The organism is Streptomyces sp. 8N114 (assembly GCF_052245835.1).
Classification (GTDB): Bacteria; Actinomycetota; Actinomycetes; order Streptomycetales; family Streptomycetaceae; genus Streptomyces.
This window is the reverse complement of the sequence record NZ_JBQQBT010000009.1, coordinates 226,998-309,174: the sequence shown is the minus strand read 5'-3', so window position 1 is coordinate 309,174 and position 82,177 is coordinate 226,998. Positions and strand designations below refer to the sequence as shown.

The window sequence follows — 82,177 nt, the reverse complement described above, 5'->3', positions numbered from 1 at the left end:
ACACACCCCCACCGCCCTCGCGATCTCCGCATTCGCGACGCCGTCCTCGAACAACTCGACCGCCCGAACACGACGCGCCTCCGCCAACTGAGGCCGCGACAAAGGAGGAAGGGAGGAGCCGGCAACCAAAGGGGAAGGTTGAAAAGCCACCCCGACAGCCTCCCACCCACACGGCCACCACATACACCGAACTTACGAAAAGATCAGTAGTTGGGCGGCGTGAAGCGGCCGTCGATCGCTGTCCAGCCTCCATCCACGAAAAGCTGGCTTCCCGTGACGAAGGATGACGCGTCCGATGCGAGGTAGACGACGGCGCCGGCCAGCTCGTCGGGCCGGGACCAGCGGCCCAGGGCGCTCTTGCTCGCATACGCCTCCGACCATTCCGGCACTGCCCGGATCTGCGCGGTCAGCGGTGTGTCCACGACGCCCGGTGCCACGGTGTTCACCCGCACCCCCGACGGGCCCAGTTCGGCCGCCGCGGTCCGCAGCAGCTGGACGAGCCCGGCCTTGGTGGCCGCGTACACCCCCTGCCCCGGCTCGACGGCCACCGCGCGAATGGAGCTGAAGCCGATGATGCTTCCCCTGCCGCGTTCGGCCATGCCGCGGCCGAACGCCCGTACCAGGTCGAAGGATGCGCGCAGGTTGAGCGCCACGACCCGCTCGAATTCCTCCGCCGTGTAGTCGAGCAGGTGCTTGCGCACGTTCGTCGCGGCGGTGAAGACGAGCACGTCGACGGGTGCGAGCTCCTCGGCGGCACGCGCGACGGCCTCGCCGTCAAGCACATCGAGGGCGTACGCCGAAAGGCCCGGCCCCATCGACGCCGACTCCGTGGCGGCCTTCAGATCATGGTCGGCGCACACCACCGTGGCGCCGTGCGCGGCGAGGGCCAGGGCGCTCTCGCGGCCGATTCCGCTGCCCGCACCCACCACGACAGCCTTGCGGCCGTCGAGCCTGAACAGGCGGGAGTACGTATCCACCGCATCGGTGCGGTCCTTTGCTTGCATGGTCCTCACGGCTTCGTTGTCGTCGGACGGATCACTGCCATACGGGTCACGGTGAGCTCTTCGATGGCGAACCTCGGGCCCTCTCTCCCGGCCCCGGAGTCCTTCACGCCGCCGTACGGCATGACGTCGGAACGGAAGCCGGGAACCTCATTGACGACCACCCCGCCCACCTCCAGACGGTCGAGAGCGGCGAACGCCGTGTCCAGGGCGCTCGTGTAGACGCTCGCGTGCAGTCCGTAGCGCGAGTCGTTGACCACGTCGAAGGCGGTCTCCAGATCGGGTACGGACCGTACCGCGACCACGGGGCCGAAGACTTCCTCGCCCCAGACGGCCAGGGCTGGGTCCACGTCGAGCAGCACGGCGGGCTCGATCACCCCGTCGGTGACCCTGCCTCCGGCCACCAGCGAAGCGCCCGCCTCCACCGCCTCGTCCAGCCACGCGCACACCCGCTTGGTCGACCGTTCGTCGATGAGCGCCGAGACTTTCGTGGCCGGATCGCGGGGATCGCCCACGACCACCTGGGCCACGCGCTCCGTCAAGCGGGCCACGAACTCCTCCCGTACGGCGTCGACGACGATGACCCGCTGCACGCTGATGCACGCCTGGCCGGACGCGTAGTACCCGCCGCGTACCGCCGCATCGGCGGCGGCGTCGAGGTCGGCGTCGGCGGCCACCACCAACGCGGCGTTGGAGCCGAGTTCGAGCAGCACCTTGGTGGGTGCCGCATCCCGGGCGATCTGGTGGCCCACGGCGGCGGAACCGGTGAAGGACACCGCGCCGATCCTGCGGTCGGTGGTCAGCGCGACGCCCACCTCGGGGCCCCCGGTCACCAGCTGCACCGCAGCTTGCGGCGCGCCGCCGGCGCGAAGGGCCTCGCGAAGGAGGTGCACCAGCCACAGGGTGGCCAGCGGCGTCTGCGGCGCCGGCTTGGCGATGACCGGGCAGCCGGCGGCCAGCGATGGCGCGATCTTGTGCGCGGCGAGCAGCAGCGGGTAGTTGAAGCCCGCGATCCCCACCACCACGCCGATAGGTTTGCGGGTCCAGAAGCCGAGCAGCCCCTCACCCGACGGCAGCAGGTCCAGCGGCACCGTCTCCCCGTGCAGCCGGGCCACTTCCTCGGCCGCCGTCAGCAGTGTCAGCAGGGTGCGGTCCACCTCGACACGGCAGTCGACCAGCGGCTTGCCGGTCTCCAGAACGAGGAGCCGCTCGAAGTCCGCGCGTCGGGAGGCGATCGCCTCGTGCGTCGCGAGCAGCGCCGCCCTGCGGGTGTGCGAGGGGAGCCGTCCGACCCGCCCGCGGACCGCGACGGCTGCGTCCACCGCCTGTCGTGCGAGGGCGGTGTCCCCGACCGGCGCCGGCGCGACGAGCGTCCCGTCGTAGGGAAAGCGGACATCCTCGGCGGCGGGTGCCGCCACCCAGTCGTCGCCGATGGGAAGACCCTCCGGAAACTCCCCCACCACGGGGCTGTCGCCGCCGGCGGGTTCGACGTGCGTAGTCACGGTCGGTACTCCCGGTTGAGGTCGGCCGCCGACACCCCGGACAATGCCTTGCCCAGAGTCGGAACGGCGGCGATGAGCCTGCGCGTGTAGGAATGTTGCGGTTCCTCGTACACCTGCTCCGTGGACCCGGTCTCCACGATCTGCCCGTCGTGCATGACCGCGACCCGGTCGCACACATGACGGACCACGGACAGGTCATGGGAGACGAAGACCAGCGTGAGGGACAGCTCGTCGACGAGGTCGGCGATGAGGTTGAGCACCTGGGCCCGTACGGACACGTCCAGGGCGCTCACCGGCTCGTCGGCCACGATGATCTTCGGACGGGGGGCGAGAGCACGCGCGATCGAGATGCGCTGCCGCTGGCCGCCGGAGAACTGGTGCGGATACCGGTCCGCCGCGTCGGCTCGCAGGCCGACGGCCTCGAGCAACTCGACCACCCGCTCCTTGCGGTTGCGGTGCCCCTGCGCGACGAGCGGCTCGGCCACGATGTCGCCGACGCGCATCCGCGGGTCCAGCGCGCTCATCGGGTCTTGGAACACGAGTTGGAGCCGCTCGCGGACGAACCGCAGCTGTCTCTCCCTCAGCCCGGTGATGTCCCGCCCGTCGATCGCCACGCTGCCGCTGGTGGGGCGGTCGAGCCCGGCCAGAATCCGCAGCAAGGTGGACTTACCGCACCCCGACTCGCCCACGATGCCGAACCGCTGCCCCTCGGGGACGGCGAAGCTGACGCCACGCAGGGCGTGCACCGGCGGGCTGGGGCGGCGCAGCGAGGTACGAGGCCGTCGGTAGTCGCGCGTGATGTCGCGGACGGTGATGGCGTCCACGGGTCCGGTCTGCGACCCGGGGGCGAGCGGGTCGCTGGTCGGCTGCTCAGCCACGGCCGGCCTCCTGATTCGTGGATATGCCGGTCCCGCGTGCACCGTTCTCGGGCACGGGGTGGAAGCAGGCGTAGCCGGAGTCCGGCCCGGTCGGGACCCATTCCGGCCTGGTGGCGCACACCTCGGTCGCCTCGGCGCACCTGTTTCTGAAGACGCATCCGGCGGGGAACCGGCCCGCCGCCGGAACAGAGCCGCCGATCGTGGCCAGCCGGCCGCGGTCGTCGACCACGGTCAGGTCCGACGCGCCGATCAGGCCCTGGGTGTAGCGGTGCCGGGGGCGGGTGAACACCTCACGGACCGGCCCTGACTCGACCAGCCGCCCGCCGTACATGACCATGACCCGCTCGCAGGCGGTGGCCACCACGGCCAGGTCGTGGGTGATGAAGAGCATGGCCGACCTGCGGTCCTGGACGCCCCGCACGATCAGGTCGAGCACCCGTGCCTGCACGGTGACATCGAGCGCGGTGGTGGGTTCGTCGCAGACCAGGAGCGCGGGATCGTTCGCCAGGGCGATGGCCAGCACCACCCGCTGCCGCTGGCCTCCGGAGAACTGGTGCGGGTACGCCTGCGCGGCGGCAGCGGGGTCGGGAAGCCCCACCTGGGCGAGCAGTTCCACGGCGGCGGCCCGGGCGGACGCGCGGTCCGGCCTGGTCCGGTGGACCAGCAGCACCTCGGCGATCTGCCGCCCGACCCTCATCGTGGGGTTCAGAGCGGTCATGGGCTCCTGGAAGACCATGGCGATCTCCTTGCCCCGCACCCGGGACATCCGCGCCTCGTCGGCGCCCACCAGGTCATGGTCGACTCCGGCGAGCCGCACCGAACCCGTGGCCCGGAGCCCCTCGGGGAGCAGGCCCATGACGCTCAGCGCGGTCAGCGACTTGCCCGACCCCGATTCACCGATCAGGCCGACCCGCTCGCCGGCCCGGATGGTGAAGTCGACATCTTCGACGAGCTTGTGGCCACCCACCGCGACATCGAGGTTCCGCACGGCCAGCACGTCATCGGGGGAGCCGGGAGAGCCCGGCCCGGAGGCCGGTGCCGTGTCGGATGCCGTGTCAGGTGCCGGGGTCATCGGCGGTCCTCCAGCTTGGGGTCGAAGCGGTCGCGCAGGCCGTCGCCGAGCAGGTTGAATCCGAGCACCGCCACCGCGATCGCGATGCCCGGAAACACGGCGAGCCGGGGTGCGGACGACAGCATCTCCTGGCTCTCCTGCAGCATCCGGCCCCAGGAGGGCGTAGGGGGCGGGGTTCCGAAGCCCAGGAAAGACAGCGCGGCTTCGGCAAGTACGGCAATGGCGAAACCGACCGACGCCTGCACGATGACGAGGCTGCTGACGTTGGGCAGGACATGCCGCAGGCCGATGGAGAACGGCCCGCGGCCCGCCGCGCGCGCTGCGATGACGTACTCGGTCCTCATGACCTGCAGCGTGCCGCTGCGGATCAGCCGGGCGAAATGGGGGATGGACGCGATGCCGATGGCGATCATCGCGACCAGCGTGCTGCCCCCGTACACGGCGGCGAACATGATGGTCAACAGGAGCGCCGGGAAGGCGAGAAGCAGATCGTTGCCGCGCATCAGCAGCTCGCCGAACCAGCGGGGCGCCATTCCGGCGACGATGCCGAGGGGCACTCCGACCACGGCAGCGACCCCCACCGCCACGAAGCCGACGAACAGCGTGGTGCGCGAGCCCATCAGGATCTGGCTGAACACGTCGCGGCCGAACTTGTCCGTGCCGAACCAGTACTCCAGCGACGGCTTCTGCAGCCGTACCGAGGAGTTCACCAGGGTCGGATCGTGCGGCGTCCACACGAAGGACAGCAGCGCCATGCCGAGCACGACCGTGACGATGAGACCGCCCACCAGGAGGCTGCCCGTCACCGGGCGGCGCCGCCTGCGGCCGTCGGGCACCCCGGACGCCACGGCGGGTTCCATGTCCAGAGCACTCATGACGCACCCGCCCTGAGCCGGGGATCGATCAGCAGGTAGACGAGGTCCACCAGGAAGTTCACGAACAGCACCGCCATTGCGATGATCATGACCACGTCCTGCACCATGAGGAGGTCCCGGTTGGAGACGCTGTCCAGCAGCAGGCTCCCGAGCCCGGGGATGACGAAGACCCGTTCGATGACGACGGCGCCCACCAGCAGCGTGGCGAGCTGCAACGCCAGGACGGTGACCACGGGCACTGCCGCGTTCCGCAGGCCGTGCCGCAGCAGCGCCTGCATCGGCCGGAGCCCTTTGGCGCGGGCGGTGCGCAGATAGTCCTCCCGGAGGACGTCGAGCACGGCGCTGCGGACATAGCGGGTGAGCACTGCTCCCTGCACCACGCCGAGGGACAGCGCGGGCAGCACCAGTTGCTTGAGGAACAGGACGGGATCCTGCGCCGGGGGTGTCCAGCCGTTGGCCGGCAGCCACCCGAGTCCCACCGCGAACACGGTGATCAGGAGGATGCCCGCGAGGAAAGCCGGGATGGCCACGCCGACTTGGGACAGCGCCGAGAGAATGAGCCCGGACGGCCTGCGGTGCCGCACAGCCATGAGCGTTCCCAGGGGGAGCGCCAGGATGCAGGCGATCAGCATCCCGGCGCCGACGAGCCACATGGTGACCTGGAGGCGGTCGGCGATCTGCGGGCCGATCGGCGTGTGGGAGATGTAGGAGTTCCCCGGGTCGAAGGTCAGCAGCCCGTGTACCCAGCTGAAGTACTGGGCCACGAGCGGCCGGTTGAGCCCGAACTCCTCGCGCAGTTGCGCCACAGCCGCGTCCGACGCGCTGGTGCCGAGGGCGACGCGGGCGGGATCCCCTGGCAGCACCGCCATGAACGCGAACACCAGCACGGAGCTCACGACGAGGCTGGCCAGGAGGACCCCGAGCCGCTGCACTAGACGGACGATCATCGGTTGAGGCCGCCTTTCACGACCGGCCGACGCCGGTGAGATCCAGCGACTCGGAGACGTAGTTGACGGGCAGGCCGGTGATGTCCTTCTCCGCCACCATCAGGTTCGGCAGCATGAACAGAAAGTCGGCCGCGGCGTCCTTGGACAGCAGCCGGGCAGCCGCCCGCATATTGGCAACCTGCTCCTGCTGGGTGCCCTCGTCCGCCTTCTTCAGCAACTTGCGGAATTCAGGGTTGTCGTAGCGGGTGTAGAAGGACTTGCTTCCGAACACCGTCCCCATATCGCGGGGTTCCACATGCGCGATGATGGACATGTCGTAGTCGGCGTTCTTGAACACGGTGGACAGCCAGGCGGCGGGGAACTCCAGCTGGTCGAGCTTGACCTTGAACCCGGCCTGTTCGAGCTGGCTCTTGACCACGGTGCCGCACGCGGTGGCGTAAGGCAGCGTCGGAATCCGCAGCCGCAGCGTACGGCCGGCCACGCCGGACTCCTTGAGGAGCTTCTTGGCCTTGCTGCGGTCGTACGGATACTGCTTGGTGAGATTCTGGTACCACGGGTCGGTCGGAGGCACCATGCTTCCGATGAGCTTGCCGCGGCCTGCCCAGCAGGTGTCCATCAGGGATTTGTGGTCGATGGCATAGCGCACTGCCTGGCGGGCCTTCAGGCTCCGCAGCGGGCCCGAGCCGTTGTTGAGGGCGAGGAGCACCTCGGAGTTGGTCGAGCCCTCGGTGACCTTGTACTTCGGGTTCTTCTCGAACCGGTCCAGAGCATCCGGGGGCTGCATCGTGCCGATCACGTTGAGGGTGCCCGTCAGCAGCGCGTTGTGCATGGCCGTCGGGTCCTTGAAGTACTTGAGGGTGACCGAAGCGAAGTTCGGTTTGCGTCCCCAGTAGTCCTCATTGCGGGCCAGCGTGATCGAGTCGCCGCGGTTCCACTTCTTCACCGTGTACGGGCCGGTGCCCACCGGCTTGGTGGCCAGCTTGCTCACGCCGGTCCGGCTGAACATCGCGCCGATGCGGGTGGTCATCCGGTACAGCCAGTCGTTGCTCGGTCTCTTCAGGGTGACCTTGAGCTCGGTGGGCGATACCGCCTGCGCCTTGTCCACGACATCCATCTGGGACTTCTGCACAATCGTCCAGTCGGACTTGACGCGTTCGATGGAGAACTTGGCGTCCTCGGCCGTGAACGGTTTGCCGTTGCTGAACTTGGCGTCCTTCACCAGCTGGAAGGTGTAGGTCTTGCGGTCCTTGGACAGGCTCCACGATTTGGCCAGACCGGGCTTGATCTTCCCGGACTGGTCCACCTTCACCAGGTTCTCGTAGACGTTGTAGAGCAGTGCCTGCGGAATGGCGGCGCCTTCGGTCTTGGTGAAGTCGAGGTTGGCCGGCTCGGCGATGAGGCCGACCTTCAGACTGCCGTTGGCTTTCCCGCTGCCGTTGCTGTTCCCGTCTGCCGTGGACCCGGCCGAGCAGGCTGCCAGCAGCAGGCAGGAGAGCGTGGCTGCGACCGTCCCGGTGTTCCGCGTCGGCTGCTTGTTTGGCCTCATATTCTATCCCTGGCTTTCCATGGTGTGCAGGACCGCGGATGTGACGTCCGCTGTGGTGGCGTTACCGCCGAGGTCGGCCGTGTGGTGCCTGGTATCTCGCAAGGTGCCCGCCACCGCGTCGCGGACGCGGCGAGCCGCGCCGGAGTGGCCGAGGTCGTCGAGCAGCAGTGCGCCGGAGAGCATGCATGCCACCGGGTTCGCCATGCCCTTCCCGGCGATGTCGGGCGCGGAGCCGTGGACGGGTTCGTAGATGCCCGGCACGTCCGAGCCCGGAAGAACGTTAGCGCTGGGTGCCATGCCCATACCGCCGGCGAGCACCGCGGCGAGGTCGGACAGGATGTCGCCGAACAGGTTGCTGGTGAGCAGGACGTCAAGGGATCGCGGAGCCTGGATCATGCGCGCTGCCATGGCGTCGACCAGCACGGTTTCCAGCCGGACCGCCGGGTAGTGTGCGCCGACCTCGCGCACCACCCGGTCCCACAGCGGATAGCCGTATCGCATTGCGTTGGACTTGGTCACCAGGCACAGACGCCCCGACCGCCGAGCGGCCAGGGCGAAGGCGTGGTGGGCAGCGCGCTCGATGACGCGGCGGGAGTGCACGGCGATCTCGATGCCGAGATCGTGTCCGCTGCCGGCGTGCGCGACGCCGCCGGCGCCGACGTACTCGCCCTCGGTGTTCTCGCGAACGATCACCAGGTCCACGCCCTCGGTGTCGCGCACTTTGGTGGGGACGCCGGGGAACGCGCGCACCGGGCGGAGGTTCACGGCGAGGTCGAGTTGCTGCCGCAGGCCGATGATCAGGCCCCAGATCAGTTCGTGCTCCGGCACATCGGGGCGTCCGACGGCGCCGAACAGCACGGCGTCCGCCTCTTTGACGAGCTCGGCCGCATCGTCCGGCATCGCCACGCCCTGCCGGAGGAACCGCTCGCCTCCCCAGTCGTACGAGGTCACGTCGAGCCGGTGGCCGTCGGCCTCCAGCGCGGTGCGGAGCACGGGCACGGTCGCCGCGACGACCTCAGGGCCGATTCCGTCGCCCGGTATGGCGGCGAGCCGCACGACTGTGGTCTCCCGCGTCATGGACGGCACCTTTCGCTATGACTGGCCTGACCAGTAAGCTCGCTTGCCAGGTACCGTGACGACTGGAGCTGTTCTTGTCAAGGGTTCGAATGCCCCAGGGGCCCGAGCCAGGTATCCGGGCAAACGAGCCCGGTATCCGAGCAAAGGAGAGTGCGGGTGCACACGGAACAGGACCTGGCCGCCATGCCGGCCGTCGAGATGGTGGCAGGATTCGCTGACCGCACGTTGTCGCCGGTCCAGGTCCACGACGCCGTCCAGTCGGTGATCGAGGCGCGCGAGAGTGTGCTCAACGCGTTCTGGGTGCGGGATCCGGAGGAGTCCCGTAAGGCAGCCGTGGCCAGCGAGGCCCGATGGGCGGCGGGGGAACCGCTCGGTCTCATCGACGGCGTGCCCGTGACTCTGAAGGAGAACGTCGCCCGCAAGGGCGTCCCCATGCCCTCGGGCAACGCGGGCTCCGAGCCGGTCGTCCCCGAGATGGATGCGCCCATCACCGCGCGGGTCGTCGAATCCGGTGGGGTGATACTCGGATCGACCGTGATGCCGGACTGGGGCATGCTCTCCTCGGGCGTCTCCAGCCGGCACGGCATCTCCCGCAGCCCCTGGAACCCTGCCTGGACCACGGGCGGTTCCAGCTCCGGTGCGGGGGCCGCGGCCGCCGGGGGGTACGGTCCGCTCCACGTCGGCACCGACATCGGGGGATCGATCCGACTGCCGGGCACCTGGCTGGGCCTCGCCACGCTCAAGCCCAGCTACGGGAGAATCCCGCTGGACACCCCGTACTTGGGGCGCAACGCCGGCCCCATGACGCGTACGGTTGCGGACGCGGCCCTGTTCATGCGTGTCCTGAGCCGACCGGATCCCCGGGACTGGTCGAGCCTGCCGCCGCAGGACATCGACTGGTCGGCGCTGGAGGGCGAGGTACGCGGACTGCGGGTGGGGGTGCACTTGGACGCCGGCTGTGGAGAGCCGTGCGACGCCGAGATCCTCGCCGCGGTGAACCGTGCCGCCGGGGTCTTCGAGACGGCGGGAGCCGTCGTCGAGCCGGTCGAGCCGTATCTGAGCCAGGATCTGCTGGACGACCTGGACCTGTTCTGGCGGGTGCGGTCCTGGAACGACTTCCGCGAACTGGCACCCGAGGCGGGGCTGCGCGTCCACCCCCACATCATCCAGTGGTGTCAGGGGGGCGCGGACGTGCCCGGCACGAAGGTGCTCCAGTGCTACCAGCAGATCATGCGCATCCAGGCACAGACCGTGGCGGCAACGCTCCCGTACGATCTGGTGCTCTCGCCGGTGGCTCCGGTGGCGGCGTTTCCCGCTGAGCAGCCGATGCCGTTCATGGGGGACGGGAAGAACATGTCCCACATCGGCTTCACCGCGCCGTACAACATGTCGGGGCAGCCTGCGGCGACCGTCAACTGCGGTTTCACGGCGGACGGTCGGCCCATCGGGGTGCAGATAGCGGGCCGCCGCTTCGACGACCTCGGCGTCCTGAGGGCAGCGGCGTGGTACGAACACAACCGGCCTGCCGACGCGGTCCCGCGCTGGCCGGACAGCGCCCTCGGCGCTGTCACGGGGGAGAACACGACACGGACCACGCTCGAAGGGGAGAAGCAGTGAGTGACGGGGCACAGTTCCGGCAGGTTGCGCCGGTACGGCTCTACCAGCGCATCGTCGAGCAGATCGAGCAGGCGATCGCGCAAGGTGACTTGAAGCCCGGTCAACGGCTGCCGAGCGAGCGAGAGCTGGTGACGCAGTTCGGGGCGAGCCGCCCCACAGTGCGGGAGGCATTGCGCGTGCTGGAGAGCAACGGCCTCGTCCGCTCGCGCCCGGGTGACCCGAACGGTCCGGAGATCCTGCCGTTCTCGTCGGCCGGTCTGACCAAGGAGATGACCCGGCTCGTCCAGTTCGACAACATGTCGATGGCCGAGTTGATCTCGTTCCGCATGATCCTCGACGGGTCGGCGAGCATGCTGGCGGCTCGGCTGCGGACCGAGGAGCAGCTGTCTGCCATGGAACGGACGCTTGCCGTCATGTCGGACGCGATCGAGACAGGGTACGAGGAGTTCAGCAAGGCGGACGTCGCATTCCATGAGGCGGTGGCCCTGGCCAGCCGCAACTCCCTCATCGAGGTCTGCAACCAGGTGGTCCGGGGCGCTGTCCTCTCGCTGATCTCGGACAAGGTCGCCCATGCGCTCAACAGCACGGCGCTCATGCGGGAGTCGCTCCACCACCACCAGGAGGTGCTCGAGGCGATCCGGGTACGGGACGGCCAGGCGGCAGCACGCATCTCGCGGCGCACACTCTTCGACTACTACGCCGGCTACGTCCCCGAGGACGAGCAGGGGCCGCTGCTCGCGCTCGTGGACGACGAAGAGACCTGAGCCCCACACCTGTACGCGCCGCCCCAGGGCTTGCCCGGCGGATCTTGTCCCGCTCCTCCGTTGTTCCGGTGAGGGGGTGCCCCTGCTCGACGCTTGCGGGATGCGGGTCGCTCCCCCAAGCTCTTCGAGCAGGGGGTACCCCCAGGGCGCAGGGTGGGCAAGCGCAGCCCCCATGCCGGGCAGGCAAGATCCGCGGGGTGTCAATGGTGGCGGGGTTTGCGGAACTCTTCGATCAGCACGGGATACTGCTCTCCGCCGTGTCCGGCGGCGATCGAGCGGTCGGCCATCGCCTTGATCAGTTTCGGCAGTTCGGCGTTGACACCCACCGCTTCGCTCTCCTCGATCAAGTGTGCCATCGCCCGCGCGTCGGTCTCCAGGGCCGACACCTCGGCCGGGAAGGAGCCGCTGTCGATCTGCTCGGCATATCCAGGCAGCCATTCGGCCACACCGGCAGCGATCTGCTGCGCGAACGGCGCATACGTTGCGGCGTCGACACCGGCCGTCCTGAGCATGGCAGTGCCCTGCAGCCAGGCGTTCAGGACGCTCCACATCATGGCCAGGCCGGCCACGTCGTACAGCGACGCCAGCCCATGGTCCGGGCCAAGGTAGGTGACGGTGCCGAGTGCGCCAAGCGTTGACTTGTGCGCCTCGAAGTCCGGCTGCGGCCCGCTCTGCAGAATCACCGCCTCGGCGGTCCCGATCGCCGGCGGGACGGCCATGATGGCGCCGTCCAGGTAACGGGCGCCTCGCTGCTCGGCCCATCGGGCGGCTTCCCGGGCCTGGGCCGAGTCGCCCGAGGTCAGGTTGACCAACATCGTGCCGTCCAGCTCGATATCGCTCGCGCCGAGCAGCTCGTGCATGGCCTGGTAGTCGGTGAGGCAGATGATCGTCAGGGACCCAGACTTGAGCGCGTCGCCAACGGTCGGCGCCAGCCGTGCCCCCTCGGCCACCAGCTGGTCCGCCTTGGAGGTCGTACGGTTCCACACTGTTGTGGGGTGCCCGGCTTTCAGGAAGGCGCCGGCGAGTGCCTGGCCCATCAGTCCGAGTCCGATGACTGATACGGGTGTTTCGGGTTTGTTGTTCATGGCAGCATCGTCAACGTTGATACCGGTGTGAAGGTCAAGTGGGGTTTCGATGCGGATCGGGGAACTGAGTCGTCGGACGGGCGTCAACGCCCATCAGTTGCGCTACTACGAGGCCCAGGGCCTGCTGGAGGCAGACCGCGGCGTCAATGGCTACCGCGAGTACGACGAGAACGCCGTGCTGCGGGTGAGGCAGATCCGGCACCTGCTCGGTGCCGGTTTGTCCTCCGAGGACATCGCCTACCTGCTGCCCTGTGCGGTCGGAGAGGCACCGAAACTGCCCGGGTGCCCCGAGTTGCTGGCCGCGCTGCGGTCACGGCTGCAGCGACTGGACGCTCAGATGGACAGGCTCGCTCAATCCCGCGACGCTCTTGCCGACTACATTGATGCGGCCGAGCGCACGGGCGCCGAGAGCTATCCGCCCTTCGACGACGCTGACCTGGAGCCCGTCCCCGTCTAGCCGTGTCCGGCGGTTCTTCCCCTGCCCGGCACCGTTGTTCCGGTGAGGGGGTGCCCCTGCTCGGCGCTTGCGGACTGGTCCGGCACCGCAGCGACCACACCGAGGGGCCGAGCAGCCCGCCGACACGGCTCCACAGGTCAGCCGCGATTCGGTCCACTGTCGCGCAAGTCGAGGACGGACAACTGAGGGGGGACTCGCGTGATCGATCTGCCGTTCAACCAGCCTGGTCGTTTCTGGAAGGGCAATCTGCACACTCACTCCGATCGATCCGACGGAGCGCTCTCCCCCGAGGAGACGGTGCGCCTCTATCGGGAGGCCGGATATGACTTCCTGGCCGTCACCGATCACTTTCGGGCCGAGTACGGCTTCCCCCTCACGGACACTCGGTCGTTGCGTACCCGCGGATTCACCACATTGCTGGGCGCCGAACTCCACGCCCCGCGCACCGAGGCCGGACCGAAGTGGCACATTGTCGCTGTAGGACTCCCCCTCGACTTCTCGCCGCCCGAGCCTGGCGAAAGCGGTCCGGATCTGGCGCGCCGGGCACGCACCGCGGGCGCGTTCATCGGCATGGCCCATCCGGCGGCTTCACTGCTCACCGCTGCTGATGCCGAAACCCTGGACGCGGCCCACGCGGTCGAGGTCTACAACGCGCTGTCGGCCCGCGAGGACCGGGGCGAGAGCTGGCACTTGACCGACGTCCTGCTCAACCGGGGACACCGCCTGCACGCCTACGCCGCCGACGATGCCCACTTCCAGCCCCAGGACCCGCCGGGGTGCGCGGCCTGGGTACAGGTCCGCGCCCAGTCCCTCGACCCGGCGGCGCTCCTCTACTCCCTCAAAGCCGGCCACTACTACTCCAGTACCGGCCCCGAGCTGCTCGACATTCGACTCGAAGAGGGCCTGATCAAAGTGCGCTGCTCGCCGGCGCGCAAGGTCTTCCTCAGCGGGGGCGCTCCAGGCGCTCAGGTGATCGAGGGCGAAGCGTTGACGGAGGCTTCCCTGCCTGTGGCGATGTTCGAACGTGGCTACTGCCGGGTGACCGTCGAGGATGCCGACGGAGGACGCGCCTGGAGCAACCCGATCCAGTTGGGAGCACGGTCCCACGCTTCCACTCAGGTCTAGAAGGCATCAGCCGGTCAGCCCCCGCGTTCTGGCGGCCTGTCCTTCATGTGCGCTCCGGCGGCGGGGCCGTCGTTGTCGACCGTGGGCGTCGGGCGGTCTGGTGCGAAGGAGAGGCGGTGGCGTTCCCAGGCGTAGGACGTATCCAGATACCAGATCACGTTCCGGCAGCCGGATTTCGAGGTCTCGTACGACAGTCGCGAATCGGCGCCGAGCGGCGTGTGGCACCGATGATGCGGCAGTTACTGCCTACCGGTCAGTCCCGGCCGAGGATGCGACGGGCGGCCTTGAGCTGGATGTCCTTGGTCGCCTTCAGCGCCCGGAACTCCTTTGTGTGACTGCGAATGGTGTCGTTCTGGATGCGCTTCTCCGCCGCCATCCAGATGGCCGCGAGGTCGGTTTTTTCCTTGCACCGCACATCCGCTTGGGCAGCGCGGATCTCCTTGCGGGAGGGCTTGTCCGATCCCCACCGTTTGTCGGTGACGGCCGCGAGCGGGTCCTGGTAGCGAAATCCGGCGTCCTTCATACAGGCGCTCCAGGAGCGGAAGCCGCGCTTGACCTTCTCATCACGCTGGGACGCGTCAAAGGTCTGCTTGATGTGTTCGTTGAAGAGGGAGATTTTGATCTCCGGCGCCCCCTTCATCATCCGCGTGCGGGCCTTCTTCAGACAACCACCGGGTCCGGGTTTGGACTTGTCCCCATACGCGGCCTGCTGTTCCTTGGACGAAAGCTGACCTTCCAGGTCGTCGAGTTTCGCATTGCGCCGGGCCACGGACGGCCTGTCCTGGGGATCGTGGTAACCGAAGACCCGGGCAGCGTCCGGCTCAACCACCCCATAGCGGCGGCGATTGGGCGGCGCGATATCGCGCTCGGCGGGACGCGGAACCACCGTCCATTTCATGCCCCGCTCACGCATGCACTCCCCGACCAGGGAATCCTCAGCCGTGTCGATCCGCATACCCTCGGCCGGGGAGATGTTGTACGCATCGAAGGGCACGGTGATTTCACGCGCCTGCTTCCCCGGCACCGGAACAGTCCCGGCCTTCCAGCCGCCGCCCGCCCGCTCCTCCCGCGGTCCGGACGACGAATCCGACCCCGACGCGGAACACCCCACTGCCGCGACGGCGAGCAGCAGGGCCGGGCCCCACAGCCGAACGGACACGCTGTACTCCTCGTACTCTTCTCACACCGTGCACGGCGTGTGGCGCCGGGTGGAGGCACCACACACCGCCTGACATCACTACGACTCGACGACTACTTCATGGAGCTCGTCTTGTTGTCCCACCCGTTGTTCGTGAAGTCCGCGTCCACGCTGTCGGGCTTCGCGCGGTAGCCATGCGAGCCGGCGCAGCCGGTCCTGTCGTAGAGGTACACGCTTCGGTTCGACCGGTTGATCATCGAGCTCGCCCAGTTGCCGTTGCCCGTGTTGCGGCAGCGGCCGTCCGGAGTGGTCGACCACTCGCGGACAGTGCCACCGGCACCCTCGTTGTAGTCATCGTGCTCATACAGGCAGAACTGGTTGCGGAGGGTGCAGTGCCAGGAAGAGTCCGCCTGTGCAGTTGCACTGAAGCCTATGACACCCGACGCCGCAAGCGTGAGTGTTCCGACGGCGGCAAGAATGCGCCTCATGGTCTGTCCTTTTCTTTTCTCATCGACACCTACGATTTGATGGAGCCAGTCTTTCTGCAACCGCACTAAAACCTCATGGACGTGGCCTTGTTGTCGAACCCGTTGCCGGTGAGGTCCTTGTCCTCGCTCTTGGGCTTGGCTGCGTACCCGGACGAGCCCGCGCAGTTGGCCTTGTCGTACAGCCGCACTCGATTTCTCGACTGGTTGATCATCGAGCTCCCCTTGTTGTTCATGAGGCTGCCGACGTTGTCGCAGCCTTCGTCCTGAGGAGTCGTCAAGTAGTCTCCGTCGAAGTCGTCATGCTCGTACAGGCAGAACTCCGTGCTGAACTTGCACTGCGGCACGTCGATCCGGGTGTCGGCCTGCGACGCCGGAGTGAAAGCCACAAGGCTCGCCACGCTCAGCGAAAGGGCACCAAGAGCGAGAGTGACCGTGCGCTTCATACAGAAACCCTTCTCCATGAGAGACATGCGGCGCTGGCAACACGTAAGCCGCAAGAGAATTGACGGCACGGCAAAGAGAGGGACCTCAACTGGCCGGGTCCAGGCCAATCACGTTCGATGCACTCAGCAACGGCGCGCTGACAGCGAGACAACCGCGCGCATCACGTAGTCCCCTCTCCTGCGCACCAGAAATCGCTCGAAGTATAACCCTGGAACCCCGCCAGTCCACCCCTTTCCTATTCTCAACCCACAAGCAGCGAGGGCCGGTTGAGCGTCAACGCCGGCATGTCCCGCAGGATGCCGCCGACGGGGTTGCCGGGGGACGAGGGAGTGGGCGAGGACGGGCCGGGCTGCTGCGGGTCATCCGATCTTCAGCGCTCCGGATTCGAGGTAGTTCTGAGGGCTTGGCAGCCGCGCGGTCCGGTCATGAGCGTTGCTGGATGGTCCCCTGGGTTACCAATCGGAGCCCAGCGAAAGCGCTGTCCAGCAAGCTGAGCGACGAACAATGTGGTGTGTGGAGAGTGACTGCGAGCGCAGGCGATCCGGGGAGCCTCGTACCTGCCGTAACGCGGGCGGTTTCGATCCTCGACACGCTCGCCGATGCGGAGGGCAAGCCGCTGTCGGTCAGCGAGATCGCCCGGACGCTGAGCCTGCCGAAGTCCTCGACAGGCAATCTGTGCGCCTCACCGCGAACATCGGCGACCGCTTCCCTGCCACCTGCACCGCCACCGGCAAGGCGATCCTGTCCATCATGGATCCCGCCGTAGTGGAGGACCGGCTGCGCGGACGCCCCCCTGCCCCAGCTCAGCGAGCGGTCCATCACCACGGTGCCGGCCCTGCTGGACGACCTGGCCGCCACCCGCGCCCGCGGTTACTCCATCGACGACGAGGAGACCACCACCGGCATCGTCTGCCTGGCCGTGCCCGTAAGCGGGCTGCGGACGGACTCCACGCCCTTCGCCGTCAGCGTCACCGTGCTCAAGGCCCGGCTCGACGATGCCTTCCGCAGCGCCTTGCCGACCGATCTGCAGACAATCACCCGAGGGCTGGGGAACCCCATGCTTCCCGTCACGACGGGACAAGGGACGACGACCGGCTGATCACCGGAGCCACTGGACTTCGGCTGTCGCCGAAGCATTCGGACATTAATGTCCCCGCCATGGACACCACATCACTCGGCACACCGTCCGCCGAAGAGCCTTACTCCCACATAGTCATCGAGCCCAGCATTCTGTACTTCGGCACTCCCGTCGTGCTTCTTTCGACGGAGAATCCGGACGGTTCCTTCAACGTGGCCCCGATGTCCTCCGCCTGGGCGCTCGGACAGACCATCGTGCTCGGGCTGGGAGCCGACGGGCAGACCGCACACAACCTCGGCGACCGGCCCGACCTGGTGGTGAATCTGCCCACCCCCGCGATGTGGGAAGCCGTGGAACGCTTGGCATCACTGACCGGCCGTCATCCGGTGCCGCCGACCAAGCCGAATGGCTGCCGATTCGAGCCGGACAAATTCACCGCGGCCGGCCTGCGGGCAGAACGCTCCCATAGCGTCAGGCCGCCTCGAATCACTGAATGCCCCCTCCAACTCGAGGCCGTCGCCCAACGCGTAGCGCCGGACGCCTCGAAAGACTTCGTCATCGTCGAGGCCGTCGTCAAAAGAGTGCACGCCGACCCGGGCATCGTCGTCCCCGGAACTCATCACATCGACCCCGCAACCTGGAGCCCACTCATTTACAACTTCCGCCACTACTTCGGACTCGGCGGGGAACTCGGCCACTCCTACCGCACCGAGACGCCCCACGAGTCGGCCCATGGTCGGGTGTCCGGAAAACGAGCGTGAGGCGGAGACGGCCCGCCGCCCTGGTGAGCCGCTCAGGCGCCGACGGCTTATCTGTGGTGGGCAGCTGCCGGTGTCAGGTGATGTGCCCGCGAATGATCCGGGACCCGGCTCGCCGTCGAAGATCCCAAGGGGGCAGAATCCCCCGTATGCCGATATCGAATGTTCCGGCAGCGGCGACGTTGGACGACGCGCCGCTGATCAGCCGCCTCCTCGCCCGCGCATTCGGCGACGACCCGATGATGCGGCTGTTCTTCCCCGACGACGGCACACGCGAGAAGGGGATGGACCGATACTTCGCCACGATCTTCACCCGGCAGTACGGCCTGCACGGCGTGTGTGAGCGCACCGACGCGGCGGCTGCCTTCTGGGTCCCCGCTGAGGCCCAGGACAAGGCGGTTCCCGATGCGGGGACGATCCAGCAACTCGTGGACATCCTCGGCGAACAGGCCACGCTGTTCCGGGACACCGTGGAACAGGCCGCGAAGCACGCGCCGCAGGAGCCGCACTGGTCCCTGGCCGTGATAGGGGCCGACCCCGCCGCCCGTGGCCAGGGCCATGGGGCCGCCCTGCTGCGCTCGGGCCTGGCCAAGGCGGACGCTGCGGGTCTGCCGACCTATCTGGAGTCCTCGAAGCCGTCCAACATCCCGTTCTACGCACGCTTCGGCTTCACCGTGCGCGAAGAACTGCGGCTGGCGGAGAACGGCCCGGTGCTGTGGACGATGCTGCGCGAGCCGCGCCGCTCGACGGAAGCCTGACGCGTCCTGCCCGGCCGTCAGTCGTCGAAGTGTGTCTTGGAACCGGCCGTGAAGGGGCGGTGGACGGCGGTGACCCCTGGCCTCACACGGTGCGCGCCACCGCCCCGTATACCGCGTACTGACCGGTCACAGAGCGCAGCCAGGCGATCGCCATATCGCGAATCATCCCTGCCCACCCGCGTTTGTTCCGGCTCTTGTCGATCAGGCCGGTCTCCGGCGTCGGTGACGGGTCATGCTCTCCATCACGTACTCGAATGGCACATATCGGTTGTACCGGGGACGATGGTGAAGGGGGTGGGAGCGATTACGTCGACAGTCGACAGGAGGAGCCCCATGGCCACCGCAGCCGACATCATGAACCGTGGCGCCAATTGGGTGCCCGCCACCGAAACCCTCGACCGGGCCGCACAGCTCATGCGCGAACTGGATGTGGGCGCCCTGCCCGTCAGCGACCCCACGGACCCCAATGAACGCATGGTCGGAATCCTCACCGACCGTGACATCGTGGTCGGGTGCGTCGCTGCTGGGCACGACGCCTCGCGCGTCACGGCTGGAGACCTGTGCCGGGGCACACCGCGCTGGATCAGCGCGGATGCAGACGTGAACGAGGTCCTTCGGGAAATGGAGACCAATCAGATTCGGCGTCTGCCGGTCATCGATGAGAACAAGCGCCTGATCGGCATGATCAGCGAGTCCGACCTGGCCCGGCACCTGAGCGATCGCCAGCTCGCGGAGTTTGTTGAACGCGTGTACGCCTGACACCTGACGACCGGGGACAGGGTCGCGGGCTTGGCCGGGCCGACCGGCGGTCCGCGGGCGGTGTGGGTCAACTGCCGGGCGCCGTCGTCCCCGGCACGGTCTGCTCGGCCCAGATGACTTTGCCGTCCTTGGTGTAGCGGGTGCCCCAGCGTGCGGTGAGCTGGGCGACGAGGAAGAGTCCCCGCCCGCCCTCGTCCATGGTGGCTGCGTAGCGCAGGTGCGGCGAGGTGAGGCTGTGGTCGTAGACCTCGCAGGTGAGCGTACGGTCGCGCAGTAGCCGCACCTTGATCGGCCCGACGCCGTAGCGCATGGCGTTGGTGATCAACTCGCTGAGGATCAGTTCCGTGGTGTCCGCGAGGCTCTCCAGTTCCCACTCCGTCAGCCGCGCGGAGACGGCGGCGCGTACTCGGGGAACGGCCGCGGGGTCCTGCTCCACGTCCCACTGTGCGACCTGTCCGGCTCCCAGCACTCGCGTACGGGCGACGAGCAGCGCGATGTCGTCGCTCTGGACGTCCGGGAGGAGGGCGTCCAGCACGGCGTCGCAGGTCTGCTCGGGGGAACGGTCCGCGCGCGCCAGGGTCTCGCCGAGCAGCCGGAGCCCGGTGTCGATGTCCTGGTCGCGGCGTTCGACGAGGCCATCGGTGAACAGGACGAGTCTGCTGCCCTCGGGCAGGCGCAACTCGGTGGATTCGAAGGGCAGTCCGCCGATGCCGAGGGGAAGGCCAGAAGGTACGTCCAGGAACTCCACCGTGCCGTCGGGGTGCGCGAGGGCGGGCATCGGGTGGCCGGCCCTGGCCATGGCACAGCTACGGGACACGGCGTCGTAGACGGCGTACAGGCAGGTGGCGCCGGTCATCGTGGTCTCGTCGCCGGCCGCGACGGCGTCCTGCTCAGTGAGGGTGACCAACTCGTCGAGGTGGCCGAGGAGTTCGTCGGGCGGCGGGTCGAGGGAGGAGAAGTTGTGCACGGCGGTGCGCAGCCGCCCCATGGTGGCAGCAGACTGCAGCCCGTGCCCGACGACGTCGCCGATCACCAGGGCGACGCGGGCGCCTGACAAGGGGATGACATCGAACCAGTCGCCGCCGGCTCCCTCCTGCGCGGGAAGGTAGCGGTAGGCGACCTCGACGGCGTTCTGCTCAGGCAGGGTGCGGGGGAGCAGGCTCCGCTGAAGCGCCACGGCCATGCCGTGCTCGCGGGTGTAGCGGCGTGCGTTGTCGAGGGACACGGCGGCGTGGGCGGCCAGTTCGACCGCGAGGGAGAGATCGTCCTGCTCGAAGGGCTCGGGCTTCTCCGAGCGCCAGAAGTTGACAACGCCCAGCAGCGCGCCACGGGCGGACAGCGGTGCCGTGATGAGCGAGTGGACTCCGTAGTCGAGGATGCGGGAGGCCCGCCTCTGATCCACCGTCTGCCACCCCAGGGAGTCACGCAGCCGAGGCACCAGGAGCGCCCGCCCTGTCTCGATGCAACGGGCGGGCGGCGAGGACGGCGTGAAAGTGACCTGGTCGCCGACGGGGAAGAAGGGAGTGTCCTCGCGGATACCGCTGACGGCCGTGCGCCGCATCCGCGTGCTGCTGTCACTGGTGCCGCTGCCGTACACCCCCGGTTCGTCACCGCGCAGCACGGGCTCGGCCAGGTCGACGGTGACGTAGTCGGCGAAGCGCGGGACCGCGACCTGAGCCAGCTCCTCGGCCGTATGAGTCACATCGAGGGTGGTGCCCATACCGCTGGTCGCGTCGTAGAGGAACTCCAGCCGCCCTCGGACCAGCTCGACCCTCTGCGACGCCTCGCCGATCATCTCCATCACCTCATCGGTGCGGACCGGTTCCTCGCCGACCACCGCGTCGACCGCGAGCCGCGCGGATGCCGCGCCAATGGGGCCGGAGAGCTGGGCCTCCGCGTGATGGATCAGATCCGGGGTCGCTGCGGCTTCGGGGGATTCGGGTCTCGTTCCGGGGTACGAGCGCATCGCCCGCTCGGCGCCCTCCCGCCCGAGGAAGCGCTCCAGCATTGTCTGCAATGTGCCGACCGTGGCGCGGGCTTGCCAGCGCCGCTCTCTGGCAGGCTCCGCGAAGATGTCGACGAACTGCACCGCCTGCGCCCGCTCGGCGGCGTTCGGCCGTCCGGCGAGTGAGACAGCGACGTACCCACCGATGTTCACCAGTGCGCTCCAGAACATCGCATGGCTGATCGGGTCCATTCCTGCCAGGCCGAACAGCTGCTGCGGCCGGAGCAGCTCAATGCCGAACGGGCCCTCCCGCAGGAACGAGGCAGGCAGCAGCCCGGACTCGGCGAAGCTCGGCAGCAGCAGGGTGTACCCCCACATGACGAAGCCCGCCACAAGTCCGACCAGCACGCCCCAGTGGGTACCGTTCTTCCAGAACAGGCCGCCGAGGATGGCGGGCGCGAACTGTGCCACAGCAGCGAACGACACCAGGCCGAACGACGTCAACGCCCGCCCCTCGCCCGCGAGTCGAAAGTACGCGTAACCGAGCAGCAGGACCAGCACGATGGTCGCCCGGCGGATGCCCAGTACCAGTCCGGTGACGTCGTCCCGCTGCGCCAGCCGGAACTTGCCGCGCAGCAGCAGCGGCATCACCAGTGAGTTCGACACCATCGTGCTGAGCGCGATGGTCTCGACGGTGATCATGGCGGTGCCCGCGCTGAGGCCGCCGATGAAGACGAACAGCGCGAGTGCCTGCTGGCCTTCGGCCATCGGCAGGGTCAGCATGTAGGAGTCGGCGTCGGCGCCCTTCCCGAGCACCAGAAGCCCACCGGCTGCGATCGGAAGTACGAAGAAGGTGTTCGCGAGCAAGTACAGCGGGAACAGCCACATCGCCCGTTTGAGGTGCCGCTCGTCGACGTTTTCGACAACGGTGACCTGCCACTGCCGAGGCAGCAGCATGATCGACAGCATGGACAGCACCGTGAGCCAGACCCACGTGCCGTAGCCGGTGTGCCCTCGCAGCGTGAACAGTTGGGTGAGGTCGGCGTGCGCTGCCTGGGAGAACAGGTCATCGAACCCCCGGAACATCCAGAAGGTCACAAAGACCCCGACCGCGAGAAGCGCCCCGAGCTTGACCACGGACTCGAACGCGACCGCAGCAACCATGCCCTCGTGGCGTTCAGCGGTGTCCAGGTGGCGGGTGCCGAAGAGGATGGTGAACACAGCGAGCAGCAGTGCTGCGTACAGGCCGGTGTCCTGAAGCAGCGGAACATGGCCCAGATCCGACGGGGAGGTGATCTCGGGATACCGCCGGATGATCTCGAAGGTGTTGGAGACCGCTTTGAGCTGCAGCGAGATGTAGGGAACAACCCCGACCACAGCGATGATCGTGACCAGACCACCCAGCACCGCGCTCTTGCCGTAGCGGGCGGAGACGAAGTCGGCCAGCGAAGTGACGCGGTGCCGACGACTGATCCGGATGATTCTGCGCAGCACCAGCCAGCCGAGCGCGAGCATGATCACCGGCCCCAGGTAGAACCCCAGGAAGCCGATACCAGTCGTGGCGGCCGAGCCCACGTTGCCGTAGAGCGCCCACGCGGTTTCGAACACCGCAAGGGACAGGGCGTAGACCGTGCCGCTGTTGATCAGGCTCCGGCCGGCGTCTGCCCGCCGATCGGCATAGAAGGCCACAGCGAAGAGCACACCGAGGTACGCCACCGAAACAGCGACGATGACTCCGGTCCGGAGCACAGCACTACCGCGATCTGGCGACGATGACGGCGACCAGGCCGATCACGATCGCCCATACGAGATAGAGGTACGCCCAGAGAACCGGGACGCCGAAGAACCGGTCCGTTTGGTCGAACTGCGCCAACAACGGCGGGATGACCAGCACGAACCCCAACGCAGCTACGGCCGCCAGGCGCCCGGCCAGCCGGCCGTTGTCTCGTGACTCCGCCACGGCTGCCTCCACAACCCCAATGTCACGCCTCGCCACGCGCCCAGGACTGGTAGTGCCGTATCACGGCCGCCGGACAAGCCATGACCAGCACAATCGCCACCTCAGTACGGTATCGGGACCCCCCTGCATCGTCGAAGACCAACATGCCCATCACCTGAGGGACAGCGCCCGGGCCGGGGCAGTGGACCCGCGCCCTCGTGTCCGGGCCGTCAGGTCTGTCCAGCAGGTACCCAGCGGGGGCGGGTCGCGCGAAATCTGACAGCTCTCCCCCCTTGACACCGCTCCCTCGTGCCACCGAGGATCCTGCCTCGTGAACCTGTCAGACAGCCAGACACCACCAGGCATACCCCGGCGCATCAGCGCGATGGAAGCCGTGCTGACGCATCTGCGCGGTGCCATCGAGCGCGGCGAGTACGCGGTGGGCGACAAGCTGCCCTCGGAGGCGGAGCTCTGCCGTCGCCTGGAGGTGAGCAGGCCCGTCCTGCGGGAGGCCCTGCGCGCCCTGGCGACGATGGGGCTCACGGTCTCCCGCACCGGCAAAGGCACCTTCGTCATCTCCAATGGCGCGGTCGAGGACCCGACCTTCGGCGACTACACGGCCAGCCACCTCCTCGAGGTGCGCCACCACGTGGAGATCCCGGTGGCCGGATACGCGGCCCTGCGCCGTACTCCCGAAGACCTCGACCGGCTCTCCCACCTGCTGGAGCGGATGGAACAGGAAACCGACACCACCGCGTGGGTGGCGATGGACTCCCTCTTCCACCTCGCGGTCGCCCAGGCGTCTCAGAACCCGGTCTTCCGCAGGTTCGTCGAGGAGATCCGCGACGCGCTGGCCCAGCAGTCGGCGTTCCTCAACGACGTCGGCGGACGGCGCGAGCAGTCCAATCGCGAGCACCGGGCGATCGTGGAGGCGCTCGTGGACGGCTCCGAGCGGGACGCCGTGGACGCCATGAGGCACCACCTCGAACGGGTCGAGACGACCCTCGTATCCATCGTGCGCCCCCAGCGCACCGCCCCCACCGGCCCCCTCACGGAAGAAGGCGGAGAACAGGCGTGACCGAAAGAACCCTGCAGCAAACGGAACGGCAGCACACCGCCGCCGGGTCCCTCGATGCCATCGACGCCGGCGATGTCGGATACAGCAAGTCCCTGAAGTCCCGGCACGTCAACATGATCGCCATCGGTGGCGCCATCGGCACCGGGCTGTTCCTCGGCGCGGGCGGCCGGCTCGCGGGCGCCGGGCCCTCTCTCGCGCTGGCCTACGCGGTCTGCGGGGTCTTCGCCTTCCTCGTCGTACGGGCGCTGGGCGAACTCGTCCTGCACCGCCCGTCCTCCGGTGCGTTCGTCTCCTACGCCCGCGAGTTCCTGGGCGAGAAGGGGGCCTTCGTCGCGGGCTGGATGTACTTCCTGAACTGGGCCACCACCGGGATCGCCGACATCACGGCGGTGGCGACGTACACGCACTACTGGGGGATGTTCAGCGATGTCCCACAGTGGGTGATCGCCCTGATCGCGCTCGCAGTCGTACTGGCCGTGAACCTGATATCCGTGAAGATCTTCGGGGAAATGGAGTTCTGGTTCGCGATCATCAAGGTCGGCGCGCTGGTCTGTTTCATGGTGATCGGCATCTTCCTCCTGGTCACCCAGCAGCCGGTGGACGGCCACTCCCCCGGTCCTTCGCTGATCACCGACAACGGCGGTGTCTTCCCGCACGGCATGCTGCCGATGCTGCTGGTCATCCAGGGCGTCGTCTTCGCCTACGCCTCGGTCGAGCTGGTCGGCGTCACGGCAGGCGAGACTCGTGAGCCGGAGAAGATCATGCCCAAGGCGATCAACTCCATCATGTGGCGGGTGGCCCTGTTCTACGTCGGCTCGGTGGTGCTGCTGACGATGCTGCTGCCCTGGGACGCGTACTCGGCCGACGAGAGCCCCTTCGTGACCGTGCTCTCCAACATCGGCGTGCCCGCGGCGGGCGGCGTGATGAACCTCGTCGTCCTCACCGCCGCGATGTCCAGCCTCAACTCCGGGCTCTACTCGACCGGGCGCATCCTGCGGTCGATGGCGCTGTCGGGCTCGGCGCCCGGGTTCACCGGTGTGATGAGCCGCAGCCACGTTCCGTACGGCGGCATCCTGCTCACCTCGTCCGTCTGCGTCCTGGGCGTGGGGCTCAACTACGTGGTGCCGAGCGACGCGTTCGAGATCGTGCTGAACTTCGCAGCGATCGGCATCCTGGCCACTTGGGCGCTGATCATGATCAGTCATCTGCTCTTCTGGCGGAAGGCCAAGGCCGGAGAGGTCGTCCGGCCCGGCTACCGGCTGCCGGGCTCACCCTGGACCGAGCTCGTCACGCTCGCGTTCCTCGTCTCCGTCCTGGGCCTGATGTGGGCCGACGGCGGCGCAGGGCGGATCACCGTCATGTCCCTGCCCGGGATCGCGGTGGCGCTGGTGGGCGGCTGGTTCCTCGTACGCGGCCGGGTCGGATCCATCCGGGCCGCGGCTCAGGCCCGGCGGGCGGAGGCCGAACGGACCGAGGGCGAGGCATGAGCGTGATCCGTACCGCGGACGGGAGCACGGCCGCGGTGGCGGCGCCTCCGGCCGGGCAACTTGCCGGGCAACTCGCGACGGAACAGCTGTTGGCGGAGCCGCCCGTCCGCCGTACACCCGCCCATGTCCCGCTCGCCCACGTGGTGCGCGGGGGGATCGTCGAAGGCGTCCACCACGGCTCGGTCGTGGTGCTGGCCGCGGATGGCAGCGTGGAGTTCCGGGCCGGCGATATCGAGGCCGCCTTCTACCCGCGCTCGGCTCTCAAGCCCCTCCAGGCGGTCGCCCTGCGGCGCGCCGGGCTGGAGCTGGACGGCGAGCTGCTGGCCCTCACCGCGGCCAGCCACTCGGGCGAGGCCCGGCATCTGTCCGGCGCCCGGCACATCCTGCGCCTCGCCGGGCTGACCGAGGACGACCTGCACAACACCCCCGACCTGCCTTACAGCGCCGAACAGCGCGAGGAGTGGCTGCGCCGCGGGCTCGGCCCGACCCGGCTCGCCCAGAACTGCTCGGGCAAGCACGCCGCGATGGTGATGACGGCCAGGCTGCGGGACTGGCCACTGCCGGACTACCTCGACCCCGGACACCCGCTGCAACAGACCGTCGCCGAGTCGGTGGCGGATCTCACCGGACAGGAACTCGCCGGGGTGAGCGTCGACGGCTGTGGAGCACCGCTGTTCGCGGTGTCCCTGCACGGGCTCACCCGGGCCGTCGCACGGCTGGCGGCGGCCGCGCCGGACACCCATGAGGGGCGGGTTGCGCAGGCCATGCGGGAGCACCCGGAGATGGCCTCGGGCACCGGGCGGGACGTCGCCCGGCTGATGCGCGCGGTACCGGGCCTGCTCGCGAAGGACGGTTTCGAGGGCGTGCAGGTCGCGGCGCTGCCGGACGGACGGGCCGTCGGCGTGAAGATCGCCGACGGCTCCGACCGCGCCCGGATGCCGGTGGCCGCGGCGGCGCTCGCCCGATGCGGGGTCGACCCCGCAGTCCTGGCCGGATTCGCCGCCACGCCCGTCATCGGCGGCGGCGCGGCCGTCGGCAGCCTGCGGGCCGCGGGGGCACTCACCGCCTCATGAGCGGGCCTGCCTCCTGTCCCCCAGGCCGACCCCACATTCCCTGCAACACCCTCGCCCGCACCATCTGAGCCCAAGGAAATATCTGCGCCATGACTGCCGACCACCGTCGCGAGCACGACCTGCTCGGTGACCGAGACGTACCCGCCGCCGCGTACTGGGGCATCCACACGCTCCGCGCCACCGAGAACTTCCCGATCACCGGCACAGCGATATCCGCGTACCCCCATCTGATCAACGCCCTCGCGGCGGTCAAGGAAGCCGCAGCACGCGCAAACCAGGACCTCGGGCTGCTCCCCGCGGACCAGGCGGACGCCATCGCGGCCGCCTGCCAGGAGATCAGGGGCGGCCGGCTGCACGACCAGTTCGTCGTCGACGTCATCCAGGGCGGGGCGGGCACCTCGACGAACATGAACGCCAACGAGGTGATCGCCAACCGGGCCCTGGAGATCCTGGGGCACGCCAAGGGCGACTACGCACACCTCCACCCCAATGAGCACGTCAACCTCAGCCAGTCCACCAACGACGCCTACCCGACGGCTCTCAAGGTCGCCACGATCACCGCCGTGCACGAACTGCGCGACGCGATGACCGTGCTGTGCAAGGCGTTCGCCGCCAAGGCGGAGGAGTTCAGCGGCGTCCTGAAGATGGGCCGGACCCAGCTCCAGGACGCCGTACCCATGACGCTTGGACAGGAGTTCTCCACCTACGCGGTGATGCTGGAGGAGGACCGCAGCCGGCTCGCCGAGGCCACCCTGCTCGTGCACGAGATCAACCTCGGTGCCACCGCGATCGGCACCGGCCTCAACGCCCCCGCGTGCTACGCCGAGGCCGCCCGCCGCCACCTCGCCGCCATCACCGGTCTGCCGCTGGTGACCGCCGCCAACCTCGTCGAGGCCACCCAGGACTGCGGTGCGTTCGTCCACCTCTCGGGCGTCCTCAAGCGCATCGCCGTCAAGCTCTCCAAGAGCTGCAACGACCTGCGGCTGCTCTCCTCCGGCCCGCGCGCCGGGCTCGCGGAGATCAACCTGCCGCCGGTCCAGGCGGGTTCCAGCATCATGCCCGGCAAGGTCAATCCGGTGATCCCCGAGGTCGTCAACCAGGTCGCCTTCGAGGTCATCGGCAACGACGTCGCCATCACCATGGCCGCCGAGGCGGGCCAGCTCCAGCTCAACGCCTTCGAACCGGTCATCCTGCATTCCCTCTCGGAGAGCATCACCCACCTGGGCGCCGCCTGCCGCACCCTGGCCGAGCGCTGCGTGTCCGGCATCACCGCCAACACCGAGACACTGCGCGCCAGCGTGGAGAACTCCATCGGCCTGGTCACCGCGCTCAACCCGCACATCGGCTACACGGCCGCCACCGACATCGCCAAGGAAGCGCTCGCCACCGGCCGCGGGGTCGCCGAACTCGTCCTGGAGAAGGGGCTGCTCGAGGCCGACCGGCTCACCGCCCTGCTCCGCCCGGCCGAGGTCGCCAGGACCACTGCCTGATACCGGTGACGGGCCGCGGCTCCGCGCGGCGGACGTTCCAATGGACATCTCCTGGGTCCCGTTCTTGATCCCTGACGCCCTCGTGTCTCTCCGATCACGAGCCGGAGAGACAGAACCCAGGCGGCGAGCTGGTCACTTGCCGTACCGGAAACTCGTCTCTTTCCGTACTGGAAACCAGCCGCTACTCTTTCCATCATGGAAACCAACGGGGTACAGCTGACGCCGGAGCAGGCTCGTTCCGCCCTGGCCGACACCGAGCACATCCGGGCCTCCGCCACAGCGCTCTCGGCGACACCGTGGCCGAACTGGTTCTTCATCACGCTGACGCTCTACGTTGCCGCGCTCCCGATCATCTACGGAGGCGTCATGGCCGACTCGGGCTGGCTGCTGCCGCAACCGGCCTGGATGGGCATCATGCTGGCGATCACCGCGGTGTATCTGGTGCTCTTCGTCGTCGCGGCCAAGGCGTGGCGTCACAAGACCGGGGTGGCGCTGCGGTTGGACGTGCTGCCGAAGCGGGCGACTGTGCCGCTCATGGTCGGCCTGCCCGTGCTGCTGGTGGGTGCAGCCGTCGCGTTCCGCATCACGGGATGGCCGGGGTGGCTGATCGCGGCCTCGCTGATCGGTGCCGCCGTGTCCGTCGGCTTCCATCTTGCCTTCGTACGCCTGCACCGGAAGACCCCGTGAGCGCCGAAACCCACGACCTGCTGGAGGGTTTCGATGCCACCATCCACGCCCCGAACCGGCTGCGCGTCTGCGCCCTGCTGGACACCGCGGGCGAGGCGGAGTTCGGCCTGGTCCAAAAGCAACTCGACCTCTCCGCCTCCGTGCTGAGCAAGCACGTCACCGTGCTGATGGGCGCGGGATACGTCGAGCAGCGCAAGGCCGTCCGTGACACCCGGCAGCGCGTATGGCTCCGCCTGACCCGGCGAGGCCGGGATGCCTACCAGGGGCATCTTGCGGCGCTGCGGGCGATAGTGGGGCCCTCGGATCCGGCTCTCTGAGCACGATCGGAGCCGTCCGAAGAGCCCCCGGTGGTGGCACGGGTGCGGATTCCGCCCACACGACCGATGAGTTCCGCCTATCCGCGCCGTCTGCATGTTGGGAACGTCCCCCTTCCGCGCCTGCGCCTGCGCCTGCGGGAGGCCCGAGATGAGATGACAAGGAGCGTGCACACCGTGGACCAGGAGAACGTGACCGCCACCCTGACTGTCCCCGCGCCCGCCGCGAAGGTGTTCGCGGTGCTGGCGGACCCGACGACCCATTCCGCGATCGATGGCACCGGCTGGGTTCAGCAAGCTGTCGAGCGGGCGCCGCTGACCGAGGTGGGGCAGATTTTCCGGATGGACATGTATCACCCCAACCATCCGAACGGTGACTACCAAGTTGCCAACAAGGTCCAGGTGCTCGACCCGCCGCGCGCCATCGGCTGGCTGACGGGACAGGAGAAGGACGACGGTCACCTGGAGTTCGGCGGCTGGAGCTGGCGTTACGACCTCGCGCCGCTCGGTCCCTCCGAGACTGAGGTCACGCTCACCTACGACTGGTCGGCGGTGCCGCAGTTCATCCGGGAGTACATCGAGTTCCCGCCGTTCGGCCCTGAGCATCTCAGCAACTCGCTGCACCACCTGGCCGAAATTGTCTCGGGTGGTTGATGCCGCTGCAGGCACCAGGATTCGTGCTATTGCCCTATCCCGCACTGAATTGAGAGGTGGCGGAGGGGTGTGTGATCACGGCCGGCGGTTCCGGGCGTTCGTCCCAGCGCTGAGTGACCCATGCCCGCCGGACGGCCCCACCGGCGCCCCCTAACGCGCCTTCGCCGACCGGGGCTGCTACGACGACGACAAGTAACGCCGCAACGTAGCTCTCTCCGTGAAGCCTGGCGCGATGCCGCGTGCCCAGGCTGATTGTCACGCGCCGAGGATGGTTGTCACAGGGGGCTGACACGATGCGAGGTATGTCAACTCCACTTGTGTGGGTTCCCGCCACCCATGGCCACGAACTGGCTCTGGACGGAACCACTCTGAGATGCCGTAAGCCCGACGGTCGCATGCTGCAGTCAGTCCCCAGAGCTGTGCGCAGCAGCTCGATGGGCGAGAAGCTGTCCGAGTTGCGCGAGCGGTTGGTGCGGCACGAGGAGGAATGCCGGTCCACCGTCGAGTCCTGGCTGCTGGCCGGCATTCCGGTGCCCGCCGCCCTGTTGGCCCGCGTGTGGCCCGACCCGAGCTGGCGGTCCGTCCTGGAGCACCTCGTGGTGGTCGTCGACGGGCGGACGGGCTTGCTGACGGAGGTGACAGAGGAGGGTCGTACTGGCTTGGTGGACCAGGACGGTACTCCGCACACTCCACCGGTGGGCCCTGTGTCCCTGCCGCATCCGATCCTGCTGTCCGACGTGGGAAAGTGGCGGGAACTGCTCGACAACCATGGCGCCGCGCAGGGTATTCCGCAGCTCGCCCGCGAGATCCACCACCGGCCGGACGATGTCGACCCCGGAGCCACCAGCCTCGACGACTACGCCGGGGGCGAGTTCGAGGAGCTGCGGCACGCCACCGCCCGCGCCGCCCGGTACGGCTTCGTCATGCGCGGCGGTTTCGCGATGCTGCGGATCGTCGACGGTGACGTCGGTTTGCAGGCCCGCTACTGGCTGGGGGCCGACGATCCGGGCCTGCCCATCGAGACCGGACGGCTGTTGTGGGTGGACGCATCCGAACGGCCCGTCGCGCTGGGCGAGGTCGGTCCGGTGGCATGGTCCGAAGGCGTGCGTATGGCAGAACTGATCCATGCAGGAAGGGCGACCGATGACCAGTGACCGGATCGCGCTGGACACGGGCCTGGCGCCCGCCGGTACCTCGGGCGGCGAGCCGGTCACCGCCCGCCGCTACACCCACCCACTGCTCGGCACCCGCCCCATGGTCCGGCTGAGCGGACAGGCCGCCGCCCCTGGCGAGGACCAGGTGCTGGCCGACGCCGGGTTCTCCGCACCCGATGCCGGCCCACCGGTGTCGGCCGGGTACCGCCAGGAGCCCGGCTACCCGGCGTGGGCCGTGCTCCACGACCCCGCCCACGCCGACGCGGCCCTCGCGGCAGCGCCCGAGATGGCGCGCGCCGAGCGGCTGGCCAGGCCCAAGCCGGGACCCGCGCTCGACCTGTACGGACAGATCGCCGCGACGCTTCCGGACTCCCACCTTCCGGCCTACTGGGAACAGGTCGGCCGGGCGTTCATCGCCGCCGGCCGCCACCGGCAAGCTGCGATGATGTTCGGCCGGGCACGCCAGGCGGATCAGTACCTGCCGTCCGTCGATCCGGCCAGGCAGCGCGCGGTGTTCCTGGAGTTCGCCCTCGCCGGGGCACTGTCGGTCAAGGACATCAAGACCTACGTCGCGGACCTCGGCAAGCGCCGGGGCGACCCCTTCGAGGCCTACCAGGAGCTGCGGGAGCTGGCCGTCCGCCGTACGATCGGCGGCCTGCCGCCCTGGCCCGAGATGCTCAAGCAGCTCACCAAACTGGCCAAGGCCGCCGACCTCAACGTGGCGGCCGAACACGGGTCCGTGCTGGAAGCCCTCGTGGAAGCGCCCGCGCTCTGGCGGGCCCCGGACGGCTTCTGGACCTCACAGCGCAAGGGCTGGCTGGCCGCTGTCGCCACTTCGGACGCGGTGAAGCAGCGGCTGGTGTGGCAACTGGTCGATCTCCCGTATTCGGACATGGACGCCTGGTGGGTCGCCTTCCTCGACGAGGCGGGCGCCTTCGACCTGCTCGGCGAGGACACCGGCCGGTGGCTGACCGCGATGCTCCGCCGCTACCGCGGACCCGACGAACGTCCCCGTCCCCCCAAGGCCCCCAAGGAGCTGCTGGACCTGCTGCCGCGCCTGGCCGGACGGATCGGCCCGGAAGAGGGCCCGCTGCGACTCTGCAACGGCACCGCGAAGGAATACCGCATCGACGCGGCGGTCATCGGCGGCTGCCTGGCAGCGGGCATCCCGGTGCCGGACCCGGATCCGAAGCTGCTGCTGGGGCACTGGTGGGAGCACGACCGCGTCGATCTGGAAGCGCTGACCGCCGACGACCGGTTCGCGGACCCGCTGGTCCATTCCATTCTCGAGGACAAGTGGTCCGACGACCGGTGGAAGAGGGAGTGGACGATCGAGCCGCTTCGGCCCTTCCTGCGCAGGATCATCGACAACCGGTTGAACTGCGCCACTTCCGGCACCCTGCAAAGCGCCCTCGACGCGTTCGACTGGCTCTACGCGACGCTGTCCCGGCAGACAGCGGCGGAAGTGCCGCACCTGCTCGACCGGCTCGCCGGCATCGACCTGGTGGCCCCGCTGACCAAGACACTCCGCGCGGGCATCCTCGACGAACTGGGCTGGGACGCCCTGGACAAGGCCGCCAGTGAGCTGAAGGGCGAGGACAACTGGTGCCGGGCCAGCTGGCCCATCCTGACCGTGCACGACCGCCGCAAGGTTATCGCGATCGGCCCCGGCGGCCGGATCATGGAGCACCGGCTGGTGGTGCCGAAGGGCGCCAGCCAATTCCACTACGACGTCCGGGCGTTCTTCTCCGAAGGGGAGTTCCAGGTCTTCCACGCCGTCAACCAGGACCAGAGCGTGTACTGGTCCGGCGCGCCGGGCGAGATCCATACGGAGCACGAAACCTCGTGGAAGTGGCGGTACGGCGAGAAGACCCGCTCCGGCTATACCTTCCTGGGGCCCCGCGCCCGGCGGTTCATGGGCCACCGGCTCCTGACCGTGGGCGATCGCCGAGTGGGCCCCGAGGGCCACATGTTCCACGACGGCCGGACGTACTGGTGGTACACCGGCGTGGACAAGGAATCCCGGGTGGTGCGCCCCATCGACCTGGCCGCCGAGGAACTCGGCGAGCCCGGCCTGCCCGCGTTCCTCGATCCGTCGCTGCTGGGTGAGGACGAGGGCTGGCTGATCGAGCATTCGTCGCTGGCCCCTGTCACCGCCGGCACCGCCACCTCGCCCCTGGGCACCGACGGCACCCACCTGGGCTTCAGGGTCGCCTACGACCGCGTGACGGGACAGATCCGCTACCACCGCATCGACGGCGTCCACGGCACCGCTCTCCCGTCGACCGGTTCCCTGCCGCATGGTCGCTGGTCTTCCAAGCCGCCCTTCCCCTGGGGGCTCCTCGACGTTCCCGGCTCGGACCGACGGCTGCTGCTGGACGGCGGCTACGACGTCACCGCGCGCGATCCGGAAACCGGTGCGGCACACTGGCGGGTCTACATGATGGACCAGGACTGGATCGTCAACCAGCCGTCCCCGATGGCCGCGGGCACGCGGCGCATGCCGCCGAAGGCGTTCTGGCACTTCCTGACGCCCCGTGACCTTCCGGGCTCGCGGGCGCTGCGGGAGATCTCCGAGGACACCGTGCGGGCACTGCTGGCGGCGACGGCCACCTCTACGTCGGCGCTGCGGAAAGCCCTCGGTTCCCTGCTGCCCGAGGTCAGCCACCAGCTGCTCCTGGACGGCCTCATGGGGTTCTTCCAGGAGACCAACCGCCGGATACAGCACCGGGACCGGCTCCTGAAAGTCCTCGACCAGCAGACACCCCGGCTGCTGGAGATTCCGGAACCGGACCTGGACGGTGCACTGGACGGATTGGTCAGCTTCTACCCCGAGGGAACTGGCGGGACGGTACGGCAGATCGAGCTGGCCTCGGCGTTCTTCACCGGCTCGATCGACGGCGAGACGGCCATGGCCCATTGGGCGGTCCACGGGAGTCATTACGACTGGACGGAGCTCGCCGGCCGCATCGGCGGCCTCGGCATCCGTGCGGCCAGCGCCCTCACCCCTGCCGAGCACCGCGCGGCGGTGATCGGGCTGCTGCGGTTCTGGGCCTCCTCACCCCTGACCGATCCGGCGCTGCACCGCGGCCTGTTGGACCCGGGAGAGGACGGGGACGAGCAACCCCCGGTGGCCCAGTCCACCGCGGAGGGCAGGCTGCTGCCGCTGGACATCGCCATGCACTTCGGCGACTGGGCCCGCTCGCAAGCAGGCAGGAACTACCGAATCAAGGCGTTCCTGCAACGGGGCGACATGCCCCGGCCGGAGGGCTTCGTCGACATCCGGCCGGTGGCCCGAGGCTGGGCCACCGTCAAGCGGCTGCGCTTGCTGGCCGACGAGTTGGAGCGACGCGGACCGGTGCCGTTCGACCCCGACGCGGCAGCCCACCTCGCCAAGGCCGCCGACATCGACCACGCGGAGGCGGCCTTGTGGCTGACCGGCCTGCCCGGAGTCGACGCCAGCGGTGTCCGCACCGACAAGTGTCTGTCGCCCGAAACCCGCGCCGCCTTGGGGTTGAAGGTGACTGAGGCGGCCGACGCGTGCGAAAGGCTGCGGCGGGTGCCCACCGAAGCCCGCCTGGAGCTGTACGACGCGGCGATGCCCAACGACCCGGGACAGCTGTGGAACCAGCACATGATGGCCGAGCGGCTGGCAGAGGCACGCCGACGGCGACCGTCCGGATGACCGTTCCGGTGTTATCAGGGGCCGGAGGCGATCAGGGGCAGCACGACCGGCGGCGGAGCCGGCCTTCCCAATGTCGCCTCTCTCACGTCAGGATCACGCCGTGATGACGCTTGGTCTCCGCCCGGAATGCAGCGGGCCCGCTCCTCGGCGGGCCCGCTGCGCCTTCTCTGGCCGGCCATGCTGTTGTTCACCTTCGTGTTCTCGCATGGTCTGAGCGCCGAGCCAGGACCGAGGGCTTCCGGGCTGTGGCGACCCGGTACGACAAGAGAGCGTTCGTCTTTCACGGCTCAGTCACCGTCGCCGCGATCCGGCTGTGGATCCGTCAGTGACCAGCCGGACAACCCTTGATGACGCTGGCCGTACTCTGACATCTGACATTCCACAGAGTGGACGGAGGTAGGTGTGCAGCGCGGAGAGCTGATCGCGGGCCGTTACGAACTGCTCAATCGGCTGGGCCGGGGCGGTATGGGCGAAGTCTGGGCCGCACGGGACCGCACTCTCCACCGTGATGTCGCGCTCAAGCTGCTTGACCTCGGCGGATCAGGCCACCCGGAACTTCCTCAATGGTTCGAGCGCGAGGCGGTTGCTGCCGCTCAGATCAACCACCCGAACGTAGTTGGCCTGTATGACCGGGGGGTCCATGAGGACATGCTGTTCCTGGTCATGGAAAAGGTCGAGGGCACGACGCTTACCGAGCACATCCGTTCCGAGAGTCCCATGCTCCTGGCGCGAGCCCTGGAGATCGCCGGCGGGATCTGCACGGCGCTGATCGCCGCACACCGGGCCCACGTCATCCACTACGACATCAAGCCCCACAACGTGATGATCAGCGAAGACGGGCAGGTCAAGGTATTCGACTTCGGGATCGCGGGGTTCATCCAGACCACGTTCTCGGTGGCTCACTCCTCTCAACTGACTCCGGCCGGTACCCCGGAGTACGGTGCCCCGGAACAGTTCCTCACAGAGCGTGGTGACGAACGCTCCGATCTGTATGCCCTCGGCGGGGTGTTGTTTGCCTTGCTCACTCGTCAAGCACCCTTCACCGGTCACAACGGCTTCGCGGTCATGCGGCGCAAACTCGACGAAGAGGCACCACATCTTGATTCTCTCCGCCCTGGCCTGCCGCCTGGGGTAACTGGCTTGGTTGCTGAGCTTCTGCAACGCGATCCCGACCGGCGCCCCCAGTCGGCGCAGCTGGTCCTTGAACGTCTTCAGCGGCTTCAGGCGGCTCCTTTTCCGGCGAATGACGGCATGCCGGAGGCGCGTACCACGGAGGTGCGGCAGCCGCGCACGCGTCTCATGGACGGCACACAGCAACCGCCGGGACCGGCCGATCCGTTCACCGAGCTCGGCCCGCAGGCGTGGGACAGCAGCAGTACCGACGAGACTCCGTTCACCGAAGACGCGTTACTGCCTCAGAGGTTCACCAACGATTTTGGCATCGACTTCGCCCGGGTGGCCGGGGGAGCCCGCCCCTGTGACCAGGCAGCTTCCAGCGACGACATGGTCGCGGAGCTCGCTGCCCGTGGCTGCACACAGGTGATGACCGGGGTTTATCTGGAGCAACCCGGCCCCCACGCCAGCCCTGAGAATCCCGTCGTGGTCTCGATCCAGGTCTTTCCGTTCCCCGACGCCTCCGCGGCCAACGGCATGTTCAACTACTTGTGGGGCAACGAAGCGACATGGCGCCAAACCTTCTGGTGCCCTCGGACCGGGGGCGGCAACAGCCCCTGCCGTGGTGGTGACGAGTGGCACCAGGGCCATCGCTACCAGTACAACAACGTGTTCCACCGCTACCTGATCGCGGCGCTGTCCACCCGCGCCGACCACACCACTGACGGGACCATCGAGCCCTGGCTTGCCGCGGCCGTCATCCGGGCCGTGACCTCCAGCGGACCGCAAAACTACCGCACCAGCTGATCCTCACAGCTCGCCTTCAATGGCGAGGTGTGCCGCCGGACCCACAGTCTCTCCGATGGATCTTAGGCTGCACAGTGCTTCCCGGCTCTCGCTGCTTCCTCGGCCTGGACGACGACGCGGACGCCCCCCGGTGGTCGTCACCGGTTTCAACTCCACCCGCGCCCGCAAGCGCACCGCCGGCCGGAAGGGCGCCAACCGGGTACTGGCCGCCCGACGCGCCCCCGCCGAACACGGCTTCGCCCACCTGAAGGACTCGGCCCGCGGCCAGGTGATGTGGATGGTGTCGGTCGAGGCGCTGGTGACGGCGCTGATCGGGATCGTGCTCGGTACCGGGGTCGCCGCCGGGTCACTGGTCCCGTTCGGGCCGGCCCTGGACGGGTCGGTGCTGCCCAGCGGGCCTGGGTGGATCTACCCGACGATCGTCGGGACCGCGGTGGCGCTGACGTTCGCCACGATCCTGTTCCCGGCGTCGGTCGCGCTGCGGGCGAGACCTGTGGAGGCCGCCGTCGCTCCATGACCACGGCCGGCCGGGCTCCTCTCGCCCCGGCCGGACCCTACCCGTGCGGCAGACCGCGGGCGTTGGCGGAGTCTGCGGCACTGCACCGCTGCGGTCGCTCATCCCTGCCAGATCCGTTCGGCGACGGCGAGTTCGTCACGTTCGCCCCGCGCCTCCGCCAGCTGCTCGACCGGCCCTTCTTCCAGCTCATCCGGCTCATCCAACTCATCCGGCTCGCTGAGCCGTCTTGTCCGGGTCGGACTCCCGGTGGTGACAGCGCAGTTCCGTCACCGCTTCCGCCGCCTCCCTGCGCACCTCGGAGTGGGGGTGGTGGAGGAGCTGCTCGACGATCGGCAGCGCCGCCTGGTCGTGGGTGCAGCCGAGGATGGCCAGGACGTAGGCGAGGAGCAAGGGGTCGAAGCCATCCACCCCGGAAGCGAGCGGCTCCACCACTCGGTAGGGAAGTTCGTAGTGTGTGGAGGCCGTGCAGACTGCGTGCAGCGCGGACTCCCGCACTGGGTGGCCCTCGTCGGAGAGCGCAACGGTGACGAGACGCTCGACGGCCCGCTCGGTGTCGTCCTGCGTCAGGCGGCCCGTCTCCAGGACGTCGCTGACGGCATCGAGGCAGAGGTCCCTGCGGCCCGCATCGGAGCTGTTCAGCTCCTCCCAGGCCGATTCGATCAATGCGGTCAGGCCCTGATATCCGTCCACGGCCGGAGCATAGGAGACGGTCGCCGCCGCAGAGCCGGTCCTGTGACGCGAGCGGCCCGCCGTTCCGGGGGCGATGCCCCCGGAACGGGCCGACGATCGCGCACGGTGACCCAGTACGCCGAAGACCGGACCGGGTGCTCAGCGCAGCGGGTCGAAGTGGCGTATGAGCGGTGGCACTTCGCCGTTGCCCATCATGGCGTCGGCGAGGAGCCTGCCGGTGAGCGGCCCGAGTACCATGCCCCACATCCCGTGTCCTCCGGCGATCTGCACACGGGGCGAGCGGCTGGGACCGATCAGCGGCAGCCCGTCCGGGGTGCAGGGGCGCGATCCCACCCACTCCTCGTGACGGTCGTTCCAATCGATACCGGAGAACATCGGCCGTGCGGATTCGATGATGGTGCGAATACGCCGTAGATCCAACGGCGCGTCCGGCGAGCGGAACTCCATGCTGCCGGTGACCCGGAAGCGGTCGCCCAGCGGATTGCAGGCGATGCGCTGGCCCGACAGGTAGATCGGGTGCGTGGGCATCACCCGCGGTCGCACCGTGAAGCTGTATCCACGTCCCGCCTGCACCCGCATCTTTACGCCGAAAGGCTGTGCCAGGTCATTCAGCCAGGCGCCGCCGGCGAGTACGACGGCGTCAGCACGCACCGTGTCAGGATTCAGCGAGGTGGAGGAGGGGACCAGCTCGACGCCGGTTTCACCCAGATCGTGGACGCCGGTCACGGAGTAATTCTCGACGATTTCACCGCCCCGGTTGCGCACGTCTTCCGCGAGAGTGCGCATGAATTCGGGCGGGTTGATGAAGCGTTGCCCGTACACCCGCAGTCCGGTGCGGACTTCAGCGCTGAGTACGGGCTCGAGTTCCCGCAGGTCCCCACCGGTAACGGTCTCGAATCGGGCTTCGTCGCCGCCGGTCGCGCTGATGTGTGCGAATTCCTTCAGTACGTGCTCCCGGTCCTGACGGTTCCGGCAGGCGATGAGGAGCGGGTCGGCGCTCTTCACGGGAGCGCTCACGCCGCCCTCGGCGAGCTGCTCGTATGCCGCGAGACAGCCGCGGTTGAGTTCGTTGAACACCGCCATCGCGCGCTGCCACTGCCGTGCCGTGCAGTTGCGCGCGAACGACAGGAGAAACGACCAGAGTTGCCGGTCGACCGTCGGCGGAATGGACACCGGCGAGGAGCGGTCGAGAAACGACTTGAAGCCGTAACGCAACACGGAAGGCTCCGGAAGCGGCACGGTGAACGCGGGATTCAGCATGCCCGCGTTCCCCCAGGAACAACCCGCGGCAACTCCCGTACGGTCCAGAACGGTCACGCGCACCCCGCGTTCCTGGAGAAACCACGCGGTGGAAAGTCCGGCCATACCGGCGCCGACGACGGCAACATGCTCGGGGGCGGTACGGGCTGTGTTCACGATCACCTCGGAATGCTCGGGAGAGTGAATGCGGTTTGCGGGTCTGTCAGTCGAGAGGTTCTCCGTCGGTCTCCGACGTGAACGCCACAGGAACCAAACGCCACCAGCACCAGATAGAACGCGGAATTCACACTTCGATGATGTCCGCCGGGCCGTGGGTGAGCACTCGGGTGCCTCCCTCCTCCACTACGAAGGTCTGGCTCAGTCCGACCCCCGACGTGCCGAAGGAACGGAACGAGCCGGGAATGTGGAACACCATGCCGCTCACCAAAGGTTCGTGATTGTCGGGAGTGAGATAGAACGGGGCGCCGTCCATCCAGTGCGGTTTGTGGGCCAGGCCGACGGGATACCCGAAGAGTTGGTGAAACATGACGTCGTCCGGAAGCGGGCCGAGTGCCTTCCCCGCCTGGACGGCGACCTGCGAGGCGGTGACGCCGTCTGCGGCGGTCTCCAGCACGGCGGCGACGGCGGTACGCGCGAGCTCGGCCAGCCGCTGGTCCGCGGCGCTCAGCGCTCCGTCCCGCACCACGGTGCGCATCACCGGCGCGTGGTAGCGCGCCCGGGTGCCGGCGAACTCGATGAAGGTGGGCCCGCTGCCCAACTCCCTTCCCACCCAGCTGGAGTGCGGGATGCCGCCGCGCTGCCCGGTGGCGACGACCGGCCCCCAGGCGGAGGGTGAGTCGGCCTCGCCGTACAGTGCCGCGGCGATCGCGGCGGCTACGGAAGAGTCGGTGGCGCCCGGGGCGCGGCTGGCGGCCACTCCCGCTTCCACCCCCTGCTGCGTCACTGCGGCTGCCTCCTCCATCCGGCGCAGCTCGGCGGGTGAGAGCACCAGACGGGCCCGCTCGACGAGGTAGTCGGGGTGCACGACCGCCAGGCCCTGATCGCGCAGGATGTCCAGCGCGCGCGGGGGCGTGGAGGCATGCCCGATCTCGACGCCGACCCGAGCGCCCTTGGGGAGCACCGAAGCCGCGTGCTGAAGGAAGAGTTCGAGTCCGCGCAGCGCGTCCGCGTAACCGCAATAGTGGAGATTCCCGGCCACCGAGCTGGCCAGTGCCCTTCCGACTTCCAGGTCGGGAAGGTAGAGATGAGTGTCGGAGGCGGTGACCAGCAGCGGCTGGGGAGCCGTCTCGGCTGTGTGATAGCCGCACAGGTACTCCACGCTGGAGGGGCGGAAGACCAGCATCGCGTCCAGAGGCAGCCGGTCCATGCGACCGCGCAGCTCGCTCAGCCGCGCTCCGTACTCGGCCTCGTCGAAAGCGGGGCCCTCGGCGGCCCGTATCGACGCCGCGGTCTCCTCGGTGAGCCAGCCCGGCGACGGAGCGCTGCCGAGCCGGGTGATGTCGGGGCCGTGTCCGCCGTGCTCTGTGGTGCCCATGTGACCCTCTTCCTGATGAAGGATTTCCCGTGGATCGTTCGGTGGCCACTCGCCCTGTGCCCTCTGTGTTGACGAATGCGAGGGACCGGCGTGATCGCTGAGACAGGTGGATGACTGAGGTAGGGCTGCGGAGCGAGGTCTGGCCGACCTCCGCTTGTCGCTGCGCACGCAGTCTCGTTCACCGAATTCGTTCACGTCTATTGGGAAATCCTTCAGCGAATGCTTAAGGTTCGGTTAATGGAGCTCTCGCTGAATCGCCTGCGGATGCTCCGGGAGCTGTCCCGGTGCGGCAGCATCACCGCAGCGGCAGCGGCGCTCCACTACACGCCCTCCGCCGTCTCCCAGCAGTTGGGGGCGCTGGAGCGTGAGGTGTGCGTGCCGCTGCTGGAGCAGGTCGGGCGCCGCGTGCGACTGACGGAGACCGGGCGTGTGCTCGCGCAGCACGCCGAGGGGATCCTGGCCGCCGAGGAGCGCGCCCGGATAGCGCTCGAGCAGGCACGGGAAACCCTCACCGCCGACCTCACCGTGGGCGTACTGGCGACCCTCGCGGGCACCCTCGTGCCACCCACTCTGGCGACCCTCGCCGAACGGCACCCCGGCGTACGGGTCAAGACCAGGGAGGTCGTACCGGAGGAGACGCAGTCGGCCGTACGGGACGGCGACCTCGACCTGGCGTTCGTGCTGGACTATCCAGCCGCACCCGGCTCCGGTACCCGGGACAGCGCCCTGGAGTGCACGCTCATCGGTGTGGAACAGCTCCACCTCGTCGCCCCGCACGGGAGCTTGAACCCACCGGCGGATCCCGGAGGGTTCGCTGAGCGGCCTCTCCCGACTACCGCTCTGCCGCGGCGTACCGACGAGGACCGTACGGTTCTGGGCGCCCCCGTGGAGCTCGCGGACCTGGCCGAGTGCGCCTGGGTCGCGTCCGGGACCGACACCGAGTTCGGCCGCGCCCTGTGGTCGGTGTGCCGGGCGGCCGGCTTCACACCACACATCGCGCATCAGATCGACGAGCAGGCAACAGCGATGGCGATGGTGGCGGCCGGTCTCGGCGTCACTCTTGTCGCCGAACTCGCATTGCCGCTGCGGCCCGCGGGCGTCGACGTCTTCCCTTTCCGTGACCCGATCAAGCGCCGGATCACCGTCATCCGACGGACGTCGACCAGGGACCGCCCGTCGGAGCGGGCCTTCATCCGTGCCGCGCTGGACACGGCCACCTCGCTCCAACTGCTCGAGGCACCGCCCGACGAAGGCTGACCCCGGCGCCGCGTCGCACTACCGCGCGGAACGCACCGCCGCCGCGTAGTCGGACAGTGTCCGGGTCGCCGCCCAGCCCTGTTTGCGGGCCTTGGTGACGTCGAGCATGACGCTGTGGGCGAGCTGGTCGACGGCGTAGTGGGTGAGCGGGGGGTCGGCGTGCGCGCGCAGGCGGTACAGCTTCTCCACGGCGGTGGCCGCCGCACGGGCGAGCGGCAGGGGCAGATGGCCGACGCACGCGTGCACGCCGTGCGCGTCGAGGACCGTACGGACGGCGTCGTCGCGGCGGTACGGGGCCGGGTCGGCGATGTTGTACGCCCCGGGCGGCCAGTCGCCGCAGGCGGCGGCCAGGCAGGCGTCGGTCAGATTCTCCACGGCGGTCAGGCTCAGCTCGACGTCGCGGCCCGGCAGCAGGAGCAGGCCGCGCCGCACGCGCGCCAGCAGCCGGGGTACCAGGTGCGGGTCCCCGGCGCCGTACACGGCGCGGGGCCGCAGCACCACGGCGCCCGCCGCCAGGGCCAGTGCCTCTCCGGCGGCCTTGGTGCGGCCGTACTCGTTCAACTGGCCGCCGATCGGGTCCTCTTCACGGAGGTGGGCGCGGGCGGGGCCGGGCGCGTACACGCTGGCGCTGCTCACAAAGACGAGCGGGCGGCCTGCGGCGGCGTCGAGCAGTTGGGCCGTCCCATCGACGTTCACCGCGCGCATCGCGGCTTCGGCGGCCGTGCCCGGCGCCGGGTCGCCGACAGCGGCGGCGCAGTGGATCACCAGCTCGGCGCCACCGAGGTCGGGCGGCGTGCCGGTCGCCGCGTCCCAGTAGAGGTGCCGGCCGACGGGCCCGGGACGGCGGCCCACACACAGCACCTCAGCGCCCCGGTCCGCCGCCGCGGCGGCAATGTGACCGCCGCAGAAGCCGCTCGCTCCGGTGACGGCGATGGTGGTCATCGTTCCTCCCCGAGGGCCGGCGGGGTACGGCGGGGGCGGACGACGAGCGAGCGCCACCCGGGCAGCGCCGCCCGCCGATCGGCTCGGGCGCGAGCGACCGCGGGGCGGTAGGGGGCGAGAGCGGCGAGGACGTCGGCGAGCTGGGCGCGGGCGAGCCGGGCGCCGGGGCATGCGTGCGGCCCCGCCCCGAACACGAGTTGGGAGACGGCGGCCGGTGCCGGAGCCGTGACGCAGGGCGCGGCACGGTGCGCGCGGGCGGCGTGCCGGGCGACGAGCACCAGCCGGTCCCCGCCCCGCACGAGGCACCCCGCGACGGCACCGTCGGCGGCGGCCACCCGGGGCAGCACGGGCGAGGCCGCGGTCACCCGCAGCAGCTCGGCGACGAGTACGTCGCGCTCACCCTCGTCCGCGGCCTGCTCCCACAGCCCTGCGTCCGCACACCAGGCGACGGCGCGCGGCAGGGCCGCCACGATCGTGTTGACAGCGGCAACGGCGACCATGGCCTGCAGACCTGGCCCCCAAGGGCGCCCCTCGGCCGTATGCCGGGGACAGGAGCGACCCCGGCCCGCACCGTGACCGCCGGCCCGCTCGGGAACGTCACGCCCGGTTTCGCCGAGCAGCGCCTCCAACCGTGCGGTGGCGCGCGTGGCTGCGCGCGCCGCCCCGTGGCGCGGCAGGCCCGGTAGGTGGTTGCGTACGGCGGCTGCCGCAGCGTCCGCCGCGGCTTTCGCGAGCGTCTCCCCACTGGTCGGCACTTCCAGGAGCGCGCCGGTGGTGGCCCCCGCCAGTTCCCGGGCGAGGGAGACCATGTCCACCTCCCGGCCGGCCCTCAGCGGGGCGAGGCGGCGGCCGAGAACCTCCTGCCAGTGGGGGCGCAGCCGCTCGATGCCGGCCGTGCCGAGATCGTCGGCGAGCAGCCGCCGGGCGCCCCGGTGCCCGGCGCCCTCCTGGTCGAACAGCGCGCCTCCGTCCGCCAGTTCGCGGATCGCGCCACCGGTCGTCCCCTCCGCCGTACGGTCCAGCTGCAGGCGGGTGAGGGCCTGCCGGTAGGCGTCCGTGCCGTGGACCAGCACCGTGCGGCCCAACCGGAGCACGGGACGGCGTCGGGTGGCAGCCAGCAGGGCGAAGAGGACCGGGTGCGAGCGGGTGTAGACGCGGCGGTCGCGGCGGCGGGCGGCCCGAACTCCGGGTGGGTCGGCGCTCATCACTCCCCCGTCCCTCCCGACGTGCCCGACCACGAGCGGGGCGACTGTCCGGGCGCCCAACAGTCGTCGGCCGAGCGCCCTGCCGTACGGCGACCGTGCGCCGACGGTGCCGGCCGTGTCATCCGCACCGCCTCTCGCCAGCGCCCGGCCGCGAGCAGTGCCGTCGCCGCGCGGTCGGGCTTGCGCGAGCGGCCGGACAGTGGGATCTCGGCCAGCAGGACCGCATCCGGGCGTGCCGTGCCCATCCGCCGCAGCGGCCCGGCCAGCGCGGTGTGCAGCCGGCGGCGGTCGGTCCCGGGGGCGGGCTGGACGACGGCGACGAGGCGTTCGTCGCCATCCTGGGCCGGTACCCCCACCAGCAGGGCGAGTTCGACACCCGGCACGTGCAGCGCGGGCTCGTACAGGCCCGGGTAGATGTTCTCCGCGTGCCGCAGCACCATGTCCTTGACCCGTCCCTCCAGCACGATGCGGCCGGTGTCGTCCAGGTGGGCGCGGTCGCCGGTGGCCACCCACGGGTCGGGCTGTTCGCCCAGGTAACGATGGCGGGCGCCGGGTCCGGACAGGTACAGCTCGCCGTCCGGGCCCGGTTTCGCCACCACGCCCGGCAGCGGCGCCCCCACGAGGTCGCCGGCTCCTGCGTCCGCCTCGTACGCCGCCTTGTCCGACTGTTCGACGGCCGCCGCCGGGAAGAGCTCGGTGAGGGCGTACACACCCCACGCCTCCTCGGCCCCGGCCTGTTTCACCCGGCTCAGCAGCCCGGCACCGGCGGGCGCCGAGCCGGTCCACACCCGTCCGGTGAAGGGGGCGCCCACCGCGAGGGCTGCCCGCAGCTGGGGCGGCGTCAGATAGGTGGCCTGCGGGTGCAGGCGCCGCAGCTGCCGGGCCAGGACGCGCGGCGAGCGGGCCGGGAGGGCGACGGGCGCACCGCCGGCCAGGGACGGTACAAGCACGAAGAACGTCCCGCCCAGCACGGGCCGTCCCGCCGCCGGCCGTACGAGGTCGGTCACGGTGGCCATTCCGGCGGCGAGCGAGGAGCGGGAGTGGACGACACCTCGGGGGCGGGAGGTGGTCCCGGAGGTGAAGACGATGACGGCGTCCCCGTCCCCCTCCCCCGCCCGGGGTGGGCGTGCGCTCACATCCGTCTCCAGCGCGGGCGCACACCCCGGCAGCCGGGGGCCGAGCGTCACGACCGGGCCGCCCAGCCGTGTCAGGTCCGGGAGGGCCAGCCGGGCGCGGCGGGCCAGCGGCCGGGCCCACCCGGCAACGGCCTGTGCGGCGGCGTCGGCGAGCACCAGGTCGGGGCAGGCGAGGGCGAGCCGGGAGCGCAGCACATCGGGGCCGGCACCCGGGTCGAGGACCGCCACCCGCACCCCCAGCCGCCAGGCGGCCAGCATGACGGCGAGGGCGCGGGGGCCGGGCCGTACGGCGACGCCGAGGGTGGCGCCGGGCGTCAGACCCCGCGCGTGGAGGGCGGCGGCGTAGCGGTCGGCCAGGTCGGCCAGATCGCCACGGGTGGCCCTGACGCGGGGAGCACCGGTGCGGGTGGTGCCCAGTACGGCGGGCCGGTGCGGCTCGCGGCGCAGGGCGCGGTCGAGGGTGTCCAGCATCAGCGCGGGTCCTCCCCCCGTGAGCCCGGGCCCTTGTCGAGGTACCAGCGGGCGGTTCCGACGATGCCGTAGGCACGCAGCCGCCGGGTGGAGTTGCCCACGACCATGGTGCGCTCGTGGACGATTGCGGCGGTGCGGCCGCGCACGCGGTTGAGGAAGAGCCGGTCGGTGGGTGAGGGTCGGCGCGGCATGCCGCCGACGTCCGCGTACAGCCGGGCGGTGATCGCCATGTTGTTGCCCGCGTGCATCCGGTAGGGGGCGAGGTACCCATGGCGGCGCCGGTGTGCGGGCCGTACGCGCCCGAAGAACGCGGCGAGGACAACCATCGCCCGGAACGCCGCACGCCCGCCCGGCCCGTGCTCGTCCCGGCGTGCCACGATCCGGCCGCACACCATTCCGGCACCACCTCCCAGCGCGGCCCGCGCGGCGGCCGTCCAGCCGGGGTGCGGCAGGCAGTCGGCGTCGGTGCGGGCCAGCAGCGTGGCGCCGCGCGCGATGGCGTAACGGAACCCGGTGTCGACGGCGCACCCGACGCCCTTCTCGCTCTCGGCCACCACGTGCACGGGAAACGGAGCCCGGCGCGCGAACTCCCGGGCGACGGAGGCGGTCTGGTCGGTGGAGGCGTTGTCGACGACGAGGAGGGTGAAGTCCCGGTCGGTCTGCGCCGCGAGCGCGTCGAGCGTGTCGCGGATTCGCGCGGCCTCCTGGTGGGCGGGCACCACCACCCACAGCTGTTCGGCCAGCGTCGGGCGCGGTTCGACCTGCCTGGTCCGCTGTTCGACGAATGTCATGCCTTCTCCCAGACCATCGTCATGATGCTGACGCCGCCGCCGAGGCCGACCAGCAGGACGCGGTCACCGGGGCACATCTGGTCGTACACGCGGTCGAGCTGGATGCCGAGTGTGGCGCTGGCGACGTTCCCGAGCTCCGGCACGGTGACGACGAGCCGGTCCCTGGGCACGCCCGTCATCTCGACGAACCGCTCCAGGTAAGGCACCGTCACCTGGTGGACGAGGATGTGCCGGAAGTCCTCCCATTCCAGCCTCATCCGGTGCCGCACCCGGTCCAGCACGGACGTGCCGACCTTCTCGAACACGTCCCGCAGCTCGGCGCCGTCCCCGCGGAAATAGGTGTGCTCGTCACCGCGCGGATGCCGTGACCCGCCCCCGAAGATGCCGGCGACCGCCCAGTGTTCGGAGCGCGTCTCGGTGTCGACGTCGAGAATGCCGCCACGCGCGACCGGCTCCAGTACGACTGCCGCGCCCGCGTCGCCGAACGTGTACCCGGCGAACGCGTCGCGGAACTGCGCCAGGTCGGCCGGGGCACGCCGTACGGCGCGGCTCGGCGTCTCCCCGGTGACGACCAGCGCACGGCGGACCCGGCCCGCCAGCAGCATCGAGCGGGCCAGGTCGACGCCGCCGATGAAGCTGTTGCAGGCGTTGGTCACATCCAGCGCGTGTGCGCGCGAGCCGAGTGCCGCCTGCACGATGTGCGCGGTGGCGGGTTCAACCACGTCGCGGGTGGCGGAGGCGAAGAGGAGAAGGTCGACATCGACCGGGTCCAGCCCTGCGCTGTCGAGCGCGGCGCGGGCGGCGCGGATGGCGAGAGTGGAGGCGTACTCGGTGTCGGCGGCCAAACGGCGGGTCGCGATACCGGTGGCCCGCTCGAACATCCGGTCAGGCAGCGGTAGTCCGCCGGCCGCGGCAGCCTGCTCCTGCAGCCGCCCGGAATCCACGATCTGCTCGGGGAGGGCAGACCCGACCCCGGTGATGCCGACGGTGCTGTGAGTCCACATGCCACGAAGGCTATGGAGCACTCCGAGGATCGGTCATGAGTGCGGATACTCAAACGCGAGGCCGTAGCGCAACGGGTCGAGCGGGGCCTTGCCACGGGTCGCCCTCGTCCGAGTAGCGGGCGAGGACTCCGACCGGGCCCAAGCACTCCTCGAGCAGTGTCTCCCGGTGGGCCGCCAGGTCGACCGTGCTGACCTCGATCAGGGCGGCCCCCGCGGCGAAGCCTTCCGTACCCGGGGCTTCACCGGTCGCGTGGGCGACGGCACCGGGGACTCGGGCGAGCCGTGCCACCCCGCCCTGGTAGGCGTCGTGGAGGCTCTGGTTGAGCATCCAGGCCGGGGCGATGGAGCGGGCCTTCTTGACGGCCTCGTCCCGCAGGACGTCGCCGTCGGCTCCCATCGGGACGAGGGCCAGACCGGGCTTGGTACAGAACTGACCGACGCCGAGCGCGAAGGAATCCACCCATCCCTCACCGATCTGTGCGGCCGGCCCTGCCGCTGCCGCGGGTGTGACCGCCCTGATCGACGCGGGCGCACACCCTGGCGGACAGTACTGGCGCCACCGCGACGACGATGACGGCGCCCTCCGCTCCGCGCTCCGGTCGTCCCAGAAGAAGCCGGTGGGATTCCCGGCCGGGAACGGCATGCACGGCGAGACCTCGCTTGCGGAAGCGCATTGGGGATTATCATTTTCACGCCTTTTGCGCGGGACCTGCTTCCTCGCGCTCCCGGGCATGTCAGGTTCAGTACGGAAAGCGCCGGGAATCACATTCAAGCCGACATTAACCGACCCGCGAGGTCGCCGTAGTCACGGCATTCCCGCTGGAGTCCACCGGGCGCCGATGGAGGGCCCGGGCAACGGCAGGCCGCGTTTTTCCGGCACTTCCGCCCCAGCTTCTGACCGGCTTTCTCCAGGGTCCCCCGAAAAAGGGAGAATCAGTGTACGCGAATGCTCTCGACACCTTCGTCAGGTCCGTGCAGCACGGCAAGGAAATCATGATCATCCATCGGGTCACCGGAGGCTATCTGACCCAGGGCGGTGACCTGCAGATCGCCACGGATCCGGTCGACCAGATCAAGGACAACAAGCATCTGTGGGTCATCCGCCTGGAGGGCTACATCAAGAACAACACCGTCTTCAGCCTGGAGAACAAGAGCTCCGGAGACCGGCTGACGGTCAACGACACAAACCCGCGCGAGGGGATGACGTTCACCAAGGCACAGGAACCGGGCGCCACGGGCAAGGCTGCCGACGCGCAACGGTTCTTCGTGCTGCCGTTGTGCTGCGGCGGCTACTCGCTGGTCCCTGTGCTGTGGCCGGAGTACTGCCTCGGACCCAAGGACAACCACCCCCAGCCCGGCTGCGACCGGCCGATCCTCCACTTCGGCAACGACTCCTCGCTCAACTGCTCCCACGACTTCGTGCTTCCGCCCACAGGGCCGCCCCGCCGCGACCCAACGGACACCAACCTCGATGCAGCCGGCGGTGGTTCCGGGAAGCAGTCAGGCGACTCGGACGCAGGCGCCGTCCCCTCGACACGCCGCGCCTCCGACCGGGCGTGGAAGACCGCCGTCACCCCGGTGGTCTGGAACCGGTGACCGGGTGGTTCCTGCGCGGCATGCTGGCCAGGGTGCGCACCCCGGCGACGGTCAGGGAATGCCGCCAGAAGGGCTCTTCGCCCGCTGGGCCGGCTTCCGGCGCCACGGGCGAAGCAGTCCGTGCGAGCGCGCCTGTCAACGGCCACCACGTGCTGGAGCAGGTGGTACGCCTGCCGGTGAGCACATGGCGCTATCACTGGGATCCACCGCACGTACGACACCTCGGCCCCATGGCGCAGGACTGGTGGGCGGCCTTCGAAGTCGGTGAGGACGACCGGACCATCTGCTGCACCGACGCCAATGGTGTGGCCATGGTCGCCATCCAGGCTCTGCACCGGCAGCTGGAGGACCTGAGGAGCGAAGTCGCCGCTCTCCGCGAGCAGGTTGCCCAGCAGCACGTACGAGAGTCCCGGCACTCCGGGCCGCAGAGCCGTTGACCCCCTCGAGCGGGGCTGCGGAACTGGCACCACGACCGGTGGCCCGGCGGCCTCGCACCTGTCGCGCAGTACGGGATATGTCTTCGTCATCGCCGCGAAATAGTGCCGCAGCCACGCGGCCATGACGTCCGGACCGATGTGAGAGAGCGGAATGAACGGCTCCAGCGCGGGCAGTTCCAGCCGGCGGCGCTGTGCGCTGTGACCGAGACCGCGTGCTCAGCACCGGTCGCGTACTCGACCCGGTGCCCGCGCCGCACCGGCTCCTCCACCCCACCTCCGTCGGTGGCTCCGCAAGCGCGGCATCCGCCATCGCATTGCCCGCAAGGGCGTCAAGTCTTCTCAGCGGCTCGGTCGCCACCGTTGGGTGGTCGAGAGGACGGTGTCCTGGCCGACCGGCTGCCGGCGCCTGCACCGCCGCTACGAGCGCAGGGCCGAGTACTTCCTCGCCTTCGTGGGCATGGCGGCGGTGCTCATCTGCTTCCGTTGCCTGATTACCTGAGGAATCGTGGGTGGGCGGTGATCCGGCCTGGTCAGAGACCCGATGGATGGCTGGAAAGCCAGTCGGCGTGCCGATCGCGCATCCGGTCCCGTTCCTCGGACGTGGCCAGGAAGACGTCGGCGCCACCGTCGTAGGGGTGGTGGATGCGCTGCATCCAGATATCGGCAATGAGAACTCCCGCCACTGTGTCGTCGGCGATGTCTCGGAGCAACTCGTCGATGCAGCCACGCCGCCAGGGCCGGCGGGCGGCGAAGAGGTGGCAGTACGTGCGGAACTCAGGGTCAGGATCGTCCTCCACCAGCAGACTCTGCCAATACCCCGCGTCGGGTTGGAATGACGGAACCTCGGCCTCGGTCGCCCAGACGGGAGTGATCACGTACACGTCCGCACCAGCGAACAACTCATCGAGGATGGTGTTGTAACGCTCCAGGACAACGGCGTACTCGCCCTCGTCCTCCGCGTACCGCTTCGACTCCGGCAGGCTGTGAAAGCGCACCCAGACATCCCGATAGGGGTCCCGGAGCTTGTACCCAACCGGAGGGCAACTGGGCCAACGCCGCTGCCATAGTTCCGTCAAAGCCGCCTGTCCGCCTCCAGACACCCGCCGCACCCATCCCTCCCGCGCATGGACCTACCACGACCATGATGTCGGGCGCCCACCGACTCTGAGGGCTGAGCGGCGGCCTCGGAGGCCATTCCGACGGCCAGATCGCGCTCGGGCGCGTCGTTCGTCACGACCGGTGACCGTAGCGACTGCGGACACCGTCTTCCCTCTGAACTGGGGTATTCCCAGGGTTGGTTCAGTCAACGGGGCGTGCTCGCGCGCACAGTCGGTTCCGTAAGCGCGGCCCCGCCCGGCTGCGATCGGTCGCCGGCGGGCTGTGGTGCAGGGTGCTCGGTGAGGCCGATGCGGCGGTGGAGTCGGCGCAGGGGGGCCGGAGCCCACCAGTTGGCGTGGCCGGCAAGGCGCATGAGGGCCGGGACGAGTACACCGCGGATGAGGGTGGCGTCCACGATCACCGCGAGTGCCATGCCGATGCCCAGTTGCTTGAGGAAGACCACGTCGCCGGTGGCGTAGGCGGCGAAGGACACGGCCAGGATGGCGGCGGCGGCCGTGACCAGGGGGGCGCTGCGGGCGATGCCGCGCGGGACGGAGCCGATGGGGTCGCCGGTGCGGTCGTACTCCTCCTTGATCCGGGAGAGCAGGAAGACCTCGTAGTCCATGGACAGCCCATAGGCGATGCAGAACATCAGGATCGGAATGCTCGGTTCTATGACGCCGGTGGGGGTGAAGCCGAGGAGGCCGGAGAGGTGGCCGTCCTGGAAGATGAAGACGAGCGCGCCGAACATCACGGACAGGCTGAGCACGTTGAGCGCGGTCGCCTTGAGCGGCGCTATGAGGCTGCCGGTCATCACGAACAGCACGGCGAAGGTCACGATCACGATCAGCCCGGCGACGAGTGGCAGCCGGTCCGTCACCCTGTCGCGGTAGTCGGTGAGTTCGGCCGCGTAGCCGCCGACCTCCACCGCGAAGGGAGCGGGGACCGCGCGGATGTCGTGCACCAGTCCGGTGGCGTCGGCCTCCAGCCGGGCGGAGGAGGGGACGACGGCCAGCCGGGTGCCGGTGGCGTCCGCGGCGTGGAAGGAGATCCCGGACGGGGCCGGGACGCGGTGCCCGTCATGGTAGGAGCCCGCGGCCGAGTCGACGCGTACGACACCTTCGAGACGGGAGAGTTCGGCGGCGTAGGCGCCGGCCGTATCGCCGTTGCCGGATCGGGAGACGACGTGGACGGCGTCGGCCTCCTCCACCGTGAAACCGGCCCGGATCTTGTCGTACATCTGGCGCGCCGGAGCCGAGTCGGGCAGCACCCGGTCGTCGGGCAGTCCGAACCGGGCTCCGAGGAAGGGCGAGCCGAGCAGTACGAGCACGGCGAGCGCGGCTCCGCCGAGCAGCAGGGGGCGGCGCATCACGCGGGTTGCGGTGCGGAACCAGAAGCCCGCCGTCTCGGGCTTGCTGCCGGGTCGGCGCCGCTCGATGCGGCGGCCCAGCAGCGCCAGTGCCGCCGGCAGCAGGACGGTTGCGCCGGACACGGCCGCCAGGACGACGGCGACCCCCGCGTACGCGAAGGAGCTGAGGAACGGAAAGGGGAACGCGAGCAGTACGGACAGCGAGGCCGCGACGGTGACGCCGCTGAAGACCACGGTGCGGCCCGCGCCCCGCACGGTCCGGGCGACGGCCTCTCGCACCTCGGCTCCGCCCCGCAGCTCCTCGCGGAACCGGAAGATGACGAAGAGTCCGTAGTCGACGCCGAGCCCGATACCCATGACCAGCGCGATGTTGGAGGCGAAGGTGGAGATCTCGGTGAACGCGACGACTGCGCGCAGCAGCGCCAGCGAGCCGAGCACCGCGAAGAGCCCGATGCCGACGGTGACCAGCGCTGCGGACAGCCGCCGGTAGACCCACCACAGCAGCAGAAGCACCAAGGGGAGGATCACCAGCTCGGCGCGGACGAAGTCCTGCCGGGCCTGCTCCATGGTCTGCCGGAACACCTCGTCGCCGCCGCCGACCTGGACGCGGATCGCCTCGTCGGTGCGGGTGAATTCCTCGACCAGTCCCGGCAGCAGGTCCCGCCGCACGGTGTCGGCGTCGCCCGGTGCGTGGGCCAGGACAACGGCTTGGCGGCTGTCGGTGCTGCGCAGGGTGGCGGGGGTGCCGCGGGTCCAGTAGGACCAGGCGTCCCCCACACCGGGGCTTTCAGCCAGCTTCCGGGTGAGTCGGGTGCCGGCTGCCGCGACTTGGGCGCCGTCGACGGTGCCGTGCCGGGCGGTGACCAGCAGGGCCAGCTTGGCGCTGCCGGTGTCGTACTCCTCGGCGAGGATGTCGCGCGCCCGCATCGACTCCGAACCCGGCGCCTCGAAACGGTTCAGGGACAGCGCGTTGAGGGTGCCCGCGCCCACCAGGGCGGCGAGCAGGGTCACGGCGATGCCGATCAACACGATCCAGCGTGCTCGCCGCGCGATGAAGGTGCCCAGCATGAAGCCCCCACGGTAGTATTCGCGAATAATCATTCGCGTTTGGCGTGTGCGACGGAGAATACGAATGATTATTCGCGTTTTCAAGCTGAGTCTGAACTGCGCGCCGCTGGAAGCAGCCGGCGGGCCCGGAGACCCAGCGCAACGGAAGACCCGGCGCACCGAAGATTTCGGAGCAGGAGGAGCAGGACATGGCCGATGAGGCACGGCCGCGGCGGCGGCAGGCGCGGGGCGAGCGGCGGATGGCGCAGATCCTCGACGCCTCGGCGGCGGTCTTCGCGCGGGTCGGCTACGAGAAGGCCACCACCATCGCGATCGCCGCCGAGGCGGGCATCTCGCCCGGCTCGCTCTACCAGTTCTTCGCCAACAAACACGCCGTGGCACAGGCGTTGGCCGACCGCTTCGTCACGCAGCTGCGCGACGCGCACCGGGAGGCGTTCGACGCGATCGACTTCGCTGCCCTGGACGTCGACGAGCTGCTGGACCGGGTCGTCGACCCCATCGTGGGCTTCAACATCGCCAATCCGGGCTTCAAGGCGCTGTTCGCCCGTCCCGACATGCCCGAGGGGCTGACCGATGCGGCCCAGCCCATCCAGGAGGCGCTGCTCGGCCGGATCGAGGCGATGATCGGCGCCCGCGCTCCCGGGCTACCGGAGGGCGAGCGGCAGCGCACGGCCCGCGTCGGCGTACAGATCTTCCAGGCGATGGTCCCGCTGGTGGTCGCGGCGGAAGGGGACGAACGGGCTGCAATGACGGTCGAGTTGAAGAAGGCGCTGCGCGGCTATCTCGCCCCGGTCATCGGCGAGTTCCCCACCACGGGCACTCCATGAGGCACACACGGTCCGTGCAGTTGGTCATGGCTCAGCCGAGCGCCGGTCCTCGGGTCGAGAAGGGGCCTTACGGGAGGGCGGGGCGGCCGTTCTCGAAGACCGCATCGGCAGCATGCGCGACTGGACGGTGAGTTGGGCTCTTGGACCAGGGGGGCACCACTCCGCACGTCGCGGCGGTCTTCCCGGGCCGATGTGGCCGCGACCGCACTGACGCCTGCCACACACGGCCCCCGCCGGTCCGCCGCGTCGTGACCGCCCGACCGCCCGACCGTCACAGAGGCAGCAGCCGCGTTGCGAGCTCGCGTAGAGGGCCCGGCATCGAGGGCGAAGGTGGTCCTGCTCGGGAAGCTGGTCAGCGGGTGGGATCACCTGGAAGACGGCCGGTCCTTGCCGAGCGAGGGTGTCTCGCTCAGGAACCTGGCGCGGGCATGGGAGCGATCCGGGTGTTGGTGATGTGCTCGAAGACGATCGAGGTGCGCACGTCCGCGACCTCGGGGCGCTGGGTGAGTTTGTCGATCACGACCGCGTACAGCGCGTTGTTGTCGGGGACGGCGACATGGATGACGAAATCCTCGGACCCGGTCGTCACGTATACGCCCAGCGTGTCGGGCAGGGCGCTGACCCAAGCGCGGAAGCTTTCGATGACGGGGCGCGACGGGGGCTGGACCCGGACGGCGATCATGGCCTGCACCGGGCGGCCGATCGCGGCGAGGTCCACATCGAGGATCGCTCCTCGGATAACGCCACGCCGACGCAGAGCCCGAGTGCGATCCAGCGCCGTTGTGGGCGATACGCCGACCGCCGCAGCCACCTCCCGGTTGGTCTTCCGTGCATCTGACTGCAGTTCCCGCAAGATCGCCGTATCAAGTTCGTCCAGGGCCACCAAAACCCACCTCATTCCGTGAGATATACGAGTTCATTGCGTTGGCATCGTACAGATGCCTAGCCTCTCTGCATGTCTCCGAACTTTACAAACGAGGAGCAATCGATGCTCAAGGCGAACGAGACCGGTGCAACCGTCGGCTTCCAACCGGATGAGGTGAACCTGAGCCTCTCGGCCCGCGAGGCGGGGCTGAAGTGGGTGGTGGTCGTCGACGAGGCACTTCCGCCGGGTCGGGCCACCAACGCTGCAATCTGTGCGGCCGCCCCCACGGCTGTCCAGGTGCCCGGACTGCTCGGCGTCGACGTCACCGACGCCGAGGGAAACATCCATCCTGCCCTGCCCTGGGTGGGCTGTACTGTGCTCGCCGCTGACGCCGCCACTCTGCGTACGATCCGGGCCAAGGCGGCCGCCGCACCCGACACCTACATCGCCGACATGCCCACCATCGCCCAGCGCACGCTGGTCTTCACCGACTACCAGACAGCCATGGGCAAGACGCCGGCCGAGGACATGGACTACTGCGCGGTCAGCATCGTCGGCCCCCGCAACCGCGTCAGCCGGCTGGTCGGCAAACTCCCCCTGATGCCCTGAGTCGTCAACATCGCGCCCCGCGCGCTCAGGAGCCCAGGGCGCTGAGGACGTTGTTCTCCGCCGTGAGGGCAGTAGTCGGTCGCCGCGCGTACGAAAGCAGCCGTTGCCGGTGAGCGGGCCGACTCGGGCCAGGCCACCACGACAGTGCTGCCGCTAAGACCCGTGTTCAGGGCTGCTCCGCGCGGGAGGCGAAGCGTACGAGCAGCGCATAGACCGGCAACCCGAGCGCGAGCCCCGCCCCCGCCCCGAACATCGCCGTGGGAACGAAGTGGAGCAGTGAGGCGCCCTCGGCTCCGCTGGTGATCTCCCCGTACGAACGCAGGCAGCGATGTGCCACGCCGGCCAGGACGACCAGCGTCAGCAGCCCACCTGCCAGCGCCCTCTCCCGCACCGTCAGGCGCGGCAGGTCGGCTGCCGGCGGGGTGTCCCGTGGCAGACGGCGCACCGCCGAGACGACGAATGCACCGAGCAGCAGCAGGCCGAGCAACGAAGTGCCGTACTGCACATAGGAGTAGAGGGGAAGACCGGCCACCACCTCACCGAGGGCGGGGACATGCCGCACTCCCCAGCGGCCCGGGTGCGTGAAAGCGTCCCAGGCGACATGCGTCCCCGCGCCGAGGACGGCCGACACCCAGAACCAGAACACGAGCGGCACGACAGCCCGCCCCCGCCAGGAGCGACCGCGTACCAGTGCGTACACCGGGCCCTGCCACGCCCGGGGCAACAGTGCCACCAGCGGTTCGCGGACCAGTAGCCAGCCGCCCACCAGCACCGCCGAGACGAGCGCATCCACGGTCAGCACACCGACGGGCGAGTGGGCGACATCCCCGTAGGCCATGGCCCCTGGCAGCAGGGAATCGGCGAAGTAGGTCATGTCGGGCGAGAACGAACCAGCGACGAGCGCCGCGGCCATAAGCGGCCCCCGCGCCCTGCCGTCCCGGTGCAACCCCGGAAGCACCGCGGCCGCATGACTGAGCGTGTACGGCATTGTTCAGTCCATCTCTGTCAGATTCCGTCCGGGGGACCGCTGGTGCGTGAATCCGCGCCCAGTGCTGTAGGACGTGATGTGGCAGGCTCCCGTTGCCCGTATGCAGGATCGGATCCCGAACTGCCGGTGCGCGTGGCGTGACGGGCGTCCTGGTGGGACGTAGGTCTCCGTATCCGTCGGAGTTCAGGAACGATGCGGTGGCGTTGTACGCGGCGGGCGGGAAGCGCACGTATGCCGCGGTCCCCGGCCGCGCACACTGCTGACGGAGTCCCGTAGCCGATTTTCTGTTATGGCGGCCCCCGGCCCGAGGTCTCCCCCTGTGTCGGGCAGAGAATGTCGGGACTCGGAAGGGATGTGGACGGACGTGGCAGCGACAGGGGAAGCCGACCGTGCGGTGGTCGAGGCGGCACAGCGCGGTGCGCTGTGGGCACAGGATGAGCTGGTCAGCTCGTATCTGCCCCTGGTGTACAACATCGTCGGCCGCGCGCTGAACGGGCATGCCGACGTCGATGACGTCGTCCAGGAAACGATGCTCCGTGCGCTGCGCGGTCTCGGCTCGCTGAACGATCCTCTCGGCTTCCGGCCCTGGCTGGTGGCCATCGCGATGAACCAGGTCCGTACCTATTGGTCCAAGCGCCAGGCCGCACCCGCCGATCTGGGTCTGCAGGATGCTTACGAGGTGGCCGACCCTGGGGCGGACTTCGTGGACCTGACGATTGTCCGTCTCGGGCTCGAGGGCCAGCGGCGAGAAGTGGCGCAGGCCACCCGCTGGCTGGACACCGACGACCGCGCGCTCCTTTCGCTGTGGTGGCTGGAGGCCGCGGGCGAGCTGAGCCGGACCGAGGTGGCCGCCGCTATGGAGATGTCGCCGCAGCACACGGGGGTGCGCGTGCAGCGGATGAAGGCGCAGCTGGAGACCGCCCGCCTGGTGGTGCGCGCGCTGTCCGCCACGCCGTTGTGTGCTCGCCTCGACCAAGTGACGGACAACTGGGACCGGCGCCCCTCGGCGCTGTGGCGCAAGCGCATCGCACGGCACGCGCGGGAGTGTGGCATGTGCTCGGGGCACCAGGCCGGACTCGTACCCGCCGAGGGGCTGCTGGTGGGCCTGGGCCTGGTGCCCGTGGCCGCCGCGCTGACCGGTACCGGGGCGTTGGCTGCCCTCTACGACGCCACGGATCCCATCGAGCCGACGGCGTTCAGCACACACGGTGACATGACGACGACATCCACGAGCGGCGATGACACGGCCATGCTGCGAGCGGTGAGCGACGCTGACTCGCACGGCCGCCGCCGCGGACAACAGGGAAGCCGGCACAGCCGCCGCGTACAAGAGCGAATACGCAGGCGGCGGACCACCGGCCTGGCCGCCGCGATCGCCACGCTGCTCGCGGGAGGATCGATCGCGGCCATGAACGGGCTACCGACAGACGAGGACGGGCACAAGGACACGGTGGCGCAGTCCGCGGCCGACTCCGAATCCACGCCGCCCCCTTCACCCACGGCCTCCGCCTCGCCTTCACACAGCAAGTCGCACTCGCCCAAGCCGCGCGCGACTCACAAGAAACCGAAGCCCAAGTCGGCACCGTCGAAGACGAAGACTGCGCCGCCGCCCCGCACCAGGCCGACCCCCACTCCCACCACCGCCGACCCGGCGGACACCCCGGCCGAGCAGGTCCTGGCACTCGTCAACACGGAGCGGACCAAGGCCGGATGCCGCCCCTTGAAGCTCGACGACCGTCTCACCCGCGCCGCGCAACTGCACAGCGAAGACATGTCGGCGAACCATTACTTCAACCACACGAGCCAGGACGGCCGCAGCTTCAGCGACCGAGCCAAGGCTCAGGGCTACCAGTCGCCCGGGGGTGAGAACATCGCCCGGGGCCAGAGCTCACCCAAGGACGTGATGTCGGCGTGGATGAATTCAGAAGGCCATCGCGCGAACATCCTCAACTGCAACCTGACCACCATGGGCCTCGGCCTGGTCGAAGACGACCGGACCTGGACGCAGCTGTTCGGCTCGTGAGCCTGGCGCGCGGCCAAGCGGGCGGACCCCACATGTCACGCACCTGGAGAAGTCGGCTGCGCATCGCTCTGGCGTGGTCGCTGTCGCGGCCGTGCGCACGCCAGCTGCTGTCGGGATCCGGCCGGCCTTCTTCAGGTCAACGTGCATCGAGCCGAAAAACTTCGCTGGCCTGCCAGTGGACGCGGATGAGATCGATCCGCCAGCACTCGCTCGCAAACGCCGACGTCTCGTTGATCCGCAGGCCAGCCCTCCCCCGACTGCAAGTGGATCGTCAGCCGGTACTGAGTCGAGAGGTGCTTCGCCAACCGCTGGAGGACCTCTTCGGGGCCCTCGCGCTTACGGCGCAGGTGACTACGAACCGCTCGAAGTCAGCCTTCGCGAGCCCGGCCAGAGTCTTTGGCGATGGGCCGCACCGTTGCGGCCACGGCGTAGGCCCTCGGCATGCGGCTCCCCGTCCACGAGCGGGCGAGTGCGGCCGCCCTCATACAGGACTGCTGGGTTCGCAAGAGGTGGTGTGGCACGGCAAGAGCCGTGCCACACCGACGTCTACCCGGCACTTGGCGGTGCCGCGTGGCGGTTTTCGCCCTCAGACGGGCTCGCCCGTGGTCTTCGCTTGGGGCGCGTTCGCGATCCGGGCGTTCCGTCGGCCGTAGATGAGGTACACGGCCAGACCGATGACCAGCCAGATACCGAAGCGCAGCCAGGTCATAACGTTGAGGTTCATCATCAGGTAAAGGCATCCCACCGCGGTGAGGATGGGTAGCCACGGCGACAGCGGCACCTGGAACGACCGGGAGAGCTGCGGTTTGCGGTGCCGTAGCACCGGTACGGCAAGCGCGACGATGACGAATCCGGACAGGGCTCCGATGCTGACCATGTCGGCGAGTGCGGACAGGGGCATGAACCCGGCGAACAGCATGATGATCACGGCGCCCGCGATCGTCATGCGGTGTGGGGTACCCCACCGGGGATGTACCTTCGACAGAGGTGCCGGCAGCAACCCATCGCGGCTCATGGCGAAGCCGATGCGGCCGATGGTGACCAACTCGACCATCATCACCGACGTGAGCCCCGTGACCGCGCCCAGCGAGATGAGCGCGGCGATCCAGGGCTCGCCCACCGACTTGAAGGCGGCGGCAAGCGGAGCTCCCTCGTCGATGTGCCGGTAGTCGACCATCCCGCTCAAGACCAAGGCGACGGCTATGTAGAGCACCGTGCAGAGGGCGAGGCTGCCGAGCAGACCGACCGGTAGGTCGCGCCTGGGCCGTTTGGTTTCCTCGCCGAGGTTGGCCAGGGCCTCGAACCCGGTGTAGGCGAAGAACACGACCGCAGCAGCGGTAAGTATCCCGCCGACGCCGTACACCGACTGCCCCATGCCCAGCAGTGCCTGCACCAGGGGTTGCTCTGTGACGCTCGCGCTGTCCTCGGAGGGCTGCGCGGGCGGTACGAAGGGGTGGAGGTTGGCTTTCTTGAAGAAGAACAGACCAGCCACGATGACCAGCATGCACACCGCGACTTTCACCACGACCAGGGCGTTCGTCACGCGGGCCGATTCGCGGATTCCGGCCACGGCGACGACGGTGAGTACCGCGATGATGAGGATGGCGCCGATGTTGATGGTGGAGGTCTCTCCGAACCACTCGCCGGGAAGTCCGAGCAGATTCGCGACGTAACCCGACCAACCGCGGGCGACCACAGCCGCGCCAAGTACGAACTCCAACAGCAGATCCCAGCCGATCATCCAGGCGAAGACTTCGCCGAGGGTGGCGTAGGCGTAGGTGTAGGCGCTGCCCGCCGTGGGCACCGCCGAGGCGAGCTCGGCATAGCACATCGCGGCCAGGGTCGCGACGATGCCACCGATGACGAAGGAGACAACGACGGCCGGCCCGGCGTGATTCTTGGCCTCGATACCGGTCAACGTGAATACGCCGGTGCCGATGATGATGCCGATACCGAACCCGATCAGGTCCACACCCGACAGCCTCCGGTTGAGCACACCACGTTCGCCCCGGGCAAGCACCTCCTCCACCGGCATCGTTCGGAACAGGTTCTTCATTGATACTCCTCTGGCACAGGCCCGGGGGGAGCGGGCCGTAGGTGGGGAAATGGCTCTGAATTCGGCCTTGGGTGATACGCGTGGGCCAGCCTTGGTGATACGCGTGCCGGTGAGGTGTGGCCGCGCTGTGTGAATCGGAATCGAGACCGTCGAAGCCGCGGGGACTCAGTTGCGCCGGAAACCGGCCGGACGTCCTGCCGTTGTGATGAGGGGCTCTCGGATCAACCGGTCGATCAGTCCGGCCAGCAGGGCCGCGCGGCGGGGCGCCTCGGCGATCACGACGTACTCCCCCTCGGCGTGTGCGTGCGCGCCCACCGCACCCAGCCCGTCGAGGGTCGGCACGCCGATGCTCGCGGTGAAGTTGCCGTCCGATCCGCCGCCGACGGACACCCCGCGCAGCTCACCGAGTCCGAGACCGGCGGCGACTTCCCGGGCCACCGCGAATACCGGTTGTGCCTGGGCCGCCTCCATGGGGGGTGAGGTGGGCCCGCCGTTGACATCCACCCGCGCACCGGGCAGCACCGGGTTCAGGCCGGTGATTCGGGCATGCAGGTCGTCCTGCTGAATGCGGGTCGCGGCGCGGACGTCGACAACGAATGACGCGTCGGCGGGCACGGTGTTGCCGGTGGTGCCGGCGGCGGCGACGGTGGGCGTGACGGTCAGCTCACCGGTGCCGAACGAGGCGACGACGCGCACCTGCTCGGCCAGTTCGCGCAGCGCGTTCACGCCGTGTTCCGGTTCCAACCCGGCGTGCGCGGCCTTGCCGTGGATGCGCACGGTGTAGCGGCCGGCGCCTTTCCGGCCGGTCTTCAGCGCACCGTCCGCACTGGCCTCCAGCACCAGCACCGTGCCGGCGTCGGCGGCGACTCGTTCGACAACCGGCCGGAACACCGGTGAACCGAGTTCCTCATCGGTGGTCAGCAGCATCCCGCACGCTGCCGGGGAACCGATCGCCGCCATGGCGTGGAACCCTTGCACCACGCCGGCTTTCATGTCGAACACGCCCGGAGCGCTGATCACCTCGTCGGTACGCTGCGGATACGCCCAGCCGGCGAGCGTGCCCAGCGGCCACACCGTGTCCAGGTGGCCGAGCAGCAGCACACCATCAGGCGCAGGCTCCCACAGCAGCGCCGGTCGGCCCTGCTCGGCGATCCGGACCGGCGCCCGCCCGGTGAGTCGCTCGCCGAGTTCGGCCGCTGCGTCAGTGACAGCGGCCAGCGATGGCAAGTCGTCCGACGGCGACTCGATCCGACACAGCGCCAGCGTCTGTTCGACGATCTCATCGGTCCGCCCGACGAGGGTGTCCAGCGGCATCATGGCCTCACCACCTCGCGTCGCACCGCGAGTTCAGCCAGCACGTCCGGGATCGGGGTAACGCCGATGCCGGGTCCGGTGGGCACCGGTATCAGCCCGTCCACGACCGTGAACGGCTCGGTGAGATCCTGCTGGTAGTAACGGTCGGAGCCGGAGATGTCCGAGGGCAGGGTGAAGTTGGGCAACCCGGCCAGGGCCAGGTTCGCCGCCCGGCCGATCCCGGTCTCCAGCATCCCGCCCGCCCAAACCGGCACCCCGGCCGCCTGACACACGTCGTGCACCCGGCGGGCCTCCAGGTAGCCGCCGACCCGGCCGGGCTTGATGTTCACGATCGAGCAGGCTCCGAGCCGGATCGCCTCGGCCGCGGCCTGCGCGGAGACCACCGACTCGTCCAGACAGATCGGGGTGTCGAAGGCGGCCGCCCACTGCGCGTGCCCGGCAACATCCTCCTCCGGCAGCGGCTGCTCGATCAGCAGCAGCCCGAACTCGTCCAGCGCCCGCAGCCGACGGATATCCGAGCGCGCGTACGCGCAATTGGCGTCCACCTGGAGCGCGACGTTGTCACCGAACCGCTCCCGCACCGCGGCGACCGGCGCGACGTCCCAACCGGGTTCGATCTTCAGCTTGATCCGGGCATATCCGGCGTCCAGGTAGCCGCCGACGGTGTCGAGCAGTCCCGGGATGCTGTCATGGATGCCTACCGACACCCCGGACACGATCTCGCTCTGGGTGGCGCCCAGGTAGTGGGCCAGCGACATGCCGGCCGCCCGAAGTTGTGCGTCCAGCACAGCGGTCTCCACCGTCGCCTTCGCCATCCGGTGGCCCTGCACCCCGGACAGCGCCGGCATCACCGACGCGGCGGTGACGTCGCCGGGAAGTCGGGGCAGCAGTTCGTCCGCGATAACCCGGTGCGCGCCCTCGGTGTACTCGCTGGAGTACACCGGGTGTTTGCCTGCCACGCACTCCGCCCAGCCCTCCGCCTCAGGGGTCAGCACCCGGATCAGCAGCACGTCCCGGCGGGTTTGGGTGCCGAACGAGGTGCGGAACGGTGTCACCAGCGGCAGTTCCACCCGCACCAGTTCGACGGACTCGATCTTCATCGGCTCTCCTCCATAGGGTGTTCCAGCAGCTCCTGCGACTGCCCTTGCGCTACGGGAAGCGGCTCAGCGTTCGGCCGTGTCAGCACACACCAGCCGCCCTCGGACACGCCGGTCCAGCGATGTCCGGCGTCCAGCAGCGGGGCCAGTACCGCGCGCAACGCGTGCCGCCAGGGCACCGCCTGGGCCGGGGTCACCCGTTCGGGCAACTGCAGCCACACCGGGCCCCCGTCGTCCGGGTCGACGCCGCACCGGGGCTCGCCATCCGGGCCGACGTCGAGCACCGCGGCTCTGCGCGGTCCGGGCGCCTCCGGACGGCGGTCGATGATGAGGTCCCAGCGCAGCAGCACCCGGTCAGTCGGCGGTTCGGCGTCGGAGCCGTGGATCATCGGTCCATAGAAGTCCGGCAGGTACCGCACACCGATCGCGCCGATCCGGTCGATGTTGAACACCGCGTTGCGCCACGCCAGCGGGTCGAAGGTCCAGGTGATCTCGGTGATGCCGCGCCGCAGACACCAGTCCCGCTGGTGCAGCTTCACCGTCCGGCCGATCCCGTTGCCTTGGTGGTCCGGGTCGACCCCGACGATGTGCGAGTGCAGGGACGGCGCGTTCGGGTTGCGGAAGCCGACCGCGCCGCCGACCATCCAGTCGCCGGCGTACGCCCCGAGCACCATGCCTCCGGCGTGGGACAGCGCGCGCAGCACCGGGAAGGAGACCAGCGGCTCCGGCGAGTTCCAGGTTCTGGCCAACAGAGCGCCGAGTTCCTCCAGCTCGTCCCGCTGGTCGAGATCGCGCATCGTTACTGTTTTGTCCATGAGCGGCAGCGTGCCGGAGCCGATCAGCGGCCGCGTCGTCGCAAACGTCAAGAACGACATCCGCGGATTGTCGCTACCGACAACCCGATTCGCTTAGCATGCCGAAATGAACCGTGAGCTCACCGCCCGCACGCTGGTGGAGGACCTGGGCAGCACCGTGCTGCGGCTGGCGATCGAGCGCGGCGACCCGGACCGGCCGCTGACCGGGGTGGCCATCCACGACGGCGCGACCGCCGACCAGCTCGAACCGGGCAGCGTGGTGCTCGGGGTCGGCGTGCACGGGGATGCCGCGCTGCGCGAGTTCGCTGCCGCTATGGCTGCCGAAGGGGCGCGCGCGGTCGTGGTCAAGGGTCCGCTGCCGGCCGCCTTCGACGACTGCCCGCTGCCGGTGATCGAGGTCAATCCCGGCGCGTCCTGGCTGCACATCGCGGCCACCGTCCGAGAACGGCTGCTGGACCGGGCCCGCGGGCAACTGCGCCCGGACGACACGGGCGACCTGTTCAGCGTGGCCAACACGATCAGCGCCCTGCTCGACGCCCCGGTCACCATCGAGGACCGCTCCTCGGCGGTGCTGGCCTGGTCGGCCGGTCAGGACCAGACCGACGAGGGAAGGGTGGAAACCATCCTCGGCCGAGCGGTACAGCCCCGCGGGCTCGCCGTGCTGGAGGCCCGCGGGGTGTTCGCCAGGCTGCACGCCGACCCGGACCCGGTGTACGTCGAACCCACCGGCCCCGGGATGCTGCCACGCGTGGCCATCGCGGTCCGCGCCGGGTCGGACGTCCTCGGCTACGTGTGGGCTGTGGTCACAGGACCGCTGTCTGCCGAGCGCTCCCGGGAGCTGCGCGGGCTGATGCCGCTGGTGGCGTTGCACCTGGTCAACGCGCGGATCGACGACACCCGGGCGCGCCAACACCGCCGAGGGCTGGCGACCGCGGTGCTCGGCGGCGGACCGGCGGGGCTGGACGCGGCCGGCCAACTGCCGCTCGGTGACGGGCCGTTGTGCGTACTGGCCGCCGGCCGCCGCGGGGTTTCTCCGTCGGCTGAGGACGCCGACATGGCGATAGAGCTGCGCCGTTTCGAGGACGCGCTGGAGCGCTACCTGGCTGCGGTGCACCCGACCGCGGTGGCGGTGGCGGGCGACTGCGTCGTCTACGGCGTACTGAGCTGGCCGCGCCGCACCCCGAAGGAGGCGGTGGAGGCGTCCCGCGCGCTGGCCCGGGACTTCCTCGGCCGGTCAGCGATGGGACGGGACTACGTGATCGCGGTCGGCGGGCCGGGGCGGTCGCTGGCGCAGGTGCCGACGATCCGCAAGCAGGCCGACGCCACGGTGCGCGCGTTGCGGCTGACCAGCGACGGCGAACCAACGGTGGGCACTCTGGAGGACGCCGCGCTGCCGGTGCTGCTGCTCGGCCTCGCCGACATCGCCGACAACCTGGGCCTGCCGGCCACCACCGGCGCCTTGCGCCGGCTGGACGAGAAGGACGGGCTTCAGGGACTGCTGCCTACCAGTCTGGCCGCCTACCTCGAGGCCGGCAGGAGCACCGAGACCGCAGCGGCGAAACTGCAGATCCACGTGAACACCATGCGCTACCGCTTGCGGCGGATCAGGGACGTCTCCGGGTTGGACTTCGCCAACGCCGATGCCATGCTGCTCGCCCACCTCCAGCTGCGGCTGGCCGCATTGCGGGGCGCCGTCGTTGACGCGGACGACACAGCGAACCCCGCGTCGTGATCCCACACCGCAAGACTCCGGGTTGGTGTGCACCCACACGTCTCGACCTCGCAGTTCCGGCGCATCCGGAGGGTGCACATGACCGGTTGGCTCGTCCACCCGTGCGTCAGGGCCGTGTGCCCTGCCACTCCAGGGCGATGATCACGGCAGCCGCGTCGTAGGGCCGTTGTATGTCGAGGCCGGTGTACTTCTCGAACGCGTTCAGCCGGTTCAGCACGGTGTTGCGGTGACACTTCAGTACGCGGCCCGTGTCGCCCAGGCTTCCCGTCTCCAGATAGGTGCTGACGGTTTCCAGGATCTTCCTGCGCTCCAGGTCCGTGCACCTCTCAAGGTACGGGAAGACGATCTGGCCCAGGTCGCATCCCACCCCGGCGAGAAGATGCCGGGTCACCGACCGCCAGCGGTCCGACAAGGTGGCCACGTCCGAACTGTCCATCGGCAGATCGATCATGATCTCCCTGGCGGCCGCCGCGGACTCCCGGACTCGGGCCAGCCCTCTGGCCACCGGTGCGACCGCGACCGCCACGTCGGCGAAGAGGTCCTTCGCGGGAGGCGAGAGCCGTCCCAGGGCCACCTCGTCCGTCGGCCAGATGAACAGAGTGTGGTGGCCCATGTCGTAGGCGAAGAAGGCGTGGGCGCACCGCGCGGCACCACGGATCCGCCGGCGCACCACGACTCCGTCGTCCCGGGAGACCGCGGCCACGCAGAAATTGCCGGACAGGGAGACGCGCAGCGCGCCGGCTATCCGTTCCAGGGCGGCTTCGGTCGGCCTCGCCGACGCGAACAGCTGGGACAGATACTGTCGTTGGAGATCGGCGTTGGCCTGCTCGATGGCAAGTTGTTCCGCGAGATAGTGCTCCTGCACATGCGCCGCGAACTCGTCCACCGTGCTCCACACGCGCCCGGCGTTGCGCACCAGCAGGACCGGGTCCGCACCGCAGGACGGTTCCGCCATGTGCTCCCACAGCACCGTGAAGTCGTGGCGGACGGCGCGCAGCAGACTTTCCAGCGGAACGGCCTGCCGGGCGCGCCGGGTGCCCACCGACTCGGCGATGGAGGTCAGTCTGCCCGTGGTCCCGTCCGAGCGCAGACTGTCCAGTAGGGCCGTGAACGACTCTGCACTCGCCCGCCGCAAATCTTCCGCCGTCAGGTCGGAATCGGCGTAAAAAGGGTCCGCCATCGTGCAGGCGAGGAATTGTTCCACCATCGCACCCAAACGACCGCGCGTCCGCTCAATGAGGTCGTCCCATCGCCGTTCCTGCTCATCGGACACGCGTGCCTCCTTCCTTCCAGCGCATGCCCCGGAATTCTACGTCGTCCAGTGGGCACCGGGCATCGCTCTCTCTTCCCCATCTCGCCGCCACGGCGTTGTGCAGACGCCAAATTTTTGACTCCGTGCGCAGTGCAACTTTTCATTGTCCGTTCACCTGGCCGCTGCCAGCCTTCCGGTTGCGCACCCTTCGGCGCCTGTAAAGGGAGGAACTCGTGGCTGTGGAAGCGGGCACAGAGACAACGCACCAGGATAGTCCCGACGTGGAGGATCCCGGATACCGGAAGGCGCTTTCCCATCGCCAGATACAGATGATCGGTATCGGCGGCGCCATTGGTACCGGTCTCCTTCTCGGTGCGGGTGGCCGACTTGCCTCGGCGGGCCCGTCCCTGGCGGTCGTCTATGCTTTCTGCGGCATCTTCGCCTTCTTCATTCTCCGGGCGCTCGGCGAACTCGTTCTACACCGGCCAGATTCCGGTTCCTTCGTCTCCTACGCGCGTGAATTCTTCGGCGAGAAGGCCGCCTTCGTGGCCGGCTGGGTGTACTCGGTCTCTTGGGCGCTCACCGCCATCGTCGATATCACCGCGGTCGCCACGTACTTCCACTACTGGCCGGCGCTCAGCAGCGTGCCGCAGTGGCTGCTGGCCCTCACCGCGCTCCTCGTCGTGACGTGCGCCAACCTCGTCTCCGTCCGGCTCTTCGGAGAGCTGGAGTTCTGGTTCGCCCTGATCAAGGTTGGCGCGATCGTGGTCTTCCTCGTCGTCGGCGGCGTCATCCTCGCCGCCGGATTCCCGGTGGACGGCCACGATGCAGGCGTATCGGTAGTGGCCGAACACGGCGGAATCCTGCCGAACGGACTACTCCCCGCAGTGATCATTGTGCAGGGAGTCGTCTTCGCCTATTCCGGTATCGAGCTGATCGGCGTCGCGGCGGGTGAGACGGAGAACCCGGCCAAGGTGATGCCGCGGGCCGTCAACGCCGTCATCGTGCGCATCGCGGTGTTCTACGTCGGCTCGACCGCCCTGCTGGCCCTGCTGCTTCCGTACGGCTCCTACCGGGCCGGCGAGTCGCCGTTCGTGACGTTCTACACCAAGATCGGCGTCCCCGGAGCCGGCGGGGTGATGAACCTGGTGGTGCTGACCGCGGCGCTGTCCAGCCTCAACGCGGGTCTGTACTCAACGGGACGCATCTACCGTTCGATGGCCGGCACCGGGACCGCTCCCCGGTTCATGAGCCGCCTCAGCCGCCAGGGTGTGCCGTACGGCGGCGTCCTCTTCACGGCCGTGCTCGCACTGGTCGGTGTGGGGCTCAACGCTGTCGTCCCCGAGAACGCCTTCGAGATCGCGATCAATGCGACGGCCCTGGCGATCCTCTGCACCTGGACGACCATCGTGCTCTGTCAGCTGCGCCTCTATCGCTGGTCACAGCAGGGCAGGGTGCCCCGGCCCACGTTCCGCCTGTTCGGCGCCCCCTGGACGTCGTACGCCACCCTCCTCTTCCTGCTCGGCGTCCTCGTTCTCATGCTCTTCGACCACCCCGTCGGGACCTACACCGTCGGCACGTCGGTCCTCATCGTCCCGGCACTCGTCATCGGCTGGTACGGCGTTCGCGGCCGGGTTCTCGCGCTCGCGGACGACCGCGCCCAAGCCGGGTCGGCTCCTTCGCCTTCCCGACCCCACTGATCCGACTATCCAGGAGAAGACGCACATGCTCAGCGAACACATCACCATGGGTTCCGACGCCGACCTGTTCCTGCGGGACTTCCGCTCATTGAGCCGGATCGGTGAGACGCCTGGTGGGGGCGTCGACCGGCAGGCCGCAACCGTCGCCGACGCCCAGGCACGGGCCTGGTTCACGACCCTGCTGGGTCAGTACGGCTTCACGGTCGAGGTCGATGCGATCGGCAACATCTTCGGGCTCCTGGAGTGGAACCCGGGAGCGCCTTACGTGCTGGTCGGCTCCCACCTCGACAGTCAGCCCCTGGCCGGCAAGTTCGACGGCGCTTACGGTGTCGCGGCTGCCCTGCATGTGGGCCGTCGGCTGGCTATGGGCCGCGACGCCGGGCATCGGCCCAGGTACAACCTGGCGGTGGTGGACTGGTTCAACGAGGAAGGGTCCCGGTTCGCCCCGTCCATGATGGGCAGCTCCGTCTTCACCGGGAAGGTGCCGGCGGCGGACGCCCTCGCCACCCGGGACGTGGACGGAGTGACGGTCGCCGAGGCCCTGGCCTCCATCGGGCACACCGGTTCGGGGACCGGGCCGGTGGCCGCTGCGTGCGCCGAGATCCACATCGAGCAGGGACGGTCCCTGGAGGACTCCGGCACAACGATCGGGCTCGTCCACTCCTGCTGGGCGGCGGAGAAGTTCACCGTCACCGTGCACGGCGAGCAGGCACACACCGGATCCACCGTCATCGCCGACCGCCGTGACGCCCTCCTCGGCGCGTCCCGGCTGGTGGTCCTCCTGCGCGAGCTGGCCGACCGCTACCCCGATGGCGTACTGCACACCTCCGTCGGGCAGCTCACCGTGCTGCCCAACTCCCCCGTCGTCGTCCCCCGCCAGGTCGTTCTGACGATGGATCTCCGCTCCGCCGACGAGGAAGTCCTCGCCGAGGCCAAGCAGTTGCTGGAGCAGGGCCTCAAGGTGATCGAGGACGAGGTGAACGTCCGGATCGAGGCCGACGGTTCGCACGCGTGGGGTGTCCGTCCGTACCCGACCGCCGGCGTGGGCCTGGCTCGCGCGTGCGCGGACTCCCTCGGGGTGAGCAGCCGGCCGGTGCACACGCTGGCCGGACACGACTCCATCAACATGAACGACGTGGTACCGACGGTCATGCTGTTCGTCCCGAGCCGCGAGGGGATCAGCCACAACGAGGGCGAGTTCACCGAGGACGCCGACCTGTGTGCCGGAGTCGACGTGCTGACCGAGGTGGTACGACGACTGTGCGAGGGCGTGCTCGATGACTGAGCTCGGACGTTTGACGGTGGCGGTCCTGCAGGCCGCCGGCGTGGTCGGGGACGCCACCCGCAACCTTGCGACCGTCGAGAGGTTCGCCCAGCAGGCCGCAGCGCGCGGTGCGCAGCTTCTGGTGACACCGGAGCTGTTCGTCAGCGGTTACGACCCCGCGGCCGTCGCCGATGACGACGGAGCCCCACACCGGGAGCGGCTCGCCGCCCTCGCACGGTCCGCAGGGGTGGCGCTCGCCGCCTCGACCGTCGACCACCATGGTGGCGAACGCTTCATCAGCGCCTCCCTCTTCGACCGCACCGGATGCGAACTGACCAGGTACCACAAGGCGCATCTCTTCGGCGCGGTGGAGAACACGTATTTCACGCCCGGCCGGCAACGCCCCCAGGTCGTTCCCCTGCACGGTGTCTCCGTGGCGCTCGGCATCTGCTTCGACGTGGAGTTCCCCGAGTTCACCCGGGAGGTGGCGCTGTCCGGCGCCGAGCTGCTGTGCGTGCCCACCGCGGTTCCGCTGCGCGCACCTGTCGACGGGCACCCCGCGCCGTTCGACACCCGTCTCGTCCCCGGCATGGTGGTGCCCACCCGGGCGCTGGAGAGCCAGATCTTCATCGCCTACGCCAATCACACCGGCCCCGGCTTCGCCGGACTGAGCTGCCTCAGCGATCCCTACGGCCGACGCGTCGCGGCCGGCGAGACCCGCGAGGAACTGGTGGTGGGCGACGTCAGCCGCACCCTCTTGCGCGCGGCGCGCCGCGACACCGACTACCTCGCCCTGCGCGGCTGACCGGCCCGCCTCGAAGCGACACCCTCACTTGCCGCACAACCGACCCGCGCCGGGCCCACCCGGCACGAGCCCTTCAGGACATCCCGTGAACGCAACCCCGCAGAGCGGCATCAGCATGCTGATCCCGGACTTCCCCTTCCCCTACGACGAGTACCTGGCCCACCCCGATGGGCTCGGCTCGATCCCGCCCCAGCACCACGGCACGGAGGTCGCCGTCGTCGGCGCCGGCATGTCCGGGCTGGTGGCCGCGTACGAGCTGATGAAGCTGGGGCTGAAGCCGGTCGTGTACGAGTCAGCCCAACTCGGCGGCAGAATGCGCGGTGCCGGTCAGCCCGGCACCGGCCACCCGGTGGCCGACCTCGGCGGCATGCGGTTCCCCCTGTCCGCCCGTGCTCTCTTCCACTACATCGACCTCCTCGGCCTCGGCACCAAGCCGTTCCCCAACCCCCTCACCCCGGCGTCCGACAGCACCGTGATCGAGATCGCCGGGCGCAAGCACTACGCCGAGACCCCCGCCGACCTGCCGCAGTTGTTCCACGATGTCGGCGCGGCCTGGCAGGACTGCCTCGAGGAACGCTCCCACTTCAGTGCAATGCGGCAGGCGATCGCGGCCCGCGACTACGCCACGATCAAGAGGCTCTGGAACGAGCTGGTGCCTCTCCTGGACGACATGTCCTTCTCGCACTACCTCGCCACCTCCAAGGCGTTCTCCGCCCTCCCCTTCGAATACCGCGAGGCGTTCGGGCTCGTCGGCTTCGGTACGGGTGGCTGGGACACCAACTTCCCCGACTCGATGCTCGAGATCCTTCGCGTGGTCTACGTAGGCGCCGAGGACGACCAACAGCGCATACTCGGCGGTGCCCAGCGCCTCCCCCAGCTTCTGTGGCAGCACACCCCCGAGCAGCTCGCGCACTGGCCCGCCGGAACCAGCCTCGCCTCTCTGCACGGCGGCTCGACCCGGGGCGCGGTACGGCGCATACGACGGGCAGCCGGTCGGAGCAGCCATATCGAGGTCACGGACCGGTGGGGCAGGACGTCGTCCTACCCCGCGGTCATCGCCACCTGCCAGTCGTGGCTGCTGTCCGCCCGAATCGATACGGACGAATCACTGTTCAGCCACCAGTTGTGGACAGCCATCGAGCGGACGCACTATATGCAGTCGTCCAAGACGTTCGTCGTCGTCGACCGGCCCTTCTGGAAGGACGTCGACGCCGAGACCGGTCAGCATGTGCTCAGCACCACGCTCACGGACCGGCTCACGCGCGGCACGTACCTGCTGGACGACGGCCCCGACAAGCCGGCGCTGATCTGCCTGTCGTACACCTGGAACGACGATGCGCTGAAGTGGCTGCCGCTCGATGTCGACGAACGCGTGCGGCTGATGCTGCACTCCCTGAAGCAGATCTACCCGAACGTCGACATCGCGTCGCACATCATCGGCGAGCCCGTCACCATCTCCTGGGAGGACGACCCGAACTTCATGGGCGCCTTCAGCGACAACCTGCCCGGCCACTACCGCTACCAGGAGCGTCTTTACACCCACTTCATGCAGGACCGCCTCGACCCGGCCCACCGCGGCATTTTCCTCGCGGGCGACGACGTGTCCTGGACCGGCGGCTGGGCAGAGGGCGCGGTCACGACTGGTCTGAACGCCGTCTGGGGTGTCATGACCCAACTGGGCGGCAAGACCAGCGCGGCCAACCCGGGCCCGGGCGACCGCTTCGACGAGCTCAAGCCGATCAGGCTGGCGTAGCGGCTCTCCGGTCAGGGTGCGCCGTGCGGCCCTGGTGGTGACCGAAGCCGCGCGGGAACCGCAGGGCCACGATCACCTCGAACTGCCGTGGCTTCAGGGGTGGTAGAGCGCCCGAGCGCGGGCGGAGTCGGCGGGGTGGTCTTCAGGAATGTGCAGGAAGTAGTTGACCTGCCATGCCTGTGTGCTGCGGGCCTGGCGGGCGGTCGTGGTCACCCAGGGCGGATAGACACGGAACGCGCGCTTCCCGCCGACACCACCTCGCGAGAGGATGCCCCGTTCGCACAGCACGTCCCGCGGAAAGACGAACTGTCCGAAGTGGTGACCGTCGCGGCAGCTGACGACGATGAGGTCGAGGGGATCGCCGGCGTCGAACGGCTGGATCGGTCCCTGCGCGAATCTCTTCCACACGGTGACGAACTGGCCGACCTTGGTGGGGGTGGTCTTGGCGGCACGGAACCGCACCGACAGACCGTCCACTGTCAGTTCATGGGCCCCGTACTCGGCGCCTTCAGCTTCGGCCACCGGCTGCGAGCATGTGAACCCGTTCGGGTCGTAAACCAGTCTCTTCGCGGCGAGAAGGTCAGCATGGGCCGGGCCCGGGTCAAGCCAGGGCCCGGTCTCATAGATCGGGGAATTCGAACAGCCCTCACGATTCGACATCATTCGCCCCATCTTGTCACCGCTTCTGACCGGACCCGACAGTGGCCCACCGACCGTGGCCCGGTGCGCGATCCACGGGCGCCGGATGGTCGGTCATCGGCGACGTTCGACGACGCGGGCGAGCTGGACCGCACCCAGCAGGCCATCACCACGGCCGGCTACCGCACGGACCCGCATGTGTGCCTGCCACCGCCGAGCACCACCATTCCGGTGGCGCACCGACAGTTGCTCTTCTTCCGACCGAACCGAGTATCCGCTCCCGTACGGCGCTCCGTACCGACTCAGTGAGTCGTGGAGGGGACGAGGACGAGCGACGACAGTACGCCCCGCGAGTCGGTCACACCCGGATTCGAGGACGTGGCCGCGCACTCCCGCACACGCCAGTGGGGGGAGCGCCACCCACCCAAGAAGCGCGGACACCGCGCCTTCGGCAGCGTGCCGGCCTTCCTCGTCCCCCCAACCGGCGGAGACCGGCGGTCGCATGCTGCGTCTGCATTCGTGGCTCTCGCGTTGCGGCCCTGGCCGCTCGCGACGGGGCGAGCCACGCACGGCCACGGAGATGAAGGGCCAGGGCGCCTACTCAGCGACAGGTGAGGGACACTCACGCCGGGCGCCTGCGAGGTGCTGGAGACCGTACGGTTCGCGGGCGGCACCGAGGCGAAGCCCTTGATCGAGGCGCTGAGCATTCTGCGGGAGCTGAACGCCACCGGCGCCCGCAACATCCCCGACGGCGTCCCGACCGCGTTCGTGCCGACCCGGTGGCTGGGCTACCTCGATGAGGCCGCGGCGAAGGGGGACGCGACCGCCTACCAGCACTACTAGATGAGTGAGTCCGATGTTTGTGCTGGTCGCGACCATGGCGAAGGGCGCCCGTTGGTCTGAGTGCGACTTCGAACCTAGACGCCCTTCTGGCGGCACTGTACGTGTTCATCGACGACCATGTGGCCCCCTCTCGCCGGATCGGGCGACCCCCGAAACTGACGGACGCAGAACTGTTGTGCCTGGCCGTGGCTCAGGCCCTGCTGGGCTTCTCCTCGGCCCGGCACTAGATCCGCTTCGCCCACGCCCGGCTCGGACACCTCTTCCGCTACCTGCCCCAGCCCTCCGGCTACACCAAACGCCTCAACGCCGCCGGGCCCTTGATCGCCCACGCCATCGAGGCCCTGGCCAGGCAGGTGCCGACCTGGCACGACGGCCTGCGGCTGACCGACTCCACACCTGTGCCGTGCGCGGCCTCCCGCGAGACCGTCAAACGCTCCGCCCTGGCCGGGCATGCGGGCTACGGCTACTGCCGCAGCCACTCCCGCTTCTTCTGGGGCTTCCGGCTCTACCTGCTGACCAGCGCCGAGGGCATGCCCATCACCTGGTGCCTGGCCACCCCGAAACTCGGCGAACGGGAGGTGATGGCCGCACTGCTGGAACGCGACCACCACCTGGTCCGAGCGAGCCAGGTGATCCTGGCCGACAAGGGCTTCGCAGGCAGGGAGTTCGAGGCATTCCTCACCGAGCGACTGGGAGTGCACCTGGTGCGGCCCGACCGAAAGGACGAACCTGTCCGGCACGGTCGCCTGGCTCGCTGCCGTCAGTGGGTCGAGGCCGTTTTCGACACCCTCAAAGGCCAGCTCTCCCTCGAACAGCACGGCGGCAGAACCCCGGCCGGGTCTATGCCCGCGTCGGCCAACGGCTCCTGGCCCTCGCCGCCGCGATCTGGCGCAATTGGGCCACCAACGCCACCGTCAAACGGTCCCTGATCGCCCATGACCACTGAAGACATCGAACTCATTCATCTAGGAGCTCATCGGGACGCCGCGTAGGAGAGGCCCTCGCGCGGGCGGTCGCCAGGGAACCGTCCGCCGTGCCGGCGGAGCCGCTGGGGGGCGAGTCGGGCTGAGGGCGGAACCCATCGGAGGGACGCCCGGGCGCCGGTCGTGGCATGCCCCGCATGCCTCCGGCTCCCCGGCGGGAATCGGTTTTACCGTGCGAGCAATCCGTCCGGATACCGGACGACGTCCCGCCACTCCCACGTTCCCCTGGAGGTCATGATGCCCAGTCCCGCCCAGCCGTTCGGCACCGTCGTCAGCGACAACGGCGTCAACTTGCGGAAGTATCCGAGCACGGACTCCTCCATCGTCGGCACCCTGAGCCACGGCGCCGAGGTCGGTCTGCGCAGCAAGGTGCACGCCCAGAACATCGACGGCAACAGCATCTGGTACCTGCTGCGCGAAAAGGGCGCGTGGGTCGCCGCCCGACACGTCGACAACACCGGACAGGTGCCGCTGTCCAAGGACGTCGAACCGGCCAGCCCAGTGGGCTGACGGCGGACCGGCCCCCTCGGCGCCGCCCGCGAAGCGGGGTTACCTCGACGGACGCGGGCGATGCCCTCCGCGGTCGCCGCTGTGGCCCCATGACGAACGCCCCCGCTCGGCGGGGGCGTCGGTCGTTGTTCCGGTAAGGGGGTGCCCCTGCCCGATGCGTGCGGACTGCGGGTGCTTTGTGGCTCGTCGCGCAGTTCCCCGCGCCCCTGACGGGGCGCATTCTTCTGCGAACCGCATGAGCGTCAACCCGCCCTCAATGAGTGCATGTTCCCGGCCGAGGTGCGAGCGAGCGTCTTCCACAAGCTGCGCTGGCTCTGCCCAAACGCCGCGGGAGAATGCGCCCCGGAAGGGGCGCGGGGTACTGCTCCCCCGGCCTCCCGCCGGGAGGTGCCCCGCAGGATCGAGGGCTACCGCGCCGCGATCGACGCCGGTACGGACCCGGCGACCGTCATGGAATGGATCAACCAGGCCGCCGCCGACCGGGGCGCCGCTCAACGAAAGATCACTGCCGTACAGGCCACCCCCGCCCCGAAGGCCGCCAACCCGCTCACCGAGGAGGAGATCGCCAAGATCATCAAGGACCTCGGAGACCTCACCGGCCGGCTCCAGCAGGCCGCCCCGGAGCGAAAAGCCCCGCTCTACGCGGCCTTCGGACTCACCCTCACTTACGACCACAGCAAAAGGGCCGTGACTGTTGAGTCACGGCCCACATGCGTCCGCACACGACGTGCAGATGGTGAGTGTCCGAGGGGGGACTCGAACCCCCACGCCCGATAAAGGGCACTAGCACCTCAAGCTAGCGCGTCTACCATTCCGCCACCCGGACCGGGCCGTGCCACAGCGGTTGGGCTGCTGTGGCGACGGCCGTAACGATACCAAGGGTTGGGAGTGCTTCTCACCTGGGTTTCCTGAGGAGTTGGGGCATTTATCCCTTTTTGCGGGAATTGCTACCGCTTGGCGCGGAGGTAGGCGGCTGAGCGGCGGGCCGAGGTGAGGGAGCCGGCGGGGTTGGCGTCGGGGTCGACCGCGTCGTCGCGTTCCATCAGCCAGTGATGATCGGCGCGGCGGCCTTGGTGCCGCCGCAACACGGTGCCGACGAAGCGTTCGTAGTCGATGTCGCCGTCGCCGACGTCGACCATGTGGTAGCCGTCCGGCGACGCTTCGTCGTGTTCGCCGTCCTTGACGTGGAAGAGCGGGTAGCGGTGCGGGGCGGCCAGTACGTAGTCGACGGGGTCGAAGGGGGCCGGGGTGCCGTCGGGGCGGACGCTGAAGCGGTGCTTGCCGGCGAACGCCCAGTAGATGTCCATCTCCAGATAGACCAGCTCAGGGTCGGTCTCGGCGAGGAGTACGTCGTAGAGGCGTACGTCGGGCTTGTCCTCGGCGAAGCCGAACTCCATCTGGTGGTTGTGCTGGTAGAACTTCAGCCCGCGCTCGCGGGCTGCCGCTCCGTAGCTGTTGAAGTCCTCCGCGGCGCGCTTCCATGCGTCGACGGTCCGGCCGTAGCGGTCCGGACTGGCTGCCGTGCCCACATGGGGGAGGCCGAGGGCTGCGGCGTCGTCGAGGACCTTTTCCAGCTGGGTGGCGAAGGTGTAGTCGTCGGGGTTGTCCGAGTAGTAGCCGACGTGGCTGCCGATTCCGCGCAGCCCGTGGTTGCGCAGCAGGCGCTTGAGTTGGCGGAGAGTGAGGTCGCCGGTGCCCTGGGTATAGCCGGCGAATTCGACCGAGTCGTAGCCGTAGCGCTCCAGCTCCTTGAAGACGGTGGCGAAGCCGAGCTTCTGGATCTGGTCACGGACGGTGTACAGCTGGATGCCGAGCTTGCCGCGCGGGACGATCGGGCGGCAGTCCGTCGAGGCCGCGTCGCCCGGTGCGGCAGCGGCCTCGGTGGTGCTGCCCAGCAGGGCGGCGGCCGTGGCGCCTGCAGCGACGCCGAGGAAGCCGCGGCGGCGCAGCGTACGGTCGAGTTCGGGGTGGGCGGGTCTGCTGGTCATGAGGCGTCTCCCAGTGCGAGGTCGAGAAGCAGGCGCTTCACTTCGGTGGCGGGGAACGGATCTGCCCCCTTGGCCGGCCCCCGCGTATCCAGCGCGCCGGGGCGGGAGCAGAGGAGTACGGGACCGTCCTCGGTGCGGTCCGGCAGCCGGCCGTGGCTGCCGCGGATCGGGGAGGGGTCGAGGGGGACCACGGCCATGCGGTAGCGCATGCCGGTCTTCTTGCGGGCCAGCGCGGCGGCGGCGCGCAGCTTGACGTAGGGGTCGTTCGGGTCCATGAACAGCTCGACCGGGTCGTAGCCGGGCTTCCGGTGGATCTCCACGAGCTGCGCGAAGTCGGGGGCGCGGCGGTCGTCCAGCCAGTAGTAGTAGGTGAACCAGGCGTCGGGTGCGGCGACGGCGACCAGTTCGCCGGAGCGCGGATGGTCCAGGCCCGCCTCCTTCTTGCCGGTCTCGTCCAGGAGCCGGTCCAGGCCCGGCAGCCCGGTCAGGGCTTCGCGGGTGGCGGGGAGGTCGGCGGGATCGCGTACGTAGACGTGGGCGAGCTGGTGGTCGGCGACGGCGAAGGCGCGGGAGGCCCACGGGTCCAGGTACTCCATGCCGTCCTGGGTGTGGACTTCCAGCAGCCCGGCGCGGCGCAGTACGCGGTTGATGTCGACGTGGCGGCGTACGCGGGTGATGCCGTACTCGGAGAGTGCGACGACGGTGCGGCCTTCGGCGCGCGCGTCGGCGAGCAGTGGGGCGAGCGCCGCGTCCACGTCGGCGGCGGCGCGGTGGGCGCGGGGGTCGTCGGGACCGTAGCGCTGGAGGTCGTAGTCGAGGTGCGGGACGTAGGCCAGGGCGAGGTCGGGGTGGCGGGTGCGCAGGATGTGGCGGGTGGCGTCGATGATCCACCGGGAGGAGGTGAGGTTCGCGCCGGGGCCCCAGAAGGTGAAGAGGGGGAAGTCGCCCAGTTCGGCGACGAGTTCGTCGTGGAGCGACGGCGGCCGGGTGTAGCAGTCGGGCTCCTTGCGGCCGTCCGCGTAGTAGATGGGGCGCGGGGTGACCGACCAGTCGGTATCCGCGCCCATCGCGTACCACCAGCAGATGTTCGCCACCGTGTAGCCGGGCTGCCGGGCGCGCGCCGCGTGCCACAGCTTCTCGCCGCCGACCAGCGCGTTGTGCTGGCGCCACAGCAGTACGTCGCCGAGCTCGCGGAAGTACCAGCCGTTGCCGACGATGCCGTGCCCGGAGGGAAGTTCGCCGGTCAGGAAGGTGGACTGGGCGGCGCAGGTGACGGCGGGCAGGACCGTCCCGAGCGGAGCCTGCGAGCCGTCCCGGGCCAGGGCGCGCAGGTTGGGCATATGGGCCAACAGGGCCGGAGTCAGCCCGACCACGTCGATGACCAGCAACGGGGCGCTCACGGCAGCTCCTTGAGGCCGAGACCGGTGAGGAGGTCGCGGGCGGTGGACAGCTCGGCGGCGAGACCGTCGGCGAGCTGTGCACGGGTGGTGGGGCGCAGTGCCGGCGGGAGGGCCTGCCAGGTGTAGGTCTCCACCTCCAGGTGCCGGGTCAGCGGGGTGGGGCCGCCGACCAGGTGCGTCAGCGTCTCGCGGAGCACCGGCGTGGTGGCGCTCAGCGGTGGGGTGAGCGGGGCGTGCAGGGGGACGTGGAAGTGGGAGCGCCAGGGCCCGGTGGTGGGCAGCGCTCCGGGTGCCAGTGCCCGGTCGAGGTCGTCGGTGGCGCGCAGGGTGCCGTCCGGGGTGCGGGCGCGGGTCTGGTGCAGGAAGCGCGGCTCGGCGAACTCGGCGAGGGCAGCGCGAACTTCGGGCCGTTCCGGGTGCTCGGCGTGCAGCGCGGCGGACAGCTGGGACTTGACGATGGTCAGGCCCGCCTCGCCGAGCGCCGCCAGCGCCTTGGCCGGGTCCTCGAACGCGGTGGCCAGATGGCAGGTGTCCACACAGACGCCGATCCGGTGCGCGGGCGGCCCTTCCTCTCCTGTCAGTGCCGCGATGGCGTCCGCCGTGGTCTCCACGGTGCAGCCGGGTTCGGGCTCCAGGCCGACGCGGACGGAGCGGCCCGTCAGCTCCTCCAGCGCGTCCAGCCGCGCGGCGAGGGTGTGCAGCCTCGTCAGCGCACGGTGCCGGGTCTCGGCGTCGAAGCCGGTGCGCCAGGCGAGGGGCAGCGTCGAGATGCTGCCCTCGGTGACATCGTCGGGCAGCAGTGCGGCCAGCAGTCGGGCGAGGTCGGTGGTGTGGTCCAGCCGCGCGTCGTCGGTCCAGTCGGGCCGGTAGACGCGGTACTTGACGTGTTCGTCGCCGAAGCCCTGGTAGGGGAAGCCGTTGAGGGTGACGACCTCCAGGCCCGCCCGGTCGAGGCCGGAGCGCAGCCGGCGGATCGCCGCCGGGTCGTCGGTGAGCGTACGGGCCGCGTCGCGGGCCAGCCACAGGCCGATGCCGAGCCGGTCTCGGTGCAGCCTGCGGCGTACCGGCTCCGCGTACTCGGTCAGCTGCCGTAGTACGCCGTCGAGTTGCTCGGCCGCGTGGACGTTGGTGCAGTAGGCGAGATGGACCGTGGTGCCGTCGGGGTGCCGGAATCGCATGGCCGCGCTCTCCTCACTCTCCGCCGCGCAGGATGGAGTTGCCCTGGAACAGCTGCTGCTCGCGCTCGCCCGGCGGGGCGACATCGAGGGCGAGCCGTCCGCTCTGGCCGTAGAAGGCGACCGGGTTGCGCCACAGCACCTGGTCGACGTCGTCCTCGTCGAAGCCGGCGGCGAGCATCGCGTCGGCGACGTGGCCGGTCTTGAGCGGGTCGCTGTGACCCCAGTCGGCCGCGGAGTTGACCAGCACCCGCTCGGTGCCGTGCACCCGCAGGATGCGGACCATCCGGTCGGGGTCCATCTTGGTGTCGGGGTAGATGGAGAAGCCGAGCCAGCAGCCGCTGTCCGCCGCGGCGCCCACCGTCGTCTCGTTCAGGTGGTCGAGCACCACCCGCTCCGGCGGCAGCCCCGACTCCCGCAGTACGTCGAGCGTGCGGGCGAGCCCGGCCGCCTTGTCGCGGTGCGGGGTGTGCACGAGTGCGGGCAGCTCGTGGTCGAGGGCCAGCTGGAGCTGGGCGGCCAGCGCGGTGTCCTCGGCCGGGGTCATCGAGTCGTAGCCGACCTCGCCGACCGCCACGACCCCGTCCTTGAGGAGGTAGCGCGGCAGCTCGTCCAGCACGGGTGTGCAGCGCGGGTCGTTGGCCTCCTTCGGGTTGAGCGCCAGGGTGCAGTGGTGGGCGATGCCGTACTGCGCTGCACGGTAGGGCTCCCAGCCCAGCAGCGAGTCGAAGTAGTCGAAGAACGTCGCGGGCGAGGTGCGGGGCTGGCCGAGCCAGAAGGAGGGCTCGACCAGGGCGCGCACCCCGGCCGCATACATCGCGGCGTAGTCGTCGGTGGTGCGGGAGGTCATATGGATGTGCGGGTCGAAGATGCGACGGCTGGGCTTCGGTGTCTGCGGCTGCGGCTTCATGGCGCTTCACGCTCCTCGGTCTCCTCGAACCGGGCCAGTTTCAGTAGGTGTCCGAGGTCCTCGGGCACGGTGCGGCCCGCGGCGGTGCGCTCGCGCGCGTAGTCCTCCAGCATCCGGGCGAGTTCGGCGTCCCCCGCGGCGCGGTGTTCGAGCCCCGCTACGACGGCGGCCGGCACCCCGGTGAACAGGCACTTGAGCACGCCCTGCCGCCACTGGTGGGCGTCCAGGTGCGCGGCGGCGTACGGCCCCAGTGCGGCGGCGATCAGCCGGGTGTCGTTGGCCCGTAAAGCGTCCTCGACGAGAGCGAGGGCGCCTGCCGTTTCCGGCGGCGGGTCCAGATGCGGCAGGGCCAGCAACACGGCCCGCCGCTCGTCCGCGGTGCCGCGCGTGTAGAGGCGGGCGAGTGCGTCGGTGCCGGGGGCCGCGGCGTGCAGGATGAGCACGCGGGCAGCGTCGACGGGGTCGGAAGCCGATGCCGCGGCGCCGCCCCTGGGCGCGGGTCGGCACTTGCGGCCCGCTGTGACGAAGTGGAGCTCCCAGGACGGGAGTCGGGGCGCGGCACCGGTGCGGGGCGCGGCCGGGTCCGTACGCGCGTCCGCCGCTTCCGCCAGTGCCCGGTGCAGCCAGGCGCGGGACTCCGCTGTCAGGTGGAGCTCCAGACCGGTGCGGAGGGAGGCGAGCGGGGTCAGCATGGGGCGTCCTCCTGGGGCAGTGCGGCGGTCTTGGCCTCGGCGGTGGTCAGGAAGTCGATGGAGGCGGCAGCACGCTCGGGACCGGCGTGCGAGTCGCGGGGCAGTTCCACGGTGACCAGCCCGTCGTAATCGGCCGCGCGCAGTGCGGCCAGCACGGGCGGAAAGTCGATCTCCCCTTCGCCGAACGGCAGATGCGTATGCACGCCGCGCCGCATGTCCTCGATCTGTACGTGCCGCAGCCACGGCGCGGCCTCCCGTACGCAGTCGGCCGGGGCCCGCGGCTCCAGGCACTGGCAGTGGCCGATGTCGAGGGTGAGCCCGAGCGCTTCGGGACTGCCGAGCGCGGTACGCAGCCGGTGGAACCCGGCGAGGTCCGCCAGCAGATGGCCGGGCTCCGGCTCGATCGCCACCGGCACACCGGCCGCGGCGGCGCCGTCCAGCACCGAGCCGATACCGTCCGCCAGCCGCGCCCAGCCGGTGTCCGGCGCGGTGCCGGGCGGGAGCTGCCCGCTGAAACAGTGCACGGCGTGCGCTCCCAGGTCGGCGGCGACGCGTACCGCCTTCAGCAGCAGGTCCGTCCGCGCTGAGCGGGCCTCCGCATCGGGATCGAGCAGCGTGGGGTGGTGCTTGCGGCGCGCGTCGAGCACATAGCGCGCCCCCGTCTCCACGGTGACCGTCAGCCCGTGCCGCTCCAGCGCGCGGCCCACCTTCGCGGTACGGGCCGCGAGATCGGGGGCGAGGGGGTCGAGGTGCATATGGTCGAGCGT

74 protein-coding genes, 1 tRNA gene and 3 pseudogenes (1 of these 78 running past the window's edge) are annotated in these 82,177 nt (G+C 69.5%); 38 read left to right on the top strand and 40 right to left on the bottom strand.

What is annotated here, in order from left to right; all coding sequences use genetic code 11:
* Positions 1-203: 203 nt before the first annotated feature.
* The 8 genes from ACTWQF_RS21525 to ACTWQF_RS21490 are packed head-to-tail and all read right to left on the bottom strand — an operon-like array spanning position 204 to position 8,898.
* A complete protein-coding gene (locus ACTWQF_RS21525) occupies positions 204-1,004 on the bottom strand; it encodes an SDR family NAD(P)-dependent oxidoreductase (protein WP_443281248.1) in 801 nt (266 codons plus the stop codon).
* A gap of 5 nt (positions 1,005-1,009) precedes the next feature.
* The gene (locus ACTWQF_RS21520) at positions 1,010-2,503 is read right to left on the bottom strand and encodes an aldehyde dehydrogenase family protein (RefSeq protein WP_443281226.1); all 1,494 of its coding nucleotides are present in this window, start codon (positions 2,501-2,503) and stop codon (positions 1,010-1,012) included.
* Positions 2,500-3,381, bottom strand: coding sequence for an ATP-binding cassette domain-containing protein (locus ACTWQF_RS21515; protein ID WP_443281225.1), 882 nt, complete (start codon positions 3,379-3,381; stop codon positions 2,500-2,502). Before ACTWQF_RS21515 ends, ACTWQF_RS21520 begins: the two co-directional genes overlap by 4 nt.
* Positions 3,374-4,453, bottom strand: coding sequence for an ABC transporter ATP-binding protein (locus tag ACTWQF_RS21510; protein WP_443281224.1), 1,080 nt, complete (start codon positions 4,451-4,453; stop codon positions 3,374-3,376). The genes ACTWQF_RS21515 and ACTWQF_RS21510 overlap by 8 nt, the downstream gene beginning before the upstream one ends.
* Positions 4,450-5,328: an ABC transporter permease gene (locus ACTWQF_RS21505; protein WP_443281223.1), complete on the bottom strand. Its 879-nt coding sequence runs from the start codon at positions 5,326-5,328 to the stop codon at positions 4,450-4,452. The genes ACTWQF_RS21510 and ACTWQF_RS21505 overlap by 4 nt, the downstream gene beginning before the upstream one ends.
* Entirely contained in the window at positions 5,325-6,275 is a 951-nt protein-coding gene (locus tag ACTWQF_RS21500) for an ABC transporter permease (RefSeq protein ID WP_443281222.1), read from the bottom strand. The genes ACTWQF_RS21505 and ACTWQF_RS21500 overlap by 4 nt, the downstream gene beginning before the upstream one ends.
* A gap of 16 nt (positions 6,276-6,291) precedes the next feature.
* Positions 6,292-7,821, bottom strand: a complete 1,530-nt coding sequence (locus ACTWQF_RS21495) for an ABC transporter substrate-binding protein (protein WP_443281221.1) — start codon at positions 7,819-7,821, stop codon at positions 6,292-6,294.
* Between the two features lie 3 nt (positions 7,822-7,824).
* Positions 7,825-8,898, bottom strand: a complete 1,074-nt coding sequence (locus tag ACTWQF_RS21490) for an isocitrate/isopropylmalate dehydrogenase family protein (RefSeq protein ID WP_443281220.1) — start codon at positions 8,896-8,898, stop codon at positions 7,825-7,827.
* Between the two features lie 156 nt (positions 8,899-9,054).
* Here ACTWQF_RS21490 and ACTWQF_RS21485 point away from each other — a divergent pair, with 156 nt between their 5' ends.
* Both ACTWQF_RS21485 and ACTWQF_RS21480 read left to right on the top strand, forming a co-directional pair.
* Positions 9,055-10,515, top strand: coding sequence for an amidase (locus ACTWQF_RS21485; protein WP_443281219.1), 1,461 nt, complete (start codon positions 9,055-9,057; stop codon positions 10,513-10,515).
* The gene (locus tag ACTWQF_RS21480) at positions 10,512-11,279 is read left to right on the top strand and encodes a FadR/GntR family transcriptional regulator (RefSeq protein ID WP_443281218.1); all 768 of its coding nucleotides are present in this window, start codon (positions 10,512-10,514) and stop codon (positions 11,277-11,279) included. Before ACTWQF_RS21485 ends, ACTWQF_RS21480 begins: the two co-directional genes overlap by 4 nt.
* A gap of 200 nt (positions 11,280-11,479) precedes the next feature.
* Here ACTWQF_RS21480 and ACTWQF_RS21475 read toward each other — a convergent pair whose 3' ends face one another.
* Positions 11,480-12,364, bottom strand: a complete 885-nt coding sequence (locus ACTWQF_RS21475; RefSeq protein WP_443281217.1) for an NAD(P)-dependent oxidoreductase — start codon at positions 12,362-12,364, stop codon at positions 11,480-11,482.
* 49 nt (positions 12,365-12,413) lie between these two features.
* Between ACTWQF_RS21475 and ACTWQF_RS21470 the strand changes: the two genes are divergently transcribed.
* Positions 12,414-12,821, top strand: a complete 408-nt coding sequence (locus ACTWQF_RS21470) for a MerR family transcriptional regulator (protein ID WP_443281216.1) — start codon at positions 12,414-12,416, stop codon at positions 12,819-12,821.
* A 198-nt stretch (positions 12,822-13,019) separates the two neighbouring features.
* A complete protein-coding gene (locus ACTWQF_RS21465; RefSeq protein ID WP_443281215.1) occupies positions 13,020-13,946 on the top strand; it encodes a CehA/McbA family metallohydrolase in 927 nt (308 codons plus the stop codon).
* Positions 13,947-14,199: 253 nt separating this feature from the next.
* Here the strand turns inward: ACTWQF_RS21465 and ACTWQF_RS21460 are convergent, their stop codons facing one another.
* From ACTWQF_RS21460 to ACTWQF_RS21450, 3 genes are all read right to left on the bottom strand, one after another.
* Positions 14,200-15,105, bottom strand: a complete 906-nt coding sequence (locus ACTWQF_RS21460; protein ID WP_443281214.1) for a hypothetical protein — start codon at positions 15,103-15,105, stop codon at positions 14,200-14,202.
* A 92-nt stretch (positions 15,106-15,197) separates the two neighbouring features.
* Positions 15,198-15,572, bottom strand: a complete 375-nt coding sequence (locus tag ACTWQF_RS21455; RefSeq protein ID WP_443281213.1) for a peptidase inhibitor family I36 protein — start codon at positions 15,570-15,572, stop codon at positions 15,198-15,200.
* Positions 15,573-15,637: 65 nt separating this feature from the next.
* Positions 15,638-16,015 (bottom strand): peptidase inhibitor family I36 protein, encoded by a 378-nt coding sequence (locus ACTWQF_RS21450; protein ID WP_443281212.1) that lies wholly within the window; start codon positions 16,013-16,015, stop codon positions 15,638-15,640.
* A 440-nt stretch (positions 16,016-16,455) separates the two neighbouring features.
* Between ACTWQF_RS21450 and ACTWQF_RS21445 the strand changes: the two genes are divergently transcribed.
* The 5 genes from ACTWQF_RS21445 (at position 16,456) to ACTWQF_RS21425 (ending at position 19,369) form a co-directional block, all read left to right on the top strand.
* Positions 16,456-16,782, top strand: coding sequence for a helix-turn-helix domain-containing protein (locus ACTWQF_RS21445; protein WP_443281211.1), 327 nt, complete (start codon positions 16,456-16,458; stop codon positions 16,780-16,782).
* Between the two features lie 27 nt (positions 16,783-16,809).
* Positions 16,810-17,115, top strand: a complete 306-nt coding sequence (locus tag ACTWQF_RS21440; protein WP_443281247.1) for an IclR family transcriptional regulator domain-containing protein — start codon at positions 16,810-16,812, stop codon at positions 17,113-17,115.
* 59 nt (positions 17,116-17,174) lie between these two features.
* Complete coding sequence (locus ACTWQF_RS21435; protein ID WP_443281210.1) at positions 17,175-17,855, top strand: flavin reductase family protein; 681 nt, start codon at positions 17,175-17,177, stop codon at positions 17,853-17,855.
* Positions 17,856-18,001: 146 nt separating this feature from the next.
* Positions 18,002-18,610, top strand: coding sequence for a GNAT family N-acetyltransferase (locus tag ACTWQF_RS21430; protein WP_443281209.1), 609 nt, complete (start codon positions 18,002-18,004; stop codon positions 18,608-18,610).
* 333 nt (positions 18,611-18,943) lie between these two features.
* Entirely contained in the window at positions 18,944-19,369 is a 426-nt protein-coding gene (locus ACTWQF_RS21425) for a CBS domain-containing protein (protein ID WP_443281208.1), read from the top strand.
* A 67-nt stretch (positions 19,370-19,436) separates the two neighbouring features.
* On the opposite strand, the gene ACTWQF_RS21420 is transcribed toward ACTWQF_RS21425, so the two are convergent.
* Both ACTWQF_RS21420 and ACTWQF_RS21415 read right to left on the bottom strand, forming a co-directional pair.
* A complete protein-coding gene (locus ACTWQF_RS21420; protein WP_443281207.1) occupies positions 19,437-23,063 on the bottom strand; it encodes a SpoIIE family protein phosphatase in 3,627 nt (1,208 codons plus the stop codon).
* Positions 23,064-23,067: 4 nt separating this feature from the next.
* Positions 23,068-23,274, bottom strand: a complete 207-nt coding sequence (locus ACTWQF_RS21415; protein ID WP_443281206.1) for a hypothetical protein — start codon at positions 23,272-23,274, stop codon at positions 23,068-23,070.
* A 310-nt stretch (positions 23,275-23,584) separates the two neighbouring features.
* Between ACTWQF_RS21415 and ACTWQF_RS21410 the strand changes: the two genes are divergently transcribed.
* The 12 genes and pseudogenes from ACTWQF_RS21410 (at position 23,585) to ACTWQF_RS21355 (ending at position 37,312) form a co-directional block, all read left to right on the top strand.
* Positions 23,585-24,331, top strand: a complete 747-nt coding sequence (locus ACTWQF_RS21410; protein ID WP_443281205.1) for a FadR/GntR family transcriptional regulator — start codon at positions 23,585-23,587, stop codon at positions 24,329-24,331.
* Between the two features lie 11 nt (positions 24,332-24,342).
* Positions 24,343-25,818 carry an amino acid permease gene (locus ACTWQF_RS21405; protein ID WP_443281246.1) on the top strand — a complete coding sequence of 492 codons (1,476 nt, stop codon included), beginning with the start codon at positions 24,343-24,345 and terminating at the stop codon, positions 25,816-25,818.
* The gene (locus ACTWQF_RS21400) at positions 25,815-26,891 is read left to right on the top strand and encodes an asparaginase (protein ID WP_443281204.1); all 1,077 of its coding nucleotides are present in this window, start codon (positions 25,815-25,817) and stop codon (positions 26,889-26,891) included. Before ACTWQF_RS21405 ends, ACTWQF_RS21400 begins: the two co-directional genes overlap by 4 nt.
* Positions 26,892-26,980: 89 nt before the next feature.
* Positions 26,981-28,381, top strand: coding sequence for an aspartate ammonia-lyase (gene aspA / locus ACTWQF_RS21395; protein ID WP_443281203.1), 1,401 nt, complete (start codon positions 26,981-26,983; stop codon positions 28,379-28,381).
* Between the two features lie 195 nt (positions 28,382-28,576).
* Entirely contained in the window at positions 28,577-29,068 is a 492-nt protein-coding gene (locus ACTWQF_RS21390) for a hypothetical protein (protein WP_443281202.1), read from the top strand.
* Positions 29,065-29,385, top strand: coding sequence for a transcriptional regulator (locus ACTWQF_RS21385; RefSeq protein WP_443281201.1), 321 nt, complete (start codon positions 29,065-29,067; stop codon positions 29,383-29,385). Before ACTWQF_RS21390 ends, ACTWQF_RS21385 begins: the two co-directional genes overlap by 4 nt.
* A 174-nt stretch (positions 29,386-29,559) precedes the next feature.
* Positions 29,560-30,036, top strand: a complete 477-nt coding sequence (locus ACTWQF_RS21380; RefSeq protein ID WP_443281200.1) for a polyketide cyclase — start codon at positions 29,560-29,562, stop codon at positions 30,034-30,036.
* 395 nt (positions 30,037-30,431) lie between these two features.
* Positions 30,432-31,190, top strand: a complete 759-nt coding sequence (locus tag ACTWQF_RS21375; protein ID WP_443281199.1) for a DUF4132 domain-containing protein — start codon at positions 30,432-30,434, stop codon at positions 31,188-31,190.
* Positions 31,180-34,875, top strand: coding sequence for a hypothetical protein (locus tag ACTWQF_RS21370; protein ID WP_443281198.1), 3,696 nt, complete (start codon positions 31,180-31,182; stop codon positions 34,873-34,875). Before ACTWQF_RS21375 ends, ACTWQF_RS21370 begins: the two co-directional genes overlap by 11 nt.
* A gap of 224 nt (positions 34,876-35,099) precedes the next feature.
* Positions 35,100-35,204: pseudogene (locus tag ACTWQF_RS21365) on the top strand (IS5/IS1182 family transposase); the annotation flags it as partial.
* 73 nt (positions 35,205-35,277) lie between these two features.
* Positions 35,278-36,795, top strand: coding sequence for a serine/threonine-protein kinase (locus tag ACTWQF_RS21360; RefSeq protein ID WP_443281197.1), 1,518 nt, complete (start codon positions 35,278-35,280; stop codon positions 36,793-36,795).
* 130 nt (positions 36,796-36,925) lie between these two features.
* The gene (locus tag ACTWQF_RS21355; protein WP_443281196.1) at positions 36,926-37,312 is read left to right on the top strand and encodes a hypothetical protein; all 387 of its coding nucleotides are present in this window, start codon (positions 36,926-36,928) and stop codon (positions 37,310-37,312) included.
* 204 nt (positions 37,313-37,516) lie between these two features.
* Here the strand turns inward: ACTWQF_RS21355 and ACTWQF_RS21350 are convergent, their stop codons facing one another.
* The 3 genes from ACTWQF_RS21350 to ACTWQF_RS21340 form a co-directional block, all read right to left on the bottom strand.
* Positions 37,517-38,002 carry a HEAT repeat domain-containing protein gene (locus ACTWQF_RS21350; protein WP_443281195.1) on the bottom strand — a complete coding sequence of 162 codons (486 nt, stop codon included), beginning with the start codon at positions 38,000-38,002 and terminating at the stop codon, positions 37,517-37,519.
* Between the two features lie 138 nt (positions 38,003-38,140).
* Entirely contained in the window at positions 38,141-39,418 is a 1,278-nt protein-coding gene (locus ACTWQF_RS21345; protein ID WP_443281245.1) for an NAD(P)/FAD-dependent oxidoreductase, read from the bottom strand.
* Positions 39,419-39,545: 127 nt separating this feature from the next.
* Positions 39,546-40,796 (bottom strand): M24 family metallopeptidase, encoded by a 1,251-nt coding sequence (locus tag ACTWQF_RS21340; RefSeq protein WP_443281194.1) that lies wholly within the window; start codon positions 40,794-40,796, stop codon positions 39,546-39,548.
* A 237-nt stretch (positions 40,797-41,033) separates the two neighbouring features.
* Here ACTWQF_RS21340 and ACTWQF_RS21335 point away from each other — a divergent pair, with 237 nt between their 5' ends.
* Positions 41,034-42,053 carry a LysR substrate-binding domain-containing protein gene (locus tag ACTWQF_RS21335; protein ID WP_443281193.1) on the top strand — a complete coding sequence of 340 codons (1,020 nt, stop codon included), beginning with the start codon at positions 41,034-41,036 and terminating at the stop codon, positions 42,051-42,053.
* Positions 42,054-42,071: 18 nt separating this feature from the next.
* Here the strand turns inward: ACTWQF_RS21335 and ACTWQF_RS21330 are convergent, their stop codons facing one another.
* The 6 genes from ACTWQF_RS21330 to ACTWQF_RS21305 are packed head-to-tail and all read right to left on the bottom strand — an operon-like array spanning position 42,072 to position 48,062.
* Complete coding sequence (locus tag ACTWQF_RS21330; RefSeq protein ID WP_443281192.1) at positions 42,072-42,995, bottom strand: NAD-dependent epimerase/dehydratase family protein; 924 nt, start codon at positions 42,993-42,995, stop codon at positions 42,072-42,074.
* Positions 42,992-44,200 carry a cytochrome P450 gene (locus tag ACTWQF_RS21325; RefSeq protein WP_443281191.1) on the bottom strand — a complete coding sequence of 403 codons (1,209 nt, stop codon included), beginning with the start codon at positions 44,198-44,200 and terminating at the stop codon, positions 42,992-42,994. The genes ACTWQF_RS21330 and ACTWQF_RS21325 overlap by 4 nt, the downstream gene beginning before the upstream one ends.
* A complete protein-coding gene (locus ACTWQF_RS21320; protein WP_443281190.1) occupies positions 44,200-45,807 on the bottom strand; it encodes a class I adenylate-forming enzyme family protein in 1,608 nt (535 codons plus the stop codon). The genes ACTWQF_RS21325 and ACTWQF_RS21320 overlap by 1 nt, the downstream gene beginning before the upstream one ends.
* Positions 45,807-46,598: a glycosyltransferase family A protein gene (locus ACTWQF_RS21315; RefSeq protein WP_443281189.1), complete on the bottom strand. Its 792-nt coding sequence runs from the start codon at positions 46,596-46,598 to the stop codon at positions 45,807-45,809. Before ACTWQF_RS21315 ends, ACTWQF_RS21320 begins: the two co-directional genes overlap by 1 nt.
* Positions 46,595-47,602, bottom strand: coding sequence for a 3-oxoacyl-ACP synthase III family protein (locus ACTWQF_RS21310; RefSeq protein ID WP_443281188.1), 1,008 nt, complete (start codon positions 47,600-47,602; stop codon positions 46,595-46,597). Before ACTWQF_RS21310 ends, ACTWQF_RS21315 begins: the two co-directional genes overlap by 4 nt.
* A 49-nt stretch (positions 47,603-47,651) precedes the next feature.
* Positions 47,652-48,062 (bottom strand): hypothetical protein, encoded by a 411-nt coding sequence (locus tag ACTWQF_RS21305; RefSeq protein ID WP_443281187.1) that lies wholly within the window; start codon positions 48,060-48,062, stop codon positions 47,652-47,654.
* 476 nt (positions 48,063-48,538) lie between these two features.
* Here ACTWQF_RS21305 and ACTWQF_RS21300 point away from each other — a divergent pair, with 476 nt between their 5' ends.
* The 3 genes and pseudogenes from ACTWQF_RS21300 to ACTWQF_RS21290 all read left to right on the top strand — a co-directional run.
* Positions 48,539-49,198 carry a hypothetical protein gene (locus ACTWQF_RS21300; RefSeq protein WP_443281186.1) on the top strand — a complete coding sequence of 220 codons (660 nt, stop codon included), beginning with the start codon at positions 48,539-48,541 and terminating at the stop codon, positions 49,196-49,198.
* Positions 49,195-49,635 carry a tail fiber domain-containing protein gene (locus tag ACTWQF_RS21295; protein ID WP_443281185.1) on the top strand — a complete coding sequence of 147 codons (441 nt, stop codon included), beginning with the start codon at positions 49,195-49,197 and terminating at the stop codon, positions 49,633-49,635. The genes ACTWQF_RS21300 and ACTWQF_RS21295 overlap by 4 nt, the downstream gene beginning before the upstream one ends.
* A 271-nt stretch (positions 49,636-49,906) precedes the next feature.
* A pseudogene (locus tag ACTWQF_RS21290) lies at positions 49,907-50,134 on the top strand (IS5/IS1182 family transposase); the annotation flags it as partial.
* Positions 50,135-50,165: 31 nt separating this feature from the next.
* Here ACTWQF_RS21290 and ACTWQF_RS21285 read toward each other — a convergent pair.
* Entirely contained in the window at positions 50,166-50,735 is a 570-nt protein-coding gene (locus tag ACTWQF_RS21285; RefSeq protein WP_443281244.1) for a DUF3885 domain-containing protein, read from the bottom strand.
* 203 nt (positions 50,736-50,938) lie between these two features.
* On the bottom strand, positions 50,939-53,203 hold the full coding sequence (locus ACTWQF_RS21280; RefSeq protein ID WP_443281184.1) for an MMPL family transporter: 2,265 nt from the start codon (positions 53,201-53,203) through the stop codon (positions 50,939-50,941).
* A 155-nt stretch (positions 53,204-53,358) separates the two neighbouring features.
* On the opposite strand from ACTWQF_RS21280, the gene ACTWQF_RS21275 reads away from it, so the two are divergent.
* Positions 53,359-53,997 (top strand): TetR/AcrR family transcriptional regulator, encoded by a 639-nt coding sequence (locus tag ACTWQF_RS21275; RefSeq protein ID WP_443281183.1) that lies wholly within the window; start codon positions 53,359-53,361, stop codon positions 53,995-53,997.
* Positions 53,998-54,406: 409 nt separating this feature from the next.
* Here the strand turns inward: ACTWQF_RS21275 and ACTWQF_RS21270 are convergent, their stop codons facing one another.
* On the bottom strand, positions 54,407-54,880 hold the full coding sequence (locus tag ACTWQF_RS21270; RefSeq protein WP_443281182.1) for an Lrp/AsnC family transcriptional regulator: 474 nt from the start codon (positions 54,878-54,880) through the stop codon (positions 54,407-54,409).
* A gap of 72 nt (positions 54,881-54,952) precedes the next feature.
* Here ACTWQF_RS21270 and ACTWQF_RS21265 point away from each other — a divergent pair, with 72 nt between their 5' ends.
* Positions 54,953-55,471 carry a DUF2000 domain-containing protein gene (locus ACTWQF_RS21265; RefSeq protein WP_443281181.1) on the top strand — a complete coding sequence of 173 codons (519 nt, stop codon included), beginning with the start codon at positions 54,953-54,955 and terminating at the stop codon, positions 55,469-55,471.
* 166 nt (positions 55,472-55,637) lie between these two features.
* Here the strand turns inward: ACTWQF_RS21265 and ACTWQF_RS21260 are convergent, their stop codons facing one another.
* On the bottom strand, positions 55,638-56,459 hold the full coding sequence (locus tag ACTWQF_RS21260) for a DUF4184 family protein (protein ID WP_443281180.1): 822 nt from the start codon (positions 56,457-56,459) through the stop codon (positions 55,638-55,640).
* Between the two features lie 352 nt (positions 56,460-56,811).
* On the opposite strand from ACTWQF_RS21260, the gene ACTWQF_RS21255 reads away from it, so the two are divergent.
* Positions 56,812-58,482, top strand: a complete 1,671-nt coding sequence (locus tag ACTWQF_RS21255; protein WP_443281179.1) for a sigma-70 family RNA polymerase sigma factor — start codon at positions 56,812-56,814, stop codon at positions 58,480-58,482.
* A gap of 586 nt (positions 58,483-59,068) precedes the next feature.
* Here ACTWQF_RS21255 and ACTWQF_RS21250 read toward each other — a convergent pair.
* The 4 genes from ACTWQF_RS21250 to ACTWQF_RS21235 all read right to left on the bottom strand — a co-directional run bounded on the left by ACTWQF_RS21250 (position 59,069) and on the right by ACTWQF_RS21235 (position 63,824).
* Positions 59,069-60,538 carry an amino acid permease gene (locus ACTWQF_RS21250; protein WP_443281178.1) on the bottom strand — a complete coding sequence of 490 codons (1,470 nt, stop codon included), beginning with the start codon at positions 60,536-60,538 and terminating at the stop codon, positions 59,069-59,071.
* Between the two features lie 165 nt (positions 60,539-60,703).
* Positions 60,704-61,855 (bottom strand): M20/M25/M40 family metallo-hydrolase, encoded by a 1,152-nt coding sequence (locus ACTWQF_RS21245; RefSeq protein ID WP_443281177.1) that lies wholly within the window; start codon positions 61,853-61,855, stop codon positions 60,704-60,706.
* Entirely contained in the window at positions 61,852-62,952 is a 1,101-nt protein-coding gene (menC, locus tag ACTWQF_RS21240) for an o-succinylbenzoate synthase (RefSeq protein ID WP_443281176.1), read from the bottom strand. Before menC ends, ACTWQF_RS21245 begins: the two co-directional genes overlap by 4 nt.
* Positions 62,949-63,824, bottom strand: coding sequence for a GNAT family N-acetyltransferase (locus tag ACTWQF_RS21235; protein ID WP_443281175.1), 876 nt, complete (start codon positions 63,822-63,824; stop codon positions 62,949-62,951). Before ACTWQF_RS21235 ends, menC begins: the two co-directional genes overlap by 4 nt.
* A 46-nt stretch (positions 63,825-63,870) precedes the next feature.
* On the opposite strand from ACTWQF_RS21235, the gene ACTWQF_RS21230 reads away from it, so the two are divergent.
* The gene (locus tag ACTWQF_RS21230; RefSeq protein WP_443281174.1) at positions 63,871-65,496 is read left to right on the top strand and encodes a PucR family transcriptional regulator; all 1,626 of its coding nucleotides are present in this window, start codon (positions 63,871-63,873) and stop codon (positions 65,494-65,496) included.
* A 106-nt stretch (positions 65,497-65,602) separates the two neighbouring features.
* On the opposite strand, the gene ACTWQF_RS21225 is transcribed toward ACTWQF_RS21230, so the two are convergent.
* Positions 65,603-66,769: a helix-turn-helix domain-containing protein gene (locus ACTWQF_RS21225; protein WP_443281173.1), complete on the bottom strand. Its 1,167-nt coding sequence runs from the start codon at positions 66,767-66,769 to the stop codon at positions 65,603-65,605.
* A gap of 308 nt (positions 66,770-67,077) precedes the next feature.
* Between ACTWQF_RS21225 and ACTWQF_RS21220 the strand changes: the two genes are divergently transcribed.
* The 4 genes from ACTWQF_RS21220 to ACTWQF_RS21205 all read left to right on the top strand — a co-directional run bounded on the left by ACTWQF_RS21220 (position 67,078) and on the right by ACTWQF_RS21205 (position 72,270).
* A complete protein-coding gene (locus ACTWQF_RS21220; RefSeq protein ID WP_443281243.1) occupies positions 67,078-68,448 on the top strand; it encodes an amino acid permease in 1,371 nt (456 codons plus the stop codon).
* Positions 68,449-68,473: 25 nt separating this feature from the next.
* Positions 68,474-69,733, top strand: a complete 1,260-nt coding sequence (locus ACTWQF_RS21215; RefSeq protein ID WP_443281172.1) for a M20 family metallo-hydrolase — start codon at positions 68,474-68,476, stop codon at positions 69,731-69,733.
* Positions 69,726-70,517: a nitrilase-related carbon-nitrogen hydrolase gene (locus ACTWQF_RS21210; RefSeq protein WP_443281171.1), complete on the top strand. Its 792-nt coding sequence runs from the start codon at positions 69,726-69,728 to the stop codon at positions 70,515-70,517. Before ACTWQF_RS21215 ends, ACTWQF_RS21210 begins: the two co-directional genes overlap by 8 nt.
* 115 nt (positions 70,518-70,632) lie before the next feature.
* Positions 70,633-72,270, top strand: coding sequence for a flavin monoamine oxidase family protein (locus ACTWQF_RS21205; protein ID WP_443281242.1), 1,638 nt, complete (start codon positions 70,633-70,635; stop codon positions 72,268-72,270).
* 93 nt (positions 72,271-72,363) lie between these two features.
* Here ACTWQF_RS21205 and ACTWQF_RS21200 read toward each other — a convergent pair whose 3' ends face one another.
* Positions 72,364-72,831 (bottom strand): MepB family protein, encoded by a 468-nt coding sequence (locus ACTWQF_RS21200; protein ID WP_443281241.1) that lies wholly within the window; start codon positions 72,829-72,831, stop codon positions 72,364-72,366.
* Between the two features lie 162 nt (positions 72,832-72,993).
* On the opposite strand from ACTWQF_RS21200, the gene ACTWQF_RS21195 reads away from it, so the two are divergent.
* The 5 genes and pseudogenes from ACTWQF_RS21195 (at position 72,994) to ACTWQF_RS21175 (ending at position 76,022) form a co-directional block, all read left to right on the top strand.
* Complete coding sequence (locus ACTWQF_RS21195; protein WP_443281170.1) at positions 72,994-73,218, top strand: hypothetical protein; 225 nt, start codon at positions 72,994-72,996, stop codon at positions 73,216-73,218.
* A 333-nt stretch (positions 73,219-73,551) separates the two neighbouring features.
* Entirely contained in the window at positions 73,552-73,752 is a 201-nt protein-coding gene (locus ACTWQF_RS21190; RefSeq protein WP_443281169.1) for a hypothetical protein, read from the top strand.
* A gap of 56 nt (positions 73,753-73,808) precedes the next feature.
* Positions 73,809-74,698: pseudogene (locus ACTWQF_RS21185) on the top strand (IS982 family transposase).
* A gap of 271 nt (positions 74,699-74,969) precedes the next feature.
* Positions 74,970-75,245 carry an SH3 domain-containing protein gene (locus tag ACTWQF_RS21180; protein WP_443281168.1) on the top strand — a complete coding sequence of 92 codons (276 nt, stop codon included), beginning with the start codon at positions 74,970-74,972 and terminating at the stop codon, positions 75,243-75,245.
* A gap of 264 nt (positions 75,246-75,509) precedes the next feature.
* A complete protein-coding gene (locus ACTWQF_RS21175) occupies positions 75,510-76,022 on the top strand; it encodes a hypothetical protein (RefSeq protein WP_443281167.1) in 513 nt (170 codons plus the stop codon).
* On the opposite strand, the gene ACTWQF_RS21170 is transcribed toward ACTWQF_RS21175, so the two are convergent.
* The 7 genes from ACTWQF_RS21170 to ACTWQF_RS21140 form a co-directional block, all read right to left on the bottom strand.
* A tRNA-Leu gene (locus ACTWQF_RS21170) sits at positions 75,987-76,071 on the bottom strand. The genes ACTWQF_RS21175 and ACTWQF_RS21170 overlap by 36 nt on opposite strands.
* Before the next feature lie 121 nt (positions 76,072-76,192).
* Positions 76,193-77,233 (bottom strand): sugar phosphate isomerase/epimerase family protein, encoded by a 1,041-nt coding sequence (locus ACTWQF_RS21165; protein ID WP_443281166.1) that lies wholly within the window; start codon positions 77,231-77,233, stop codon positions 76,193-76,195.
* Complete coding sequence (locus ACTWQF_RS21160; protein WP_443281165.1) at positions 77,230-78,633, bottom strand: nucleotide pyrophosphatase/phosphodiesterase family protein; 1,404 nt, start codon at positions 78,631-78,633, stop codon at positions 77,230-77,232. Before ACTWQF_RS21160 ends, ACTWQF_RS21165 begins: the two co-directional genes overlap by 4 nt.
* Entirely contained in the window at positions 78,630-79,811 is a 1,182-nt protein-coding gene (gene eboE, locus ACTWQF_RS21155) for a metabolite traffic protein EboE (protein ID WP_443281164.1), read from the bottom strand. Before eboE ends, ACTWQF_RS21160 begins: the two co-directional genes overlap by 4 nt.
* A 13-nt stretch (positions 79,812-79,824) precedes the next feature.
* On the bottom strand, positions 79,825-80,718 hold the full coding sequence (locus tag ACTWQF_RS21150; RefSeq protein WP_443281163.1) for a TatD family hydrolase: 894 nt from the start codon (positions 80,716-80,718) through the stop codon (positions 79,825-79,827).
* Positions 80,715-81,410: an EboA domain-containing protein gene (locus ACTWQF_RS21145; RefSeq protein WP_443281162.1), complete on the bottom strand. Its 696-nt coding sequence runs from the start codon at positions 81,408-81,410 to the stop codon at positions 80,715-80,717. The genes ACTWQF_RS21150 and ACTWQF_RS21145 overlap by 4 nt, the downstream gene beginning before the upstream one ends.
* Positions 81,404-82,177, bottom strand: the 3' portion of a protein-coding gene (locus ACTWQF_RS21140; RefSeq protein ID WP_443281161.1) for a sugar phosphate isomerase/epimerase family protein. It continues 132 nt past the right edge of the window; the window shows 774 of its 906 coding nt (coding positions 133-906); its start codon lies beyond the right edge, outside the window — the gene reads right to left on this strand; its stop codon occupies positions 81,404-81,406. Before ACTWQF_RS21140 ends, ACTWQF_RS21145 begins: the two co-directional genes overlap by 7 nt.

Excerpts from the sequence above, each read along its gene's own strand:
- ACTWQF_RS21525 (WP_443281248.1), bottom strand. The coding sequence starts at position 1,004 with ATGCAAGCAAAGGACCGCACCGATGCGGTGGATACGTACTCCCGCCTG.
- ACTWQF_RS21510 (WP_443281224.1), bottom strand. The coding sequence starts at position 4,453 with ATGACCCCGGCACCTGACACGGCATCCGACACGGCACCGGCCTCCGGG.
- ACTWQF_RS21505 (WP_443281223.1), bottom strand. The coding sequence starts at position 5,328 with ATGAGTGCTCTGGACATGGAACCCGCCGTGGCGTCCGGGGTGCCCGAC.
- ACTWQF_RS21500 (WP_443281222.1), bottom strand. The coding sequence starts at position 6,275 with ATGATCGTCCGTCTAGTGCAGCGGCTCGGGGTCCTCCTGGCCAGCCTC.
- ACTWQF_RS21495 (WP_443281221.1), bottom strand. The coding sequence starts at position 7,821 with ATGAGGCCAAACAAGCAGCCGACGCGGAACACCGGGACGGTCGCAGCC.
- ACTWQF_RS21490 (WP_443281220.1), bottom strand. The coding sequence starts at position 8,898 with ATGACGCGGGAGACCACAGTCGTGCGGCTCGCCGCCATACCGGGCGAC.
- ACTWQF_RS21475 (WP_443281217.1), bottom strand. The coding sequence starts at position 12,364 with ATGAACAACAAACCCGAAACACCCGTATCAGTCATCGGACTCGGACTG.
- ACTWQF_RS21470 (WP_443281216.1), top strand. The coding sequence starts at position 12,414 with ATGCGGATCGGGGAACTGAGTCGTCGGACGGGCGTCAACGCCCATCAG.
- ACTWQF_RS21455 (WP_443281213.1), bottom strand. The coding sequence starts at position 15,572 with ATGAGGCGCATTCTTGCCGCCGTCGGAACACTCACGCTTGCGGCGTCG.
- ACTWQF_RS21450 (WP_443281212.1), bottom strand. The coding sequence starts at position 16,015 with ATGAAGCGCACGGTCACTCTCGCTCTTGGTGCCCTTTCGCTGAGCGTG.
- ACTWQF_RS21445 (WP_443281211.1), top strand. The coding sequence starts at position 16,456 with ATGGTCCCCTGGGTTACCAATCGGAGCCCAGCGAAAGCGCTGTCCAGC.
- ACTWQF_RS21435 (WP_443281210.1), top strand. The coding sequence starts at position 17,175 with ATGGACACCACATCACTCGGCACACCGTCCGCCGAAGAGCCTTACTCC.
- ACTWQF_RS21430 (WP_443281209.1), top strand. The coding sequence starts at position 18,002 with ATGCCGATATCGAATGTTCCGGCAGCGGCGACGTTGGACGACGCGCCG.
- ACTWQF_RS21425 (WP_443281208.1), top strand. The coding sequence starts at position 18,944 with ATGGCCACCGCAGCCGACATCATGAACCGTGGCGCCAATTGGGTGCCC.
- ACTWQF_RS21400 (WP_443281204.1), top strand. The coding sequence starts at position 25,815 with ATGAGCGTGATCCGTACCGCGGACGGGAGCACGGCCGCGGTGGCGGCG.
- aspA (WP_443281203.1), top strand. The coding sequence starts at position 26,981 with ATGACTGCCGACCACCGTCGCGAGCACGACCTGCTCGGTGACCGAGAC.
- ACTWQF_RS21390 (WP_443281202.1), top strand. The coding sequence starts at position 28,577 with ATGGAAACCAACGGGGTACAGCTGACGCCGGAGCAGGCTCGTTCCGCC.
- ACTWQF_RS21375 (WP_443281199.1), top strand. The coding sequence starts at position 30,432 with ATGCTGCAGTCAGTCCCCAGAGCTGTGCGCAGCAGCTCGATGGGCGAG.
- ACTWQF_RS21370 (WP_443281198.1), top strand. The coding sequence starts at position 31,180 with ATGACCAGTGACCGGATCGCGCTGGACACGGGCCTGGCGCCCGCCGGT.
- ACTWQF_RS21340 (WP_443281194.1), bottom strand. The coding sequence starts at position 40,796 with ATGGGCACCACAGAGCACGGCGGACACGGCCCCGACATCACCCGGCTC.
- ACTWQF_RS21335 (WP_443281193.1), top strand. The coding sequence starts at position 41,034 with ATGGAGCTCTCGCTGAATCGCCTGCGGATGCTCCGGGAGCTGTCCCGG.
- ACTWQF_RS21330 (WP_443281192.1), bottom strand. The coding sequence starts at position 42,995 with ATGACCACCATCGCCGTCACCGGAGCGAGCGGCTTCTGCGGCGGTCAC.
- ACTWQF_RS21325 (WP_443281191.1), bottom strand. The coding sequence starts at position 44,200 with ATGAGCGCCGACCCACCCGGAGTTCGGGCCGCCCGCCGCCGCGACCGC.
- ACTWQF_RS21320 (WP_443281190.1), bottom strand. The coding sequence starts at position 45,807 with ATGCTGGACACCCTCGACCGCGCCCTGCGCCGCGAGCCGCACCGGCCC.
- ACTWQF_RS21315 (WP_443281189.1), bottom strand. The coding sequence starts at position 46,598 with ATGACATTCGTCGAACAGCGGACCAGGCAGGTCGAACCGCGCCCGACG.
- ACTWQF_RS21310 (WP_443281188.1), bottom strand. The coding sequence starts at position 47,602 with ATGTGGACTCACAGCACCGTCGGCATCACCGGGGTCGGGTCTGCCCTC.
- ACTWQF_RS21280 (WP_443281184.1), bottom strand. The coding sequence starts at position 53,203 with ATGATTATTCGCGAATACTACCGTGGGGGCTTCATGCTGGGCACCTTC.
- ACTWQF_RS21275 (WP_443281183.1), top strand. The coding sequence starts at position 53,359 with ATGGCCGATGAGGCACGGCCGCGGCGGCGGCAGGCGCGGGGCGAGCGG.
- ACTWQF_RS21265 (WP_443281181.1), top strand. The coding sequence starts at position 54,953 with ATGTCTCCGAACTTTACAAACGAGGAGCAATCGATGCTCAAGGCGAAC.
- ACTWQF_RS21260 (WP_443281180.1), bottom strand. The coding sequence starts at position 56,459 with ATGCCGTACACGCTCAGTCATGCGGCCGCGGTGCTTCCGGGGTTGCAC.
- ACTWQF_RS21255 (WP_443281179.1), top strand. The coding sequence starts at position 56,812 with ATGTGGACGGACGTGGCAGCGACAGGGGAAGCCGACCGTGCGGTGGTC.
- ACTWQF_RS21250 (WP_443281178.1), bottom strand. The coding sequence starts at position 60,538 with ATGAAGAACCTGTTCCGAACGATGCCGGTGGAGGAGGTGCTTGCCCGG.
- ACTWQF_RS21245 (WP_443281177.1), bottom strand. The coding sequence starts at position 61,855 with ATGATGCCGCTGGACACCCTCGTCGGGCGGACCGATGAGATCGTCGAA.
- menC (WP_443281176.1), bottom strand. The coding sequence starts at position 62,952 with ATGAAGATCGAGTCCGTCGAACTGGTGCGGGTGGAACTGCCGCTGGTG.
- ACTWQF_RS21235 (WP_443281175.1), bottom strand. The coding sequence starts at position 63,824 with ATGTCGTTCTTGACGTTTGCGACGACGCGGCCGCTGATCGGCTCCGGC.
- ACTWQF_RS21230 (WP_443281174.1), top strand. The coding sequence starts at position 63,871 with ATGAACCGTGAGCTCACCGCCCGCACGCTGGTGGAGGACCTGGGCAGC.
- ACTWQF_RS21220 (WP_443281243.1), top strand. The coding sequence starts at position 67,078 with ATGATCGGTATCGGCGGCGCCATTGGTACCGGTCTCCTTCTCGGTGCG.
- ACTWQF_RS21215 (WP_443281172.1), top strand. The coding sequence starts at position 68,474 with ATGCTCAGCGAACACATCACCATGGGTTCCGACGCCGACCTGTTCCTG.
- ACTWQF_RS21210 (WP_443281171.1), top strand. The coding sequence starts at position 69,726 with ATGACTGAGCTCGGACGTTTGACGGTGGCGGTCCTGCAGGCCGCCGGC.
- ACTWQF_RS21205 (WP_443281242.1), top strand. The coding sequence starts at position 70,633 with ATGCTGATCCCGGACTTCCCCTTCCCCTACGACGAGTACCTGGCCCAC.
- ACTWQF_RS21180 (WP_443281168.1), top strand. The coding sequence starts at position 74,970 with ATGATGCCCAGTCCCGCCCAGCCGTTCGGCACCGTCGTCAGCGACAAC.
- ACTWQF_RS21175 (WP_443281167.1), top strand. The coding sequence starts at position 75,510 with ATGTTCCCGGCCGAGGTGCGAGCGAGCGTCTTCCACAAGCTGCGCTGG.
- ACTWQF_RS21165 (WP_443281166.1), bottom strand. The coding sequence starts at position 77,233 with ATGACCAGCAGACCCGCCCACCCCGAACTCGACCGTACGCTGCGCCGC.
- eboE (WP_443281164.1), bottom strand. The coding sequence starts at position 79,811 with ATGCGATTCCGGCACCCCGACGGCACCACGGTCCATCTCGCCTACTGC.
- ACTWQF_RS21150 (WP_443281163.1), bottom strand. The coding sequence starts at position 80,718 with ATGAAGCCGCAGCCGCAGACACCGAAGCCCAGCCGTCGCATCTTCGAC.
- ACTWQF_RS21145 (WP_443281162.1), bottom strand. The coding sequence starts at position 81,410 with ATGCTGACCCCGCTCGCCTCCCTCCGCACCGGTCTGGAGCTCCACCTG.